The organism is Enterobacter sp. RHBSTW-01064 (genome assembly GCF_014103035.1).
GTDB lineage: Bacteria > Pseudomonadota > Gammaproteobacteria > Enterobacterales > Enterobacteriaceae > Enterobacter > Enterobacter mori.
On record NZ_JABXOU010000008.1, the window covers coordinates 1 to 115,343 of the forward strand.

The window sequence follows — 115,343 nt, forward strand, 5'->3', positions numbered from 1 at the left end:
TAAGGTGCGGGGTTTTTTGCTTTGTGCTTCATCTTCACCTTCTACCTGCGTCAGAAAGAATAGCGCCCCAGTAATATAATATCCCACCACTCTTCTCCTTAATTTTAAATAAATTCACATTTCCTTCTACGAAATATCTTAATTTCCCCTGTTTTATAAATTTATTTACGCGGTAAAAGCATCATGAATTTAAGACTATTCATGTCACTCTGCGAGATATAAAACCCTGCTTTCGTATCCTTGCGAGTTAACAATGCGTATATATTCCACATTAAATGTATTGCTTTGTGGTGAAGTTTTCATTTGGTAGCATTTGAATTAGTTCGAAGAAACGGTGATGTTTAATATTTGCGAGTTTCATTATTCGCATATCGTTTCCAGAACAAAACCAAGAGTTAATTTCACTCGCGTATATTATTTTTGTAGCGTGACGACTCTTTATTTCTCAGGATATTGGTAAAAACAGGATATTTTATGAAACTGAATAAAGTTGCTATGGCTGTCGCTTTGACCGCTGCTCTGGGTTCAATGTCTGCATTCGCTGATACGACGAATGGCCAAATTGAATTCCAGGGTGAACTGGTGAATACCGCATGTGGTCTGGCGCCAGGCTCCAGCCCGGTAAGCGTTGATTTTGGCCAGATTCCTGTTTCTGCGCTGGCTAATGGTGCGCGCGCCGGAAACGTACATCAGAACATCGAACTGCAGCACTGTGACACCACTGTTGCTCAAACTGCTGAAGTAACTTACTCCCCAACTAGCGTAAACCCAACGGATGCGTCTCTGGCAGCCTTCACCTCTGGTACTGCGTCTGGTGCGGGTATCGGTCTGCGTGACAGCGCCAGTCAGGACGTTGTCTGGGGTAACGCAACCACCCCTGTTCAACTGGTTGATGGCACCAACACCATTCCGTTCGTGGCATATGTGAAAGCAGAAAGCGCAAGCGCGACCGTGACGGCGGGTTCCTTCCAGTCAACGGTTAACTTTGAGATTGCTTATCAGTAATCCGCAGAGCGTAGTCAGTGCGGGAAAATTTCCCGCACTATTAAAGAACGAAAATAAAAACGTGTTCTTAATGCCGATTTATTTCGCTGTCGCGACGAACTATTAAAGCGGAAGGCGTTACGGCGTTCGTGCATGTTTTTAAATTGTCGACACCCACAAAATAATTATAACGCAGTGGAACGCAGGGCGCTTTTAATGGATTTGTTCGGGACGGGGATCATGTCAGTAAAATTAAATACTAATCTAACAATAATTGCTCTCCTGGTGATGAATTGCTGCTATGCGGCAACGGCGCGCGCGGAGGAGCGAGTTGAGTTTAATACTGATGTTCTGGATGCTTCGGATCGTACCCGTATCGATCTGTCACGCTTTGCGACAGATAACTATGTCACACCTGGTGATTATCTGCTGGATATCCGTATTAACGGCCAGTCGATAGGCCAGGAGAAAATCCGTTATGTGGAATCGCCTGACGGCAATCGTACGCTGCCGTGTATCAGCGGCGACCTGCTGGACAAACTGGCGCTGAAAGAAGACGCACGTACACAAGTCGCTCAAATCTATGAAAACTGCTATTCCCTGCAGCGTCTGTCGGGGGCGAAATTAAGTAACTATGCCGGTGTGCTTGATATCACCGTGCCCCAGGCATGGATGAAGTACAACGACCTTGACTGGACGCCGCCTGAACGTTGGGATGAAGGTATCGCCGGTCTGATTTTTGACTACAGCATTAACGGACAGCTGACGCGTCAGTTCAGCGACAATGAAAACTACAGCGCGATATCAGGCTACGGTCAGGCGGGAGCCAACCTCGGCGGCTGGCGTATGCGCGGTGAATATCAGACAAGCTACTACAGCCAGACCCATCAATCCAATTTCGACTGGAACCAGATCTACGCCTACCGGCCATTGCCAATGATGGCGGCAAAACTGACGCTGGGTGAGATTTACCTGAACTCGCAGGTTTTTGATACGCTGCGATTTACCGGGATTAACCTCGCCAGCGATGAGCGGATGCTTCCTCCGGCGCTACAGGGCTATGCGCCTGAAATCCACGGTATTGCCCGTTCGAATGCCAAAGTGACCGTCAGTCAGAGCGGGCGCGTCATCTATGAAACCACCGTCCCCGCCGGACCGTTCAATATTCAGGATTTGCGCAGTTCGGTGCGCGGTACGCTCGACGTGCGCGTTGAGGAGCAGGATGGCTCAATCTCGATGTTCCAGGTGAACACCGCCAACATTCCGTATCTCACGCGTCCGGGCTATGTCCGTTACAACCTGTCGGGCGGCACGCCGTCTCGCTATAACCACTCACTGAAGGGGCCAACGTTCCTGTCTGGCGATTTCTCCTGGGGGATCAGTAATGCATGGTCGTTGTACGGTGGCCTGCAGTCGTCGGGTGAAGCCTATACCGCTACCTCTCTGGGGATTGGTCGCGATCTTAACGCGTTAGGAGCCATCTCCATTGATGCCACGGAGTCGTGGAGCCGTCAGCCTGACGGGAAACGTCTGAAAGGCACCTCATACAAGCTGAGCTACGCGAAAACCTTCGACGAATACAACAGCTCAATTACGTTCGCGGGATACCGCTTCTCGCAGGAAGACTTCCGCACAATGGCGCAATACCTTGATGAGCGTTATCAGGGTTATGACCGTGTCGGGCGCGAAAAACAGCTCTATACCATCACCGGGAGTAAAACCTTTTGGGCCGGTGAAGCGGGTAAAGCGACAACCGTTTTTCTTACCTGGACCCACCAAAACTACTGGAATCAACGCAGCCAGGATCGATACGGCCTGTCCGTGGGGCGTGTATTCCGCATCGGTGATATCAACGGTATCACCGCCAATCTTTCCGCTTACCGTACTGACTATAAAGGGCAAAAGGACGACTCCATCTCCCTCTCATTGTCTGTGCCGATTGGGGATAACAAATGGGCAGGGCTGGACGTCCAGACCAACAACGGTAAAACCAGCCCGATGGCGTCATACACCGACAACAGCGATTTCAACAATCTGTGGCGCGTTCGCGCGGGTGCCAGTCAGAACAGCAACGCCAGCGTGGACGGCTATTACCTGCACCGTTCGCAATTGGCGGAAATTAATACCAACGCCAGCTACCAGCAAAATGAGTTTATGGCGTTAAGTACCACCCTGCGCGGCGGTTTCACGGCGACCCGGCACGGCGCGGCGATGCATAACAGCGGCGCAACGATGAACACGGCACGCGTCATGGTCGATACCAACGGCATTGGCGGCGTCCCTCTCAATGGCGAAAAGTCCCGGACTAACCGCTTCGGTATTGCCGTTGTACCGGATGTAGTGAGCTACAACAGCTTTGACACCCGCGTAGACGTCGATGCCATGGATGGTGATATCGAACCGGCAAAAGCCATCAGTACCAGTACCCTGACGGAAGGGGCCATCGGCTATCAGGCTTTTGGGATGGCGAAGGGGATGAAGATGATGGGCACGTTACGCCTCGCAGATAACAGCGTCCCACCTTTCGGGGCGGAAATTTACAACACCGATGGCGTAAGCGTCGCCATGGTGCTGGAGGACGGCAAGGCATGGCTTGCGGGCATAAACGCCAATGAAACTCTGAATGTCATGTGGGGGGGCAAACAGCAGTGCAAAGTGACCATCCCGCCCGGCGTGAACAACGGACGTTCGGACACGCTTCTGCCGTGCCGCTAATCCCTGTGTAAAGCGTTATCCCACTGTAATTAAAGGCTAAAAATGAGCAAGAACAGACATAGCAGATATCTTATGGCGGCGTGTGCGCTGAGCCTGTTGAACGGCTACGCGCAGGCGGGCGTCTCTCTGGATCGGACGCGCATCATCATTACGGAGAAAGAGTCTTCGTCCAGCGCCAATCTGTCTAATACCAGTCCGGATATTCCGTTCCTGGCCCAGTCGTGGGTAGAGGATGAAAAGGGCAATAAGATCGCCTCGCCGCTGATTGTGCTCCCGCCGTTGCAGCGAATTAATGGGGGTCAGAAAGGGATAGCGCGTGTCACTAAAACGGCGGGCATCGACAAACTGCCGACGGACAGAGAGAGTCTGTTCTACCTCAACGTCAGGGAAATTCCACCAAAGCCGGAAAAACCCAACACGCTGCAGCTGGCAATGCAGTCACGCATCAAGTTGTTCTATCGCCCTGAAGCGGTGATCCCGAAGACAAAGGGGGAAGTTTGGCAGGATCGCCTGGTATTCCACAAAAGCGGCAGCGAGATGACCGTGCAGAATCCCACGCCTTACTACGTGACCATCCTCAGCTTGACCAGGGCCGATGGGCAGAAAATTACCCGTTTCCCGGGGATCATGGTTGCGCCTAAATCGAGCCAGAAGTTTGAGGTGACGGATGCAGGCGTTAGCCAGTTTTCGATGAAGTTTGTGAATGATTATGGCGGGCATCCGGAGCTGAAATTCCGGTGTGAAGGCACTACCTGCAAGGCGTTACCCCCCGCCCAGCAGGGCTAATCAGGAAGGAGCCTGACAATGCAAAACCCTTTTCCTTATGCAGCCCTTCTGGCGTTGTGCACGCTCGGATTTTCCGGGGCGGCGTGGTCCGTGGTGGACGGTGAAATTAAGGCGGTAAATGGTACCTATGAATACCTGATTAACATTAGCAATCATGACATTACCAGCAACCAGGTCGGTGCCGTTGTTATCGACGAATTTGACCTGGCTGGGATGTTTCAGGGCCGTGCGTACTGCGCACAGCCGATGATAAGCCAGCCGGTATATTACATGTCGCAGGCGACGTTAACCCAATCAGGAATGACGGCGGGTTATCTCAAGCTCAATGACTACATGGACGTTAAAATCGAGATCTACATCGGCGGTAATTTACAGCAGTACAAAACCGTACCGTTCGATAACGTCTCCAACAACGTCAATCAGAACTACTGCAACCCCCCCAGCACCATACTGGACAATCAGTTTGCCTCCGGCGCGAAGGGAAAAGTGACCTTCATGATCACCAAACCCATTATCAACGGGGTGAACTTACAGGGTTCCGAAATCGCAACGCTTTATGGTCGACTGGGGCCGGGTGCCATGGGGCAAACGCCACTGTCGCGCGTTACCATCGCTTCCGGCGTCATCACCGTACCGGATAAATGCATCGTTAATCAGGGGACGCCTATCGTCGTCGACTTCGGCAACATTCCGGGAACGGGCAGCAGGCTGGATGGCATCAATTACAGTCAAAACGTACCGATTCACGTGAAATGCCAGGGCGGCAGTTTTTCTCAGGGAGAGCTGAATATCAAGCTGGGGGTCCAGCAGGCTAATCCGGCATTCACTGACGGTAAATACCTGAGTACCCAGGGAACCGCCGACCGGTCTGAGCTGGGCATCGCTTTGCGTGACAGCAAGGGTAATCCCGTGGTGCCAAACACGTTCTATAACGTGCCGGGATTTTCCCACAACGAGGGTGACTGGAACCTGATCGCCGCGCCGGTGGCCAAAAATGCCACCTCGGTTATCCCTGAAGGTGAATTCCATGCATCGGCGACGGTTGTGGCTGAATTCCAGTAAGGAGGGAATATGCATCTCATGATAATTATCCTCGCCTGTTTTTTGACGGCATTTTCTGCGACACCCGCCTGGGCGCGAGGGGAGTTGATTGGTGGCGATCTTAGCTTTAAAGGTGTCGTAATGGCTTACCCCTGCAGTATTGCGCCAGAATCGGCGCGGGTGCTGGTCGATTTCGGTGAGATATCAACAAAGTCATTGTATCTAAACGGAAAAACAACACCGGTTCCGTTCACTATTACCTTGCAGGACTGTAATCCGAATGTCTTTAACGCGGTGACGGTGACGTTCAGCGGCATCGCCAACGGCAACATGGCGGACCGGCTGGCCATTAACGCCACAGCCCCAGGCAATGCGGGCGGGGTGGGGATAGGATTGCTGGAGGAGGATGATACGCCCGTGCGTTTGAATGTCGCCACGCGTCCCACCCTCATCAACGACACCCTGTTACGGCTAAGCTTCCAGGCCTTTGTTGAAGCGGAACCCGATGCCATTGCAAACGGAACGTTAACGACAGGGCCTTTTACCGCCACCGCAAATTATACATTGAACTATCAGTAGCGGCGCTAACAGGGAACTGCAGCATGAGGTATCAGTTTTTTCTTTACGATAAAAATATTTTTTATTCGCAAGGAATTAAAATGGTTATTACCAGCTTACTTGCTGAACAGACGGACGTTTTATATTCCTTAACGGATGACTACGATCAGCTGATTGCTCAACTACAGCGTCAGGTTAACGACGAGGGTTGCATGTGGATCCTCTGTGATTTAGATAGCCTGCCGCAAGAGCGGCTCCATACGCTGCAATTAATGAAAGAATTTTATCATCATGAAAATAAAAGCCTGATTATGCTATTGAGTAAACACAATATGCCTCTTTTTTTTGCACTGTATTCGCTTTTGCCCACCGCGCATTGGCTGCTTAAAAATGAAAATATTGAGAGCATTATGCCGTTTTTTCAGCGACTGTTGGATAAAAAACGTCAGGGATGTTGCTTTAGCGCATCGCTGGTCAGCTATACGCAAAAAAAAATTTACGACCGGAGCAGAGATCCCACTATTTCAGGGAGTGAGTGGTGGCTGATGGAAGAGCTATTTAAGGGGAAATCATTATCGCAAATATCAGACGAAGTAAATGTCGATATTCGTCGCTTGAGCTATATCAAGCGCCACTTAATGAAGAGGCTGAATATCAGAAGCAATATCGCTTTATTCTCCGCATTTAGAGGCATTATGCCCTGAATCCGTGAGCCAACCTTTCGGTAGAACGTATTACCGATTTAACGGTGCAAATTATTGCACGTCATTAACTCGAAGTAAGGAAAACGGAAATGAAAAAACTGACAGTGCTTGAAGCCGCTGGCGTTGTAGGGGGAACCTGCAAGACCTGTGAAATCACGTATCAGAACGTCACCGTTGGTGGCGTCACCTCCTGTAAGCAGATCACAACCTGTACGGATAAGCATGGCTGCACGACCAGCATGAGAGATGCTGATTCAAGCAAATGTGGTGGTATCCCTAACCGCTATTAAAATCGGCACTGCCTGGGGTGTGCTGCCCCAGGCTTTTCTACTGTGAGAAAACGAGAGTGAACCCATTAACGCGCAAAACAGCGATCGGTTATTCGATCTTTCTGATTATTATTTCCGTTTCGATTACGGTGCTTTTCTATCATATTTTTGTTTTTAATTCCTTTGCCAAAGATGATTCCGCGACGCAGGCTTTTCGAGAGGTCAGCGCCGAAAAACTTGCGAACAGTCCGATAAAAAAAGAGCACAGTATTATCGAGGTCATGTCTTACGGTTGCCATTATTGTGCGGCAAACGAAGAGAACCTTGCAGAACTTACCCGTAAACTACCGCCGGACACCACATTTACCTCTATTCATATTGCAGGTGAGGATAATGGCCTTGCCGCCTATGCGCCGATCTTTGCCACGCTGGAAGCGATGGGAATAGAAAGGGATGTTCGCGACAGTGCGTATAACGCCATTATCACGCGAAACGTCGATCTGACGGATGAGAAAAAACTGAACGGTTGGTTAGCGAAAAATAATATTGATGTCGTCAAGTTTACGACTTTGAGGAAAAGTAAAAAGGTTAAAGAACGTCTCAGCGAAATGGCGGCTATTGCCGATTACTACGATATTAACGCCACGCCGATGTTTATTATTAATCAACGCTATGTTGTCGCGCAGGACCGCGAATTCCCCGCGTTTGCGCAGCGCATGCTGGAACTGCTCAAAGAGGATAAATAATTCTGTGATCAGATTATTCATTGTCTGGAGCGTGTTTAGCGTCAAAAATAGCGCGGGAAAAATTGAAGTCATTCAGCGAACGCTTTCTCAGTGCGGTATTTTTCTATTGCGAAAAATAATGCGATACGTGCCTCTCCCCGTGACGCTGGTGGTGGCGAAGGGACTCTGCGCATCGCGGCTTCTCGGACGCGCGTTTCGCTTACGAAACGCGGTGGCTAATGAAAACTATCGTTGCCTGACTGGGCAAACGTCCCGGCTGGACGTGGCCTGGATGGCAGTCCGGCGACGCCTGCTGGAAGAGGCCGCCACCTGGGGGCAAAACACGGTGCTGCTTCAGCAAATTCGTGCTTGTGCCGCGGATCTCGATGCGGTGGTCGCACCGCTACACCAGCAAAACGCGCCCTACATCCTGGCACCGCTCCATACGGTGTCTGACGTGCTGGCTGCCATCATTGGTGCCAGCGTCACGCCGGGTAAAGCAAGCGTGGTGGTTTCTTCTAGCGCTGAGCTTTACAGCGCCCCCGTCCGTGCGCTTGGGGGCGTTGCACTCGCCTACTGTTCAATTCATCAGGAGAACAAAACGCTGGCCAGCGGCCTGATGGATCTCATCACCGATGTCGCCGTCGGGCAGCAGAACATGATTATTTTTCCTGATATCTCGCCCGACTATACCTCGCAGGCAGAAGGGGCGCGGGTGGCGAAGCTGCCATGTCGTTTATTTGGTCGCAGCGCAAAGTTGCATAGCGGTCTGGTGCGTCTTTCCGGCGCAATTGCCGCACAGGTCGTGTTTTATCACCTCAGCTATGACAACGGCCTGCGCATCCACATTCATCCGCCGGTGAGCAGTCAGAATGTCGCCAGCGTGCTGCCCGTCATCATTGAATCTACCCTGCGAAAGCACCCGCAGGAGTGGCTCCTCTGGCACAGCCATTCTCTCTACTTTATTAATCACTCACTATAAAAATGAAAACCACGATCCCGAATCTGATCTTTCAGGAAGAGACCAACGAGTGCGGGCTGGCGTGCGTAGCGATGCTGGCGCAAACGCAGGGGCAGACGATCTCGCTCGAGACGCTGCGCGGCATTTTTCCAGCCTCCGATCACGGTACTTCGCTGGACACGCTGATGGCCATCCTTGCGCGGTTGGGCATTGCGACGACGCCCGTGCTGTTTGAGCACCATGAGCTAAGTGAACTGCCGCTGCCGGCCATTTTGCACTACGGTGCGAGCCACTATGTCCTGCTGGCCTGGCGTAAAGGTAACCACGTCTGTGTAATGAACCCGGCGATTGGCGAGCAGTGGCTGCCCTTTGCCGCGCTTAAGCAGGAGATCAGCGGTTATGCCCTGATTGTGGAACCCGACCAGGTGCTGGCCGCCGATCCCGAGCTGGCGCTGCCGACAACGGTACAGTCCATGCCAGGGGTGATGAGCATGCAGGAGACGGCGGGCGAGCCGGGTATTTATCGGCTGATGCTGTTGACCTTCCTGGTGTCGTTAACGCTGTTTCTGATGCCCACGATGGTCAGTAGCGCCATCAACCAGGCCTTCTCCAGCGTGGAGAACAGCGGCTTCCCGTACGGTTGGTTTATCCTGGCGTTTGTGGTCTCGTCGCTGATGGCTCTGGGCGTTCGGGCGATCAGCGAACGCTACATCAAACGGTTTGTGCTGATCCACAGCGGCGTCGGATTTTCTCGTCTGCTTCAAAACCCACTACGTTTTTTTGAAAAACGAGCCCCAGGGGAGATCTTCAGCCGCTTTACCGCCTGGCAGATGGGCCTGCTGCAGAAGATCGAGCTGGATAATGGTCTGCGTTCCGATTGGGTGATAGGCGCGATCGCGCTGGCGATCATGTTCTGGATCGCCCCGGTCCTGGCGGCGATCTCCGCCATCGGCGTGACGGTGATGGGGATCATCAGCGTCTGGGCCGTTATCCGCGACCGCTGGTTTACCCAGCAGCTGCAGCTGAAAAGCGCCGCGCTGAATGATTTTTTTATGGAGACCATTCAGGGCATCTTGACCGTCAAAACCGCCGGGCTGGAAGGGCAGCGTCAGGGGCAGTTTGCCGCCTTAAGCCGCGAACTGTTTGCATGCTTACAGCGCCAGAAGGTCTATCAACAGGTAAAAGAGGGTCTGTATCAGCTGAGCGGCAGCCTGGAGATGGTGGCGTTTATGCTGGTGGTGCTGCCGATGGTTCACGGCAAGCTGATCTCACTGGGCGATTTTTTTGCCTACAGCTTCCTGCGGCAAATCTTTACCTCCTACGTCACGCGGATCTTCTACGCCATCATTCAGAAAACGCAGTTGCACGTGATCGACACCCGCGCGCATGCCCTTTTTGCGCCACGGGAAGACGGTGTGCGCGCGCCGCTAACAACAATACCGCCAGCTGATGCGGCGCCTGATTTGGACTTTAACGCGCTGGGCTACGGGTACGATCCCGCCATGCCCGTCCTCGCATCCGTCTCATTATCGCTCCGGCCAGGGGAGCAGATTGCAATTGTGGGGGAGTCGGGGGCCGGTAAAAGCACCTTACTCCGGTTGATAGCCGGGCTGTTCTCCCCACAGGCGGGAGGATGTTATGCAGGCGGGAACGCGCTGCCTGCCGCACAGCTGGCGCAGTATGTCTGCCTGCAAAGCCAGGAGGACATTCTTTTTAACGCCTCGGTGCGTGAAAACATCACCTTATTCGACGCGTACTACCGGGAACGCGACCGCGGACGGGTTGAGGCTCTGCTTGATGCTCTCGCACTGGGTGACGTGGTGCGTGCATTGCCAGGGGGGCTGGATGCCCTGATCCGCGAGAGCCACGCGGCGCTGTCTCTCGGCCAGCGTCAACGGCTGTTGCTGGCCCGCGCGCTGTACAGCTCACGCCCTGTTTTGCTCCTTGATGAGCCGACGGCCAATCTTGACGACGAGACCTCGGCAATCGTCATGGCAACGGTCCACGCGCACTGCCGCAGCGCTGGAAAGTCATTGATTGTTGTCACGCACAGCGAGCAGGTTTTATCGGGCTTTCAGCAGGTTTACCGCCTGGCTGGCGGCAGGCTCAGCCTGCAGGAGGGTGGCAATGAAGCTTGATTCCCGCTGGGTCATGCTGGGCTGCGGTCTGGCGCTTGCCGCCGCGATGGCGGGGTTTTGGGTGGTGATGGACTCGCCCTCACCGCATGCGCGCCTGGCCGTGGAGACTATCGGCACCGGCGACATCGAAAAGGTGGTGCTGGTGACGGGGATCCTGAAGCCAGCGGTACAGGTTAACGTCGGTGCTCAGGTCAACGGGCAGTTGCGTAAATTGTATGTTCGCCAGGGAGAGCGGGTGAAAAAAGGACAACTGCTGGCGGAAATCGACCCGACGCTGCAGGAGTCGGAACTCAGGAATACAAAGGCACAGCTCGCCAGCGCCAGAGCGCAAAAGCTCTCTGCACAAGCAACGTTGCTGCGCTACCGCCAGGAGCTGGATCGTCAGCGCATGATGCAGCGCGACGGCTCAGGCGTGCGCAGCGAGTTTGAGCAGGCCAGATCGCAATACGCGGTGCAGGTACAGCAGATTGAGGTGAGCGAGGCGCAGATCGCACAGGCTGAAATGGCGGTGAAAACGGCGCAGGCCAACCTCAGCTATACGCGCATTGTCGCGCCGGTTGACGGCGAGGTATTGGGTGTTGTGACCCGTGAAGGACAGACTATCGTTTCGTCGCAAACGGCGCCGACCATCCTGGTGCTGGCGGATCTCGATACGATGCAGGTACAAACGCGTATCTCTGAGGCGGACGTCCAAAAAATTCATCCCGGCCAGCCGCTCAGTTTCTATGTCATTGCCAATCCGGATAAACGTTACGCCAGCAGCATGGGCTATGTGCAGCCTGCGCCGCAGGACGCGATCGAAGCATCCGGCGAGAGAGGGATGGGCGGGAACCCTCAGGCCGCGGCGGTCTACTACACCGGCACGTTCGAGGTGCCTAACGGCGGTCGTGAACTCAAAACGTCAATGACGGCACAGGTCTTTATTCAGATCGCCAGGGCCAGTAACGTTCTGCGCGTTCCGGTTGCCGCGCTGGGCCAGGCGCTGGATGGCGATCGATACACCATTACCACCGTTGAAGACGGGAATACGCAGTCCCGTACGATCCGCATCGGTATTAACGACCGTCAATACGCCGAAGTGCTTGAAGGGCTGCAGGCGGGCGACCAGGTGGTGCTGGCACAAGACGCGGAGCGAGGATAACGGATGGAGCCGATTATCGTTCTACGGCAGGTCTGCCGAACATTTAACGCGGGCACGCAAACGCTGGCAGTGCTGAGTGATATTTCACTGACCTTTCATCGCGGCGAAATGGTGGCGATTGTGGGGACGTCCGGCTCGGGTAAGTCCACGCTGATGAACATCATCGGCTGCCTGGACAGGCCCTCTTCCGGAGAGGTACTGATCAATGGCACGCCGGTGCATAGCGCGGATAACCTCTACCTTGCCGATCTGCGCAGTCGTTATTTGGGGTTCATTTTCCAGCGCTATCACCTGATGCCGTATCTGACCGCAGAAGAAAACATTGCCATTCCCGCGCTGTACACCGCGATGTCGGAACGGGAGCGCACGGCGCGCGTGCGGAGATTGGCCTTTCAGCTCGGACTTGAAAACCGGCTACGGCACCGTCCAGCGGAGCTTTCTGGCGGACAACAGCAGCGCGTGAGCATTTGTCGGGCACTGATAAACGGCGCGCACATTATCCTGGCAGACGAACCTACCGGAGCCCTGGACAGCACCAGCGGTAAGGCGCTGATGGGCGTGTTGCATCAGCTGCATGCGGACGGGCACACGGTCATTATCGTTACCCACGATCGCGACGTCGCCCGACAGGCGCAGCGCATTATTGAGATCGGCGACGGGCGAATCATCAGCGATGTTCAGCACGCCGAGGCGTGTCCCTCAAAACCGCTGCCGGAGCAGGATAACGGGCGAGCGTCACTGGCGCGGCGCCTTCGCGAATCTGTTCGCATGGCCTGGCGTGCACTGGCTGGGCACCGGCTGCGCGCGTTTCTCTCCATGCTGGGGATCATCATTGGCATCGCATCGGTGGTGTCATCAATGGCAGTAGGAGAAGGCGCGCGGCGGGCAATCATGGATGAGATTGGCAAGTTGGGAAATACGACGCTTGAGATCCGCCCGGGAACCGGATGGGGCAACGCGCATCCGGACATGGAGCATGCGCTGTCGATGGAAGACGTGCGCAGTTTGCAGACGCTGCCGTGGGTGATGGGCGTCTCGCCGATCGTCAGCAGCACGGCGCTTGCGGTGCGCAAAGGCTTCGATTCCTCAATGATGCTGTCCGGTGTTTCGCAAGACTTCTTCTCCCTGCAGGGGCTGCGCTTTGTTCAGGGCTCGGGCTTTACGGCGCGTGATGTTGCGGATGGCGAACCGGTCATCATTCTTGATGAAACCGGGCGGGATACCCTGTTCCCCGGTGGGGAAAATCCGCTTGGTGAGCTTGTGCAGATTACCGGTGCGCCGTGGCGGGTGATCGGTGTCGCCACCCGTCCGGGGCCGAAAGTGGTGGGGGGATTCATGGCAGCGTGGGTGCCTCATACCGCGTTGCAGCAGCGACTGACGGGGCAAATTCCGCTGGAGTCGCTGGTTCTCCGTTTCCAGCCGCCGCTGGAGCCACAGGAGGCCGCGGAGCGCGTGGAGCGTCACCTGCTGCGGGAGCATGGGCGGAAAGATTTCTTTATTCAAACCGATGACCGGCTGGCGAACGCCATGCAAAAAACCTCTGACTCTATGTCGCTTCTGATTACCGCGATCGCGGCCATCTCGCTGCTGGTGGGTGGCGTGGGGGTGATGAACATCATGCTGGTGTCAGTGACGGAGCGGACGCATGAAATCGGCATTCGATTATCGGTAGGGGCGCGTCCCGCGGACATCATGAATCAGTTTCTCATAGAAGCAGTGATGATCTGCGCGCTCGGCGGCCTGGTTGGGGTGCTCGGTGCCTGGCTGGTGGGGCAATTTTTTGCCTTCGTCACGGATGCATTTTCAATGGTGTTTACCGTCTTCCCGGTGCTGATGGCCAGCGGCTTTTCCGCTGCGATTGGCCTGGCGTTTGGTTATTTCCCGGCGCGCAGTGCCGCACGCCTTAACCCCACAGAGGCGCTGGCTCGCGAATGACAAGACACCTCTTTTTAGCCGCGCTGCTACTTCTGGCGGGGTGTAGCGCGATGACCCGCAGCGACTACCAGCGCCCAATGCTGTCATTACCGACAGGGTGGCCCACGATGATGGAGAAGGAAACGGAAAACGGCTGGCGTTTTAACGATCCCCGCCTGTCTCGGGTCATTGAACAGGTGCTGGAAAGCAATAACGATCTCGCGGCGGCAGCCATCACGCTGCAGCAGGCACGCGTTGCGGCAGGGCTAACCCGCACCAACGTGTCCCCCGACGTCAGGGCGAGCGGTTCCGTCAGCAACAGTAAAGCGGTGCGTCAGGGGACACCTGCACAGGAGAGCTACAGCGGTGGTATTGCCATCGCCTGGGAGTTGGATCTGTGGGGGAAACTGGCGCGTACTCGTGAGCAGAGTGAATGGCAGGCCAGGGCGAGCGAGCAGGATTACCATGCGACCGTTCTTTCTACTATCGGCACCACTGCCCAGCTTTACTGGCGCATCGCCCTGTATAACCAGCAGATCCGCAACCAGCGTGACGGCCTGACGATCTCGGAACAGACCGTACAGCAGGTGGCGTCGTGGTTTAACGCCGGAAAAGTAGGGCAGCTTGATGTTCTGCAAGCACAGCAGGCGCTGCTGGAGCGGAAAAATCAGCTCAGAACCTTAGTTCAGCAGCGCCAGAACACACGCAATGCGTTAGCGCTGTTGCTCAACAGACCAGCCGAGCAACATGCGGATGAATCGATCGCGCTGGATGTCCATCAGCAGGTGCCCATCTCGCGCGCAACGCCGCTGCGGACGATCGCTCAGCGGCCTGACATTCAGGCTGCCGAGTCGCGCCTGCGCGCAGCGCTTGCGGGTTATGACGCGGCTCGCCTGCAGTTTTACCCCGCGCTTTCTCTTGATGCGTCTCTGAATGCCGGAAGCCAGGTTTTCAGTCAGTGGTTCCGCGACCCAATCCTCACAACAGGCGCCGCGCTGGCCTTGCCGTTTATCCAGTGGAATACCCGCCAGCTCACCGTTGAGCAGGCGGATTTAGCAACAAAACTGGCTGCGGTCGCTTTCCGTTCTACCGCCTATACCGCACTCGCTGAAGTGGATGAGGCCTTGGAAAACCGGCTAAGCGCAGATGAGCAACGCGCCAGGCTACTTCAGTCGCAGGCCCTGAGCCAGCGGCGATTGTCCCTCACGGAAAACCGTTATCGCGCAGGCGCGGTGGATTTCCAGACGCTGCTCGACGCGCAGGACGAACTGTTGACCACAGAGAACGCCCTCGCGCAAATCCAATACGACTACCTCTACGCCACGCTGCAGCTCTGGCTGGCGCAAGGGGGCGACACGCAATACAGGATAATGAAAGATGAAGCTTAAACATGGAGATAAGCGGGTTGTTGTAACCGGTTACGGCGCCGTTACACCCCTTGGCGTGACGGCTGATGAGAGCTGGCAGGCGATCGTGAACTACCGGCTTGGGTATCGTTACGTCGATTACACGGCGCAGAATATCAAAACCCATTTTCTTGGGCTGGTGGATAACGAACCCAGCCTGGTCGGGGTGCCGGCCGCCGTCAGACGCCGCCTGCCGCGGTTTGCCCGGCTCACGTTTGGCGCGGCGCGTCAGGCCATGGCGATGGCCTTTGGTGACCAGCCACCGCAGGAGTTCTACAGCCCGCTAGACTGCGGAGCGATCATGGGCACCGGCTGGGGAGGGCTGGACGAAAGTTACGATGCGCAACGTGATTTTTCGGCAACGGGTTTCGCCTCGCCTTTTAACTGTTTTTATTCGATGCCGAGCGTCACCACTGCCGCCTGCAGCCAGTTCTGGGGGCTTAACGGTTTTCAGAATACCGTTGTGGCGGCCTGTGCGACGGGAACGATCGCGATTGGCGAAGCCTACGAGGTGATCCGCACCGGAAGGGCGCAGATGATGCTGGCAGGCGCCGGGGAGTCTCTGACGAGTCCCTGTGCGATCTGGAATATCGACGTATTAGGGGCGTTGAGCAAAGAGGCGCGGGATCCGCGGCGCGCCAGCTGTCCTTTCAGCGCGCACCGTAATGGATTCGTGCTGTCAGAAGGCGCGGCGGTGCTGTGTCTGGAGGAGCGCGAGGGGGCGATCGCGCGAGGAGCAACTATTCTCGGTGAAATCACGGGTTACGCCAATTTCTCTGACGCCTGGGATTTTACTTCGCCCGCCGAAGACTGCCTTGCGCGCGTGCAAACCATCATCTCCGTGCTGCGGCAGGCGGAGCTTGAACCCGGGCACCTGGACTATATCAACGCTCACGGTACCTCGACGCCGCTGAACGACATCAACGAAACGCAGTCGCTAAAAATGGCGCTGGGGGATGCGGCCTGGTCTATCCCCATTTCCAGTACGAAATCCTACTCGGGACACTTAATTTCAGCCGCAGGCTCGTTCGAGAGCATCGTCTGCCTGCAGGCCATCGCCCACGGAATGATTCCCGCAACGGCCAATTTCCAGCAGGCCGATGAGCGCTGCGACCTTGACTATGTTGTGGAAGGGCATCGTACCGCGAATATCCGCCGTACGCTCAACCTGAGCTTTGGGTTTGGTGGCGCAAACGCGGCGTTAATTCTGGAGAAACATTCATGATGACGCTGCATTACAGCCAGCAGGACGCACGGTTGTGGGCTGCATTTTCAGGGGATTACAATCCGGTGCATTTCGATAAGGCATGGGTGAAATCGCAGGGCGGAAGCAGGCTCAGCGTTCACGGCATGCGGGCATTGCTGGATGTTAAACGGTTCATTAGCCCAGAGGTTCGCCGCTCACCCTTTCTGAAGTGTACCGTGCGGTTGCGCAGACCGCTGTGGCGGGACACCGATTATCTTCTGATGCGCGACTCAAATAAGCCCGTTTCAGCCGCCGTGCACGATCTTACCGCGCAGAAAGTCTGCCTCTCATGCACTATCGTGCCGGTGAGTCTTTTCGCTGTGGAAGAAGCAGAAAGTCAGCGAGAACTCGGCGCGTCAACGATTGCCGCGCTGCATCAGACTTTTTTGCCTCTGCTTCCCGACGCCCGGCAGTGGCATTTTCTTGATGCGCTGCTGTTTCGCCATCTTCTTCAGGATACCGCGCTGTTAGATCAGAAAGTCATTGCATCGCTGGTGCCGGCTGGTCGCACGCTGGACGCCCTATTCACCCGCTATCCCGTTGTGCAAACCCATCAGGAGGTTGTTTTCGACAGCCATCTGCTCGCGCCCTGGCAGTCGGTGCTTTTACCAGAACCTCTTGAGATCGAGACATTACCCGCCATGGTGGTCGGCGATCTTTTACAGGGTGCAGTGGTGCGAATTGCTGCGCAAACCCGCTATCAACAACACTACATTAGCAGTGCCGTGACGCTGAAAGTCGGCCCGCTGACAAAAGGAAATGCAAATGAAACCGTATGAAAACATCTACAGCAAAATCAGCGAAATGATTGCCGATGCGAAAGATATGACGCTGGAGGCGCTGACGCCGGACACGACGCTGCCGCAGCTGGAGCTCGACAGCCTCGATTATGTTGAACTGATGGTGCTGGCGAAACGCGAGTTTGATGTGACCCTCACGGCTGAAATGTTTATGAAAAAGCAGCCGATGACCCTCCGCGATTTGAGTCTGTACATCGAACAGGAAATGGCCGGCTGAGATGGAAAAGAGATGGATGTTGATCACCGGTGGCAGCAGAGGAATTGGTCAGGCTTTGGTGAGCCACCTGTTGCCAGACTGGAACATTGTGTTTACCGGCCGCAGTGAGGCCGGTATTGGCCGAACGCTGGCGCAGGCGCGCGAACTGCACACGTCAACCTGGGTTAAAGGTTACCGCTGCGATGGTCGCGACGAGGGGAATGTTCAACGACTGGCGATGTCGCTGCTTGATGAGTTTGGCGCACCCGCGGCGATTATTCACAACGCCGGAATGACCCGTGACGCACTGCATATTCATCAAACGGCACGCGACTGGCAGGATGTGCTGACGAACAACCTGGTTGCGCTCGTGAACTGGAACCGAATTCTCTTGCCCGCCATGATGATGCAGGGGCGCGGAGCCATCGTGCTCATGTCGTCCGTCACGGCAATAAAGGGCAACAGCGGGCAAACGGCTTATGCGGCCAGTAAGGCGGCAATGATTGGCCTGACGCGTTCACTGGCTCAGGAGATGGGGCGGTTTGGTATTCGGGTAAACTGTCTGGCACCTGGACTCATTGAGGGAGAAATGGCGGAGGCTATCCCAGAAGCCCGCCTGAAAGCTATGCGGCAGAACATTCCCTTACGCCGTCTGGGGCAAACGCAGGACGTTGCGCACGCGGTTGCCTTTCTGGTCGGAGAAGGGAGCCGCTATCTCACGGGGCAAACGCTGGTGCTGGACGGAGGTTTGTCAGTCTGAGGTAAGGCAACCGCGAGAAGGGCTACTTCTCGCGGCTCATGACGAACTCAGCTGATTAATTCGCTGTACCAGCGCGCGTCGTTCTTTAACAGATTCCTGGAATATCTGTAATAAAATAGCACTGTGTTGCCGCACGATCCCCGCCAGCTCGGGCGTGATTTCCGCCGTTTCAGCCACGCGAGCCTTAAATTCCGACGATAGCGTGACTCCCTGCAGTAAGGAGGCCAGCCAGATACTGGCTTTGATGATCGTCACTTCCGGGGGATAGGCTGATTTTGCATCTACCGATTTCTGAATCTGACACCACCCGGCAATGTCTCGGATTGCTTCGATAGGATAGAGTTCATCCCACACGGTATTACCCCCATCGGCATGTGCCGGTGCGGCGCACACGGCCAGCGTTGGGAGATTATGCAACAGCCCCCCGATTTCAATTTTCAGACACTGCACAGGAGGAATACCCATCTCTTTGGCAAGGTATCCCGATATTCTCCCAACCACCAAAGAATGCTGAACGCCATGTTGACTGAAGCCATCAATAATAAACGCCAGCATACCGGCGATATCACGGAAGTTATGTAAAGAGATGAAGTCGTTATGAATGCGGGGGACTTCTTTAATATAATCGTCAAATGCGGTCGATTTTATTCTTAGCCAAAAGTGTTCGCTTTTTGCGACCCTTCGAAATGCGTTGATATATTCTGGTTGAAATAATTCACTTTCACCGCTGACAATGATTTTTATAATTTCTTCTTTTGCCGTGATGATATCGCCAGCACGATAGTGTGCGATTAAAACATCCAGGCGATCCGCCAGATAGATGATATGGCTTTCTTTAGGCGTTTTTACGCCATTAACACACGCGCCTCGACCATTTTTCCAATGGGTATGATGATAGCGTACAATTGCATGTAATGGATTCAGTAAAGGAACACTGGCCAGTAATTCAGCCCCCACAGCGGCGTGATTATTGAGTTCATTATCGTAATAGCTCATGGGCTGGAGACGAGACTCTTCGTTCAGTCCTCCGATATCATGAAGCAGGGCTGCCAGCAGTGTTTTCCGACATTGCGCAGGCGTAAACTGCGACTCACGTGCCAGAAGCCAGGCAATATAAGCCGTTCTGACATGATGCAAGTTAAGTCGGGGGTTGATCATGTCTATTATTTTTGAAATGCAAGCCAGTGATTCTATTAAGTTTATATTCATGATATTGAAAATTTAACTTACGCTGTGCTTCGTTAAAGAAAACCACACAAATTAATTTCGCTTGCAACCATACTGCGGGAATGTGTGGTTACCAAAGAGTATTGTATTATTATTGAATTTATCGATGTAAATTATCTTGTCATCAGACCCTTTGCCAAACAATAAGTTCAGAGCGACACTGTCGTCAATATTGTCTGTACTATCGCGCAGGGTAAGGACGCTTGTGACTTGATATAAATGTGCGCTGGCGTTAAACGGTTTATATTTTATCTTTAGCGTGCGTGATATAAGTTGGTTTTTATTGTTATGAGAAAGTAAACCATCGATATTGATAAATATATTATCGTTCGACATGTTGAAAAAAATCAGACCTTCAGCATGGATAGTATCGTCATTGATGTTTTGTACAACAGAAAACTGCGACTCACATGAGAAAGTAGAGGGTCTGGTAAACGAAAAAATCCCCCCCGCCAGGGAGAGACCGAGGCAGAGGAACAGGAAAAAGACGCGCTTAGACATTGGTTTTTTCTCTGTAATAAAAACTTTCGCAGTTGCCGTTATTACACTCAATCAGAAGCAAATGTATAATATTCCCCAGCGCTCCTTTTATCTGCTTTTTGTAAAGATACAATTCTTTAGGCTGTGAGCAGTCGAACGGTTGAGTTGTAAAATTAAAACTATTTTTGACATCCCATAGCGTCAGGGCGGGGGAGGTAAAGATAATGCATTGGTCGTCAACGATTTTATGTATATCCTCCCCGGAATCGACGTTATGAGGCCTAATTAACAAAAGGATTAATACAAAACCCAGCGTCATTATTCGGGCAATCCTTTCAAAAAAAGAAGGAGAAGGTGGGTTGCGGGTGGGATCGGGGGCTTTTTCTTCCAGAAAAGGGGTTCGATACTCGCGATCGTTATGGATGACGACGTCATCCGCAATCTTGAAACCAATGCGCGGAACGGTAGTAATGATCTCTTTTTCTACACCCAGGTCGCTCAGGTTTCTGCGTAACGTAGAGATATATTGATTTAGATTACTGTTTGATGCTCTGGCACCGTATTGATCAAATACCGAATGGAAAATTTCACTCCTGGAAAGGATATCGCCGCGGTGGTTGAGTAATTCAGCTAACAGACGCGTAGAAGTCTGGGATAATTCAACGCAATCTCCGGTCAGCAGATTCAGGAGAGATGCATCCTCTGTATCAAAAGTGATAAATCCCTCAATATCGTACCTCATTTCCCTCTCCTCCCTAAGCCTTACTTTTCTCTCACATACCGACTGTTTTTGATAAAACAGCATGAAAGTCAGATAAAAATCCTGTTTTTACTTTCATCTAAAGCTAATGTTGCTGGTTGACTCAAGGGATTTCATACTGCTAACGCCTTCAAAAATCAGGAGTCGACAATGAAACTCTCACAGTGTTCATACAACCCGGGTGCTGTACATCCAGGCTACAACGCCCCTCACGACAATCTGCAGATGTTAGCGGCGGAAATGGGAATAAGTGGTCTGGCGACGATCAGAGGGCCGGAACAAATGTTGATTCTCAATTTATTGAAAGATCATAGCACGCGCGGTCTTTCCACCAGGGAGCTTGCCGATCTGTGCGGTATTTCAATTTATAAAGTTAGACACTTACTTCTTCCGCTGGAAAAATATGGCCAGGTTATACGGGATAAAATGCAAAAACATCATCAGTGGTTTTTATCAAAGAAAGCGACATAAATTATGTTCGCATTCTAACAAGGGGTATTTTTATTTGCAACAATGGGGCAGAAGTCAAATAGATATGTCTAAAACTTTTGGAAAATACTAATTATAATCTCGCAGGGTGGTAAGAAAATTCCCAATAAAATTTTTAATGTTTCGGTATTAAGGATAATGTCTTTATGTTTTTTGACTCAGAATAATATTGCTGCTTTTACGACTGAATGCCCCGCATTTCGTAAATGCGGCACGTGCATCTCTGCATCAGGGTTGCCGTGATGAGGAAGCACCGTCTGTTTGACCAAAGAAGGCATCTTAAGGGAGGTAAGCGAATGTTTTTTTCAGGTACAGAAAAGCAAAAACCCAGCCATAGGCTGGGTTCTTTAAATAGTGGTGCCCGGACTCGGAATCGAACCAAGGACACGGGGATTTTCAATCCCCTGCTCTACCGACTGAGCTATCCGGGCAACGGAGCGCATTAAACCGCAAACCCGCCCGATCGTCAACACTATTTCGGGAAAAGCGATTCAACTGCTTAACTTTGCGGCAGTCTGTCGGTTTGTGCGTCGACGCAGAATGCTGGCTTAAGTCAGTGCCCCGCCCATACGGCACTGGGCAAAGCGCAGAATGTCCTCCGCCAGACGGTGAGCAGTATCCACATCCGCCTGACTACGGTTCACCAGCATGCGGCTCAGGCAACCTTCCAGCACCAACTCCATCTGCTTCGCCACCATCGCCGGGTCATCCACTTCAAGCGTGGTCAGCAGTTCGTGGGTAAAATCATGCGCCGCACGTTTTTGCTGATCCGCCAGCTGATGGATGGGGTGGCCAGGATCGGGGAAGTACGTACAGGCGGCGATGAACAGACAGCCCGGATAGCGGTTGTTGCTGACGCATTCCGTCAGGGCGGTATAACGCGCCAGCAGCTTTTGCTCTGCCGTGAGCTCTTCATTCAGCATCAGCTGCCTGCGCCAGATATCCACCTGCTGGCTGAGGTAGCGCAGGGCGTCATAGAGCAGCGCCTCTTTATCGGGCCAGAAGCGGGTAAGCTCGTCCAGAGGGTAATCGATACGGTCGGCGACCATCTCAAGCGTGGTGCTGGCGATCCCTTGAATCTCAAGTAATTGCAGGGCTTGTCCCAGTACGTCTTCACGTTGCACGGTTTTCTCCTCCGTTATTCCCAACGGTTTGTCCCGTCTAAAGTGTTGTTTACGGTTGGCGATTGCGCAAATGCGCACTGAACGCCGTCGCATCCATAAACCCGGTTACACGCTGCATCGGCTGCTCTTCGCCCTGCTCATTGAAGAACAGAATCGTTGGCAGCCCAAGAACGTTAAGTTGTTTTAGCAGCGCTTTATCCTGCGCATTATTGGCTGTCACATTCGCCTGGAGCAGAACCGTTTCTTTCAGGGCACGTTGTACCTGCGGATCGCTAAAGGTGTATTTTTCAAACTCTTTACAGGCGACACACCAGTCGGCATAGAGATCGAGCATCACCTGTTTGCCTTTGGCTTGCGTCAGGGCGGCGTTGAGTTCATCCACGTTATTAATTTGCGTGAAATTCAGGTGCGCCTGCGTCTCGCTAACGGGTGAGCCGAACGCCCAATCCTGTAGCGGACGCACGCTCACCAGTGCAGCGGCGAGCAGAAGAATTTGCACCAGGCGCATCCACGTTTTTTTTGCGCCCAGGCTGACGATAAATGCCCAGGCGAAGAAGGCCACGCCGAGCATTGCCCACAGGCGAATGCCCCACACATCACCGATGATGCGCTCCAGCAGGAACACAGGCAGCGCCAGAATCACAAAGCCAAACGCGGTTTTTACCGTCTCCATCCACGGGCCACTCTTCGGCAGCAGACGGTTGCCGAATACCGTCACCAGAATCAGCGGCAGGCCCATGCCGAGTGCATAGAGGTACAACGTCCCGCCGCCGAGCCACATGTTGCCGCTCTGGGCGATGTACAGCAGGATGGCGCTCAGCGGCGCGGTGGTGCAAGGGGAGCAGATCAGTCCTGCTATCGCGCCCATCGCAAACACCCCGCCTGCCGATCCGCCCTGCTGACGTTTACTCATCAGCGTTAAGCGGGTTTGCAGCGAGGAGGGCAGCTGCAGCGTGAACAGGCCAAACATCGACAGCGCCAGCAGGATAAACACCGCTGACAGGCCGATAAGCACGTAAGGGTGCTGAAGCGCCGCCTGGAACTGCAATCCGGCAGCGGCGACGACGAGGCCGAGCGCGGTGTAGGTCAGCGCCATACCCTGCACGTAGATGAAGGCCAGCAGCAGCGCACGTGCGGTGGAGAGGCGTTGTTTGCCGCCCAGTACGATGCCCGAAATAAGCGGGTACATTGGCAGGACGCACGGCGTAAAGGCAATGCCGATACCAATCAGTAAGGCCCACAGCGCAGAGAACGGAAGGTCTGACGCGGCTTCGCCTTCGCCTTCACCCCTCACACTGGCCCTCTCTCCTGAGGGGAGAGGTGGAATAGCGGCGGCAGTATTAACTTCGCTAAGGGGCACGACCTTCGTTTCCGGCGGATAGCAGAATCCCGCATCGGCGCAGCCCTGATACGTCACCGTCAGCGTTGCACCTTTATCGGCCTGATTCACCGTAACGGGCACGCTTAAGCGCTGGCGGTAGATTTCACTCTTACCGTAAAACTCGTCCTCGTGCCACTCACCCGCGGGCATTTGCAAAGCGCCCACCTTAGCCTGGGCAGGCGTAATGCTCACCTGCTTGCGGTAAAGGTAATAGCCCTCTTTCACCTGCCAGGTAAGATTGAGATCGTGCTGGTTTTGCTGAAAGTCGAAAACGAACGCCTGGTCGGCAGGAATAAAGTTCGAACGGCCGGGTGCGTCAAACAACCCGGCAAAAGCTGACGTGCTGCACAGCAGCAGGATCAGCGTAAGGAAGCGTTGAGCCATGAGAGATAGTCGTTATCGCCGTGGACCACTGGCAGCACCAGCAGTTCCGGAGTTTGGTAAGGATGATGAGATTTGAGGCAGTCGAGAAGCGCCTGCTGATTCGCCGGATTGGTTTTGAGCAACATCTGGACTTCGTACTCCTGCTCCAGCTTGCCTTCCCAGTAATAAAGGGAGGTGGCACCGGGGAGGAGCGTCACGCAGGCAGCCAGTTTTTCGGCCAGCACTTTGGCGGCGAGATCCTGGGCAGTGGCTTCATCAGGGGCGGTGCACAGTACGACAACAGCATCAGGCGTGTTCACAAGTCGACCTCCTCATCACGAAAGTCTTCACTATATCACGCAAGGCAGTTGGTCATTAATGAAACGGGCCGCAGAGCGGCCCGATTTTAACTATTTTTACAACGGCAATCCGTTTACAGCACAATGCCGCCGATGATAAAGCCGAGGATCACGCAAAGCGTAATGGCGACGACGCCCGGGATCAGGAACGCGTGGTTAAACACGTACTTACCGATACGCGTTGAACCGGTGTCATCCATTTCAACCGCCGCCAGCAGGGTTGGGTAGGTTGGCAGCACGAACAGCGCAGAAACCGCCGCGAAAGAAGCAATTGCCGTCAGCGGCGTCACACCCAGCATCAGTGCCGCAGGCATCAGCGCTTTGGTGGTGGCGGCCTGAGAGTAGAGCAGGGTCGCAGCAAAGAACAGCACGACCGCCAGCAGCCACGGGTAATTGTGCAGCAGGTCACCGGCTACGGTCTGGATGTCGCTGATGTGCGCTTTCACGAAGGTATCACCGAGCCAGGCTACGCCCAGTACGCACACGCAGGCGCTCATACCGGACTTGAAGGTGCTGGCGTTCAGCACTTCGCTGGTGTCAATTTTACAGGTGATGCTAATCAGCGTTGCGATGGTCAGCATGAACACTACAATCGCTTCGTTACGCGGCAGGACCGGGTTCTGGATCAGGCCCACGGTGTCGCTGATGGCGGTCGCATAGAACATCACGGCGACAATACCGATCAGGAACAGCAGCACGGAGCGTTTTGCGTGTGGCTTCAGTTCGAAGACCTGGCTGCCGCGCAGCTTCACTTCACCTTTCGCCAGGCGTTCCTGGTAAACCGGATCGTCTTTCAGCTCGGCACCAAGGAAGTTACACAGCACGGCGGTGATCATGACCGCAATCAGCGTCACCGGAATACAGATCGCCAGCAGCGTCAGGTAGCTCACGCCCATCGGCTCAAGGATACCGGCGAAGAAGACCACCGCAGCGGAAATCGGCGAGGCGGTAATCGCAATCTGGGACGCGACGACGGCAATAGAGAGCGGACGCGACGGGCGAATACCTTGTTCCTTCGCCACTTCAGTAATCACTGGCAGCGTAGAAAAAGCGGTGTGGCCCGTACCGGCGAGAATGGTCATAAACCAGGTCACCAGCGGGGCAAGGAAGGTAATATATTTTGGATGGCGGCGCAGCATACGCTCCGCCAGGCTCACCAGGTAGTCCATACCGCCTGCGACCTGCATGGCCGCGATAGCCGCAATAACTGCCATGATGATTTCGATAACGTCAAAAGGGATTGCGCCGGGTTTAATCTGAAAGATAAGGGTAAGAACGAGCACCCCGAGACCGCCGGCAAAACCGATGCCGATCCCCCCGAGTCGTGCGCCCAAATAAATCGCCAACAAGACGATGACGAGTTCTGCTCCAAACATAAGTGCCTTCCTTGTTTATTAACAAGTTGATATTGAAATGTTGTGTAATTGGTAATGCTTAAAAAGAAAAAAGGCACGTCACAAGTGACGTGCCTTTCGGAAGCTTAGCCTGAACTGTTACTGTTCGCTTTCATCGGTATATCGTTTCGCTTTATACGCCGGGTGCATCAGGTTCTGGGCCGAGAAGATATCGTCCAGCTCCGCTTCGGTCAACAGTCCGCGCTCAAGCACGACTTCACGCACGCTCTTACCGGTCTCGGCACAAATCTTACCGACGATATCGCCGTTGTGGTGGCCGATGAACGGGTTGAGGTAGGTGACGATCCCGATGGAGTTATAGACGTAACCTTCACACACTTCTTTATTCGCGGTGATGCCGTTAATGCATTTTTCCAGCAGGTTGTAGCAGGCGTTGGTCAGGATGTGAATAGATTCAAACATCGCCTGGCCAATCACTGGCTCCATCACGTTCAGCTGCAGCTGACCGGCTTCAGAGGCCATGGTCACGGTGGTGTCGTTACCGATGACTTTAAAGCAAACCTGGTTCACCACTTCTGGCACAACCGGGTTAACTTTGGCTGGCATGATGGACGAACCCGCCTGCAGTTCTGGCAGGTTAATCTCGTTCAGACCCGCGCGCGGGCCCGAGGAGAGCAGGCGCAGGTCGTTACAGATTTTGGACAGTTTCACCGCCAGACGTTTCAGGGCGCTGTGAACCATGACGTATGCGCCGCAGTCGGACGTCGCTTCAATCAGATCTTCTGCTGGCACTACCGGCAGATTAGACACTTCCGCCAGCTTCTGTACCGCCAGCTGCTGATAGCCGTCTGGCGTGTTCAGGCGTGTACCGATGGCGGTTGCGCCCAGGTTCACTTCCAGCAGCAGCTCAGAGGTGCGCAGCAGGTTTTTGGTCTCTTCATTCAGCAGCACGTTAAACGCGTGGAATTCCTGACCGAGGGTCATTGGCACGGCGTCCTGCAGCTGGGTACGACCCATTTTCAGGATATCCTGGAACTCAACCGCTTTACGCTGGAAGCCGTCGCCCAGCTGGTTAATCGCGTCCACCAGTTTCACTACAGAGGCATAGACCGCGATGCGGAAGCCGGTTGGGTAAGCATCGTTGGTAGACTGACACTTGTTAACGTGGTCGTTCGGGTTGAGGTACTGGTATTCACCTTTCTGGTGACCCATCAGCTCCAGGCCAATGTTTGCCAGCACTTCGTTAGTATTCATGTTGACGGAGGTGCCCGCGCCGCCCTGGTAGACGTCAACCGGGAACTGATCCATGCATTTGCCGTTGTTCAGCACTTCATCGCACGCGGCGATAATCGCATTTGCAGCGCTCTTAGGAATGGTTTGCAGCTCTTTGTTTGCCAGTGCTGCGGCTTTCTTCACCATCACCATGCCACGGACAAATTCAGGGATGTCGCTGATTTTGCTGTTGCTGATGTAGAAGTTTTCAATCGCTCTCAGAGTGTGAACACCGTAGTAGGCATCCGCTGGAACTTCCCTGGTACCCAACAAGTCTTCTTCGATACGAATGTTGTTTAACATGTGAACCTTCTTTTCAAGCTGCCGATGGATTGTACTAAACACACAGTATATATGTGGTTTTGAATATTTTCTGACCGACGATTATTCCCTCAATCGGCCTGATGTTCGAGATCATATGCTGATGATAGCGAATTGCCGTAAGCTGGATCACTTATTATCGACCCGATTCCATGATAATTATTAATCTGTGAAATGTGTCACCGCTTTAATATTTCCAAAAAAAATATCCGTGCAAACCGATTGAATTTTGGCTAACCGTCGCCATCTCTAAAAAACGCGTTTTGCGAACACATTCAGACAGGGGCCAGATGGCGCCTGCCCTACAGGAGATGCCAGTGCGCTGGATACCGTTTATTGCTTTCTTTCTCTATGTTTACATTGAGATTTCGATTTTCATTCAGGTTGCCCACGTGCTGGGCGTGCTGCTGACATTGATTCTGGTGATCTTCACCTCCGTCATCGGCATGTCGCTGGTGCGTAATCAGGGTTTCAAAAATTTCCTGTTAATGCAGCAGAAGATGGCCGCGGGCGAAAGCCCGGCAGCCGAGATGATCAAAAGCGTGTCGCTGATTATTGCGGGCCTGCTGCTGATCCTGCCGGGGTTCTTCACCGATTTCCTCGGCCTGTTGCTGCTGTTACCGCCGGTGCAGAAGCACCTGACCATGAAGCTGCTGCCGCATCTGCGTTTCAGCCGCATGCCGGGTGGCGGGTTCAGCACCGGGCCGGGTGATACGTTTGAAGGGGAGTACCAGCGTAAGGACGACCAGCGCGACCGGTTAGATCATAAAGACGATCGGTGATTTTTTTGCCCGGTGGCGCTTCGCTTACCGGGCCTACGGATTCTGCTGTTTCGGTAAGAACAGCCACAGCCCTGCCAGCATGACAATAGCGTACAGACTCTTCCATCCCACCATCGCCAGCAGCAGCAGGCAAAGCACACCCCCAACGACCGCCAGCGCTTTGTAGCGACCTTTCAGCAGACGGCAACCCGCGAGCATACACAGCAGGTAGATCATGATGAAAATGCCGTTGGCGTAAACGATCAGCGCGTCCAGATTGATATCCAGCGCGTAAATACACAGCGAACTCAGGACGCAGCAGCCCAGCACGGCATTCAGGGCATTCAGCGGAAGCTGGCGTTTAGACAGGCGCGCGAGGCGATTCTCAGGTTTGTCGAGCGCCTGCGACCACACCAGCCGGGCAAAGCTCTGGATATAAATATTCAGGCTGGCAAAACAGGCCAGATAGCCGATGACGCAGGCGACCCACAGCGCTTTCACACCGAACAGTTCCACCACAATACCCGGCAGAGAGGCAGCGGCAGCGAGATCCGCACCGAACGCGTCGAAGTGTAATACCAGCACGGTACACGCCCAATAGACCGTACCCGCCAGCAGCAGGCCAATCATCAGCGCGCGGGGGAAATCACGTTCAGGCTGCTTAAATTCCGACGCCAGATGGGCAAAGGCTTCCAGGCCCACAAAACACCAGAACATGACGGAGAGGGCGGCGAAAAGCTGTGAATGGTCGACGTCTGTTACCGCGGGAAAGGGAATTTCCTTTATTGTGATATCGCCCGCCCACCAGATAGCGGCAACGAGCGCAACAATCAGCACCGCAACCAGCGTCTGCAGATTGGCGCTGGAGCTGGCGCCGCGCGAGCCCACCCACCAGACGATAGCCAGCGTGCCCAGTTCGGCCAGCAACAACTGCGCGTTATGCCAGCCAAACAGCGCCTGACCAAAGCCGGTCGCAATATGCAACGCCGCAGGAAGACCAACCGGAATGACGGAGAGAAACAGCCAGCCGGTGACGCGCTGAAGGCGCGGACCAAAGGCTATGCCGACAAAATGCGCCACGCCGCCCGCGCTGGGAAAATGCCGCCCGAGGATGGCGAAGACAATTGCCACCGGGAAAACCAGCACAATCAACACAGGCCACGCCCACAGGCTGTTATTCCCCGCGACCAGCGCGGCCAGGGCGGGTACGGCAAACACGCCCGTGCCTAACAAGGAGGTGGAGAGTAAGCCAACGCCCTGTGCCAGCCCCAACTCCTGCTTGAGTCCACTCATTTCCATCGTCCTGCCACCATCAAAAGAGAGGCGATGGTAACACTTTCGCAAATTTTTTTTCGATTCCCCCTTGAAGGGGGAAAAAGCTATCCCCATCTCTCAGGGCACTAGCCGGAAAACCGCGTGCGGCCCGGCGTCATCCATAACTGATAATGACTTTCTCAAAGGAGAGCTATCAATGAGTATTCGTCCGTTACATGATCGTGTGATCGTCAAACGTAAAGAAGTTGAAACCAAGTCTGCTGGCGGCATCGTTCTGACCGGTTCTGCGGCAGCCAAATCAACGCGTGGCGAAATCATCGCTGTCGGTAAGGGCCGCATCCTGGAAAACGGAACTGTGCAGCCGCTGGACGTTAAAGTTGGTGACATCGTCATTTTCAACGATGGCTACGGCGTGAAATCCGAGAAGATCGACAATGAAGAAGTGTTGATCATGTCCGAGAGCGACATTCTGGCAATTGTTGAAGCGTAATTTACGCACGAAACTGTACGAATTTGAGGAAATAAGAACATGGCAGCTAAAGACGTAAAATTCGGTAACGACGCTCGTGTAAAAATGCTCCGCGGCGTAAACGTACTGGCAGACGCAGTGAAAGTGACCCTGGGTCCGAAAGGTCGTAACGTAGTGCTGGACAAATCCTTCGGCGCGCCAACCATCACCAAAGATGGTGTTTCTGTTGCACGTGAAATCGAGCTGGAAGACAAGTTCGAAAACATGGGCGCGCAGATGGTGAAAGAAGTGGCCTCTAAAGCGAACGACGCTGCAGGCGACGGTACCACCACCGCGACTGTACTGGCGCAGGCTATCATCACTGAAGGTCTGAAAGCCGTTGCTGCGGGCATGAACCCAATGGATCTGAAACGTGGTATCGACAAAGCTGTCGCATCCGCTGTTGAAGAACTGAAAGCGCTGTCCGTACCGTGCTCTGACTCTAAAGCTATTGCTCAGGTTGGTACCATCTCCGCTAACTCCGACGAAACCGTAGGTAAACTGATCGCAGAAGCGATGGATAAAGTCGGTAAAGAAGGCGTGATCACCGTTGAAGACGGTACCGGTCTGGAAGACGAACTGGACGTGGTTGAAGGTATGCAGTTCGACCGCGGTTACCTGTCCCCATACTTCATCAACAAGCCAGAGACTGGCGCTGTTGAGCTGGAAAGCCCGTTCATCCTGCTGGCTGACAAGAAAATCTCCAACATCCGCGAAATGCTGCCAGTGCTGGAAGCCGTTGCGAAAGCAGGCAAGCCGCTGGTTATCATCGCTGAAGACGTTGAAGGCGAAGCGCTGGCGACCCTGGTGGTTAACACCATGCGCGGCATCGTGAAAGTGGCTGCGGTTAAAGCACCTGGCTTCGGCGATCGCCGTAAAGCAATGCTGCAGGATATCGCTACCCTGACTGGCGGTACCGTAATCTCTGAAGAGATCGGTATGGAGCTGGAAAAAGCGACCCTGGAAGACCTCGGCCAGGCGAAACGCGTTGTGATCAACAAAGACACCACCACCATCATCGATGGCGTGGGTGAAGAAGCCGCTATTCAGGGCCGCGTTGGTCAGATCCGTAAGCAGATCGAAGAAGCGACTTCTGACTACGACCGTGAAAAACTGCAGGAGCGCGTAGCGAAACTGGCAGGCGGCGTTGCGGTAATCAAAGTCGGTGCGGCTACCGAAGTTGAAATGAAAGAGAAAAAAGCACGCGTTGACGATGCCCTGCACGCGACCCGTGCTGCGGTAGAAGAAGGCGTGGTTGCTGGTGGTGGTGTTGCGCTGGTGCGTGTTGCCGCTAAGCTGGCTGGCCTGACCGCGCAGAACGAAGATCAGAACGTGGGTATCAAAGTTGCGCTGCGCGCGATGGAAGCGCCACTGCGTCAGATCGTGTCCAATGCCGGTGAAGAGCCATCTGTTGTAACCAACAACGTGAAAGCGGGCGAAGGTAACTACGGTTACAACGCGGCAACGGAAGAATACGGCAACATGATCGACTTCGGTATCCTGGACCCAACAAAAGTAACCCGTTCTGCTCTGCAGTACGCGGCTTCTGTTGCTGGCCTGATGATCACCACCGAGTGCATGGTGACCGACCTGCCAAAAGGCGACGCGCCTGACTTAGGTGCTGCTGGCATGGGCGGCATGGGCGGTATGGGCGGCATGATGTAATCGTGCGCTTTACCTCTTAGAATGTGAAAAACCCCCGGGCAGAAATGCTCGGGGGTTTTTCTTTTGGTCATCTTTTAGGTATAAGGTTTACACACGGACAACTACTGTCCAGCTTATTGAAAACGAGGAATAACATGCGCGTAAAAGTCTGTGCAGGGATTGTAGGGGCAGCATTGCTGCTGGCGGGTTGTAGCTCCAGCAATGAGCTGTCGGCAGCGGGCCAGGGCGTTCGCTTTGTGGAAGATAAGCCGGGTAGTGAATGCCAGCTGTTAGGCACGGCAACCGGTGAGCAAAGTAACTGGATGTCAGGTCAGCATGGCGAAGAAGGTGGCTCTATGCGCGGTGCGGCGAATGCCCTGCGTAACCAGGCTGCGGCAATGGGTGGTAACGTGATTTACGGCGTGAGCAGCCCAACGCAGGGGATGCTGTCCAGCTTCGTGCCGACCGCCAGCCAGATGAATGGCCAGGTCTACAAGTGCCCGAACTGAGTTAACTTGCTGATGGCGCTGCGCCCGGAACCCGTAGGGCAGGTAAGCGTAGCGCCACCTGCCTTTTTACTTCTGCCGCAGCTGCAAATCCAGCGGCGTCTTGCTCGGCTCACCGCCAATCTCACGCGCCAGCTTCGGCACCATATAGCCTGAAACCAGCGTTAACAGTTCGCGCATAATCTGTCGGGCTTCTTCATCCGTCACCATGAAATGTGCCGCGCCCTGCACGCGATCCAGCACGTGCAGGTAATAGGGCATCACGCCCGCATCAAACAACGCATTGCTCAAATCTGCCAGCACGCGGGCGCTATCGTTTACGCCGCGCAGCAGCACGCTCTGGTTCAGCAGCGTCACGCCCGCTTTACGCAGACGCGCCATCCCCGCCCGAAATTCATCGTCAATTTCGTTCGCGTGGTTGATATGGTTTACCAGCAGCACCTGTAAACGGGACTGCTCAACGCGTGAGACCAGCCCATCGGTGATCCGCGCCGGAATAACAATCGGCAAACGGCTATGAATGCGCAGACGCTTGATGTGCGGAATGGCTTCCAGCTGCGTCAGCAGCCAGTCCAGCTCGTGATCTTTCGCCATCAGCGGGTCGCCGCCGGAAAAAATAATTTCATCAAGCTCGGGATGGGCGGCGATATAGTCCAGCGCGACCTGCCAGTTGCGTTTATTGCCCTGATTGTCGGCATAGGGGAAGTGCCGACGGAAGCAATAACGACAATTTACCGCACAGCCGCCTTTTACCAGCAGCAGGGCGCGGTTGAGGTACTTGTGCAGTAAACCCGGCACCACGCTGTTCTGCTCTTCCAGCGGATCGGTGCTGTAACCCGGCGCGGTGACAAACTCATCCTGCGAAGTAAGTGTTTGTTTTAATAGCGGATCGTCGGGATTGCCTTTCTCCATCCGCGCCACAAAAGCACGGGGAACGCGCAGGGCAAAAAGGCGCTTTGCCTCGCGGCCTGCAAGCAACTCTTCGTGTTGATCGAGGTCTAAAAGACGCAGCAATTCATCAGGACTGGTGATTACATCGGCAAGTTGCGATAACCAATCTTCTCTGGACGGGGTGTTTAGGGTTACAATATGCGCCATTTTGTGGCTTAGCTACCAGTTAACAAATTTAGAGGGCCTTATGGCAACGTACTATAGCAACGATTTTCGTGCTGGTCTTAAAATCATGATGGACGGCGAACCGTACGCGGTTGAAGCCAGCGAATTCGTTAAACCAGGTAAAGGCCAGGCATTCGCACGCGTTAAGCTGCGCCGCCTGCTGACCGGTACCCGTGTTGAGAAAACCTTCAAGTCTACTGACTCCGCTGAAGGCGCTGATGTTGTTGATATGAACCTGACCTATCTGTACAACGACGGTGAGTTCTATCATTTCATGAACAACTCTACTTTCGAACAGCTGTCTGCTGATGAGAAAGCAGTAGGCGACAGCGCGAAATGGCTGCTGGATCAGGCTGAGTGCATCGTTACCCTGTGGAACGGCCAGCCTATCGCTGTGACCCCACCAAACTTCGTAGAACTGGAAATCGTTGAAACCGATCCAGGTCTGAAAGGTGACACCGCAGGTACCGGCGGTAAGCCAGCTAAACTGTCTACCGGCGCAGTGGTTAAAGTGCCACTGTTCGTCCAGACTGGCGAAGTGATCAAAGTGGATACCCGCTCCGGCGAATACGTGTCCCGCGTGAAGTAATTTACGTCATGATTGAAGGCGCAGCGCCCGCTGCGCCTGATTTTTGCAGGCAGGGATGATGAAACGTACCGTTAAAATTCTGCTTCTGTTAGCGCTGACCAGCGCAATCCTTTCTGGATGCAACACCGCGCGCGGCGTGGGTGAAGACATCAAAGATCTTGGCCACGTCATTTCTAATGCAGCCAGCTAATTTCGTCTAATTTTCTTAAAAATGCTTCCTGTGCCGTCAAATGACGGGATCTTGTCTATCCTTAAGTTGCTATACACAAAACAACTTTGGCTATAAAAGGAAGATATTATGGTTAAGAAAACAATTGCAGCGATCTTTTCTGTTCTGGTGCTCTCTTCTGTACTGACTGCATGTAATACCACCCGCGGTGTAGGGGAAGATATCTCCGATGGTGGCAATGCTATTTCTGGTGCAGCCACTAAAGCTCAGAACTAATGACGCACTGACGGTACGGTGCACCACTCTTACCGTACCGTCAATTCTCTGCTTCCTGCAGGGATAAAAACGGGGAATAGCGCGTGTCCATATGCAGCTTCATCCTGATATTCCGCTTGTAGGTATAAACCGTTTTTCCGTTAATACTTAAATGGCTGGCAATCTTCTGGTTGCTCGCGCCGTCCATCCACAGCGTTAGCACTTTCTCCTCCTGACGAGTCAGCAGCGGGGCGGCAATCTGCGGCCTTTCAACGCTTGCGCATGACGTCAGCGCGTCATTAATCACCATCGCCACTTCTTCTAAATCGGCATTTTTCAACAGCGAAGCCCATACCGGGAATTGTGTCAGGTAGTTTGTCATGTCTTGTTCTTCGCCCGACTGGAGTAAAATAAAGGGCTGCGTTTCGCTGGCAATCATCAGGGAAGAGAGTTGCTGAAAATGATGAAAATCGTGTCGAAAACCGTGTAAGTCAGCGATAACCAGCGTCGGTTTCCACTGCAGGATATGCTCTCTGGCGAGGAAGAGGTTATTCAACCCGGTCACGACGAAGTGACCCGGAAAAAGACCAGAATGATTGAGCCATGCTTCAAAACCCGTACGGGTGAAGTGGCAACGGTCAATCAAAAGAATTTTGAACATAGTGGATTCGCAGTCGGCTAGTGGTTTGGCTTCCTGCCATCAGAAAGCACATCATCATAGAGAAGTCGGATGAGTGATAAATGCCTGAACTGCGCGCCATACTGCGGCTATTTCTTGCCTTAACATATTCAGCACAAAGGGATTGAAAAAAAAGCGCACTCTATCCACAATATTGAGCGTAATCTCTGCCTTTCGGGACGACCCGTAAGCGCTTCTTTCACCGGGGACGGCCCCAACTTGTACTTAAGTTAAGGAGCCTGAAATGTCCTGGATTATTCTTTTTATTGCCGGTTTGCTCGAAGTGGTTTGGGCAATTGGTCTGAAATATACCCACGGTTTTACCCGCCTGACGCCCAGCGTCATTACCGTTACCGCAATGATTGTCAGTATTGTCATGCTGTCATGGGCAATGCGTACCCTGCCTGTTGGGACGGCTTATGCGGTCTGGACTGGAATTGGAGCGGTAGGGGCGGCCATCACCGGCATTCTGTTGCTGGGAGAGTCAGCGAGTCTGGCGCGTATTGCCAGCCTCGCCCTGATTGTTGCCGGGATCGTTGGCCTGAAGCTCAGCACGCATTAATGCGGCTGTTCAACCCAAACTAATTTCGCTACATCAAACCCTTGCCGGGTCGCCACGTCCAGCATCTGCTGTTTCATTTCAGGTGAAATGGTCGGGGTGCGGGAGAGTATCCACAGGTAGTCGCGATCCGGCCCGCACACTAACGCGTGACGATATTCTCTGTCGAGTGCAATCACGTTATATCCACCGTAGAACGGGCCGATGAAAGAGACTTTCAACGCAGCACGGCTCGCGTCGCCGGTGAAGTACGCCTTGCCAACCGATTGTTGCCACATCGCCCGGTCCGGGTTGTAACCACGGTTAACGACCTGAATACCGCCGTCATCCATTGAACTGTAATGGGCTGTGACTTTTTCTAAACCGCGCTCGAACCGATGATCCATTCGGGCGATTTCATACCAGGTTCCAAGGAAGCGTTGTGAATCGAAAGGCGTGACGACGGTGACGCCGGGTGGTGGGGTAGGGGAACTGCAGGCAACCACTAAAAACGCGGCTGTCACCGCGGCGATAACAGGCAGAATGCGCATAGGTGTTTCCTTACTGTTTTCTGTTAAGTGTAGATGACAGCAAGGAAAATGTGGCTTTTGTGCGGCGTCATACCGTGGATTTTGTTGGCCGGGTAAGCGTTAGCGCCACCCGGCAATGTTTTACTGCAGCGCGTCGAGGATACGGTATGCCGCCTCAACGCGTGCCGGGTTCGGATAGCTCTTGTTCGCCAGCATCACGATGCCAAGCTGCTTCTCCGGGATAAAGGCCACATAGCTGCCGAATCCGCCGGTGGAGCCGGTTTTGTGCACCCATGAGGCTTTTACCGGAGGTGCCGGAGGATTCACTTCTCTCGCAGGCAGGGGGGCCAGCGCGACCTTGTTGTCGCTACCTTCAACCACGGTTTTGGCATCGACCGGCCAGTTAAGCATTTCCCAGCCTAATCCCTGATACATGGCCCCCACGCGCCAGTAGCGCGACTGCGCCAGCGTAATGCCTTGCTTCAGCGATGCGTCCTGAACGTTATCCGGAGCCATATTGGCCACCACCCAGCTCGCCATATCCTGCACGTTGGTTTTCACGCCGTAGGCTTCGGCATCCAGCATCCCCGGTGACACTTGGACCGCTTTACCGTCACGGTATCCCCAGGCGTAATGTGCCTCTTCTGCTTTCGGAACGTTGATCCACGTATGGTCGAGCCCGAGCGGTTTAAAGACCCGCGTCGTCATGGCCTGTTCAAAGCCCATGCCGGAAGGTTTAACCGCCAGTGCGCCAAACAGACCGATGCTGGCGTTCGCATACAATCGCGTGGTGCCAGGTTTCCACTGCGGCTGCCATGTCTGGTAAAAGCGCTGCAGCGACGCGCTGTCTGTCACCTCATCCGGCACCTGGAGCGGTAACCCTCCCGCGGTATAGGTCGCCAGATCCAGCATGCGAATCCCCTGCCACTGCTTGCCCGTCAGTTCAGGCCAGTATTTGGTCACCGGATCGCCCAGCGATATTTCACCGCGGGCAATGGCATCGCCGCCCAATACGCCGGTGAAAGTTTTACTGATAGAACCTAGTTCGAACAGGGTTTGTGGGGTAACAGGTTTGTTCGCTGCAACATCGGCTTTACCAAAAGTAAAATAGTGCGGCTGGCCCTGGTAGATCACGGCAACCGCCATGCCCGGAATGGACTGCGCTTTCATCAGGAGGGTAATGCTTTTTTCCACCACGTCAGCCAGCTGTTTTTCTGTCATCGACGCAGCAATGCTGGAACATGACACGCCGAGCAGCAGGGCGCAGCAAAGGGATTTTTTGATCATCAGTTATCTTCCATAATCACGGTTCAGGGAAGTGTCCGGGCCCATCAGACGAGCGTAGTCTGTGGGATTTGACTGTGGCTGACAAACGGTTAAATTTAGCATTAGCTGTTAATTTTTCTAACGGAACGACAGATGACGCGAAGCTATCTTCCTCTTAACTCGCTTCGTGCTTTCGAAGCGGCCGCCAGGCATCTTAGTTTTACGCATGCCGCCATTGAACTCAATGTGACCCATTCCGCCATTAGCCAACACGTGAAGGCGCTGGAGCAGCACCTGCACTGCCAGCTGTTCGTTCGCGTTTCCCGTGGGCTGACGTTGACCACGGAAGGCGAGAATTTACTGCCGGTGCTGAACGATTCGTTCGATCGTATCGCCGGTCTGCTCGATCGCTTTACTCACCATCTTGCCATGGAGAAGCTGAAGATCGGCGTGGTGGGTACCTTTGCGACGGGGTTGCTCTTTCCGCAGCTGGAGGATTTTCGTCGCTGCTATCCGCACATTGATCTGCAGCTTTCCACGCATAACAACCGTGTCGATCCTGCCGCCGAAGGACTGGATTACACCATCCGCTATGGTGGAGGCGCGTGGCATGGTACCGAGGCGCAGTTTCTTTGCCCTGCGCCGCTGGCTCCGCTTTGCACGCCGGATATCGCCTCTGTGCTAAAAAACCCGGCAGATATCCTGAAATTTACCCTGCTGCGCTCTTACCGACGCGACGAATGGGCTGCCTGGATGCAGGCGGCGGGTGAGCATCCTCCTTCACCGACGCACCGGGTGATGGTGTTTGATTCGTCTGTGACCATGCTTGAGGCGGCTCAGGCGGGCGTGGGAATTGCCATCGCGCCTGTTGATATGTTTAGCCATTTGCTGAACAGCGAGCGTATCGTGCAGCCGTTTGCGACGCAGATTGACCTGGGCAGTTACTGGCTGACGCGACTCCAGTCGCGGGCAGAAACCCCCGCAATGCGTGAGTTTGCGCAGTGGCTGGTGGGAAAAATGCAGAAATAACAGGCCCGCCGGATGGCGGGCCAGAAGCGTCAGATGGTGACTACCGCAATCAGCGTCACCACGGTCAGGATGGTCGCCAGACCGTAGAATACCCATTTACCGCTCGGGACATGGATTTTCAGGTCATGCATCGCATGGTGAATACGGTGCAGACCACACCACAGCGGCAGGACGATCATCAGGAAGAGGAACACGCGGCCGATAAAGCTGCTCGCGAACGCCAGTACGCGTTCGTAGCTCAGCGCATCGCCCGGGAACAGCCCCAGCGGCAGCATAATGCCGACCAGCAGGATAATGACCGGCGCGATGATGGCGCTCCACATGCCGCCTGCACCGAACAGGCCCCAGAAGACCGGCTCGTCAGAGCGTTTTGGATTTGGATTGATCACAGGAGTCTCCTTACCAGAACAGTGCGACAAACAGAATGACCACAGTGACCAGAATTGTCACTGCCCAGAGCCCTTTAATCACCGGCTCTGGCCCCGTTTTTTCGCCTTTAACGATGATGTTCGCCGCTTTTGGCGCCAGTTCAAACCAGGTTTTGGTATGAAGCAGCGCGGCCGCGAGCACGATCAGGTTCAGCACAACGATGATCGGGTTTTGCAGGAAACCGACAAAGCTGGACCAGGTTTCCGGACCGTGTTTGAGGGCGAAAACCCCGTACATCAGCTCAAGGCTGAACCAGACCGCAGGTACCGCCGTGCCTTCACGCAGCATATAGAAGCGATAAAACGGCAGGTTTTTCCACCAGGTGGACGGCATTGGCCGCACATAGGCTTTGCGTTTAGTCGTCATCATGCACTCCTTAGCGTGGTTTCAGGGTAGCGATAAGAAAGTCTTTCGAGCTTTCCACTTTACCCTGCTGAATAGCGGCTGCCGGGTCGACGTGCTTCGGACAGACTTCGGAGCAGTAGCCCACAAAGGTACAGCTCCAGACGCCGTTCTGGCTGTTTAGCTGCGCCATGCGTTCTTTTTTGCCGTGGTCGCGGCTGTCCTCGTTATAGCGGTGCGCCAGGGTAATGGCGGCCGGGCCAATGAACTCCTTGTTCAGGCCAAACTGTGGACAGGCGGCGTAGCACAGACCGCAGTTGATGCAGCCGGAGAACTGATGGTACTTCGCCATCTGGGCTGGCGTCTGGGTGTTTGGCCCCTGGTCGGGCGTGCGCGGATTGCCAATGATATACGGCTTAATGGCTTCCAGGCTTTCGATAAAGTGGGTCATATCGACCACCAGATCGCGCTCAATCGGGAAGTTGCCCAGGGCTTCAACCTTGATGCCTTTGGTGTACTCGCGCAGGAAGGTTTTACAGGCCAGCTTCGGTACCTTGTTAACCATCATGCCGCAGGAGCCGCAGATCGCCATGCGGCAGGACCAGCGATAGCTCAGGTCTGGTGCCAGGTTGTCTTTGATATAGCCGAGCGCATCCAGCAGGGAGGTTTGCTCGTCATAAGGGACTTCATAGAAAGCGCTGTGCGGTGCGGCGTCCACTTCCGGGTTGTAGCGCACCACTTCAACTTTCAGTTTTTGCATCTCAGCCATTCGCCTTCTCCTTCTTCTCGGCGTCTTCTGCTTCTGCACCGTAAACGCGCTTCGCCGGTGGCAGCGTGGTGATTTTCACGTCGCTGTAGTCCAGACGGGTAGTGCCATCCGCATCGCGCCAGGCGAGGGTATGTTTCAGGAAGTTGACGTCATCACGTTCGGTACAGCCTTCATCAAGGCGCTGGTGCGCGCCGCGCGATTCTTTACGCGCCAGCGCGGAGTGCGCCATACATTCCGCGACGTTCAGACCGTGGCCCAGTTCGATGGTATAGAGCAGGTCGGTATTGAACACGCTGGAGGTATCGGTGATGCGCACGCGCTTGAAGCGTTCCTGCAGCTCTGCCAGCTTGTCGACGGTTTTCTGCATCAGCTCTGGCGTACGGTAGATACCGCAGCCTTCTTCCATCGACAGGCCCATTTCATCGCGGATCGTAGACCAGTTCTCGTTACCTTCCTGATTCACCAGATCTTTCAGACGTTTTTCAACGTCTGCGACCTGAGCGTCCAGAGCGGCACCGTTGGCTTCACCTGCAGTAGCCGCCCGCTCCATTGCGCGTTCGCCTGCCATGCGGCCAAAGACGACCAGCTCTGCCAGCGAGTTCGATCCCAGACGGTTCGCACCGTGCAGGCCCACGGAGGAACACTCGCCCACGGCGAAGAGCCCTTTGACGCGGGTTTCGCACTGCTGATCGGTTTCGATACCGCCCATGGTGTAGTGCGCGGTTGGACGCACCGGAATCGGTTCTTTCACCGGGTCAACGCCTACGTAGGCTTTTGCCAGCTCGCAGATGAACGGCAGACGCTCCAGCAGTTTCTTCTCGCCGAGGTGGCGCAGGTCGAGATAGACCACATCGCCGCGCGGCGTGGAGATGGTGTTGCCTTTGCGCCACTCGTGCCAGAAGGCCTGAGACACTTTGTCGCGCGGGCCGAGTTCCATGTATTTGTTCTTCGGCTCGCCGAGCGGGGTTTCCGGGCCCATGCCGTAATCCTGCAGATAGCGGTAGCCGTTTTTGTTGACCAGAATACCGCCTTCACCGCGGCAGCCTTCCGTCATCAGAATGCCGGAGCCCGGCAGACCGGTTGGGTGATACTGCACGAACTCCATATCGCGCAGCGGCACGCCGTGGCTGAGCGCCATGCCCATCCCGTCGCCGGTGACGATGCCGCCGTTGGTATTGTAGCGATAAACGCGACCCGCACCGCCTGTTGCCATTACCACGGCTTTCGCGCGGATCTGGACAAGCGTGCCTTCCATCATGTTCATCGCCACCAGGCCGCGCGCCTCGCCGTCATCGACCAGAATGTCGAGAACGAAATGTTCATCAAAGCGTTGAATTTGCGGGAACTGAAGGGAGGTCTGGAACAGGGTGTGTAACATATGGAAGCCGGTCTTATCGGCGGCGAACCAGGTGCGTTCAATCTTCATTCCGCCGAAGCGGCGAACGTTGACGCTGCCGTCCGGACGGCGACTCCACGGACATCCCCACTGCTCAAGCTGGGTCATTTCCGTAGGACAGTGGTGCACGAAGTAGTCAACGACATCCTGCTCGCAAAGCCAGTCGCCCCCTGCAACCGTGTCGTGGAAATGGTATTCGAAGCTGTCATGATCCTGCGCAACAGCGGCGGATCCTCCTTCTGCAGCAACCGTGTGGCTACGCATAGGATAGACTTTTGAAATCAGTGCGATTTTAGCGTTGGGATTAGCTTGTGCTGCAGCAATTGCAGCGCGTAATCCCGCTCCGCCAGCGCCTATTACGGCAAGATCGGCTTGAAAAGTTTGCACGACATTCCTCCAGATTTTTGTTTTTCCGCAACGCGTTGAACTAAAGGTAGCTCACCTGTCCGAACGGGAAATTGCGAAAGCGATTCCACTGCTCCTTTATGGGTAAAACAGTATAACCGTATGGATGTGAGGGAAATTTGACGTGTTCGATTTTTTTGCTGTTCAGTGCGGTGATTTATCATCGTTATTGATGAATTCCGTTACGTTATTTTTCTTCGTTATGAAAAAGGCGCTTTTACCGCGCAAAATTTGTCTCCGCCCCGGCTTACGAGTAGACTTCGTGCCCTTGTCTGAAATCGGAGAATGACTCATGAGCGAAACGGCCACCTGGCAGCCGAGCGCATCCATCCCAAACCTGTTAAAACGCGCAGCAGTAATGGCGGAGATCCGCCGCTTCTTTGCTGACCGCGGCGTCCTGGAGGTGGAAACGCCGTGCATGAGTCAGGCAACGGTAACGGATATTCATCTGGTGCCGTTTGAAACCCGTTTTGTTGGCCCAGGCCATTCTCAGGGTATGAATCTGTATCTGATGACCAGCCCGGAATACCACATGAAGCGCCTGCTGGCGGCGGGATGTGGTCCGGTGTATCAGCTGTGCCGCAGCTTCCGTAATGAAGAGATGGGTCGTCACCACAACCCGGAATTCACCATGCTGGAGTGGTACCGCCCGCATTATGATATGTATCGCCTGATGAATGAGGTGGACGATCTGCTGCAGCAGGTTCTGGACTGTTCAGAAGCGGAGACGCTCTCCTATCAGCAGGCGTTCCAGCGTTGTCTGGAAATCGATCCTCTTTCAGCGGATAAAGCCCAGTTGCGTGAAGTGGCTGCAAAACTGGATCTGAGCAATGTGGCGGATACCGAGGAAGATCGCGATACGCTGCTGCAACTGCTTTTCACCTTTGGCGTGGAACCGCAGATTGGCAAGGATCGTCCGACGTTTGTTTATCATTTCCCCGCAAGTCAGGCTTCGCTGGCGCAGATCAGCACCGAAGACCACCGCGTGGCGGAGCGTTTTGAGGTTTATTATAAAGGTATTGAGCTGGCGAACGGTTTCCACGAGCTGACTGACGCGCGCGAACAGCAGCAGCGTTTTGAGCAGGATAACCGCAAGCGTGCAGCGCGCGGTCTGCCGCAGCAGCCGATTGATACCAACCTGCTGGAGGCGTTAAAAGCTGGCCTGCCGGATTGTTCTGGTGTGGCACTGGGCGTTGACCGTCTGGTGATGCTGGCGCTGGGCGCAGAGCAGCTTGGCGATGTGATTGCCTTTACGGTCGATCGCGCCTGATAAAGTGCCGGGTGGTGCTGCGCTCACCCGGCTACCATTCCTGTCAATTAACCTTTCCATTTCCGCACAACAACATTAAAAACTGCCAATTTCTCTATACACGGGTCTTTTTCTTAGTTTGCCTCGCATAGCCACAATTTCTGTCTGGTCATCTGCTACCATCCGCGCAGCTTAATTCTCCTTCGGATGGTTATATGTCTCACTCACTCAAAAAGATGACCCTCACCGGGCTCATCCTGATGATATTTACCTCGGTCTTTGGTTTTGCCAACAGTCCGTCGGCCTTCTACCTGATGGGTTACAGCGCGACGCCGTTTTATATCGTCTCTGCGCTATTCTTCTTCATTCCCTTTGCGCTGATGATGGCGGAAATGGGATCGGCCTATCGCAAAGAAGAGGGCGGGATCTATTCGTGGATGAACAACAGCGTTGGTCCGCGCTATGCGTTTATCGGCACGTTTATGTGGTTCTCCTCTTACGTCGTCTGGATGGTCAGTACGGCCGCGAAAGTGTGGGTTCCGTTCTCGACGTTTGTGTTCGGAGCCGATAAAACCCAGGTCTGGTCGCTGGCGGGCCTCAGCTCTACGCAGGTGGTGGGTATTCTGGCGGTCTGCTGGATGGTTGTTGTAACGCTGGTGGCGTCTAAAGGCATCAACAAAATAGCCCGGATTACCGCTGTGGGCGGTATTTCGGTCATGGGGTTGAACCTGGTGCTGCTGGTGGTCAGTATCGCCATTCTGTGTCTGAACGGCGGCCATTTCGCGCAGGAGGTGAATTTTGTTTCATCCCCTAACCCGAGCTATCAGTCCGGCCTCGCCATGCTCTCCTTCGTGGTCTTTGCCATCTTTGCTTACGGCGGTATTGAAGCCGTAGGCGGCCTGGTCGATAAGACCGAGAACCCGGAAAAGAACTTTGCCAAAGGCATTATTTTTGCCGCCATCGTCATCTCGATTGGCTATTCGCTGGCGATTTTCCTCTGGGGCGTCAGCACTAACTGGCAGCAGGTGCTGAGCAACAACACCACGAACCTCGGGAACATCACCTATGTTCTGATGAAAAGTCTGGGCATGACGCTGGGGCAGGCGATGAACCTGACGCCGGACGCGGCGGCTACGATGGGCGTTTGGTTTGCGCGCATCACCGGGCTGTCGATGTTCCTTGCGTATACGGGCGCGTTCTTCACGCTGATTTACTCTCCGCTGAAAGCCATTATTCAGGGCACGCCAAAAGCGCTGTGGCCAGCGCGCATGACGCAGTTGAATACAACCGGCATGCCCGCTAACGCCATGTGGATGCAGTGTCTGCTGGTATGCGTGTTCATTCTGCTGGTGTCGTTTGGTGGTGACACTGCGTCAGCGTTTTACAACAAGCTGACTCTGATGGCGAACGTTTCAATGACGCTACCGTATCTGTTCCTGACGCTCGCGTTCCCGTTCTTTAAGGCGAAGCAGGGGCTGGAACGTCCGTTCGTAATTTTCAAAACCCGCGCAACAACGCTGCTGGCAACCACGGTGGTCGTTTTGGTGGTGGCGTTTGCCAACATATTCACCGTGATCCAGCCCATCATTGAGGCAAATGACTGGAACAGCGCGCTGTGGATGGTTGGCGGTCCGATCTTCTTCTCGCTGCTGGCGATGGGGATTTATGAGAACTATCGTCGTCGCTCGGTGGCGTACGTCGCGGAAGTCGCGTAGGGGTGAAACACCCCTCCCCACAGGGAGGGGCGAGTATTACAAACTTCCCGCCGGGCGTTTGCGCCCTGCTGATGACAGCGTTCTTGACGTTTTATTCCCGCCGAGGCTTTCCAGACGCATCTGGAACGGTGGGAACGGCATATCAATTCCATGCTCGCGGAAGCCAGCCAGAATCAGCTGGTGGATCTCATGGCGCAACGGCATACGGTGCCCCATCTCGGCGGCGTAGATGCGCAGCTCGAAAATCTGAATACCCTGCTGTAAATCCACAAGGAATACCTCCGGTGCCGGGTTATCAATCACCAGCGAGCAGCGCTCTGCTGCGGTGTAGAGGATCTGCGTCACCTCTTCGCTGTTGGCGTCAGACGGTGCCGGTACGGTCAGCACCACTCGGGTGACGGAGTCTGACAGCGACCAGTTGATAAACTGCTCGGTGATAAACGCCTTGTTCGGGACGATGATCTCTTTTCGATCCCAGTCGCTGATCGTGGTGGCGCGCGTATTGATCTTCGTGACGCTACCGGTCAAATCGCGGATGGTCACCGTATCGCCAATACGGATCGGCTTCTCAAACAGAATGATCAGACCGGAAACGAAGTTGGCAAAAATCTCCTGCAGGCCAAAGCCCAGACCCACGGTCAGGGCGGCGACCAGCCACTGCAGTTTTGACCACTCAATACCAATCATTGAGAAACCCACCAGCCCACCAAACAGCATGATCAGATACTTGGTGATGGTGGTAATGGCGTAGCCCGTGCCGGGGGTTAAATCCAGATGCTGCAGCAGCGCCAGCTCCAGCAGTGCCGGGAAGTTACGCACCAGTTGGGTGGTGATGATCAGCACCAGAATGGCAATCAGCACCGCGCCTAAGGTGATCGGCTCCAGACTTTCAACACCCTGTACCGTGGACGTCACGTCCCACAGAGAGATGTTCTCCAGGAAGCCAAACGCGGAATGAATTTCCGACCACAGGAAGATCACCGACAGAAGGGCAACCAGCATCAGGAGGGAGCGCACCAGCCGCAATGACTGGGTACTGATGGTATCCAGATCGATTTCGACATCGTCGGCATCCGTTGTCCCTTCTGTACTGTTGACGTGGTTTGGCTCTTCTTCACCGCGTGCGCGCTGGGCCAGAATTTCGGCGCGGCGATGCTTGGCACGGTCAAACGCCAGACGACGACGCTGGATCAGCATTCCGCGGCGGATGACATGGTAGACCACCAGCAGCAGGAACCAGATGGCGACGGAGGTTTCAAGACGTGCCAGCAGCGCCTGCGCGGTCGCCAGATACCCCACGGCTGCGGCCAGAATGGCCACTAAAGGCGCGGAGAGCATCAGGTTCCACAGCATGCGGTTGAGCATGTTATCGCCGCTGCCCGTCTTATCGAGATACAGCGGAATGCCGGCGCGTTTAAGGCTGAGTTTCACCATTGCCAGCGCGCCGCAGATGAGGATAAAGCAGAGACGGCCCAGCGAACCGGAGAATTCACGGTCATTGAGGTTATCGAACATGATCAGCGCCATGATTAGTGGCACGATCAGGCCGATGCTCATCAGGTAGTAACGCATGCCGCGCGCGACGCGGCTGCGCGGCCAGCCAAAGTGGGCGACAAACAGACCGTTTGGACGCGCGAAGGTGGCGCAAATCATCACTACCCACAGCAGCGGCACGGTGGCGGTGACGCCATCGCCAATCGCCACCGCAAGCGGATAGGGCCAGGCCTCGCGCAGGCCGTATCCCAGCGTCATCCACAGCACCGGTAGCGGTGAAGCAACAAGAATCGACCAGAATACGGTACGCAGCGTCAGCCAGAAGTGATCCTGCGTCACTTTTCCGACGCGCGCACTGGAACGTTCGAGGAAGCGCGTAAAGTGCCTGCGGGAGTAGATACTGAAGCCCACCAGAATCAGCGCGCCCAGCAGCGGGAAGATGGTCTCCTTACTGGTAATCATCATCACGCTGGCCTGGCCCAGCTGGCTGAAGGTATCCAGCGAAATCAAGCGGCGCAGATCCTGCACAATCTCGATTGGCCACGAGAAGGTCATTGGCCGCACGTCCGACGTCCAGAAGAGATAACGGTGCGTCGCCTCGTTGACCTCTTTCAGCGCATCTTCCAGCTGGCTGTTCGACACTTTCAGCTTGGTTAGCTCAAGGATCAGCGTATCGCCGCCCTGCAGCAGAGAGTTCAGCAGCTCACGCTGGGTGCGCAGCTGGGCTTCAAGGATGCGGTTCTGCTCACCGGTAAGCGGTTGTCCATCGGCCTGACGGATCTGGCGGATTTGCGGCTGCTTATTGAGGAGGTCTTCAAAATGCAGGCGCTGGACGCGCAGCTGCGCCATCTCGGTATCAAGCTGCTGCGGCTTTGGCATTTCCGGCAGGCGGGCAACCTGGGCGCGTAAGGCTTCACCCAACAGGTTGGAGGACCCCAGCCACTGGGACTGCTCACGCAGGGTGTTAAGCGCCTGACGTACCTGCAGCGTTTGATTGGTCGCCTGTCGCTGCTGCGACGCAACCAAATCCATACGCTGCGCCTGCTGGTTCAGCGCGGCTGAAAGCTCGCGGTTAACCTTGAACTGATCGACGATGCCGACAGGCAGATTTGCGCTGTTTTCCGCGAGGAGTTCTGTACTTTCCAGCGCGCGTTCGGCTTCGCGCTGGCGCTGGCTATTTAACTGGTTGCGCAGGCTCTGCAGATACGCGTCCAGCTGCTGGCTCTGCTTCTGCGCCAGTTCAGCGCGCATGCGCGACAGTTCCTGGCGGTTGTTGGCAGAAAGCTGCGCCAGCTCCAGCTCATCAACCAGCGCTTTGAGCCTGGCGGATTCCGCCTGTAGCCCAAGATTTTGCGCCTGGCTCTGTGGCGTATTACCGGCTTGCGTGCCGACGCGACGCTCGACCTCGTTCAACTGACGGCGGGCATCGGTCTGCTGCTGTGGCAGCTGGCTGAGCGAGTCGGCGATTTCACGTGCGCGCTCTTGTTCCTGCTGCGCCTGGCGGCTCTTTTCCAGAAGCTGACTGCTTACCTGGAGGATCTCCTGGTTTAGCGCATCCGACGTTAAGCCCACAGGAACCTCGCGCGGTTCATCACGCAGGTTATTAAGCTGCGAGCGCAGCGTTTGAGAGAGTTTGGGGAAGTTGTCGATAACCTGCTGATATTGCTGAGCGCGCTCAAGGGAGCCTTTTCGTTCCTCAAGCGCGTTCAGGGCAGACTGGAGCGACTCGACGGTCTCTGGCTGAGCGGGTTTCGCCGCTTTTGCCTGCTCCAGTTCCTGGGTTATCTGTTTGGCGTCGGGGGCTGTCGCTGCGTACGCCCCCATGCTGAGGCACCAGGCCATCAGTAGAACGATAATCGGGCGCACGTCAGCGATCCTTCTGTTGTTAGCCTTCGTCTTTTTTGTCGTCAACCAGCGGGCTGGCGTCATGCTCGGCATTGACCTCTTCTTCAGGCAGCGGCGCAGGCTCTGCGTCCGGCGTGATGAAGGTTTCGGTAGACACCGCCAGCGGTTGGCCCAGTTTGGTCACCGACAGGCTTTCCAGCTGTTCAACCAGGTTCACTTTACCCGGTGCAAACAGGTTGATCACTGTAGAGCCCAGCTTAAAGCGACCCATCTCCTGACCTTTCAGCAGGGCCACAGAGCCTTCCGCTTCACCGGCAGGCCAGGTCCAGCGCTTGATCACGCCTTCGCGTGGCGGGGTGATGGTGCCCGCCCAGACGGTTTCGATACTGCCTACAATGGTAGCACCCACCAGAATCTGTGCCATTGGGCCAAATTCAGTATCAAACAGGCAGATGACGCGCTCGTTACGGGCGAACAGGTTCGGAACGTTCTGTGCGGTCAGGTGGTTCACAGAGAACAGATCCCCCGGCACGTAAATCATTTCACGCAGGATACCGTTACACGGCATGTGTACGCGGTGATAGTCGCGCGGCGACAGGTAGGTGGTCGCGAAGGAACCGTTACGGAACAGATCTGCCATCAGGTAGTTACCTGCGAGCAGCGCCTCAAGGGTGTAGTTATGGCCTTTGGCCTGCAGAATTTTGTCGTCTTCAATCTTACCGAGCTGGCTGATCACACCGTCCGCAGGCATCACCAGCACGTTAGGGTCGGTATTTAACGGGCGCACTTCATCGCGCAACGGGCGCACGAAGAATTCGTTAAACGTGCGATAGCTGGCGGTGTCCGGTTTCTGCGCCTCTTTCATGTCGACCTTGTAGTATTTCACGAACAGGTCGATGACCAGTTTGGTCAGCCAGCCCGCTCGTTTGCTCGCGCCCCAGCCCGCCAGGCGAGTGAGCCACAGTTTTGGCAGAATGTATTGAAGCGAAAGTTTGAATGAGTTTAACAAGGTAGCCTCCAGGCCATTGTTTTGTCGTTCCTGATCCGGCGGAAAAGCGCCGGAACCTGAAAAAAAGGGGACGATTTTAGCGATGCTTAGCTTAGTTGTCAGTTATCAGAATCAGAAAAGTTTTTACGCGTTTTTACGTCTTCCATGCTCTCAAGAATGCGGTGATAGTTTTCGAAGCGAGTTTCCGCAATCTCGCCGTTCTCTACCGCCTCGCGGATAGCGCAGCCAGGGTCGTTGTCGTGCTTACAGTCGCGATATTTGCAAGCGCCTAAATAGTCATGGAATTCGACAAACCCGTTGAAGATTTGTTCCGGCTCAAGGTGCCACAGGCCAAACTCACGTACGCCCGGCGAGTCAATCACGTCGCCACCGTGCGGGAAGTGATACAGACGCGAGGCGGTGGTGGTGTGCTGGCCCAGACCCGAAACGTTTGAGACATCGTTGGTCAGAATCTCTTGCTGGAGGCCGAGAAGGTTGTTCAGCAGGCTCGATTTACCTACGCCAGATTGACCCGCAAAGATACTGATTCGGTCAGTCAGCGCTTCTTCTAACGGCTTCAGGCCATCTTTGGTGTGGCTGGAGACCATCAGCACGCGATAACCGATCTTGCGATAGATATCCATCTGCTCATTCACGAAGGCCATGCCGTCGTCATCCAGCAGATCGATCTTGTTCAGCACGATGATCGGTTCAACCTGCAGCGTTTCGCAGGCGACAAGATAACGGTCGATAATATTGAGCGAAAGCTCAGGCAAAATCGCCGAAACGATGACGATCTGGTTAATATTGGCGGCAATGGGTTTAACACCGTCGTAGAAATCAGGACGGGTCAGCACCGACGTGCGTTCATGCACGGCTTCAACGATGCCCTTAACCGTCACCCCTTCAGCGGCTTCTTTACCCGGACGCCAGACAACGCGATCGCCGGTTACCAGTGAACGGATAGTGCGACGGATATTGCAACGGTGGATATCCCCGTCGGCGGATTCCACATCAGCATGCATACCAAAACGGCTAATCACGACGCCCTCTGTCGCTTCACCAAACAGGTTGTCGTCGTAATCCGGCTTCTCCGAAGTGGTTTTAAGACGGCGCTGGTGGTTGGCGTTTACGCGGCGCTGCTGCCCTTTGGAGAGTTTATTTTTACTCAATCGCGCTGGCTCCTGGTCGCCCGTAAGGGGCAAAACCTCTATGATACACTCTAATTAATACTAGTTAACCTGCTACTGCCGGTTATGCGAGAAGGGTGGAAAATAACATGAGCGCGGATGAAAACAACCTGATTTGGATCGATCTTGAAATGACCGGGCTGGATCCCGAGCGCGATCGCATTATTGAAATTGCAACGCTGGTCACCGATGCCAACCTGAATATTCTGGCGGAAGGGCCAACCATCGCGGTACATCAGTCTGACGATCAACTCGCGCTGATGGATGAATGGAACGTGCGTACCCATACCGGCAGCGGGCTGGTCGAGCGCGTGAAGGCCAGTACCCAGGGCGACCGCGAAGCAGAGCTGGCAACCATTGAATTCCTGAAACAGTGGGTTCCGGCGGGCAAATCGCCTATCTGCGGTAACAGCATTGGTCAGGATCGTCGCTTCCTGTTTAAGTACATGCCGGAGCTGGAATCGTATTTCCACTACCGCTATCTGGATGTCAGCACCCTGAAAGAGCTGGCGCGTCGCTGGAAACCGGAAATTCTCGACGGCTTTAAAAAGCAGGGAACACACCAGGCGATGGACGACATTCGCGAGTCGGTTGCGGAGCTGGCGTACTACCGCGAAAACTTTATAAAGCTGTGATTTTGCGACCCGGCGCCTTGCGTGGCCGGGTTTTTGTCGTTAAATTGTTCAGCTTGCCGATTAATTAAGCATTTGAACGGATTTTCAAAAAAATCGCTTTAAGGGGGGTTGCAGCTAAAAGGATTTCTCGTATAATGCGCCTCCCGTAACGACAGAGAATTACACGTTACGACAGCAACAAAAGCAGTATAGATTTGCGGGAATAGCTCAGTTGGTAGAGCACGACCTTGCCAAGGTCGGGGTCGCGAGTTCGAGTCTCGTTTCCCGCTCCAAAATTTGAAAGTATCGCAAGATACGCCAGCACCAGAACACCCAAGCGGGAATAGCTCAGTTGGTAGAGCACGACCTTGCCAAGGTCGGGGTCGCGAGTTCGAGTCTCGTTTCCCGCTCCAAAATTTGAAAGTATCGCAAGATACGCACAGCACCAGAACACCCAAGCGGGAATAGCTCAGTTGGTAGAGCACGACCTTGCCAAGGTCGGGGTCGCGAGTTCGAGTCTCGTTTCCCGCTCCAAATTCTTCTTGATATTCAAATTATCCACAGCGGAATGCTCCCTTGGGGACGTTTTCTATTTCATCTGAAATACTCTTGTAAACAGAGTTATCCACAGAACCTGCCGCTGATCTGTTAGTGCCAAACGCTTCGCAGGGTGAATAGTATCTTTATAATATTCTGATTTATAAAAAGAAAATATCATTTAAAAATGTTAGTGAGATCACTTGACCTCTTAGCCAGCCCTGATGGCGCCTGAGTTTGTAATTTTATACACAGGCTGTGAATAGTTCAGGCATCCCGCTTTAGCCCTTTTTCAATCACCCTTACCAGCCGCTGTTTCTTAGGTAACTGCACTTCGACCACGCAGGCATTTCGCTTCTCAATTTGCTGTGCAACCGCCCACTCTATGTGTTCATCGAGAAGTGGGTGCTCACCTCTACGGCTTTCGAGTGCCTGAATATTCGCTTCATCCCACGGGGCATTGCCCAGCGCAACGGCAACATTTCGCAGCCAACGCAAATGACCGATACGGCGAATGGCCGAACCTTCCGTCACTTTCAGGAACCAGGCTTCTGTCCAGGCGAACAGCTCAATAAGCGGTGGTGCATGCAGCGCCTTACGCGGGCTGAAATCCTCTTCGTCCGTGAGCTGCGAATAGCGGTTCCACGGGCAGATCAACTGGCAGTCGTCACAACCGTAGATCCGGTTGCCGATAAGCGGTCGAAATTCCTCAGGAATGGCCCCTTCCAGTTCGATAGTGAGATAGGAGATGCAGCGGCGTGCGTCAACCGTATAAGGCTCGACAATAGCGCCTGTCGGGCAGATGGTCATGCAGGCTACACACCGGCCGCAGCCTTCCTCTACCGGGCCGTCTACCGGCAGCGGTAAATCTATCAGCAGTTCACCCAGGAAAAAGAACGAACCGGCGTCGCGGCTAAGGATAAGTGAGTGCTTACCTGTCCAGCCAAGCCCCGCTTTTTCAGCAATCGGACGCTCAAGAATAGGCGCGGAATCCACAAAGGGTCTAAAATTCAGCGAAACACAGTGCTGCTGAATCATTTCCCCCAGTTTTTTTAAACGGTTGCGCAGAAGCTTATGGTAGTCACGCCCCAGAGCATACCGGCTGACGTAACCCAAAGAGGGATTTTTGAGCGTGCGCGCAAAGGCCGCATTGGCGGGCAGGTAGTTCATGCGCACGCTGATGACGCGTAATGTGCCCGGCAACAGCTCGTGTGGACGAGCGCGCATCATGCCATGACGCGCCATCCACTCCATTTCGCCGTGGTACTGTTTGTCCAGCCACGCCTGCAGTTTGGGCTCGCTGGCGGAGAGGTCGGTGTCGGTGATGCCCACCTTCTGAAAGCCAAGCTCAGCACCCCACTGTTTTATATTTTGCGCTAACTGATTGAGATCGAGGGGCTGTGACATGACGGACCATACGGTGAAGAAAAACCCCGCAAGTATACCACATTCCATCTGGCATGCGGATGACCTCCGACGCGCCGAAAAAGAGGCTGCAGATAGTCTCGGCATTACCCTTTACGAACTGATGCTACGCGCGGGTGAGGCGGCGTTTAACGTTGCCCGCCGCACGTACCCGCATGCTTCTCACTGGCTCGTTTTATGTGGGCACGGTAATAACGGCGGCGATGGCTATGTCGTCGCCCGTCTGGCCGTGGCGGCAGGTCTTCGCGTCACGTTACTGGCCCTTGAGAGCGAACATCCGCTGCCGGAAGAAGCCAGTGCGGCGCGAGAGGCCTGGCTGAACGCAGGCGGTGTGATTCATGCGTCAGATATCCTCTGGCCGGAAGATGTGGATCTGGTCGTTGATGGTCTGCTGGGCACCGGTCTGATGCGCGCGCCCCGCGACAACATTGCCGCGCTGATTGAGCGTGCTAACGCGCATCCCGCACCGGTGGTGGCGCTGGACATCCCCTCTGGATTGCTCGCGCAAACCGGTGCGACGCCGGGGTCGGTGATTCAGGCGTCACATACTGTCACCTTTATTGCCCTGAAACCGGGTCTGCTAACCGGAAAAGCGCGGGATGTGGTGGGGAAACTGCATCACAACGCGCTGGGGCTTGAACGCTGGCTGGCGGGACAGGATACGCAAGTTTCACGATATGACGCCTCACAGTTGACCGGATGGCTGCCGCCGCGCCGTCCAACGTCCCATAAGGGCGATCACGGCAGGCTGGTGATAGTCGGGGGTGACCACGGCACGGCGGGCGCTATCCGCATGACCGGCGAGGCGGCTCTGCGCTGCGGTGCCGGTTTAGTGCGGGTGTTAACGCGTAGTGACAATATCATCCCGATCGTTACCGCCCGACCGGAGCTAATGGTGCATGAACTCACGCCGCAGACGCTGGAAGAGAGCCTCGAATGGGCCGATGTTGTGGTGATTGGCCCCGGGCTTGGGCAGCAGGCATGGGGTAAACAAGCCCTGCAAAAGGTCGAGAATTTTCGTAAACCGATGCTGTGGGATGCCGACGCGCTTAACCTTCTGGCAATAAACCCGGATAAGCGTCACAATCGCATCCTGACGCCACACCCCGGCGAGGCCGCGCGGCTGCTTAACTGCAGCGTGGCAGAAATTGAAAGCGATCGCTTACTTTCTGCCCAGCGTCTGGTAAAACGTTACGGAGGTGTTGCTGTTTTAAAAGGGGCGGGAACCGTTATCGCCAGCGAGGATGCGCTGGGTATTATTGATGCCGGAAATGCAGGCATGGCGAGCGGGGGCATGGGTGATGTGTTGTCTGGCATCATTGGCGCATTGCTCGGACAGAAACTTCCCCTTTATGATGCAGCCTGTGCGGGCTGTGTGGCCCACGGCGCAGCGGCTGACCAGCTTGCTGCACGCTATGGTACGCGCGGTATGCTGGCCACCGATCTTTTTTGCACGCTACGGCGTGTTGTTAACCCGGATGTGATTGACGTAGAAAATGACTAATCGAGCGATTCCTTTACCTGATGAACAAGCCACTTTAGATCTCGGCAAGCGCGTGGCGCAGGCCTGTCAGGGGGCAACCGTCATTTATCTTTATGGTGATTTAGGTGCGGGGAAAACCACCTTCAGCCGGGGTTTTTTGCAGGCGTTAGGCCATAACGGGAATGTGAAAAGCCCAACCTACACGCTGGTAGAACCGTACACCCTTGAAAATCTCATGGTGTACCACTTCGATTTATACCGCCTTGCGGATCCTGAGGAGCTGGAATTTATGGGGATCCGTGATTATTTTGCCAACGACGCCATTTGCCTGGTGGAGTGGCCGCAACAAGGTGCGGGTGTGCTGCCTGACCCGGATGTCGAAATTCACTTAGATTACCAGGCACAAGGGCGTGAGGCACGCATCAGTGCTGTTTCCTCATCAGGCAGTTCCTTACTGGCGCGACTGGCCGGTTAAGCGTAGGGATGACGGGATGAAAAATCGCGTTAAAGGTTGGTTGTTGGCTGCCACGGTGCTGCTGTGCGCGCAGGCCGGGGCGGCGAGCCTCTCAGATATTCAGGTGTCGAACGGCGAAAGCCAGGCTCGGATTACGTTCAGCTTTATGGGCGACCCTGAATATGCGTTTTCTCAGCCAGACAGCCACAGCGTGGCGCTGGATATCAAACAAACGGGCGTAATCCAGGGATTACCGCTGCGGTTCAGCGGTAACAACCTGGTGAAAAGTATCCGTTCGGGAACGCCGCAGGATAGCCAGTCGTTACGCCTGGTTGTGGATCTGACCGAAAAGGGCAAAACGAAGGCGGTGAAGCAGCAAAACGGGGCGAACTATACGGTGGTCTTTACCATCAATGCCGACGCACCGCCGCCACCGCCACCGCCTGCACCGGTGGTGGCGAAGCGCGTGGAAGAACCTGTGTATACCCCGCGTCCGTCTGAACCTGCCCGTAATCCGTTTAAGTCGCAAAACGATCGCATCACAGCGGCAACCAGCAGTAATACGGTGACGCGTCCGGCGACCAGCGCACGACGTGCGGCGGTCAGCGGTGACAAAGTGATCATCGCCATCGATGCAGGTCACGGCGGGCAGGATCCGGGCGCAATTGGTCCAGGGGGTACGCGGGAGAAAAACGTGACAATCGCGGTAGCCCGCAAGCTCAGGACGCTGTTAAACGACGATCCGATGTTTAAAGGCGTGCTCACTCGCGACGGCGACTATTTTATCTCCGTCATGGGACGCTCGGACGTGGCGCGTAAGCAAAACGCAAACTTCCTGGTCTCCATTCATGCGGATGCCGCGCCGAATCGTAGCGCGACCGGCGCCTCTGTTTGGGTGCTGTCGAACCGTCGCGCCAACAGTGAAATGGCAAACTGGCTTGAAGAGCATGAGAAACAGTCTGAACTGTTAGGCGGTGCGGGTGATGTGCTGGCTAATAGCCAGTCTGACCCGTATCTCAGCCAGGCGGTGCTGGATTTACAGTTCGGTCATTCCCAGCGCGTCGGGTATGATGTCGCGACTAACGTACTGAACCAGCTACAGGGCATCGGGGCATTGCACAAGCGCCGTCCGGAGCATGCGAGCCTGGGTGTTCTGCGTTCGCCGGATATTCCATCGATCCTCGTGGAAACGGGCTTTATCAGCAACAACGGTGAAGAGCGCCTGCTGGGAAGCGACAGTTACCAGCAGCAGATTGCCGAAGCGATTTATAACGGTCTGCGTAAATATTTTGAAGCCCATCCGCTTCAGTCAGCGCCGCAAAGCGGTGCAGGCCAGACGGCCAGTGCCGCGCTGCCGGGTGAGATGACCGCCACAAATTAAGGAGAATTCATGCCGATTCAGGTTCTACCGCCGCAGCTCGCGAACCAAATCGCCGCCGGTGAGGTGGTGGAGCGCCCTGCGTCGGTGGTGAAGGAACTGGTGGAAAACAGCCTCGATGCGGGGGCAACCCGCATTGATATTGATATCGAACGCGGCGGCGCAAAGCTTATTCGTATTCGTGACAACGGCTGTGGCATCAAAAAAGACGAGCTGGCGCTGGCGCTGGCGCGTCACGCCACCAGTAAAATTGCCTCTCTGGACGATCTGGAAGCCATTATCAGCCTTGGTTTTCGCGGCGAAGCGCTGGCGAGCATCAGTTCCGTATCCCGCTTAACCCTGACCTCCCGTACCGCGGAACAGCAGGAGGCCTGGCAGGCCTACGCTGAAGGGCGCGATATGGACGTCACGGTCAAACCTGCGGCGCACCCTGTCGGCACCACGCTTGAAGTGCTGGACCTGTTCTATAACACCCCAGCCCGACGCAAGTTCATGCGTACCGAGAAGACCGAATTTGGACACATCGATGAGATCATTCGCCGCATCGCGCTGGCGCGATTCGATGTCACCATCAACCTCAGCCATAACGGCAAGGTGATGCGTCAGTATCGTGCGGTGGCGGAAGGTGGGCAGAAGGAACGCCGGTTAGGGGCTATCTGCGGCACGCCGTTCCTTGAAAAAGCGCTGGCGATAGAGTGGCAGCATGGCGATCTGGCGCTGCGCGGCTGGGTGGCCGATCCGAACGCGAGCAGCGCCGCCTTTGCTGAGATCCAATACTGCTACGTGAATGGCCGCATGATGCGCGACCGCCTGATCAACCACGCCATTCGTCAGGCCTGTGAAGACAAACTCGGCGCGGATCAACAGCCCGCGTTTGTGCTTTATCTGGAGATCGACCCCCATCAGGTGGATGTGAACGTCCATCCTGCGAAGCATGAGGTGCGCTTCCACCAGTCACGTCTGGTTCATGATTTTATTTATCAGGGTGTTGTCACGGTATTGCAGCAGCAGGCGGAGCCAACGCTGCCGCTGGAAAACGACGCCCCGGCACCGCGTCCGCTGCCGGAAAACCGGGTGGCGGCTGGCCGCAACCACTTTGCTGAACCCGCTGCTGCCCGCGAACCCTCGGCTCCGCGTTTCTCCGCGGCGGGCAGCGCGCCTCGCCCTACGGGGGCGAACTACCCCAACGCTCAGCCGGGTTATCAGAAGCAGCAGGGGGCGTTGTACCGCAAACTGCTTGATACGCCCGCCGTGGAACGTAAAGAGCATATCGAGGTGTCGCAACCTTCACTGGACGGGCATAGCCAGAGCTTTGGTCGTGTACTGACGATTGTTGCTCCGGATATGGCATTGCTCGAACGCGAGGGGAAACTGATGCTACTGGCGTTGCCGGTGGCGGAACGCTGGCTTAAACAGGCGCAGCTGACGCCGGGGGAAAACGCCGCCTGCGCACAGCCGTTGCTGATCCCGGTCCGGTTAAAGATAACCCCTAAAGAAACAGGGGTTTTGCAGCGTGCACAGGCGCTTCTTGCCGAAATGGGCATAGAAATCGTGCTGGAAGCGCAGCATGTGACAATTCGCGCAGTGCCTTTACCCTTACGCCAACAAAATTTACAAAACTTGATTCCTGAACTGATAGGCTACCTGGCGCAGCAAACGTCGTTTGATGCCGCCAACACCGCGCAGTGGATCGCTCGTCATCTGGCCAGCGAACACTCTCCGTGGAGTATGGCGCAGGCGATTACCGTGTTGGCAGAGGTTGAACGCCTTTGCCCACATCTGGTGAAAACGCCGCCGGGTGGATTATTACAACCTGTTGATTTAAAAACGGCGATGACCGCCCTGAGACATGATTGACGTAAGTAAGGCGAGCCTGCCTAAGGCGATTTTTTTAATGGGCCCTACGGCCTCCGGTAAAACAGCGTTAGCCATTGAGTTACGTAAAGTTTTGCCTGTAGAGTTGATTAGCGTCGATTCCGCCCTCATTTATCGAGGAATGGACATCGGCACGGCGAAGCCAGACGCAGACGAACTGCGCGCGGCACCGCACCGTTTGCTGGATATTCTCGACCCGGCTCAGGCGTACTCCGCAGCAGACTTTCGCCGCGATGCCTTAGCCGAGATGGCCGACATTACCGCTGCGGGACGAATACCGCTACTGGTTGGCGGAACCATGCTCTACTTCAAGGCGCTGCTGGAGGGGTTATCGCCTCTGCCATCGGCAGATCCGGACGTACGAGCCAGGATTGAACAGCAGGCGGCAGAGCAGGGATGGGACGTTTTGCACCAGCAACTGGCGGAGATTGACCCGGTTGCTGCAGCGCGAATCCATCCGAATGATCCGCAAAGGCTTTCCCGGGCACTGGAAGTTTTTTTCATTTCGGGTAAAACTTTAACGGAACTGACGCAAACGTCAGGAGACGCTCTGCCGTATCAGGTGCATCAGTTCGCCATCGCCCCGGCGAGCCGTGAACTGCTCCATCAACGAATTGAGCAGCGTTTTCATCAGATGTTGGCTTCAGATTTTGAAGCAGAAGTGCGGGCGCTATTTGCCCGTGGAGATTTGCATACGGATATGCCTTCCGTTCGTTGTGTGGGATACCGCCAGATGTGGTCGTATCTTGAAGGTGAGATTTCATACGATGAAATGGTTTATCGAGGTGTTTGCGCCACGAGGCAGTTAGCGAAGCGCCAGATCACCTGGTTGCGCGGTTGGGAGGGCGTTCACTGGTTAGACAGTGAAAAGCCGCAACAGGCGTTAAACGAAGTGATTGAGGTTGTTGGTGATATCGCTGACTGAATGTGTACAATTGAGACGTATCGTGCGCAATTTTTCAGAATCGCAAGGTTCTAAGTACAAAACAAGCATATAAGGAAAAGATAGAATGGCTAAGGGGCAATCTTTACAAGATCCGTTCCTGAACGCATTGCGTCGGGAACGTGTTCCAGTTTCTATTTATTTGGTGAATGGTATTAAGCTGCAAGGTCAGATTGAGTCTTTCGATCAGTTCGTGATTCTGTTGAAAAACACGGTCAGTCAGATGGTCTACAAGCACGCTATTTCTACTGTTGTTCCGTCCCGTCCGGTATCTCATCACAGCAATAACGCTGGCGGCGGCACAGGTAGTAACTACCATCATGGCAGCAACGCGCAGGGTTCTTCAACGCCTGCGCAGGACAGCGACGAGACCGAATAAGGTTTCGCACTGTTATCCACACGGGGAGCCAGGGATCCTGCGTTCCCCGCTGATCTTTTTAGAGAGGTTTACGCTTGTTTGACCGTTATGATGCCGGTGAGCAGGCGGTGCTGGTACACATCTATTTTTCGCAAGACAAAGATATGGAAGACCTCCAGGAGTTTGAATCTCTGGTCTCTTCTGCCGGTGTCGAAGCAATGCAGGTGATTACCGGTAGCCGTAAAGCGCCGCACCCAAAGTATTTTGTTGGTGAAGGTAAAGCAGTCGAAATTGCGGATGCCGTAAAAGCAACCGGCGCGTCAGTCGTGTTGTTTGATCATGCGCTGTCTCCAGCCCAGGAGCGCAACCTGGAAGCCCTTTGCGAATGCCGTGTTATCGATCGCACGGGATTGATTTTAGATATTTTTGCTCAGCGTGCGCGTACCCACGAAGGTAAGCTGCAGGTTGAACTGGCGCAGTTGCGCCATCTGGCAACGCGTCTTGTGCGTGGCTGGACACACCTTGAAAGACAAAAAGGCGGGATTGGTTTGCGCGGCCCGGGTGAAACCCAGCTCGAAACCGACCGTCGTTTGCTGCGTGGCCGTATTACCCAGATCCTCTCACGTCTGGAAAGAGTTGAGAAACAGCGTGAGCAGGGACGTCGGGCGCGAACGAAAGCCGATATCCCGACGGTGTCGCTGGTGGGGTATACCAACGCCGGTAAATCCACCCTGTTTAACCAGATCACCGAGGCCCAGGTTTATGCCGCTGACCAGCTGTTTGCGACCCTGGACCCGACGCTGCGCCGTATTGACGTTGCTGACGTCGGTGAGACGGTGCTGGCGGATACCGTAGGGTTTATCCGTCATTTGCCGCATGACCTGGTGGCGGCGTTTAAAGCAACGTTGCAGGAGACGCGTCAGGCGACCCTGCTGCTGCACGTGATTGATGCGGCAGACGTGCGCGTTCAGGAGAACATCGACGCGGTGAACGTGGTGCTCGAAGAGATCGACGCCCACGAAATCCCAACGCTGTTGGTGATGAACAAGATCGATATGCTGGACGATTTCGAACCGCGTATCGACAGAGATGAAGAGAACAAACCGATTCGGGTCTGGCTTTCTGCCCAGACCGGTATCGGTGTGCCACTGCTTTTCCAGGCTTTGACAGAACGTCTTTCCGGTGAGGTCGCCCAGCACACGCTGCGATTGCCGCCACAGGAAGGCAGGCTGCGCAGCCGGTTTTATCAGCTTCAGGCGATAGAAAAAGAGTGGATGGAGGATGACGGCAGCGTGGGGATGCAGGTGCGTATGCCGATCGTTGACTGGCGTCGCCTCTGTAAACAAGAACCTGCGCTGGCGGACTATATCGTCTGATCAGAAAGGGGAAGCCTGAATAATTCGCCCTTGCATAACAAATATGGAGCATATACATGGCGTGGAATCAGCCCGGTAATAACGGACAAGACCGCGACCCGTGGGGAAGCAGCAATAATCAAGGCGGCAACTCTGGGGGAAATGGCAACAAAGGTGGTCGCGAGCAGGGGCCGCCGGATCTGGATGATATCTTCCGCAAGCTGAGCAAAAAGCTCGGTGGCCTTGGCGGAGGAAAAGGTTCTGGCTCGGGTGGTAATTCCACTCAGAGTCCGCGCCCGCCAATGGGTGGCCGCGTAGTGGGCATTGTGGCCGCTGCGGTGGTAATCATCTGGGCAGCTAGCGGGTTCTACACCATTAAAGAAGCAGAACGCGGCGTGGTCACTCGTTTCGGTAAGTTCAGCCATCTGGTTGAACCGGGCCTGAACTGGAAACCGACCTTCGTTGACAACGTCACCGCGGTTAACGTGGAGTCCGTCCGTGAACTGGCGGCATCTGGCGTGATGCTGACCTCTGACGAGAACGTCGTTCGCGTTGAGATGAACGTGCAGTACCGCGTAACCGATCCTGAGCGTTATCTGTTTAGCGTGACCAGCGCTGATGACAGCCTGCGTCAGGCGACCGACAGCGCCCTGCGTGGCGTGATCGGCAAGTACACCATGGACCGTATTCTGACCGAAGGTCGTACCGTTATTCGTAGCGATACCCAGCGCGAGCTGGAAGAGACCATTCGTCCATACAACATGGGTATCACCCTGCTGGACGTCAACTTCCAGGCGGCGCGTCCGCCGGAAGAGGTGAAAGCCGCATTTGACGATGCGATTGCTGCACGTGAAAACGAACAGCAGTACATCCGTGAAGCTGAAGCGTACACCAACGAGGTTCAGCCGCGTGCTAACGGTCAGGCGCAGCGTATTCTGGAAGAAGCACGCGCGTATAAGACGCAGACCATCCTGGAAGCACAGGGTGAAGTGGCTCGCTTCGCGAAGATCCTGCCGGAGTATAAAGCGGCACCGGAAATTACCCGCGAGCGTCTGTATATCGAGACCATGGAAAAAGTGCTGAGCCACACCCGCAAAGTGTTGGTTAACGACAGCAAAGGCGGAAACCTGATGGTCCTGCCGCTGGATCAGATGCTGAAAGGCGGTTCTGCACCGGCTGCGAAAGACACCAGCGGTGCGAATAACCTGCTGCGTCTGCCACCAGCCTCTTCAGGCAGCGCCAGCGCGAACACAACGCCTTCTTCGAACGATGGTGACATTATGGACCAACGCCGTGCTAACGCGCAGCGTAACGACTACCAGCGTCAGGGGGAATAAGGATGCGTAAGTCAGTTATTGCGATCATCGTCATCGTACTGGTCGTGCTGTATACCTCGATCTTTGTGGTGAAAGAAGGCGAGCGTGGGATCAAATTCCAGTTCAGCAGCGTCGTGCGTGATGGTGACAAACGCCCGGTGATTTACGAACCGGGTCTGCACTTCAAGGTGCCTTTCATTCAGTCAGTGAAAACGCTTGATGCGCGTATCCAGACCATGGATAACCAGGCCGACCGTTTCGTGACCAAAGAGAAGAAAGACCTGATCGTTGATTCCTACATCAAATGGCGTATCAGCGACTTCAGCCGTTACTTCCTGGCAACGGGCGGTGGCGATGTTTCTCAGGCAGAAGTGCTGCTGAAACGTAAGTTCTCTGACCGTCTGCGTTCTGAGATCGGTCGTCTGGATGTGAAAGACATCGTGACCGACTCCCGTGGCCGTCTGACGCTGGAAGTACGTGATGCGCTGAACTCCGGTACAGCGGGCACGGAAGACGAAGTGGAAACGCCAGCAGCGGATGACGCGATTGCTAAAGCCGCTGAACGCGTTCAGGCTGAAACCAACGGTAAAGTGCCGGTGATCAACCCGAACAGTATGGCCGCGCTGGGTATCGAAGTCGTTGACGTGCGTATCAAGCAAATCAACCTGCCAGCGGAAGTGTCCGAGGCGATCTACAACCGTATGCGCGCCGAGCGTGAAGCGGTAGCCCGTCGTCACCGTTCACAGGGTCAGGAAGAGGCTGAGAAGCTGCGTGCCGCTGCGGACTACGAAGTGACCAAGACGCTCGCAGAGTCTGAACGTCAGGGTCGTATCCTGCGCGGTGAAGGCGATGCCGAAGCGGCGAAGCTGTTTGCTGATGCCTTCAGTCAGGATCCAGACTTCTATGCCTTTATCCGTAGCCTGCGTGCTTACGAGAATAGCTTCCAGAGCAACCAGGATGTGATGGTGCTCAGCCCGGACAGCGATTTCTTCCGTTATATGAAGACGCCGACTAACGCAACGCGATAAACTCAGGTCCGTTTGAGTATTCAAACCACCGCTCTCAACGGAGCGGTGGTTTTCTTTTATAAGGACTAAAAATGAATTCAACGATCTGGCTCGCGCTGGCCCTGGTTTTGGTGCTTGAAGGTCTTGGACCGATGCTTTATCCGCGCGCCTGGCGTCGAATGATCGCGACGATGAGCCAACTGCCGGATAATATTTTGCGTCGTTTTGGCGGCGGTCTTGTGGTTGCGGGTATCGTTATCTACTACATGTTGAAGAAAACGATTGGCTGATCAAAAAGTAGGCGCAATCGGCGTATTTTGAGGTCAAAAAGTGCTGTATATCTGAAAAAGCGATGGTAGAATCCATTTTTAAGCAAACGGTGATTTTGAAAAAAATGGGTAACAACGTCGTCGTACTGGGCACTCAATGGGGTGACGAAGGTAAAGGGAAGATTGTTGATCTTCTGACTGAACGGGCTAAATATGTTGTACGCTACCAGGGCGGTCACAACGCAGGCCATACTCTCGTAATCAACGGTGAAAAAACCGTCCTCCATCTTATTCCATCAGGCATTCTTCGCGAAAACGTCACCAGCATCATCGGTAACGGCGTTGTGCTGTCTCCTGCTGCGCTGATGAAAGAGATGAAAGGTCTGGAAGACCGTGGTATCCCTGTTCGTGAGCGTCTGCTGCTCTCTGAAGCCTGCCCGCTGATCCTGGATTATCATGTGGCGCTGGACGTTGCGCGTGAAAAAGCGCGTGGCGCGAAAGCGATCGGTACCACCGGTCGTGGTATCGGCCCGGCTTACGAAGATAAAGTTGCACGTCGCGGTCTGCGCGTGGGCGATCTCTTCGACAAAGCGACCTTCGCTGAAAAACTGAAAGAAGTGATGGAATATCACAACTTCCAGCTGGTGAATTTCTACAAAGCTGACGCTGTTGACTACCAGAAAGTGCTGGATGACGTCATGGCGGTGGCTGATATTCTGACCGGTATGGTTGTGGATGTGTCCGATCTGCTGGACCAGGCGCGCAAGCGTGGCGATTTCGTCATGTTCGAAGGTGCGCAGGGTACGCTGCTGGACATCGACCACGGTACCTATCCGTACGTAACTTCCTCTAACACCACCGCGGGTGGCGTGGCAACCGGCTCTGGCCTGGGTCCACGCTATGTGGATTACGTTCTGGGTATCATCAAAGCGTACTCCACTCGCGTGGGTGCCGGTCCATTCCCGACCGAGCTGTTTGATGAAACCGGCGAGTTCCTGTGCAAGCAGGGTAACGAGTTTGGCGCGACCACCGGTCGTCGTCGTCGTACCGGCTGGCTGGATGCGGTCGCAGTGCGTCGTGCAGTGCAGATCAACTCCCTGTCTGGCTTCTGCCTGACCAAGCTCGACGTACTGGACGGCCTGAAAGAAGTGAAAATCTGCGTTGGCTACCGTATGCCAGATGGCCGCGAAGTGACCACCACTCCGCTGGCTGCTGACGACTGGGAAGGCATCGAGCCAATCTACGAAACCATGCCGGGCTGGTCTGAGACCACTTTCGGTGTGAAAGAGCGTAGCGGCCTGCCGCAGGCGGCGCTGGATTACATCAAGCGCATTGAAGAACTGACCGAAGTGCCGATCGATATTATTTCTACCGGCCCGGATCGTACTGAAACGATGATCCTGCGCGACCCGTTCGACGCATAATCTTCGTGACTGCTGGCCTGCGGGGAGACCCGTAGGCCGGATAAGCGTAGCGCCATCCGGCGACCGCTCCTGGATCTCCGCTTTTTCGCCCCGTCTGTCAAATAAATTAGCCCCTAACTATCTGGCTGGTTTATCATCATTAATGAATATCTCTGCGGTTTCACCGCGTTTTCCCTTTTTCCCTGAGGTTGATGTGCAGTTAACGAGTTTCACCGATTACGGCTTACGCGCCCTGATTTACATGGCGTCGTTACCCGATGGAAAGATGACCAGCATCTCTGAGGTAACAGAGGTCTATGGTGTATCCCGTAATCATATGGTCAAAATAATCAATCAACTTAGCCGTGCCGGATACGTTGCTGCCGTCCGCGGGAAGAATGGTGGGATCCGTCTCGGTAAACCGGCACAGAGTATTCGCGTTGGGGATGTGGTACGTGAACTGGAGCCGTTGTCTCTGGTGAACTGCAGCAGCGAGTTCTGCCACATTACCCCCGCTTGCCGCCTGAAACAGGCGCTTTCTAAGGCCGTGCAAAGTTTTCTCATGGAGCTGGATAACTACACGCTGGCCGATTTGGTTGAAGAGAATCAACCGCTTTATAAATTATTGCTGGTGGAATGAAGAAAATTTCCACCGGAGCTGACAACGGAGGAACCGACATGTCACATGATCCTTTCCAGGAACGCGAAGCCGAAAAATACGCGAATCCTATCCCTAGCCGCGAGTTCATCATTGAACACTTAACAAAACGCGAAAAACCCGCCAATCGTGAAGAACTTGCCGTTGAATTAAACATTGAAGGTGAAGAGCAAATTGAAGCCCTTCGCCGCCGCCTGCGCGCGATGGAGCGTGACGGGCAACTGGTCTTTACCCGCCGTCAGTGCTACGCGCTGCCAGAACGCCTCGATCTGCTGAAAGGGACCGTCATTGGTCACCGCGATGGCTTCGGCTTCCTGCGCGTGGAAGGCCGCAAAGACGATCTATACCTCTCATCTGAGCAGATGAAGATGTGTATCCACGGCGATCAGATCCTGGCGCAACCGCTGGGCGCGGACCGTAAAGGCCGCCGCGAAGCGCGCGTGGTGCGTGTGCTGGTGCCAAAAACCAGCCAGATTGTTGGCCGCTACTTTACCGACGCTGGCGTGGGCTTTGTGGTACCGGACGATAGCCGCCTGAGCTTCGACATTCTGATCCCACCTGAAGAGGTAATGGGCGCACGCATGGGCTTTGTGGTGGTGGTAGAACTCACCCAGCGCCCAACCCGTCGCACCAAAGCCGTAGGTAAAATCGTCGAAGTGTTGGGCGATAACATGGGCACCACGATGGCCGTTGATATGGCGCTGCGTACTCATGAGATCCCTTACGTCTGGCCGAAAGCGGTTGAAGATCAGATCGAAAGCCTGCGCGAAGAAGTGCCGGAAGAGTCTAAGGTGGGCCGCGTAGATCTGCGCTCCCTGCCGCTGGTCACTATTGATGGCGAAGACGCCCGCGACTTTGATGATGCCGTTTACTGTGAGAAAAAACGCGGTGGCGGCTGGCGTCTGTGGGTTGCTATCGCTGACGTAAGCTATTATGTCCGTCCGCATACGCCGCTGGATAACGAAGCGCGCAGCCGCGGTACGTCGGTCTACTTCCCGTCTCAGGTTGTGCCGATGCTGCCGGAAGTGCTCTCTAACGGTCTGTGCTCCCTGAACCCGCAGGTTGACCGTCTTTGCATGGTCTGCGAGATGACCATCTCTACCAAAGGGCGCTTAACCGGCTTCAAATTCTACGAAGCGGTGATGAGCTCGCATGCGCGTCTGACCTATACCAAGGTCTGGCATATGCTGCAGGGCGACCAGGAGCTGCGCGAGCAGTACGCGCCGCTGGTCAAACACATCGAAGAGCTGCATAACCTCTACAAAACGCTGGAACAGGCGCGCGAAGAGCGCGGCGGGATCTCGTTTGAGAGCGAAGAAGCGAAATTCATCTTCAACGCCGAACGCCGCATTGAGCGTATTGAGCAGACTCAGCGTAACGACGCCCACAAGCTGATCGAAGAGTGTATGATCCTGGCGAACATCTCGGCGGCACGTTTCGTTGAGAAAGCCAAAGAGCCAGCGCTGTTCCGTATTCACGATAAGCCGACCACGGAAGCCATTACCTCATTCCGTTCTGTGCTGGCTGAACTGGGCCTGGAGCTGCCGGGTGGCAACAAGCCAGAGCCGCGCGATTACGCCGAGCTGCTGGAATCCATCGGCGATCGTCCTGATGCAGAAATGCTGCAGACCATGCTGCTGCGCTCCATGAAGCAGGCGATCTACGATCCGGAAAACCGCGGCCACTTCGGTCTGGCGCTGCAGTCTTACGCCCACTTCACGTCGCCGATCCGTCGTTATCCTGACCTTTCCCTGCACCGTGCGATCAAGTATCTGCTGGCGCAGGAGCAGGGCCACAAAGGGAACACCACCGAAACCGGCGGCTACCACTATTCGATGGAAGAGATGCTGCAGCTGGGCCAGCACTGCTCCATGGCCGAACGTCGTGCCGATGAAGCAACACGTGACGTGGCGGACTGGCTGAAGTGTGACTTTATGCTCGATCAGGTGGGTAACGTCTTTAAAGGCGTGATTGCCAGCGTGACCGGCTTTGGTTTCTTCGTTCGTCTGGACGAGCTGTTCATCGACGGTCTGGTGCACGTCTCCAGCCTGGATAACGACTACTACCGCTTTGATCAGGTCGGACAACGCCTGATTGGCGAGTCTGGCGGCCAGACATACCGTCTGGGCGACCGTGTGGAAGTGAAGGTCGAAGCCGTGAATATGGACGACCGTAAAATCGACTTCAGCCTGATCTCCAGCGAGCGCGCGCCGCGTAACGTCGGCAAAACCGAGCGTGAGAAAGCGAAAAAAGGCGGTAACGGTAAACCGGGCGGCGGTAAACGTCGTCAGGCGGGCAAGAAGGTAAACTTCGAGCCAGACAGCGCGTTCCGCGGCGAGAAGAAACAGAAGCCGAAGGCGGCGAAGAAAGAAGCTCGCTCAGCGAAAAAACCGTCCGCTAAAACGCAGAAAATAGCTGCCGCGACCAAAGCGAAGCGTGCGGCCAAGAAAAAGCAGGCGGAGTAAATTCTCCCCTCACCCTGACCCTCTCCCCTACGGGGGGGAGGGGAAATACTTATTACGAGAACCATCAATGAGTGAAATGATTTACGGCATCCACGCGGTGCAGGCCCTTCTCGAGCGCGCACCGGAGCGTTTTCAGGAAGTCTTTATTCTGAAAGGGCGTGAAGATAAGCGTCTGATGCCGCTGATCCACGCGCTGGAAGCGCAGGGCGTGGTGATCCAGCTGGCAAACCGTCAGTTCCTGGATGAGAAAAGTGAAGGTGCGGTACACCAGGGCATTATTGCCCGCGTGAAGCCGGGCCGTCAGTATCAGGAAAACGATCTGCCGGATCTGATTGCCGAGCTGGAAAACCCGTTTTTCCTGATCCTCGATGGCGTTACCGATCCGCACAACCTCGGCGCCTGCCTGCGTAGCGCCGATGCGGCGGGCGTACACGCGGTGATTGTGCCGAAAGATCGCTCCGCGCAGCTGAACGCGACGGCGAAGAAAGTGGCCTGCGGCGCGGCGGAAAACGTTCCGCTGATCCGCGTGACCAACCTGGCGCGTACCATGCGTCTGCTGCAGGAAGAGAACATCTGGATCGTCGGTACCGCCGGTGAAGCGGATCATACGCTGTACCAGAGCAAAATGACCGGCCGTCTGGCGCTGGTGATGGGGGCGGAAGGCGAAGGTATGCGTCGTCTGACGCGCGAGCACTGTGACGAGCTTATCAGCATCCCGATGGCGGGCAGCGTGTCGTCCCTGAATGTGTCCGTTGCGACGGGTATCTGCCTGTTTGAAGCGGTGCGTCAGCGTAGCTGATTTTCCGGAAAAAGCCATCCAGATTTGGATGGCTTTTTTTTCATCTTAAACAAGTATGATAAATAGTGGAAAATGATATTCATTTTATTTATTTTTAACTAACTAATATATGGGAAATATATGGCATGGACTCGCAGTTGCTTTGCTAAAGCACTACAAACTCTTCCTGAATTAAATATAAATACTGAATATAACGAACAATCATTAATGGTCAAAATGAATGATTTTGGTGATTTGTCGCTCAGTGTTCTATTCACTTCCCGCCAAATTATTATAGAAACCGTTATTTGTTCTGTTGGTAGTATTCTGGATCCAGGATGAATTTAATATTTTCTTATTACGTAATCAAAAAATCCTTCCTTTGTCTTCTGTGGGAATTTCTCGCGTTCAGTATGAAGAATATTACGTCGCATTTGGCGCCCTCTCGCTTAATTCATCGTTGGATGATGTGGTTCCTGGAGATGACTTACGCTTGCGGATAACGCGCTGGATCTCGCTGAAATAACTGAGAATACACTTACGAATAACAAGGAACGCTATTTTATGGGAATTTTGAAAAGCCTGTTTACTCTCGGCAAGTCTGTGCTTTCGCAAGCGGAAGAGTCAATCGAAGAAGCGCAGGGGTGCGGATGCTGGAGCAACATATTCGCGATGCGAAAGGTGAACTGGATAAAGCCGGGAAAATCACGGGTTGACTTGCTGGCGCGCGTGAAGTTGAGCAACGATAAATTAAACGATCTGCGCGAGCGCAAAGGCCAGTCTGGAAAACCGGGCACTTGAGGCGCTGGTAAAAAATGCTAATCCGTCTCTGATTAACGAAGTTGCGGAAGAGATTGCTCGTCTGGAGAATGTCATAACCGCCGAGGGAGCAAGTGCTTACTAACCTTGAAATCTCTCGTGATGGCGTTGAAAAAAAGCGGTTAATGCCACCGCGCGGCGCGGTGCGCAGTTTGAACAGCAGCTCGAGATGGTAAAGGCAACGGAAGCGATGCAGCGTGCCCAACAGGCCGTAACCACATCGACTGTCGGCGCGTCTTCCAGTGTCTCTACGGCGGCGGAGTCGCTCAAGCGTTTGCAAACACGCCAGACAGAGCGTCAGGCCCACGGATGCGGCCGCACAGCTTGAAAAGTTGCAGATGGGCGTGACCTTGACGAAAAACTGGCAGAGGGCAGGCATTGGCGCAACTAATAAAGCTCTGCTCAGGATGTTCTGGCGCGACTGCAACGGCAGCAAGGCAAGTAATGCTGTTCACTTGGATGCCAACGGAATCTCTCAAGACTGACCTGGCCTGCTTGATTGGGCTATTTGTAGGGCAGTACCTGTTTTGTTACTGGTGCTGAGTACTGGGCGAAGAAAGATGCTGGTTGGTCGCCTGAGCGATTTTATCTATTACTGCTCGGTCGTGGGTTCTACGCTGGGGTTTGGCGACCTTAGTCCGCAAACAGCAGAAGGGCGGTTTTTTTACAGCTCTATAGCGAATCCCAGTCAACGTTGGATTATTCCGGCGCATTAATGGGTAAAGGTTATTGGCATGGTACAAGGACTGTTAGCAAAAGGAATGATGGGGATGGGGGATTATCGTCATTTGCGCAATCCATACTGGTGGTTGGCTGGCGCGGCCACCAGACGGAAAAAATGATATCGCTGCTGTTGTATGACACCCGGCGTGCTTTCGAGCGGGTGCTCCTGTGTGGAATCCGGATGATATTCAACATCCTTTGCGGGGAATCACTGGGTTGATTTCATTCGTATTCGTAATTTTAATGACGCACATGAAGCATGCTCGTATGGGGTTATGCACGTGCCAGGCGCTATCATCTTTGCCCGTACGGATGAAGCTTACGTTTACCATCGCACTTTCGCTGGCTGATTCGATCCTGATCAGTGCCATGTTGTTGCTTATATGGAAGATGAGCGTTACGCAAGGATTGCTTGAGGTGCATTGTCCGCGCATTGAAATTGTACGCAATCTCTCTGCTGAACAAATTTCTCGATCCATTCAGGATCTTGGGTTCTTCCCAGTCGGTTTGCATCCATTATGAATCCTATGCTGGGCGACACGGGTTTTGCCGTACCGATTCCGGAAGAGGTGACTTCAATTCGTTATGGTTTTGTAGGCCGGGTAAGGCGAAGCCGCCACCCGGCAAAACAACCTCACTCCTCCAGCGACCGTAAATGGTCATCCTTTCTCAGCGTCATCAGCGCAAAGATACTCACTACCGCCGTCGCCATCACGTAATACGCCGGAATATCCAGGTTGCCCGTCTGCTTAATCAGCCCGGTAATGATTAACCCTGCACATCCCGAGAAAATCGCGTTCGACAAAGAGTAGGCCAGCCCCAGCCCCGTATAGCGCACGCGCGTCGGGAACATCTCAGATAGCATTGCCGGGCCTGGTCCTGCCAGCATCCCGACCAGACCGCCCGCAATCAACACCACAACAGCCTTCACCGCCAGCGTACTCGAATCTGCCTGCAGGATTTTCAGCAGCGGCAGGGCGAGGATCAGCAAAAGCGCGGTGGCGATAATCATCACCGTGCGGCGCCCGATCCGGTCGCTCAGGATCCCCGAAGGAATAATCGTCAGCGCAAACCCAATATTCGAAATCACCGCTATCAGCAGCGCCTGGTTAAACCCGGTGTGCAGCGCCGACTGCAGATAGGTCGGCATAATCACCAGGTAGGTATACCCCGCAGCAGACCAGACCATCACGCGGCCAATCCCCATCACGATGGCCCGGAGCGTGGCGGCAGTATCCGCCTGAGCGACAGCCGGTTTATCCTGCTGCTGCACAAAACTGGGTGTCTCCTCCATGCTGACTCGAAGCCACAGCGCAACGACGCCCATAGGCAGCGCCAGGAAGAACGGAATGCGCCAGCCCCAGTCGTGGAGGGCTTCCGGCGTGAGGAGGGCGGAGAGCAGCGCCACGATGCCTGCCCCCGCCAGCAGCCCCAGCGCCACGGTAAAGGACTGCCACGCGCCATAGAGTCCACGCTTGCCGCGCGGGGCGAACTCCGTCATCAGCGAGACCGCACCGCCGTACTCGCCCCCCGCGAACAGCCCCTGCAGGATGCGAAGCAGTGTAATAATGAGCGGGGCGGCAATCCCGATGCTGGCGTAGACCGGCACAATGCCGATGGCGGCGGTAGCGAGCGTCATCAGCACCAGCACAATGATTAGCGTCGGTTTACGGCCAATCCGGTCGCCGATGCGGCCAAACACCACCGCACCCAGCGGGCGGAAGAAGAAGGCGATGGCAAACGAGGCGTAGGTGAGGATCAGGCTGGTAAGCCCCGCTTCTCCTTCAAGCTGGAAGAAGTTTTTCGCAATAACGGTCGCCAGAAAACCGTAGACCGCAAACTCATACCACTCGATAAAGTTACCAATGGAGCCTGCAATTAATGCACGCTTGTGCGCGTCCCGTTGCATAACGATCCTCACTGAAAGGGGTAAGAATAAATTATTCAACAAAAGCGAAGTGATGAAATAGTTTATTCTTATGTTATGTGAGCTATTTCACGAATGATATCAGCGGGATCGTGAACGTGTGATTCCCCTCCCATGCAGCGTGCGCGCGGTCTGTCCATACTTATCGTCATTGCCACTGAAGGAGGGAGACAGCATGCACTGGCAGACCCACACCGTTTTCAATCAACCGGCACCGCTTTCCAACAGCAACCTTTTTCTCTCGGACTGCGCCCTGCGCGATGCGGTTACGCGTGAAGGCGCCGAGTGGGATATTGATTTGCTAGCCAGTATCGGGCAGCAATTAGGTACCGCGGAGTCGCTGGAGCTTGGCAGGCTGGCAAACGTCAACCCGCCCGAGCTGTTACGCTATGACGCCACGGGGGAGCGGCTGGACGACGTGCGTTTTCATCCGGCCTGGCATCTGCTGATGCAGGGGCTTTGCGCCAACCGCGTGCATAACCTGGCGTGGGAAGAGGAGGCGCGTAAAGGATCGTTTGTCGCTCGGGCCGCGCGCTTTGTGCTTCATGCTCAGGTTGAGGCGGGCACGCTTTGCCCGGTCACCATGACGTTCGCCGCCACGTCGCTGCTGCAGCAGGCGCTCCCCAAAATATTTCATGACTGGCTCACGCCGCTGCTCAGCGATCGCTACGATCCGCATCTGGCCCCCGGCGCGCAAAAGCGCGGCCTGCTGATCGGTATGGGGATGACGGAAAAGCAGGGCGGCTCAGACGTGCTCAGCAATACCACCAAAGCGGAAAAATGCAGCGACGGCAGCTACCGGCTGGTGGGGCATAAATGGTTTTTCTCCGTGCCGCAAAGCGATGCACATCTGGTGCTGGCCCAGGCTAAGGGCGGGCTATCCTGCTTTTTTGTGCCGCGCTTTTTGCCCGACGGACAACGCAACGCCGTCCGCCTGGAACGCCTCAAGGACAAGCTCGGGAACCGCTCCAACGCCAGCAGCGAGGCGGAATTCCTCGATGCCTCCGGCTGGTTGTTGGGGGAAGAAGGTGAAGGGGTACGGCAGATACTCAAAATGGGCGGTCTGACGCGCTTCGACTGCGCGCTGGGCAGCCACGGACTCATGCGTCGGGCGCTGTCGGTGGCGCTTTATCATGCCCATCAGCGGCAAACCTTCGGTAAAAATCTTATCGACCAGCCGATAATGCGTGAGGTGTTAAGCCGGATGGCGCTGGTGCTGGAGGGGCACACGGCGCTGCTGTTCCGCCTGGCCCGGGCGTGGGACAATCGTGCCGATCCGCGAGAAGCTGCCTGGGCGCGGCTCTTCACTCCGGCGGCGAAATTTAGCGTGTGTAAAGCGGGCATCCCATTTGTCGCTGAGGCGATGGAGGTGCTGGGTGGGATCGGATATTGCGAAGAGAGCGAACTTCCCCGCCTGTATCGCGAGATGCCCGTAAACAGCATCTGGGAAGGATCGGGCAATATCATGTCCCTGGACGTGCTGCGCGTGCTGGCGAAGCAGCCGGGGATCCACGATCTGCTTGCTGACGAGTTTGCGCAGGTAAAAGGGCAGGACAGACACTTCGACCGCAGCTGGCGCCAGCTGCAGCAAAAACTGCGTAAGCCGCAGGAGGCACAGGGCCGGGAGATTGCTCAACAGCTCTTTTTACTGGGTGCCGGAAGCCAGATGCTGCGACACGCTTCACCGCCCGTGGCGCAGGCGTGGTGCCGCATGATGCTGGACACCCGTGGCGGAACGCTAATGAGCGAGCAGGTGAAAAATGACCTGCTGCTGCGCGCCACGGGCAGAGTCGGTTAGCCTTTTAGCTGGAACAGGCTGACCAGTTGGGTGAGGTGTAAGCCTTTCTCGCGCAGCGTGTGTGCGGTCTGCTCGCTGCGCGAGACGCGGTCGGCGTTGATGTGCGACGCTTCGCCAATGTGCGTCATGGCAAGATTCACCTGCCCAATCCCCGCGGATTGTTCGCGGGAAGCGTGGTTGATCTCGGTAACCAGCTGGCTGATGTTATCGATATGAACAATGATGGCGTCCATAGCCAGACGCGTCTTTTCTGACAGCGCGTGGCCTTCGCTTACCTTGTTCAGCGTATCGCCAATCAGGTGTTCAATCTCCTTCACCGCGTTGGCACTGCGTGCAGCCAGGGCGCGAACCTCCTGCGCCACCACGGCGAAGCCTTTGCCATGTTCGCCCGCGCGAGCCGCTTCGACCGCCGCATTCAGCGCCAGAATGTTAGTCTGGAACGCGATGGACTCAATCACGCGGGTAATGTCCTCAATGCGTTTAGAGGCATCGCGGATATCGTCCATGGTCGACACCGCGTGGGTGACCGTTTCGCCGCCCTGATGAACTGCGAGCGAGGTTTCACCCACCAGCTGCTGCGTTTGCTCCATGTTGGCGGCATTTTGCTGCACGGTGGCGGCCAGCTGCTCCATGCTGGCGGAAGTCTCTTCCACGCTGCTGGCCTGCTTGTTGATCTGCTCCGAGATTTCTCCGGTGTCGGAAGCCAGCGCATTGGTGCCCAAATGGATCTCGCCCGCGGCCTCACGCACCTGCAGGACAATTTTTTGCAGCCCATCGCCAATACCGTTGATGGCATCAACCAGCTGGCCGACCTCATCCTGACGCGTTACGGGCAGGCTGGCGCGCAGATCGCCTGCGGCATACTGGCGGGCCAGCTCGATCACGTTACGCAGCGGGCGGGTCAGCATCCGGCGAATGAGCATCACAAACAGGCCCGCGAAGAGCACGGAAATCACCACGCCCGCCAGCAGGAACCGGTCACGCATGGCGTTAACGCTTGCGAGAAGGACCGATTTATCCACTTCACCCACGATGGTCCAGTTCCAGCCCGGCAGCGGCGTATAGGCCATTTTCAGCGTGCGGCCGTCGTCACTTACGCGCTCCAGCGTGCCGGAGGAATCGCTCAGCAGCTGCTGTTGGGTGGCGCTGTCCCACTTCGGCAGTTGCCCCTCTTCACTGCCGTGAAACAGGAACTGCCCGCGCGTTTTACCGTTGCTGCGATCCAGCACATAGAAGTGCCCGCTCTCGCCCAGCCGACGGTTGAGGATTTTCTCTCGCATAACGTTCCATGAGTGTGTGATATCTACCCCAACAAAGATGATCCCAATCACCTGGCCTTCACTATTCTTAACCGGCTGGTACTGGGTGATGTAGCGTTTACCAAACAGCAGTGCCAGGCCACGGTAAACCTCGCCCCTGGTGACGGCCGCAAACGCCGGGCTGGTGGTATCCAGAAGGGTTCCCATCGCCCGGTCGCCATTCTCCTTGCGCAGAGAGGTGGCAACGCGAATAAAGTCGTTACCGCTGCGAACGAACAGCGTGGAGATTGCGCCCGTACGATTGAGAAAGTCGTCAGAAAAAGCATTGTTTTCATGCAGTTCAGATTCACCGCCTTTCAGCAAAGGCACATTGAACCCGCTAATGGTACGGGTCTGACTCGTATCGACCGTAAATGGCTGAGGCAGGAAAGTGGTAAACAGTCGGGTATAGCTTTCGACCTCTTCGCTCAGACTGGTATTAAACATCTGCACCATATCGACCATGCCGGTGGACTGGTTATGCAAATCTTCAACGGCAAGATCTTCAAGCTGCTGGCTGGCTTTATGGCTGAGCAGAAAAGTGAAAAGCAGAAACAGAATGGCGACACTCATACCGGTCAGCAGCGATAGCTTAGTGCCCAGACCCGCACGGCGGAAAGAATTGATCATAAATTGCTCATCATTGAAAAGGTATGCCTGTTCAACGGCAGAGCAGCGATAACATTTATGCTATTAATGTAACAAAATGTTATTTGTTTGTTTTTGGATGGTTTTGAAAAAGATAAAAGATTTGCAAAAACGAAAAGCCACTAAAATTAAGTGGCTTTTATCAGGAGGGCTAAACATAGAGGATGGCTTGTACCCGCCAATGATCGACATGGTTATCTTCCTGCATCTGGATGATGCGGTACCAGGAAGCGCCTTGTTCATCGGCTTTTAATGCAACGACACGTTCAACGTCTTGCGGGCTCCCCGAAATGTTATTCACGGAGATTTGGCCTATTTCATTCAGGCCAGTCACGCAATCAGCACTGGCGAATTCAGCTGATTGTGCGGTTGTGCTCACAAGGCCTGCTGAGAGCAACAGTGTGGTCAAGGCAAGAGTTCGTTTCATCGTCAGCTCCATTTCACATGTCTCCGGTATCCGCCGGGCAATCCTTCGCAAATAAACTCACTTCCATTGGTGCAGGCATGGAGTTTATTGTGGACAGGAAAATGTCTATGGACGCAAAGCAGTGTAAATGTCGTTCAAACGATCGCCATTACTTACGGTACAAAATCGCCTGCGAGTACCACTGTCCCGTAATGATGGTTTCGTCGATCATAATGATGACGTAATAATCTGCTTTGGCGGCTGCGGCTTGTGCTTCAATAGAGGCTTCCGCGTCATCCGGGGAACCGCGAACCAACGCGGAGACAGTGCCCATTCGCTGTAATCCTTCAGTCTGATTACGACGAATTTCCTGTGGGTGATCGGCGACCGGCGGAGCGGGTTGCGGTGTCCCCTGCAGCGCGCTACAGCCACTGAGCAGAAACACAAACAATAAAGCAGCCAACCTGCGCATAACCATATCTCGTTTCCTGATAGCCATAGTGTAGTTGCCTGTAAATTTAGTTTTGGGGGAATGTTCCCGAAGTGTTATCTGAGGCGAAGATTTCGAATGAAAATATCCAGAAACCGTAATCCAGCTCTCAAACATTATGAATCATTCATCAGTACAGGACCGACAATGATTGAACTCGAAACGCGACGCCTTGGTGACCGCGAAATATTACATGCTTTCCCCACCGGAAAAAGTGAGCAGCCGCTGCCAGTTGTGGTTTTTTATCATGGGTTTACCTCGTCAAAACTGGTTTATAGCTATTTTGCCGTGGCGCTGGCGCAGGCTGGATTCCGCGTTGTTATGCCGGATGCTCCGGATCATGGCGCGCGATTTTCGGGCAACGAGCAGGCGCGGCTCGGCCAGTTCTGGCAAATCTTGCACGGTAGCCTGACGGAATTCGCAGGGCTGCGCGATGCGCTTTTTGAGGCCGGGCTGGTGGAGAACGATCGCCTGGCGGTTGCTGGGGCGTCAATGGGGGGGATGACGGCGCTGGGGATCATGACGCATCATCCGGAGGTGAAATCCGTCGCTTGTCTGATGGGGTCGGGCTACTTCACTTCGCTCTCGAAGACGCTGTTTCCCTCGCAGAACCCAGAATATATCGACGCGGCGCTGGCGGAGTGGGACGTCACCCATGCGTTACCGCACCTGGCCAATCGCCCGCTGCTGCTGTGGCATGGCGATGCGGATGATGTGGTTCCGCCTGACGGAACTTTCCGTTTACAGCAGGCGTTAAAGAATGAAGGGCTGGACGGCAATTTAACCTGCCTTTGGGAGGCGGGCGTTCGTCACCGTATTACGCCGACGGCGCTGGATGCCACGGTGAGCTTTTTCCGCCAGCACCTTTAAACCCGAAGAATTTTGACCCCTTGATCTTCCAGCTTCTGGAGGATCTCCGGGTTGGCATTTTTACCGGTGATCACCATGTCGATTTGCTCGGCACGGCTGAACAGCATGCCTGCGCGCTCGCCCACTTTGCTGCTGTCGACCAGCACAACAAGCTTGCCTACCACGTTAAGCATGTTTTGCTCCGCCATGGCGGTCAGCATATCGGTTTTATACAGGCCATCCGTGGTCAGGCCTTTACCGCTGGTGAACATCCAGTGTCCGGCGTAGAGGCTATTTTCACTGTCCTGTGGGCTGAGCGTAATGGACTGACTCTTATTGTACTGACCGCCCATGATCACTACGCTTTCATGCTCCTGGTCAATGAGATAGTTGGCCAGCGGCAAATAGTTAGTGATGATTTGCACCGGTTTGCCACACATCTCCCGCCCAAGTAAAAACGCCGTGGAGCCGCAGTTGATCACGACGCTTTCGCCAGGGTTGACCAGCTGTGATGCTGCTCTTGCAATCCGCACTTTTTCATCGTGGTTCTGCGCCTGATGAATGTTCATCGGCGTCCAGCGCGGACGCTGCTGGCTAATGGCTTCCGCACCGTTACGGACTTTTTTCAGTTTGCCACTTTCATCCAGCTTGTTGATGTCCCGTCGGGCGGTTGCCGGAGAAATGCCTAATCGTTCGATCACTTTCTCAACGGTGATAAACCCTGTTTGCGCCAGGAGTTCCAGTAAAATTTGATGTCGTTGCGCTTCCGTCATGAGCTATTCCGATAAGAATTGATTTGAAAAGATGATATTTGAAATAGCGTGAAATTACTAAAAGAAATATGACATCGCCAGACACAAGGTCTGGCGATTTGACTTCACAATCAGAGGAAGGACTTGAACGGCAGGTCAGGCTCAATGGTGAAGCAATCATCGAAACCACGTGGGTAGTGATATTCCAGATTATCTTTGTCCAGTGGCCAGGTGAACTTGCCACCGACCTGCCAGATGAATGGCTTGAAGCCATACTTCAGGCGGTCTTTTTTCATTTCCCACAGCACGCGGATTTCCTGCGGGTCTGCCTGGAAGTTTGACCAGATATCATGGTGGAACGGAATAACCACTTTGGTGTTCAGCGCTTCCGCCATGCGCAGCATATCGGCGCTGGTCATTTTGTCGGTGATGCCGCGCGGGTTCTCACCGTAGGAGCCCAGCGCCACGTCGATCTGATGCTCGTTACCGTGCTTCGCATAGTAGTTGGAGTAGTGGGAGTCACCGCTGTGGTACAGAGAACCGCCAGGGGTTTTAAACAGGTAGTTCACCGCACGTTCGTCCATACCATCTGGCAGCACGCCTGCTGCTTTCTGATCGGCAGGCAGGGTGATCAGTGCTGTACGGTCAAAGGCATCCAGCGCGTGGATTTCAATGTCTTTAATTTTTACTACATCGCCCGGTTTCATCACGATGCAGCGCTCTTTCGGCACGCCCCAACCGATCCACAGATCCACGCAGGTCTGCGGCCCAATGAACGGCACATCGTCCGCGCAGTTTTGCATCACCGCTGCAGCCACGTTCACGTCGATATGATCGTTATGATCGTGGGTCGAGAGGACGGCGTCGATCTGACGAATCGCAAACGGATCCAGCACAAACGGTGTGGTACGCAGGTTTGGCTGTAGTTTTTCCACGCCCGCCATGCGCTGCATCTGATGACCTTTTTTCATCAGCGGGTTGCCGTGGCTTTGTTTACCGGTGCCGCACCAGAAATCGACGCAGATATTGGCGCCACCCTCTGATTTCAGCCAGATACCGGTACAGCCCAGCCACCACATTGCAAACGTGCCAGGAGCAACCTGTTCCTGCTCGATCTCTTCATTCAGCCAGCTACCCCATTCCGGGAAGGTGCTCAGAATCCATGATTCACGGGTGATGGTGTTCACTTTACTCATCGTTTTGACTCCTGGTTTAATCAAAAGTAATCACAATGTGATTTGTTGTGATTGATGCTGGCATCATTTGACGCGTTTTGCAATGGTAAAAATGGTGAATTTTATCTGTTCGACTTCACGGATTATCCGCTTTTTACTTGTTAGACTATCCTGTATTAATCATTAATTGCATGAATTATAAAGATTAATTTATTTTTCATGTACGGTAGTGAAAATCATTACTAACACCATGGAAATAATTTGCGTGATACGTCACAAACAATCAAATCCAATCTTGTGGTGATTGTTTGTGATTACTAGAGTGATGGCACCAACCACACAGGGATTGCCCCTCGTGTTCTCATTTCTGGAGAGAGTTATGGAGATCCTCTACAACGTCTTTACCGTGTTCTTTAATCAGGTAATGACCAACGCCCCGCTGCTGCTGGGTATCGTGACGTGCCTGGGCTATATCCTGCTGCGAAAAAGCGTCAGCGTGATTATCAAAGGCACCATCAAAACCATTATTGGTTTTATGTTGCTGCAGGCGGGTTCAGGCATTCTGACCAGCACCTTCAAGCCGGTCGTCGCCAAAATGTCGGAAGTGTATGGCATTAACGGCGCTATCTCTGACACCTACGCCTCAATGATGGCAACCATCGACCGCATGGGTGATGCCTATAGCTGGGTGGGTTATGCGGTTCTGCTCGCCCTGGCGCTGAACATCATTTACGTTCTGCTGCGCCGCATTACCGGCATTCGCACCATCATGCTGACCGGCCACATCATGTTCCAGCAGGCGGGGCTGATTGCGGTTTCTTTCTATATCTTCGGCTACCCAATGTGGACCACGATTATCTGCACCGCGGTGCTGGTTTCGCTCTACTGGGGTATCACCTCCAACATGATGTACAAGCCAACCCAGGAAGTGACTGACGGCTGCGGCTTTTCCATCGGTCACCAGCAGCAGTTCGCCTCATGGATTGCCTATAAAGTTGCGCCGTACCTGGGCAAAAAAGAAGAGAGCGTTGAAGACCTTAAGCTGCCGGGCTGGCTGAATATCTTCCACGACAACATCGTTTCAACGGCGATTGTGATGACCATCTTCTTCGGTGCCATTTTGCTCTCCTTCGGCATTGACGTTGTTCAGGCGATGGCGGGTAAAACCCACTGGACGGTCTATATCCTGCAGACCGGCTTCTCCTTCGCGGTGGCCATTTTCATCATCACTCAGGGCGTGCGTATGTTCGTCGCCGAGCTGTCGGAAGCCTTCAACGGTATTTCCCAACGCCTGATCCCCGGTGCGGTGCTGGCGATTGACTGTGCTGCTATCTATAGCTTTGCGCCAAATGCGGTGGTCTGGGGCTTTATGTGGGGCACCATCGGCCAGCTGATTGCAGTAGGCATTCTGGTCGGCTGTGGCTCGTCAATCCTGATTATTCCTGGCTTTATCCCGATGTTCTTCTCCAACGCCACCATCGGCGTCTTCGCTAACCACTTCGGCGGCTGGCGCGCAGCGCTCAAGATCTGCCTGGTCATGGGCATGGTTGAAATCTTCGGTTGCGTGTGGGCGGTCAAGCTCACCGGTATGAGCGCCTGGATGGGCATGGCGGACTGGTCAATTCTGGCCCCGCCGATGATGCAGGGCTTTGCTTCCATCGGACTGGTCTTTATGGCCGTCATCATTCTGATTGCCCTGGCTTATATGTTCTTCGCTGGCCGTTCGCTGCGAGCTGAAGAAGATGCGGAAAAACAAACAGCAGAAGTGTCTGCTCATTAAGGAGTTTCGATTATGACCGTACGTATCCTGGCTGTATGTGGCAATGGGCAAGGCAGCTCCATGATCATGAAGATGAAAGTGGACCAGTTTTTAACCCAGTCAAACATCGACCACACGGTGAACAGCTGCGCAGTGGGCGAATACAAAAGTGAGCTGAACGGCGCAGACATCATCATCGCCTCTACCCATATCGCCGGTGAGATCACCGTGACGGGCAACAAATATGTGGTGGGCGTGCGCAACATGCTGTCGCCTGCGGATTTCGGCCCAAAACTGCTGGAAGTGATTAAAGAGCACTTCCCTCAAGACGTGAAGTAAGGACGAAACATGAAACTACGTGATTCGCTGGCAGAGAATAACTCCATCCTTTTACAGGCGGAGGCCAGCACCTGGCAGGAAGCGGTGAAGCTGAGCGTGGATCTGCTGGTTAAGGCTGACGTTGTCGAGCCGCGTTACTACCAGGCCATTCTTGATGGCGTCGCGCAGCACGGTCCTTACTTTGTGATAGCGCCTGGCCTGGCAATGCCGCACGGCCGCCCTGAAGAGGGCGTGAAAAAAACCGGCTTTGCCCTTGTGACGCTGAAAACGCCGCTGGTGTTTAACCATGAAGATAACGACCCGGTCGACATCCTGATCACCATGGCCGCCGTGGATGCCAACACCCACCAGGAGGTGGGCATCATGCAGATCGTCAATCTGTTTGATGATGAGGCCAATTTCGACCGTTTACGCGCCTGCCGTACCGAGCAGGAAGTGCTGGATTTAATTGATAACGCCACTGCGGCGGCAGTCTAAGAGGAACTGAATATGTCTTTACCAATGTTGCAGGTTGCGCTGGATAACCAAACGTTGTCCCACGCTTACGAAACTACCCGTCTGATCGCGGAAGAAGTGGACATCATCGAAGTGGGTACCATTCTGTGCGTGGGTGAGGGCGTTCGCGCTGTTCGCGACCTGAAGGCGCTCTATCCGCATAAAATCGTGCTGGCGGATGCCAAGATCGCCGATGCAGGCAAAATCCTTTCCCGCATGTGCTTCGAAGCGAATGCTGACTGGGTCACCGTGATCTGCTGTGCCGATATCAACACTGCGAAAGGCGCGCTGGACGTGGCAAAAGAGTTTAACGGCGACGTGCAGATTGAGCTGACCGGCTTCTGGACCTGGGAGCAGGCGCAGGAGTGGCGTGACGCGGGCATTCAGCAGGTGGTTTACCACCGTAGCCGTGATGCACAGGCTGCAGGCGTGGCGTGGGGTGAAGCGGATATCAGCGCCATCAAACGTCTGGCGGATATGGGCTTCAAAGTCACCGTTACCGGCGGCCTGGCGCTGGAAGATCTGCCGCTGTTCCAGGGCATTCCAATTCACGTCTTTATTGCCGGTCGTAGCATTCGTGATGCGGCGTCTCCGGTGGAAGCGGCGCGTCAGTTTAAACGCTCAATCGCTCAGCTTTGGGGCTAAGGAGCGGGTATGTTGTCAAAACAGGTCCCGCTTGGCATCTATGAAAAGGCACTCCCCGCGGGGGAGTGCTGGCTGGAGCGGTTGCAACTGGCAAAACAGCTGGGCTTCGATTTTGTCGAAATGTCCGTGGATGAGACAGACGAGCGCCTCTCTCGCCTCGACTGGAGCCGTGAACAGCGGCTCGCACTGGTGAGCGCCATTGCTGAAACGGGCGTGCGCGTGCCGTCCATGTGTCTGAGTGCCCACCGCCGTTTTCCGCTCGGTAGCGAAGATGATGCCGTGCGTGCGCAGGGGCTGGAGATCATGCGTAAAGCCATTCGCTTTGCGCAGGATGTCGGTATCCGCGTGATCCAGCTGGCGGGTTATGACGTTTACTATCAGGAAGCCAACGATGAAACGCGCCGTCGTTTCCGTGACGGCCTGAAAGAGAGCGTCGAGATGGCAAGCCGCGCGCAGGTCACGCTGGCGATGGAGATCATGGACTACCCGTTAATGAACTCCATCAGCAAGGCGCTGGGCTACGCGCACTATCTCAATAATCCATGGTTCCAGCTTTATCCCGATATCGGCAACCTGTCGGCATGGGATAACGACGTACAGATGGAACTGCAGGCGGGCGTCGGTCATATCGTGGCGGTGCACGTCAAAGATACCCGTCCAGGCGTATTCAAAAATGTTCCGTTCGGCACCGGGGTGGTGGATTTCGAACGGTGCTTTGAAACGCTCAAACAGACGGGTTATTGCGGGCCTTACCTGATTGAAATGTGGAGCGAAACGTCAGCCGACCCGGCTGCCGAAGTCGTGAAAGCGCGGGACTGGGTGCGCGAACGTATGGCGCGGGCGGGATTGCTGGAGGCTGAACATGCTTAAGCTTAAACAGCAGGTCTTTGAAGCCAACATGGATCTGCCTCGCTATGGCCTGGTCACGTTCACCTGGGGCAACGTGAGCACTATCGACCGCGAGCAGGGTCTGGTAGTGATCAAGCCGAGCGGTGTGGCGTATGACACCATGAAAGCTGAAGATATGGTTGTGGTGGATCTCGAAGGGCGTGTCGTTGACGGCAAATGGCGGCCTTCATCAGATACCGCAACCCATCTGGCGCTGTATCGGCGTTATCGGTCCCTTGGCGGCGTGGTGCATACCCACTCCACGCACGCGACTGCCTGGGCACAGGCGGGACTGCCCATACCGGCTCTTGGGACGACGCATGCGGACTACTTCTTTGGCGACATTCCCTGCACGCGCGCATTAACGCAGGCTGAAGTGGAAGGCGAGTACGAGCTTAACACCGGGAAGGTCATCATCGAAACGTTGGGCGAAAGTGAACCGCTGCATACGCCGGGGATTGTGGTGTACCAGCACGGCCCGTTCGCCTGGGGTAAAGATGCTCACGACGCGGTACATAATGCTGTGGTGATGGAAGAGGTGGCCAAAATGGCGTGGATTGCCCGCGACATCAATCCACAGCTTCAGGGCATTGATGATTACCTGATGAACAAGCATTTTATGCGTAAGCATGGCCCGAATGCCTATTACGGGCAGAAGTGAATAAGTGCTCTGGAATACCAAAAACAGTTGTAACCGGTGGTATTCCGGAGCCATTCACAAAAAAAGCCCCCGGGCAGGGGGCAAGTCAAACTATGGCTATGTTCTCTTTGTTGGCTTTCCTGGTGCTAGCGTTAAAGCGTTATCGGTAAATATCTGCACTGGCGTGCATGTTGCCGTTGCTGCCGGGCTCACGGGTTAACATTACGTGGTAATAGGTTGCGCCCTGGGCATCGGTTTCTTCGTTTAATGCCTGATCTGCTTCACTTTCCGTGGCGAAATTATGATTGATGTAAATTACGCCCAAGCTTTGCACATCATCCATGTTTCTGGCCTGTCGGCTGTCTATCTTGATGGCTGCCATCGCGTTTGCACTGAGCAAAAGCGCCGCCATTATAGCTAATGCGATTTTTTTCATGATATGCGCTCCACGACTGCGTGCTGTGTGACGGTTTGTCCTGCTCCTTCTCGGTTTAGATGGGCTCTGATAAAAGTGTAATCCCTTATCGCTGCGCGATGAGTGACCATTTCTGATGGTGTTGTTCAAAAAAACAACGCTTCTCGGTGTGATTAATTTTAAATCACCGACTTAGACCCGCTTCGCGCTTTGTGCGAATTATTTGTGCAATCAGCTTGAGTTTCCAGGGGCGCGCAAGTATTATGACGCGTCAATTTTTCAGCCGACCTTTAACACGTTCCTTGCCTCCCCGGGCCTCGGCTGACCCAGACAGGAGGCTGAATAATCCGTAAGGAGCAATTCGATGCGTCATTACGAAATCGTTTTTATGGTCCATCCTGACCAGAGCGAACAGGTTCCGGGTATGATCGAGCGTTACTCTGCTGCCATCACTGGTGCAGAAGGTACGATCCACCGTCTGGAAGACTGGGGCCGCCGTCAGCTGGCTTACCCGATCAACAAACTGCACAAAGCACACTACGTTCTGATGAACGTTGAAGCGCCGCAGGAAGTGATCGATGAGCTGGAAACTACCTTCCGCTTCAACGATGCCGTTATCCGCAGCATGGTTATGCGTACCAAAAACGCAGTTACCGAAGCATCTCCGATGGTTAAAGCGAAAGACGAGCGCCGTGAGCGTCGCGATGATTTCGCAAACGAAACCGCAGATGATTCTGATGCTGGGGATTCTGAAGAGTAATTTCTGATGACCAACCGTCTGGCGTTGTCCGGCATCGTATGCAGGGCTCCCCTTCGAAAGGTCAGTCCATCAGGAATTCCGCATTGCCAGTTCGTGCTTGAGCATCGTTCTGTGCAAGAGGAAGCCGGGTTTCACCGGCAGGCGTGGTGCCAAATGCCCGTTATTATTAGCGGACACGAAAACCAGGCCATTACTCACAGTTTAACGGTCGGTAGCGCAGTAATCGTTCAGGGGTTCATCTCTTGCCACAAGGCAAAGAACGGCCTGAGCAAAATGGTTCTGCATGCCGAGCAGATTGATTTGATAGATTCTGGAGACTAGCCATATGGCACGTTATTTCCGTCGTCGCAAGTTCTGCCGTTTCACCGCGGAAGGCGTTCAAGAGATCGACTATAAAGATATCGCAACGCTGAAAAACTACATCACCGAAAGCGGTAAGATTGTCCCAAGCCGTATCACCGGTACTCGTGCAAAATACCAGCGTCAGCTGGCTCGCGCTATCAAACGCGCTCGCTACCTGTCCCTGCTGCCGTACACTGATCGTCATCAGTAATCGGGCACGGTCCATTAATACGACTTTAAGAGGATAAGGTAATGCAAGTTATTCTGCTTGATAAAGTAGCAAACCTGGGCAGCCTGGGTGATCAGGTTAACGTTAAAGCGGGTTACGCACGTAACTTCCTGGTTCCACAGGGTAAAGCTGTTCCAGCTACTAAGAAAAACGTTGAGTTTTTCGAAGCACGTCGCGCTGAACTGGAAGCCAAACTGGCTGACGTTCTGGCGGCTGCTAACGCTCGCGCTGAAGCAATCAACGCACTGGGCACTGTTACCATCGCGTCTAAAGCTGGCGACGAAGGTAAACTGTTCGGTTCCATCGGTACCCGCGATATCGCTGATGCAGTTTCTGCAGCAGGCGTTAAAGTGGCTAAGAGCGAAGTTCGTCTGCCGAACGGCGTTCTGCGTACCACTGGTGAGCACGAAGTTGACTTCCAGGTTCACAGCGAAGTGTTCGCTAAACTGGTTGTTAACGTAGTAGCTGAGTAATTTTTTACTCTGCTCACGTCGAAGCGCCGGCCTTGTGCCGGCGTTTTGCTTTTCTGGGGGACCAGAATTCATCATTTCTTCTTGTATGGTAGCTATTCCTGTCGCTTTCTCTGATAATAAATTGAAACGCAATTTTATTTATGAGATTTGTCATGGATACCGCTCTGCCCACGCCTGTCTTTGCTCGCCGAAATGTGGCCTATGCCTGCGCCACGCTCTGCTGTCTGCTCTGGGGTAGCTCCTACCCGGCCATTAAAAGTGGTTATGAGCTTTTCCAGATCGCAACCGATGATATTCCATCGAAAGTGGTGTTTGCCGGATACCGTTTCCTGTTTGCCGGTGTGTTGCTGCTGCTGTTTGCATTGGCCCAGCGAAAACCGATTGGCAGGCTTACGCCCACGCAGTTTGGCCAGCTCACCATCCTCGGCCTGACCCAGACGACTATTCAGTACACTTTCTTCTATATAGGCCTGGCCTACACGACGGGGGTGAATGGTTCAATCATGAACGCCACTGGAACCTTCTTCAGCGTGCTGTTGGCGCACTTTATCTACCACAACGACAAGCTGAGCTATAACAAAACGCTGGGCTGTATTCTCGGGTTTGCCGGAGTGATGTTGGTGAACTTCCACAGCGGGTTAAGCGATTTCCAGTTTGTCTGGAATGGTGACGGGTTTGTGGTGCTGGCTGCTTTTATTCTCTCCGCTGCCACGCTTTACGGAAAACGTATCTCCCAGACCGTCGACCCCACGGTGATGACCGGCTGGCAGCTGGCTATCGGTGGACTGGTGTTGGTGGGTGGAGGATATGCAACAGGCGGAACGCTGGAAGTGCACAGTATGAAGGCCATCGCCGTGCTGGGGTATCTGACGCTGCTCTCATCCGTCGCCTTTGCGCTGTGGAGCGTGCTGCTGAAAGTCAACCGCGTCAGTATGATTGCGCCGTTTAACTTCGTTGTGCCGGTGGCAGGCACAGTCTTATCCGCTATTTTCCTTGGGGAAAATATTCTGGATATCAAATATGCGATTGCGCTGGTATTGGTCTGTTCGGGGATCTGGTGGGTGAATAAGCGGAGTGCCTGAGAACAGTGTGCCGGGTGGCGGCTACGCCTTACCCGGCCTGCAGAACTAGCGTACGCGAATAAAACTGCCGTCGGTCTGACGGGTAAACAGCACCTGCTGGCCATTACCGGTATCGATCGTCAGGCCGGTCACCACGCCGCTGGCGTTCTGGCGGATCTGCACCATCTGTCCATTTTGCAGGTTGCTCAGCGGCTTGCCTGCGCCTTCCACCTGCGCCATAGCATAGACATCCGTAGCAGGCAGGTTGTGGTCGCGGAACAGCTGCGCGAGCGTTTTACCCGGCTCAACGCGATAGGAACGCCACTGCTGTTCAATGCCTGTCGGTTGCTGAACCTGTGGCGCAGCGGCCTGCTCCTGCGGTTGTTCTTCCTGAACGGGTTCAGGCTCTACAGGGGCGACCTGGCCTGGCTCGTTGGATGGCGTCACCAGCTGCGTCTGCATGGGCTGCGCGTCCGGCTGCGGTCGCGTTTGCGACTGGATATCCAGCTGCGCATTGCGGGTCACCGGCGCGGTATCAACGTCGTCCCCGCCAGAAGGAAGCAGGAAGCCCACGATCACCAGCAGCGCGCCAATGATAATGCCTCTGCGGTGCATAGGGGGCAGCGGGTCCATAATGCGAAAATTGTCTGGCGCCTGCCAGATTTTCGCCAGGGTAGGTTTCAGTTCAAATCGCCCGGGCATGGCTCTCCTCCTGCTCCGCGTCTTTTTTATCCTGTCCTGAGAAGTGTAGTTTGCTAACTGCCTGATGGGCGTAACAAAGCCAGCTTTCGTGACACATATTTGGGAAAATCCTGACTGGCTCTATTGTTTCTGTTTCGCCGCAGTTTGTCACCTTTACTTAAGACAAAGTTTTACCCATAAGGGCATGGCTGATATGCTGCCCGCTACTTTAAATGTGATGGAAGGAAAACCCATGACCACCCCGACTTTTGACACTATCGAAGCGCAGGCAAGCTACGGCATCGGCTTGCAGGTAGGACAGCAGCTGAGCGAATCCGGCCTGGAAGGTCTGTTACCGGAAGCGCTGGTGGCGGGTATCGCTGACGCGCTGGAAGGCAATCATCCGGCTGTTCCGGTTGACGTGGTGCACCGCGCGCTGCGTGAAATTCACGAACGTGCTGACGCTGTGCGTCGCGCGCGCTTCGAAGAGATGGCAGCAGAAGGCGTGAAATACCTGGAAGAGAACCGCGAGCGCGAAGGCGTGAACAGCACCGAATCGGGCCTGCAGTTCCGCGTGATCAACCAGGGTGACGGCGCGATCCCGGCACGCACCGACCACGTTCGCGTTCACTACACCGGCAAACTGATTGACGGTACCGTGTTCGACAGCTCTGTTGCACGCGGCGAACCGGCTGAATTCCCGGTTAACGGCGTTATCGCGGGCTGGATCGAAGCGCTGACCCTGATGCCTGTTGGCTCCAAATGGGAACTGACCATTCCTCAGAACCTGGCCTATGGCGAGCGTGGCGCTGGCGCGTCCATTCCGCCATTCAGCACTCTGGTCTTTGAAGTCGAGCTGCTGGAAATCCTGTAATCGGCTTTTCTTATTTCCTCTCTCCGTCCGGGGAGAGGAAAATAGTGATAAAACCTATAGTTACGACGTAATCAACATTTTATCTTGCAAACGAAACTGTTGCGTGTATTTTTGTGAGCTGTTTCGCGCTGTATGAGTGATATGACACTCACTTTCAACATATTATTAACATAATATTCAAATCATAGTATTCATCCCGCCGATTCTTACCTAATATCGATTAGCCCTTACAAGGGACCGTCATTCTTTGACGTATTTAAAGGCCAGAAGAGCCTTAACAACACAGACAGGCATAAACAGGAAAATATCACATGGTAGATCAGGTCAAAGTCGTCGCCGACGAAGAGGCGTCGTCTGAACAGTCGCTACGGCGCAATCTCACAAACCGTCATATACAGCTTATCGCCATCGGCGGTGCCATCGGTACCGGGCTGTTTATGGGGTCAGGCAAAACCATCAGTCTTGCCGGACCGTCGATCATCTTCGTTTATATGATCATCGGTTTTATGCTCTTCTTCGTGATGCGCGCAATGGGTGAATTGCTGCTCTCGAATCTCGAATACAAATCCTTCAGCGACTTTGCTTCCGACCTTCTGGGGCCATGGGCGGGTTATTTTACCGGCTGGACCTACTGGTTCTGCTGGGTTGTCACCGGTATGGCTGACGTTGTGGCCATCACGGCGTACGCGCAATTCTGGTTCCCCGGCCTCTCGGACTGGGTGGCTTCGCTGGCGGTGATTGTCCTGCTGCTGAGCCTGAACCTCGCCACCGTGAAAATGTTCGGCGAGATGGAGTTCTGGTTCGCGATGATCAAAATCGTCGCTATCGTGGGGCTGATTGTTGTGGGCCTGGTGATGGTACTGACGCACTTCCAGTCGCCAACCGGCGTTCAGGCATCATTTACCCATCTGTGGAATGACGGTGGTTGGTTCCCGAAAGGCCTTAGCGGCTTCTTTGCGGGCTTCCAGATAGCGGTGTTTGCGTTTGTCGGGATTGAGCTGGTGGGCACCACGGCTGCGGAAACCAAAGATCCGGAGAAATCCCTGCCGCGCGCCATTAACTCCATTCCGGTGCGTATCATCATGTTCTACGTCTTCGCGCTGATCGTGATTATGTCCGTGACGCCGTGGAGTTCGGTGGTGCCAACCAAGAGCCCGTTCGTTGAGCTGTTCGTGCTGGTGGGTCTGCCTGCTGCTGCGAGCCTGATTAACTTCGTGGTGCTGACCTCAGCGGCTTCATCTGCAAACAGCGGCGTGTTCTCCACCAGCCGCATGCTGTTTGGTCTGGCGCAGGAGGGCGTTGCCCCGAGCGCCTTTGCCAAGCTGTCTAAACGTGCAGTGCCGGCGAAAGGGCTGACCTTCTCGTGCATCTGCCTGCTGGGCGGTGTGGTGATGCTCTACGTCAACCCGAGCGTGATTGGCGCATTCACCATGATTACCACGGTCTCTGCGATCCTGTTTATGTTCGTCTGGACCATCATCCTGTGCTCGTACCTGGCGTACCGCAAACAGCGTCCACACCTGCATGAGAAATCGATCTACAAGATGCCGCTGGGCAAGGTGATGTGCTGGGTATGCATGGCGTTCTTCGTCTTCGTGCTGGTGCTGCTGACGCTGGAAGATGATACCCGTCAGGCGCTGATCGTCACGCCGCTGTGGTTTATCGCGCTGGGGCTGGGCTGGATGTTTATCGGTAAGAAACGGATGGCTGGCGTAAGGTAAAAGCAAAACGGCAACTTCGGTTGCCGTTTTTAGTTTTTGCACCCTCTCCCCGTGGGAGAGGGCCGGGGTGAGGGCGTCAGGCCGCAGCGGCCTTTTTTATTCCCCGGCCAATGCCCGCGGGAACAGCACGTTATTCTCAAGACTGATGTGTTCCATCAGGTCGTCGATCATCTCGTTAATGCCGTTGTACATCGCTTTCCAGGTCGTGCATGCTTCTGGCGGCGGCGTGACGTTGTGGGTGGTGTGTTTGATCACCTCCAGCAATTCACCTGCGTCATCGTGCTCGCTTTCCATCACGCTGATTGGCCCCATTGCCTGGCTTCCCATTCCCTGTTTGATCATCGGGAAGAGGATCTGCTCTTCTTTCATCATGTGGCTGGACAGCTCTTCGTGCAGCATGGTCAGGTATTTTGCCAGACCGCGCGGTACGGAGGGTTTGTCGGCGTGAACGCGCTCAACTTTCGTTGCCTGGAGGATGAGCTCCGGCAGCTGTTCACGATGACGGTCATGGTAACGCACAATGATGTGGTCGATGATTTCCGCGAGCGGTGCGGTGCGCCAGTCTTTATCGATGGGCTGCTCGGCCAGCTGTGCCAGCTCGGCTTCAATCACTTCGACATCCAGCTCTTTACGCGACGCGGCGCGCGCCAGCGTTTGCTTACCGCCGCAGCAGTAATCCATATCGTATTTACGAAACAGCGCAGAAGCGCGAGGGATGGAGAGCGCCAGCTCGCCCAGGGGTTGGTCGCGGAAGGCCATAGCAGTTACCTCGTCATGAATAATATAAGATGCATATTAAATGCATCTTTAAGTCGAGGCTATAACCCTTTAGAGGGAAGGGAGAGAATGAGATGTGGATCACAAAAAAATGTCTCATTTAACTCCCTGAATGAACATAAGAAAGTGCTTTAGAAAGTTTTTAAAGGTGTAGAAACAGTAAACAACGCGCCGAGCCTGCCGATAGATACACGTCAGACAATACCTGCATATAAAAAAGGCAACGCATGTTTAAACGTATAAAAGTCATTACCCTTCTGATTTCGGTGCTGCTTGTGCTCGGCATCATGCAGCTGATCTCTGCCGGCATTTTCATCAATGCGCTGAATAACGATAAAGAGAACTTCACCGTTTCTCAGCTTTCCAGCCAAAACGTCGCGGAATTTACCGACGCCTGGATCAGCCTGAACCAGGCGCGCGTGACGCTGAACCGCGGCATGCTGCGCCTGCAAAGCAGCATGGCGTCGCAGATTAACGGCGGTCAGCTGAACGAACTGGTGAACACCGCGAAAAACCTGCTGGCCGATGCCCAGACGCATTACGATAAATACTACGCACTGCCGGAAACCCCGGGTCTGGATGAAAAACTGGCCGATCGGCTGGAGGAGCAGTACCGCATATATTCCGCCACGCTGACGCAAATGAACGTTCTGCTGGGCCAGGGCAATCTGGAAGATATGTTTAAACAGAACGCCGAGCAGAAGCAGACGGCGATGCAAAAGGTCTACCGCGAGTGGCGTGAGGCGCAGGCCGCGCTCACTGATAAAGGCATTCAGGATAACGAAAGCGACTATAAGCGCATCCTGTGGATCCTTTCTGCCGTCATGATTCTCGTCATTGCGGTGATTATCTCCAGCTGGATTGCGATGCGTCGCGTGCTGCTGCTGCCTCTGGAGGACGTCATCAACCATATCCGCGCCATTGCTGCAGGGGATTTGACCCAGCCGATTCAGGCACAGGGTAAAAACGAAATGGCGATCCTGGCCCGCAACGTACAGGAGATGCAAACGTCGCTGGCGAACACCGTGGGCGTGGTGCGTGAAGGCGCAGACACCATTTACACCGGCGCGGGCGAAATCTCTGCGGGCAGCAACGATCTCTCTTCCCGTACCGAGCAGCAGGCCGCGTCTCTGGAAGAGACCGCTGCCAGCATGGAACAGCTGACCGCCACCGTGAAGCAGAACGCCGATAACGCGCGTCAGGCTTCCCGGCTGGCGCTGGATGCCTCCTCAACCGCGAAGAAGGGCGGCAACGTGGTGGAAGGCGTGGTGCGTACGATGGACGAGATCGCCACCAGCTCAAGCAAAATTGCGCAAATTACTAACGTGATCGACGGTATTGCCTTCCAGACCAACATTCTGGCGCTGAACGCGGCGGTGGAAGCGGCGCGCGCGGGCGAGCAGGGCCGTGGCTTTGCGGTCGTCGCGGGCGAAGTGCGTACCCTTGCCCAGCGCAGCGCCCAGGCGGCGAAAGAGATTAAGGCGCTGATTGATGATTCCGGCGAGCGCGTGAATGCGGGTTCTCAGTTGGTGAACGAAGCGGGCGCGACGATGGCAGAGATCGTCAATGCGGTCACCCGCGTCACCGACATCATGGGTGAAATTGCCTCGGCCTCTGACGAGCAGAGCCGCGGTATTGATCAGGTCGGTCAGGCGGTGGCGGAGATGGACCGCGTCACCCAGCAGAACGCCTCGCTGGTGGAGGAGTCTGCGGCGGCCGCGGCGGCGCTGGAAGATCAGGCTGCACGCCTGAACGAAGCGGTGGCGGTGTTTAAAATCACCCGCAACCAGGCGGTCAAAGCGGCACCGGTGAAAACCTACGTGCCAAAAGCGCAGCCCGTAGCGGCGGCGTCTGAAGGGAACTGGGAAACGTTTTAAGGGCTTGCCCGGTGGCGGCTACGCCTTACCGGGCCTACGGTTTTGTAGGCCCTGCAAGCGCAGCGCCGCTGGGCAATGCTCACATATCCGACGCCGGAACGACCCTCGGTTTTTCCGGCTTCGCTCTTACCGCCATCACCACCCCCACCACCAGAAGCGCGATCCCGCAGGCCGTGAATAACGGCGGCACACTCTGTCGCATCAGGAAGGTATAAAGCAGTCCGGCCAGAGTTTCGAAAACAATCAGCGGCCCTAAAATCACCGTCGGCAGCTTCTGGCTGGCAATGTTCCAGCACAGCGCGCCCACCCATGAGCACAGCACCGCAATCGCCACCATCAGGCCAATAAACACCCACGGCCTTGGCCCGAAGGGCTGGGCGAAGTCAGGCTGTTGATGGCCTAACCAGATGCACGCCCCGGCATAGCCCACCAGTGAGACGGGCAGCGTGACCAGCGCCTGCGCCGTCGCCCACATCATCGGGTGCTTGTCCGGGTTCTCCCGCAGCCAGCGCGCATTGCGCAGGGCATACCAGGCCCAGCACGCCACGGAAATGAACGCCAGCACAATGCCAGAACCGTAACGCCACAGGTCAACTTCCGCCTGCCCATGACGCAGCTCGGCAATATTGACGCATACCAGACCCACGGCGGTGCAGATCAGTGCTGGCGCCATTTTTGACCACGCCAGCTTGCCATCCCGATGGCTGTAGAGCAGGTTCGCAAAGACGGGGATAACGACCGGCAGCGTGCCGATGATCATGGTCGACACCGGTGCACCGGTGCGCTGTATCGCGCTTGCCAGGCAAACGTAATAGATGAGATTACCCATCATGGTCAGCGCCAGCGCGGTCAGCCAGTCCTGGCGGCTAAGCTGACGCAAGCGCGCCCGCCCCAGCCAGGCCAGAGGAAGGGCAATCAGCCCCAGCGCCAGATAACGCCCCGTGGACTGCAGTATCGCCGGGTATTCCGGCACTATCAGCGGGCCGACAAAAATCAGCCCCCACATCAAACCTGCAAGCAGGGCATACAACACGCCGCTAATCATTTTTCCATCCACATTGATTTACTTTGCACTCAGTGTAGGAGGGCGAAATTCGTGCGTATTGTATGAGATTGCGCATTAGCGCTGCGCAACCTGCTTTTGATAACGCACTGGCGTAATGCCGTAGCGGCGGGTAAAGGCGCGGGTCAGATGCGACTGGTCGGTCAGCCCGGTTGCGGCAGCCACTTCGGCGGCGGGCATGCCGTGGGTGAGAAACGCTTTGGCGCGCCACAGGCGGATCGCCATCAGCATTTGATGCGGCGTGATGTGAAAATGGGCCTTGAACTGGCGCTGGAAATGGTACGGGCTGAGCGAGACAACGTTTGCCAGCTCGTCCAGCGTCAGAGGGTGCATATAGTTATCGTGCAGATACTCGCGAACACGTTCGAACCGGTGTGCGCCTTCCTGAATCACCGGCGCGTGATGGGCTAACGGTCGGAACGTCTCAATCAGATCCAGCAGCATTCCTTTTTGTGTCAGCGGGTCGTTCGTATGCCACAGGCCGTAAATCAGCTGGCCGATTTGCAGCGAGCGCTGCGGGTCGTAGCGGGTGACGTCGCTAAACCACCAGTGACGCAGGCCGGTGACCTCTTCGAGCAGGTCGGGTTCGATATAGACCATCCGGTAGCGCCAGCCATCTTCAGTGGCGGATTCCCCGGTGTGGATCTCGTCCGGGTTCATGGTGACAACGGATTTCTCGGGGGCGAGGTGCTGGGTACCGCGATAGCGGAAGCGTTCTGCGCCGGTTTCAATGGTGCCAATGCCGAAGGCTTCGTGCGTGTGAGGCTCAAAGGCGTAGTCAGAGATATGTGCGTGATAGAGTTCCAGGCCCGGCAGCTGCGCCAGATGGCGAAAGCGCGCGCTGTCTCTCTCATCAATGAACTGTTCCGGTACGCCTTGCACGGTGAGCCTCCTCGTGGGTCATCGCTTCATTATCAGAGATGACCCGAGGGGATGCCACAAAAAATAACCAATCCGTAACATTTACAGTATGGATTTGACGCTCTCCGCCAGCGTCGTCGTTGGGCGACCGATAAGCTTGCTCAGGGTACGGCTGTCGTCGAACAGGCCGCCTTTGGATGCGCCGGTGTCTGAATCCGCCAGCATATCCGCCAGCCCGGCAGGCAGGCCAACGCCCTTCAGCGCGGCGGCAAAATCGGCTTCACTCAGGTTCTGATACGCCACTGGCTTACCGCTCTGCTTGCTCAGTTCAGCCGCCAGTTCGCTCAGCGTCCACGCGCTGTCGCCCGCCAGTTCATACACGTTACCTGCGTGACCGTCCTCAGAAACGACTTTGGCTGCAGCCGCCGCGTAATCTGCACGGGTCGCAGAGGCGATTTTGCCTTCGCCTGCAGCACCAATAAACACGCCATGCTCCAGCGCCGGCGGTGCGCTCGCCAGATAGTTTTCGGTGTACCAGCCGTTGCGCAGCAGGGCATATGGCATGCCAGACTCTGCCAGCGCTTTTTCGGTTTCGACGTGTTCAACGTGAAGGCCGAGCGACGATGTGTCCGCATGCAGCAGGCTGGTGTAGGCGATAAACTTCACGCCTGCCGCTTTGGCGGCGTTAATGACGTTCTGGTGCTGCGTGGCGCGCTGGCCCACTTCGCTGGAGGAGATCAGCAGCAGTTTATCCACGCCGTTCAGCGCAGTCGTGAACGCCGCCTGGTCGGTGTAATCCCCCTGACGAACCACAATACCCTGGTTGCTCAACGCTTCAGCTTTCGCGGGGTTACGCACAATAGCCACGATCTGGCTGGCTGGAACGGTTTTCAGCAGTTCTTCAATAACGAGCTGGCCAAGCTGGCCGGTAGCGCCGGTAATCGCGATCATGATGAATCTCCTTCGTGTTTGTCTGGTGTTGTGGCACACTAACATTGAAGCTAACTTTTAGTAAGTACGTACAAAAAGGTAAGTATGAAAAAGACCATTCCGACACTCAGCGAGCAAATGCGCGATGGCAATCTCTTCGCGGAACAGTGCCCTTCCAGAGACGTGCTCAAGCACGTCACCAGCCGCTGGGGCGTGCTGATCCTGGTGGCGTTACGCGAGGGTACGCATCGCTTTAGCGACCTGCGCCGTAAGATGGGCGGCGTGAGCGAGAAGATGCTGGCCCAGTCGCTTCAGGCGCTGGAGCAGGACGGATTTGTCGATCGCGTGTCATATCCGGTTGTGCCGCCGCACGTAGAGTATAGTCTGACGCCGCTGGGCGTTGAGGTGAGCGAGAAAGTGGCCGCGCTGGCGGACTGGATTGAGGTAAATACGCCGAAGGTGATGGCTAATCGCGACGATCGTGCGGCGTAAAAAGCCGGGTGGCGGCTTCGCCTTACCCGGCCTACCTGCAGTTCGTAGGCCGGGTAAGCGAAGCGCCACCCGGCACAATCACCGCTACCTGCTCAAATCCACCTGATAAATCGCGAACCCGATATCATCCGTTGCGACCTTCTTCATCGGGTACTGCGCCTTGTCCTTAATGAACGCGGCAGCTTTATCGGACGGCGAGGTTTCAAAGCGGATATCCAGTTTCGTATCGCTGTGGATCGGCGCCAGACGCCAGTTGTTATCAACTGCCGGATGAATTTCGCCCGCCTTCTTCGATTCCGCACTGATCCACGCCGCCAGCACCGAGCGGTTCTCGTCCGGTGAAGCAAAAGCAATGTGGCTGTCACCCGTTCCGGCAAACTTACCGCCGTAGGCGCGGTAGTTATTGGTCACCACCAGGAAGGTGGCATTCGGGTCGATTGCCTTGCCGTTGAAGGTCAGGTTTTTGATACGTTCAGCCTGCGGATTAATCGTCTGGCACTCGCCGTCGTATCTGGCTGGCTGAGTAACATCAATCTGATACTCCACGCCGTCGATCACGTCGAAGTTGTAGGTGCGGAACCCGTCCCAGTTAATCAGCGACTGCGGCTTGCTGCTGTTCGGGTCGATCTGGTTGAACTGCCCGGCGGAGCATTCCAGCCACTCTTTCACCTCTTTCCCCGTCGCTTTGACGACGACCAGCGTATTCGGATAAAGATAGAGATCGGCGGCGTTACGGAACGTCAGTTGGCCTTTTTCGACTTCCACGTAGCTTGCCGGATCGTTCTTGCGTCCGCCCACCTTGAACGGTGCAGCGGCTGAAAGCACCGGCAGTTTTGCCAGATCCGGATCGCCCTGAACAAAGTGTTCGGCATAGGCTTTTTGCGCCATATTGACCACCTGAACGGTTGGGTCATCCTGCACCAGCGCCAGGAAGCTGTACATGTTGTCGGCGGATTTCCCAATCGGCTTGCCAACGAATTCACGGGTCGCATCGTGGTCATGCTTCAGCACGTCGACCAGCTTTTTATCTTCACCTGCCAGCGATTTTTTGGCCGCAGCGTCGTAAATAGGACGCGCTTCGGCTTTTGACTGCGTCACCTTCCAGCTGCCGCCGTCGTTATTTAGCACCAGATCCACCACGCCGAGATGATCGCCCCACATCCCCGGCATCACCGACGGCACGCCGTTGAGCGTCCCTTTCTCGATATCCGCGCCTTTGATGCTGGCGAAATCTTTGCCCGGGAAGACCGCGTGAGCGTGGCCGAACAGGATCGCGTCAACGCCCGGTACTTCACTCAGGTAGTAAACGGAGTTCTCCGCCATTGCCTGATACGGGTCAGCGGAGAGACCCGAGTGGGCGACAACCACCACCAGGTCAGCGCCTTTCTCGCGCATTTCCGGCACATACTTGCGCGCGGTTTCGGTAATGTCGTTAACGGTCACTTTCCCGTCGAGGTTGGCTTTATCCCACGTCATGATCTGCGGTGGCACAAAGCCGATGTAGCCAATCTTCAGCGTCTGCTTATGACCTTCGCTGTCGACAACCTCGGTCTCTTTAATCAGGTAAGGAGTGAACAGCGGCTTTTGGGTCTTAACGTCGATGATATTGGCGTTAACGTACGGGAATTTCGCACCGGCCAGCGCATCGTGCAGGTATGTCAGACCGTAGTTAAATTCGTGGTTACCGAGGTTGCCGACGGTATAGTCCAGGGTATTCATCGCTTTATAAACCGGATGAATTTCGCCCTTTTTCAGCCCTTTCGCGGCCATGTAATCGCCCAATGGGCTACCCTGAATTAAATCCCCGTTATCGACCAGCACGCTGTTTTGCACTTCACCGCGGGCGGCGTTAATCAAACTTGCTGTGCGTACCAGTCCGAATTTTTCGGTAGGCGTATCTTTGTAGTAATCGAAGTCCATCATGTTACTGTGAAGATCGGTCGTTTCCAGAATACGAAGATCCACCGTTGCCGCCTGAACGCTGGCGGCCACCAACGTCGCCAGGAGCGTTGCGCTAAACTTAATCATCAGAAGAGTCCTTTTTTCGATCCAAGCCACAAAAGATTATGTATGTATATCGCGTTGCTTACAGAAGTGTGAATCCTGCCAGAAATAAGGGTAGTGAAACCGGAATTGCTTCACAGATAGCAGAATTGTTCACATTACGATATAAATAAAACAACGAGTTATGACCACTGCGTTAACGAAGAGGTGGAGAATGTTAGATAAAATTTGTCAGCTCGCACGGGATGCGGGTGATGCCATTATGCAAGTGTACGACGGCGAGAAGCCGATGGACGTTGTCAGCAAAGCGGATGACTCCCCGGTCACGGCGGCGGATATCGCGGCGCATGGCGTGATCCTGAAAGGGCTGCAGGCCTTAACGCCGGATATTCCCGTCCTGTCAGAAGAAGCGCCGCAGGGCTGGGACGAGCGCCAGCACTGGCAGCGTTACTGGCTGGTGGATCCGCTGGACGGAACGAAAGAGTTCATCAAGCGCAACGGTGAGTTTACCGTCAACATCGCCCTGATTGAGAAGGGAAAAGCGGTGCTCGGCGTGGTCTACGCGCCGGTGATGAAAGTCATGTACAGCGCTGCGGAAGGTAAAGCCTGGAAGGAAGAGTGCGGCGTGCGTAAGCAGATTCAGGTGCGTGATGCGCGTCCACCGCTGGTGGTGATCAGCCGTTCCCACAGCGACAGCGAACTGCAGGAGTATTTGCAGCAGCTGGGTGAACACCAGACGACGTCGATTGGTTCATCGCTCAAGTTCTGCCTGGTGGCGGAAGGACACGCGCAGCTTTACCCGAGATTTGGGCCAACCAACGTCTGGGACACGGCGGCAGGGCACGCGGTAGCGGCGGCGGCCGGTGCGCATGTTCATGACTGGCAGGGTAAGCCGCTGGACTATACCCCGCGCGAATCATTCCTCAACCCTGGCTTCCGGGTTTCAATTTACTGAGCCAGCAGCTTGTGCAGCAGAGCAACCACCTGCTGCACTTCCTCTTGTGTTAATCCGCCGTCCTTCACCCACTGCACGCGTCCCTCTTTATCGAGCACCACAATCGCAGAGCTCTCTTCGTCAAGCTGCCACGCCTTACGCGTCACGCCATTGCTGTCGACGATAAATTGCGACCACGGGTAGAGCTTTTTGTTGCTCTCCAGGCTCGAGCGCACAAACATGCCGGAGCCGGGGATGGCATCGTCGGTGTTCACAATGGTGGTGGTTTGGTAGCGATCGTGCGGGAATTTTGCGGCCTTGATCGCTTCCACCAGGGTAGCGTTTTTCTCTTTCGCGGATGTACGACCGGCAATATGTTGTACAACTCTCACTTTGCCCGCAAGCTGCGCGCTATTCCAGGCTTTGTAGCTAAACTTATCATTGTCGAGAATCAATTCTCCCCGGTCAGCAATGCCGACTGGCGGTACGCGTTGTCCTTTTTCAATCGTGTGAGCGCAAGCCCACAGGGGCAGCAGCAGGCAGGCTGCTGCAAGGATATTACGTAGGGTCATGGTGTTTCCTTTTTTGTTAGCAGGTGATCCGACCACTTGGTCTTACGCTTTTAATCATAAGTGCGATCAATGGGGTTTTCCCGCAATCCTGATGCCAGTTTGCGGGTGAACGCACATATCCATGAAAAAACGACGGCTTATACTGCCCTGAGTCACGGTTTGCAAAGATTATTCTGAATAATTGTAATCAAACGGTAAATAAACTTATGCACACTGGGTAACAACGTAGTTCTGGTCTATAGTCATTGGGCAATAAAATTTGCGCTCAGGACAGTCGGGCCGATTGTGGCACCGCAAGAGCGTATGATTCGCAGGAGATACAAGAATGAAAATTTTCCAACGCTACAACCCGCTTCAGGTGGCGAAGTACGTGAAGATCCTGTTCCGTGGACGGTTGTATATCAAGGATGTTGGCGCTTTTGAATTTGATAAGGGCAAAATCCTTATCCCAAAAGTGAAGGACAAACAGCACCTGTCTGTGATGTCCGAGGTCAACCGTCAGGTTATGCGTCTGCAGACTGAGATGGCTTAACCAACGTGCTATGCAGTAGTTAAAAAGACGGCTCCCAATGGGAGCCGTTGATGTATGTGGGGCAGGGACTTTACGCCGACACCTTCTCTTCCGCGTCCGGCAGCTTCGGCACCAGCACGGTCGGTTTGTTATCGATGCGCGTCACCAGCAGCTGGTCGATGCGGTAGTTATCAATATCCACCACTTCAAACTTGTAGCCGGAGAACTTCACCGAGTCGGTACGTTTCGGGATTTTACGCAGCATAAACATCATAAAGCCGCCGATGGTTTCGTAGTTGCCCGACTGCGGGAACTCGTCGATGTCCAGCACGCGCATCACGTCTTCAATCGGCGTACCGCCGTCGATCAGCCATGAGTTTTCGTCACGCTGAACAATCTGCTCTTCCAGCCCCTGGCCCACCAGATCGCCCATCAGCGTGGTCATCACGTCGTTCAGGGTGATGATACCCACCACCAGCGCGTATTCGTTCATGATCACCGCGAAGTCTTCCCCGGCGGTTTTGAAACTTTCAAGCGCTTCTGAGAGCGTCAGAGTGTCAGGCACAATCAGGGTATTGCGGATCTGCACACCGCTGTTGAGCGCCAGACTCTGGTTGGCCAGCACGCGGTTCAGCAGGTCTTTGGAGTCGACATAGCCGATGATGTGGTCGATATCTTCATTACAGACCAGGAACTTAGAGTGCGGATGCTGTGCCACTTTGTTCTTCAGGCTCTGCTCATCTTCGTGTAAATCGAACCAGATAATGTTCTCACGGCCCGTCATGGAAGACGGCACGGTACGGGATTCCAGTTCGAATACGTTCTCAATCAGCTCGTGCTCCTGCTTGCGCAGCACCCCGGCCAGCGCCCCGGCTTCTACAACCGCATAAATGTCGTCGGAGGTGATGTCATCTTTACGCACCATCGGCAGCTTAAAGATGCGGAAAATCACGTTTGCCAGGCCGTTGAAGAACCACACCAGCGGGCGGAACACGTACAGGCAGAAGCGCATCGGGTTGATGATACGCAAAGCCACGGCTTCTGGCGCAATCATACCGATGCGTTTCGGGGTCAGGTCTGCGAAGAGGATGAACAGGCCAGTCACCAGCGAGAAGGAGAGGATAAAGCTCAGCTGTTCGGCCAGTTCAACGGACATGTACTGCACAAACAAGCTATAAAACGCCGGGGAAAACGCCGCATCACCCACGATACCGCCGAGAATGGCGACCGCGTTTAGGCCAATCTGCACCACGGTGAAGAACATGCCGGGGTTTTCCTGCATTTTCAGGATGCGCGTGGCGTTGATGTTGCCTTCATCGGCAAGCAGCTTAAGTTTGATTTTACGGGACGCGGCCAGCGAGATCTCGGATATCGAGAAAAATGCACTGACGGCAATAAGGCAAAGTATTACTAAAATACTGTTTAACATAGTTTATCCGGCTTCTCGCCAGATCCTCAGAAGGGGAGTTGATACCATTTGTGTGAAGACACATTGAACGTCAGCTCGTAGCGTTGAGCCGATTATTTCAGCGGGTAGTATAGCGTAAAGAGATGTAAATCTGCCAGAGGTCACATTTTGGGCAAAAAAAGGCCGGGCAGGTGGGGAGCCTGCCCGGCATATGTCGCTATTTGACGGTCGACAGCGGGACGTTACCCACTGCACGGCGCGTTGCATCGCCTCCCCACACCTGGTCATACTCGTAGCCCGTCAGCTGCTTGATCACCACGCGGGTTTTCTCGTCGCAGTCGCGATAATCGCCGCCCAGCTTGCGGCGGGCAATTTCTTTGAGCAGTACCTTGTGTGTCTCACGGGTCAGCTTGAATTTGTATGTCGTGAAGAAGCTGACGGTCAGCAGGGCTGCCGTGGCGAAAATCATCAGCCCGATAATGGCACCCAGCGCGCTTTCAGGCTGCGCACCGCTGCCCTTCACGAAACCGGACTCCTGCAGCACCAGGCCGATAATCATGATGGCAATCGCCACGGTGCTTTTGCGGGTCAGAACCATCACCCCGGCAAAAATCCCTTCGCGGCGCTGCTGCGTGACCATCTCGTCAATGTCCGGAATAAAGCTGTAAATATTCCAGGGGATGTAATACAGGCCGGAACGTGCCGCACCGAGCAGGATAAAGACCGCTGAGAAGAGCAGCGTCGGCACCTGCGTTTTGGTGAGGTAGACCGTAAATAGAAACGCCAGCACCAGGAAGATACAGCCGTACGAGAGCCGCAGGGCGGCAGAAGGCGTCATGTTCAGCCGGTTCAACAGCAGCATAAACCCATACGTGCCCGGTACCGAGGCAAAGGCCGCAATGCTTAGCCAGCCGGAAACCGCAGAGGCATCCTGGCTCAGGCAATAAACCACGTAATAGGTAAAGACTGAACCGAATACATCCATCGCGGTAAAAGAAAAAATATAGATGAGTATATGCAGGCGGAACGCACGGATACGGAATGACGAAAAGAGATCGAGCACCAGATATTTCAAGTGATTCCCCAGGCCGCCTTTACGCTGATTATCTACCTTGAAGTTCGATTCCTGATGGACATCTTTTGCTTCCCAGGTGGTGTACCAGGTAATAAATACCGCCAGACAGAACACGCAGGAAAATATCAGTCCGGTGAGGGTATAGGTAAACGGATTATCTTTGCCGGTGAATTGCATAATCACACCGGGGACCGATACCGCAAGAAAACCGCCCAGCTGTGAGCAGATCATCCGCACGCCCGAAAGGCGGCTGCGCTCTTCGTAGCGGTTGGTCATTTCTGCCGCCAGCGTTTCCCAGGGGACTAACACCATCGCCGACAGCAGTTCGATAGACAGATAGGTGCCCAGGTAGTACCAGTATCCCATGTCCGTCATCCACAGCAGGGCGTACAGAAACATTAACGGGGAGCTGAGTAATAAAAAGAAGCGGCGACGACCAAATTTTCGTCCAAGCCAGGTATCCCCGAAATTATCGGTGATATAACCCATAATCGGACTTAATAACGCATCAATGACGCGGGCAATGGCAAATATTGAGCCCGCTTCAATCACAGAGAGTCCGCAATAGGTGGTGTAAAAAAATAACAGCCAGGTGCCGATAATGGCGAAAGCGCCTCCGCCAAACAGATCGGTTATGCCGTAGCCAAGCGCTACGCCATAACCAACTCTACGTTCAGTTGGTTTGACCATAATAATATCCAGTGTAGGGTAATGTTTAACCTGTATGTCAGGTCGTGTTTTTATTAACGTCTGGATTGCACATTACGTTCTAGTTATTGATCTCTATCCATTGTCGTAATTGAGATGAGCGATAAATGGCCTCCACAAGGGTGAGTGATTTGCCGGCTTCATGGATATCGGTGTAATCCCTGTTTTCCGGATGAATAAGGGCGTGATAAAAGCGACGGATCGCCTGTTGATGACCCAGACCCCAGTAGCTTTTGACCGAGCCGTCGGGTGAATCGTCGGTTGTCAGTTTGAGGCGTTCACCGGGCGTGATGCGCCAGAGAACGTTGTGTTCCAGCAGCAGTGAACCGTGTTCACAGTGGATCTCCATCAGAAGAGGGGAATCGGTGGTGTGGCAGTTAGTGGCATAAAACAGGCCGCGCGCGCCGTTGGCGAAATGCAGCGTCGCCATCGCGCTGTCTTCCCCTTCGGTCACGTCTGCCAGTTCTCCGCTATCGACTACGCCTTTCAGCCGCGTCACGCCGCCGCCAAACCACTGCATCAGGTCGAGGGTGTGGATTGCCTGGTTGATCAGCAGGCTGCCGCCTTCGGTCGCCAGTCGTCCACGCCACGGGCTGTCGGTGTAGTAGGTGCCGAAGCGTGACCAGGTTAGCACCGCCTTGATGCTGAGCATCTTACCCAGCCCGCCATGGGCTAACTCCTGACGCACGCGCAGGCTGGTGGGGTTGAGTCGGTTCTGGTAACAGACGCCAAACTGCCCCTTCGCCTGCTCAACGGCGTGGGCGATATCGACAAGCTCGCTGCCGTTCATGCCCACCGGCTTTTCACAGAAAACGTGCTTCCCGGCGGCCAGCGCCGCCAGGATCATGCTTTTATGTTCAAAGTGAGGCGTGCAGATATGCACCACGTCGATGCTGTCATCCAGCAGCATTTCCCGGTAATCCTGATAAAAGCGGCACTGATAGCCCATCGCCAGCTTCAACCCTTTGACGCTGTCGATATCCACCAGCGCGCGTAGCGCCACGTTAGGAATTTGGCGGAGAGCATTCACATGGCAACGGTGGATCGCGCCGCCGCCAATAATTGCCGTGTTCAGGATCGTCATCGTCGTTCCCCTTATCCGGCTGCGTTGGCCAGCATTTGAGCCTTCACGCACAGTTCGGCAGCCTTGAAAGCGTGTGCCTGCGTCATGGCGTTTTCGGTGCGGTGCAGGCAGTCGAGGATTAGCTCGCCAAAGAACGGGAACCCGACCTGCCCGGCCACTGGATAGCGGAACTCCCCCTCTTTATTGACGAGGTAGACCACGTCCTGCTCGCCGCGGGTGAGGTCGACATACTTGCGGATTTCGATATACCCGTCGGTCCCAAGTAGCGTCAGGCGGCCATCGCCCCAGGTGGAGAGTCCGTCCGGCGTGAACCAGTCACAGCGGAAATAGCCGCTGGCCCCGTTTTCGCCTTTGATCATCGCATCGCCGAAATCTTCAAATGCCGGATACTGAGGGTGGTTGACATTGCGGGCCTGGCTGGCGACGACGGTGGCATCGCTGTTGCCCGTATAAAACAGGAACTGCTCAATCTGGTGGCTGCCGATATCACACAGGATCCCACCGAAGTAGCGACGATCGTAGAACCAGTCCGGACGGCCCGTGCCTTCCCGGTGCGGCCCGGTTCCCAGGGTTTGCACCACGCAGCCAATGGCGCCTTGCTGCACCAGCTGCCCGGCAAAAACCGCGCTCTCTACGTGCAGGCGTTCGCTGTAGTACACCGCATATTTCTTGCCGGTCTTTTCGACCATCGCTTTGGCGTCCGCCAGTTGCTCAAGGGTGGTGAGCGGTGCTTTGTCGGTGAAGTAGTCCTTCCCCGCCGCCATTGCTTTCAGCCCCAGCGCGCAGCGCTCGGAAGGAATTGCTGCTCCCGCAACCAGACGCACCTCGTCGTCGTTGAGGATCACCTCCAGCGACTCTGCCACTTTTGCCTGCGGGTACTGCTGGATAAATTTATCCACTTTGGCCGGATCGGGGTCGTACACCCATTTCAGCGTGGCTCCGGCTTCTATCAGGCCGTTGCTCATCCCGTAGATATGGCCGTGGTCGAGCGCGGCGGCGGCGAAGACGAATTCACCCTCGCGGACAACCGGCTGCGGTTTGCCCACCGGGGCGTAGTTCATACCGTCATTCTTGTTCATGGTGTCACTCCTTAATCCAGATCTTTGCCGAGGGGAATCGCACCCACTTCGCTGAAGTTGGCGACGCTTGCGGATTTTTCATAAAAACGGGGGGCGAGGGCGTTGGTCCCGCCGGTACGGTAAAACGGATCGTCGCGGCCAATGGGTAATGAGACGACAGCGCGAGTGATGGCTGATTTATAAATGGCGGTAATCAGCTCCAGCGAGCGTTTGCCCTGCACGCCGTCTACCAGCGGCGCGGCGCCGTGCTCAATGGCATAAAGCAGGTCATTGATCTGCCCGGTGTGCAGCGTCCACTCGAGCTTTGGCGTCTCCTGAAAAACGGCGTTGAGCTGTGCTTCTCGCTGCTGGTCGTGGGTTTCCTGCGGGAAGCCGTTATCGGCGCTGACGCTGGCAAAGGCCTGCCACGGTGCGGAGATGCGCGCCTTATCACCCTGAATGATCATTTTCTGATCTTCGCCGTGGTGTACCACCGAGGCGGTCAACTGCGTGAGCGCGCCGCTGGGGTATTTGAAGATCGCGGCGCTGAGGTCTTCGACTTCAGCGTTGTCGTGCGCCACGTTGGTCATCATCGCCACCACCTCGGACGGGAAGCCGAGCATCCACTGAATGGCGTCGATGTGGTGCACCGCGTGGTTAAGGGTGCAGCCGCCACCCTCTTTTTCCCAGGTGCCGCGCCACCACAGGTCGTAGTAGCAGTGTCCGCGCCACCAGAAGGAGTCCACCTGCGCATGGCAGACTTTCCCGGCAAGGCCGGAGTCCAGCGCCGCTTTTAAGCGCCAGAAGGCATCGGTAAAGCGGTTCTGGGCAATGATGGAGAGCGTTTTACCGCTGGCCTGCTGCGCGGCGATCATCGCGTCGCACTCCTCCAGCGAGGCGGCCATCGGTTTTTCACACAGCACGTGGCAACCGGCGTTGAGCGCGTCGATACCGATCTCTGCGTGGACGTAGGGCGGCGTGCAGACGTCGACGATGTCGACATTCGGCTCAGATTCCAGCATCTGCCGGTGGCTTTCATACACGCGGGCATCTGTCAGGCCGTAGCGCGCTTTTTTCTCTTCCGCTTTTTCCGGGTAGATATCCACCAGCGCAACGATCCGGCAGCGCTGACCAAACTGCAAATAGCCCTGAATATGGTTATGCGAGATATTCCCCGTTCCCACAATGGCGACATTTAACATCGTTTCTTCTCCGGAGTTACCAGGTGCCAGAGGCGTCCAGCGTGACGCTGGCTGTCTCTTTAGCCACTGAGGTGCTGATGCGTTGCTGAAGCAGGCGCAGATACTGTTTTTCGTTGAGCGGCAGCTCGACCCAGTCGTCCGTCCAGGTGGAAAGGTGCATGGCGTTAGAGAGCGTGAGCCCATGGATCCCTTCCAGACCCGGCGCAATCAGCGGTTCGCCGCGCAGGATGGCCGCACAGAAGTTGGCGGTAATGACGTGATGTTCGCTGTATTCAGGGGCGACGGGGATCGAGACTTCCCAGCACTCAGGCTCCCCAAAGCCGTTCTCCCAGCGGGCGTTAAAGGCGGTTTCGGATTCGCGCAGTCGCCAGTAGCGCAGTTTCCCCTCCTCGACGACAACTTTGCCGCGATCGCCCGCTATTTCCAGACGGTTGGTGCCCGGCGTTTCGGCGACGGTGGTGATAAACACGCCGGTGGCACCGTTGGCATACTCGGCGTAGGCGGTGACCTCGTCTTCCACTTCGATATCGCGATGCTTACCGAACTGGCAGAACGCGCGCAGGCGGACCGGCATGCCGACCAGCCACTGCCAGAGATCGAGCTGATGCGGGTCCTGGTTGAGCAGCACGCCGCCGCCTTCACCTTTCCAGGTAGCGCGCCAGCCGCCGGAGTTGTAGTAGCTCTGCGAGCGATACCAGTTGGTGATGATCCAGTTTGAACGGCGGATTTCACCCAGCTCGCCGCTGTCGATCAGATCTTTCACTTTCTGGTAGAGCGGATTCGGGCGCTGGTTGTACATGATGCCGAACACCACGTCGCACGCTTGGGCACAGGCGTTCATCTCCTGAACCTGCGCCGTGTACACGCCCGCCGGTTTTTCACACAGGGTATGGATGCCGTTGCGCATCGCCAGCATCGACAGGCGCGGGTGCTCATAGTGCGGCGTGGCGACAATGACCGCATCGATAAGCCCGCTCTGGAGCATCTCCTGCGCATCGCTAAACAGTGGGAGGGTGCCGACCATCTGACGAATGGCAGGATGCTTTTCCAGCGCGTTATCACAAACTGCCGCCAGGCAGGCGTCGCTGACGGTACCCGCCAGTAAATAGCGCGCGTGGACCGTGCCAATATTACCTATACCAATAATGCCAAAACGTACCTTCTCCATGTCTCACCTTAATTTCAGTCGAAAAGAGTGATGACCGGAAAATAGGAAAGCTCAGGCGCAGCGACAATGTGTTTTTGTGAGAATACTCGCAAGGTCAATAAGTAAACTCTAACCATTTTGAAATTTAGTTTTAAAATCAATGCGCTGTTTCTGCAAATATTTGCAAAAACTGATTGGGAGCGAGGTCACACTATGGCGGGTAAGTTAAAAATGGAGGAAATTTCCTCCCTGACGGGCTATTCCGTTAGCACTGTCTCAAGGGTGCTAAGCGGGAAGTCGTATACCAGCGATAAGGCCCGGGAAGCGATTGTTCGCACCGCGCGGGAATTAGGTGTCCTTGAATCCATGGCAAGCGGGCGGCTATTAATTAACGGTATCGCTGTTTTTGCGCCGGAAAGAACCTTTCAGGGCCGTGGCGATATTTTTTATCTCGAAGTGACCAAAGGAATCGCCGAAGCCAGCGCGCCGCATAATGTCTGGGTCAGCTATTGCGGATTAGAAGAGCAGCACGCCGATGTAAAACTGTTTCTGGAAAAGGCCAGTCATAAAAATATCAACGCGATAATTATCATTGGCACGGATGATTCCACCATATTTAAACTGGCCAGCACGCTCAATAAACCCTGCGTTTTAATTAATTCCGTCGACAGGGATCGGGTGCTGGACTCCGTTTCGCCCGACCATCGGGCCATTGGTTTTACCGCCATGCAGCACCTTTTTGAGCAGGGACACCGCCGGGTGCTGACCTTAACATGTCTGCGGCGGGATACGCTCTATGCTCGCCTGGATGGTATCAAAGAGGCGTACCGCCATTTTCACATTGCCTTTGAGCCACGACGTGATTTGTTAGTGACGGAGTGGTTTACCGCGGAGGAGGCCGAACAGGCGCTGGATGAGTGGCTGTCGAGTCATGATAAAGCGCAGTGGCCGGAGGTGATTTTCCCCAACAGTACCAGCATGGTGGAGGGGGTGATCAGCGCGTTGACGCGTCACGGGCTTCGTATCCCGGAAGACATTTCACTCATCACCACCGATTTTGCCTGGAATTTAGCGCACCGCCTGGAAAAACCGGTCACCGGCGTCACGGTGCCCTGTCGTGAACTGGGGATAGAAGCGGTGCATTTGCTGCAAACGCGGCTCAACCGACCCCAGGCGCCGGTTTATAATTTGCTGTTGCAGGGGAAGGTGATGGATTTTGGTTCGGTGAGTAATGCGACGCGCCACGCGGCTCGCGTGGCGCTAGACCAGTGATCAGGCCAGCTGTGGCGGCAGGCAGACGCCGATGCCTCCGATTCCGCAGTAGCCATACGGGTTTTTATGCAGATATTGCTGGTGGTCGTCCTCGGCATAATAGAACGGCTTCGCGGTGGTGATTTCCGTGGTCACCTCGCGCGTATCGCCCGCGTCATGCATGGCTTTCTGAAAACGCTCAAGGCTGGCGCGCGCGGCAGCATCCTGCTCGGGTGTGAGCGGATAAATGGCCGAACGGTACTGGGTGCCGTGATCGTTACCCTGACGCATGCCCTGCGCCGGGTCGTGATTTTCCCAGAACACCTGCAGCAGCTGTTCGTAGCTGATGATGGCCGGGTCATACACCACGCGAACCGCTTCCGCGTGACCGGTATCGCCAGAGCACACTTCGCGGTAGGTTGGGTTTGGCGTGTAACCGCCGGTATAGCCTGCTGCGGTACTGTAAACGCCGGGCAGTTGCCAGAACAAACGTTCAACTCCCCAGAAGCAGCCCATGGCGAACAGGGCGATCTCCATTCCATCAGGAACGTTTGTCATTGAATGGTTGTTTACGGCGTGTAAGGTCGCCACAGGCATAGGGGTGTTGCGTCCCGGTAATGCATCTGCTTGTGAAACCAGATGCTTTTTGTCGAATAAACTCACGATGGTGCCTCCCGGGTAGCGATGTTTCGGTTAAGGTTGTCACGAAGCGTTTAATTGAACACAATAAATGCGCTGAATGAGTCTAGATTTAATCATAAGAAATATTTGGGTGTTACACCCATTTTCAACCCACGATTTGGGTTTTTGGCTAACAGGCCGTTTTTTTGCCGCAGAGCGGCATTTCATTTGCTTCCAGGGTGGAAACAGGGATATTCAGGAGAAAACGTGACAAAAATCCGCCAGTTATGTTTGGTCAGTGTATTGCTGACAAGCGGGGTTGCCAGCGCGGCGAATGTCCGTTTGCAGGTTGAGGGGTTATCCGGGGCGCTGGAAAAAAACGTGCGCGCGCAGTTATCGACGATCCAGAGTGACGAAGTGACGCCGGACCGGCGTTTTCGCGCGCGCGTGGATGACGCGATCCGCGAAGGACTGAAAGCGCTGGGGTATTACGAACCCACTATTGATTTCGACCTCCGCCCGCCACCAAAGAAGGGGCGTCAGGTGCTGATTGCCCGCGTCTCAGCGGGTGAGCCGGTATTGATTGGCGGTACCAACGTGGTGCTGCGCGGCGGCGCGCGTACGGATCGGGATTACCTGGATCTGCTGAGTACCCGTCCTAAAGTTGGCACCGTTCTGAATCACGGCGACTACGATCATTTTAAAAAATCCTTAACCAACGTCGCGCTACGTAAAGGCTATTTCGACAGCCAGTTTAATAAAAGCCAGCTTGGCGTAGCGCTGGAGAGGCGTCAGGCCTTCTGGGACATCGACTACGACAGCGGTGAACGCTATCGTTTTGGCGATGTGACGTTCGAAGGATCGCAGATCCGCGAGGAGTACCTGCAAAACCTGGTACCGTTTAAAAAAGGCGACTATTACCAGTCGAGCGATCTGGGCGAACTCAACCGCCGTTTGTCGGCAACCGGCTGGTTTAACTCGGTGATTGTCGCGCCGGAATTTGAAAAGTCCCGTAAAACGAAAGTCTTGCCGCTGCACGGCGTGGTCTCTCCGCGCACCGAGAACACCATTGAAACCGGTGTGGGCTATTCGACGGATGTTGGCCCACGCGTGAAAACCTCGTGGAAAAAACCGTGGATGAACTCCTACGGCCACAGCCTGACCACCAGTCTGAGCCTCTCTGCGCCTGAGCAGCAGCTGGATTTCAGCTACAAAATGCCGCTGCTGAAAAATCCGCTTGAGCAGTATTACCTTCTGCAGGGCGGCTTTAAGCGCACCGACCTGAACGACACCGAGCAGGACTCAACGACGCTTGCCGTATCGCGTTTCTGGGATCTTTCAAGCGGCTGGCAGCGCGCCATTAACCTGCGCTGGAGCCTCGACCACTTTACCCAGGCCAACGTCACCAACACCACCATGCTGCTTTATCCGGGCGTGATGATCAGCCGCACCCGCTCGCGCGGGGGCCTGATGCCGACCTGGGGCGACTCACAGCGCTACTCCATCGATTATTCCAACACCGCCTGGGGCTCCGACGTGGACTTCTCCGTCTTTCAGGCGCAAAACGTCTGGATCCGCACGCTGTACGACAAACACCGCTTTGTGATGCGCGGTAATCTTGGCTGGATTGAGACGGGAGACTTCGAGCGCGTTCCGCCGGATCTGCGCTTCTTCGCCGGGGGCGACCGCAGCATTCGCGGGTATAAGTACAAATCGATCTCACCGGAAAACGAAAAAGGCCAGCTGACCGGGGCATCAAAACTGGCGACCGGCTCGCTGGAGTATCAGTACAACGTCAGCGGCAAGTGGTGGGGAGCCATGTTCGTGGACGGCGGTGAAGCGGTGAACGATATCCGCCGCAGCGATTTCAAAACCGGCGCGGGCGTAGGCGTGCGCTGGCAGTCTCCCGTCGGGCCTATCAAGCTCGATTTCGCCGTGCCGGTGGGCGACAAAGACGAACACGGTTTACAGTTTTACATCGGTCTGGGGCCTGAATTATGAGTTTATGGAAGAAGATAAGCCTCGGCGTACTGATTTTTATCGTGCTGCTGCTCGGTACGGTGGCGTTTCTTGTGGGCACCACCACCGGCCTGCATCTGCTGTTTAACGCGGCTAACCGTTGGGTGCCGGGGCTGGAAATTGGCCAGGTGACGGGCGGCTGGCGCGACCTGCGTTTGAAGAACATTCGTTATGAGCAGCCGGGCGTGGCCGTTAATGCAGGCGAATTCCATCTGGCCGTGAAGCTGGGCTGTCTGCGGGACAGTAAGCTGTGCGTGAACGATCTGTCGCTAAAAGACGTCAACGTGGCGATAGATTCGAAAAAAATGCCGAAGTCTGCGCCGGTCGAGGAAGAGGACAGCGGCCCGCTGAATCTTTCCACACCGTACCCGATTGCGCTCTATCGGGTGTCGCTGGATAACGTCAATATCAACATCGACGACACCACCGTGTCCGTGATGGATTTCACCTCCGGCCTGCGCTGGCAGGAGAAAAACCTTACCCTGACGCCAACGTCTCTGCAGGGGCTGCTGATTGCGCTACCTAAAGTGGCCGACGTGGCGCAGGAAGAGATTGTCGAGCCGAAGATCCAGAACCCGCAGCCGGAAGAAAAGCCGCTGGGTGAAACGCTGAAAGATCTCTTCTCGAAACCGGTTCTGCCGGAGATGACCGACGTGCATCTGCCGCTGAACCTCAACATTGAGGAATTCAAAGGCGAACAGCTGCGTCTGACGGGCGATACCGACCTGACGGTCTATAACATGCTGCTGAAAGTCAGCAGCATTGACGGCAACATGAAGCTCGACGCGCTGGATATCGACACCAATCAGGGCTCTGTCAATGCGTCAGGGAATGCCCTGCTGCGCGACAACTGGCCGGTGGATATCACCCTCAACAGCGCCCTGAACATCGACCCGCTGAAGGGCGAAAAGGTGAAGGTCAAAGTAGGCGGGGCGCTGCGCGAGAAGCTGGAATTTGGCGTTAACCTCTCCGGCCCGGTGGATATGGTGCTGCGTGGGCAAACCCAACTGGCAGAAGCCGGTTTACCGCTTAACCTGGAGATTGTCAGCAAGCAGCTTTACTGGCCGTTTACTGGCGAAAAACAGTTCCAGGCCGATGACCTGAAGCTGAAGCTGAGCGGCAAGATGACCGATTACACGTTGTCGTTCCGCACCGCGGTGAAGGGGCAGGGCGTGCCGCCCGCGAACATTACGCTGGATGCAAAAGGCAACGAACAGCAGGTTAACCTCGACAAGCTGACCGTCGCGGCGCTGGAAGGCAAAACCGAGCTGACCGCGCTGCTTGACTGGCAGCAGGCAATCAGCTGGCGCGGCGAGCTGAAGCTGACGGGCATTAATACTGCCAAAGAGGTGCCGGACTGGCCGTCGAAACTGGACGGTCTGATTAAAACCCGCGGTAGCCTGTACGGCGGCACCTGGCAGATGGACGTACCGGAAATCAAGCTCACCGGGAACGTGAAGCAGAACAAGGTTAACGTTGAAGGCTCGTTGAAAGGCAACAGCTATCTGCAGTGGATCATCCCGGGGCTGCACGTGGCGCTGGGCCGCAACACGGCGGATATCAAAGGCGAGCTGGGCGTGAAGGATCTCAACCTGGATGCCACCATCGACGCGCCGAATCTGGATAACGCCCTGCCGGGTCTTGGCGGCACGGCGAAAGGGTTGGTGAAGGTGCGCGGTACGGTGGAGGCGCCGCAGCTGCTGGCGGATATCACCGCTAATAACCTGCGCTGGCAGGAACTGTCCGTCGCCCGCGTTCGCGTTGAAGGGGATGTAAAATCCACCGATCAGATCGGCGGCAATCTGAACCTGCGCGTGGAGCGAATCTCTCAGCCGGATGTGAACATCAATCTTGTGACGCTGGAAGCTAAAGGCAACGAGAAGCAGCACGACCTCCAGCTGCGCGTGCAGGGCGAACCGGTATCCGGCCAGCTCCATCTGACGGGAAGCTTCGACCGCAAAGCGGAACGCTGGAAGGGGCAACTGGATAACACCCGCTTCAGCACGCCGGTTGGGCCGCTGGCGCTGTCTCGCTCGATTGCGCTGGACTACCGCAACGCCGAGCAGAAGATCAGCATCGGACCGCACTGCTGGACCAACCCTAACGCAGAACTTTGCGTACCGCAGACTATTGATGCGGGTGCAGAAGGGCGCGCGCAGATTAACCTCAACCGCTTCGATCTGGCGATGCTAAAGCCGTTTATGCCGGACACGACCCAGGCCAGCGGCGTCTTCAGCGGTAAAGCGGATGTCGCATGGGACACCACCAAAGAGGGGCTGCCGCAGGGCAGCGTGACGCTCTCCGGGCGTAACGTGAAGGTGACGCAAGAAGTCAACGACGCGCCGCTGCCGGTGGCGTTCGACACCCTGAACCTGAGTGCCGATCTGCATAACAACCGTGCTGAGCTGGGATGGACGATCCGCCTGACCAACAACGGTCAGCTGGACGGGCAGGTGCAGATTACCGATCCGCAAGGGCGGCGTAATCTCGGCGGTAACGTGAATATCCGCAATTTCAACCTGGCGATGGTGAACCCCATTTTCGCGCGCGGGGAAAAAGCCGAGGGGCTGCTCAATGCCAATCTGCGTCTGGCTGGCAACGCGGAAAGCCCGCAGCTGTTTGGTCAGATGCGGCTCAGCGGGCTCGATATTGACGGTAACTTTATGCCGTTCGACATGCAGCCGAGCCAGATAGCACTGAACTTCAACGGCATGAGTTCGACGCTGAATGGCTCGGTGCTGACCCAGCAGGGGCAAATTAATCTGAGCGGTGATGCTGACTGGAGCCAGCTTGATAACTGGCGCGCACGCATCGCGGCGAAGGGGAGCCGGGTACGCATCACCGTACCGCCGATGGTGCGTCTGGATGTCTCACCTGACGTCGTCTTTGAGGCGACACCGAGCCTGTTCACTCTGGACGGTCGTGTCGACGTGCCGTGGGCGCGTATCGTGGTTCACGAGGTACCGGAAAGTGCAGTCGGCGTCTCCAGCGATGAAGTTATGCTCAGTGAAAATCTGAAACCTGTTGAACAACAGAGCGCAGGCATACCAATCAATAGTAAT

Annotated in this window: 108 protein-coding genes, 4 tRNA genes and 3 pseudogenes (1 of these 115 running past the window's edge); 72 read left to right on the top strand and 43 right to left on the bottom strand. The window is 55.1% G+C overall.

The features are described 5' to 3' along the window. Window positions 1-474 precede the first annotated feature (474 nt). The 17 genes from HV355_RS20195 (at window position 475) to HV355_RS20275 (ending at window position 18,344) form a co-directional block, all read left to right on the top strand. Window positions 475-1,005: a fimbrial protein gene (locus tag HV355_RS20195; protein WP_182403178.1), complete on the top strand. Its 531-nt coding sequence runs from the start codon at window positions 475-477 to the stop codon at window positions 1,003-1,005. A gap of 219 nt (window positions 1,006-1,224) precedes the next feature. Continuing rightward, window positions 1,225-3,699, top strand: coding sequence for a fimbria/pilus outer membrane usher protein (locus HV355_RS20200; RefSeq protein WP_182403180.1), 2,475 nt, complete (start codon window positions 1,225-1,227; stop codon window positions 3,697-3,699). 42 nt (window positions 3,700-3,741) lie between these two features. After that, entirely contained in the window at window positions 3,742-4,485 is a 744-nt protein-coding gene (locus tag HV355_RS20205) for a molecular chaperone (RefSeq protein WP_249420882.1), read from the top strand. Between the two features lie 18 nt (window positions 4,486-4,503). Next, complete coding sequence (locus HV355_RS20210) at window positions 4,504-5,547, top strand: fimbrial protein (protein ID WP_108417922.1); 1,044 nt, start codon at window positions 4,504-4,506, stop codon at window positions 5,545-5,547. Between the two features lie 9 nt (window positions 5,548-5,556). Next, complete coding sequence (locus tag HV355_RS20215) at window positions 5,557-6,105, top strand: fimbrial protein (RefSeq protein ID WP_182403182.1); 549 nt, start codon at window positions 5,557-5,559, stop codon at window positions 6,103-6,105. Window positions 6,106-6,185: 80 nt separating this feature from the next. Next, window positions 6,186-6,788: a DNA-binding response regulator gene (locus HV355_RS20220; RefSeq protein ID WP_249420883.1), complete on the top strand. Its 603-nt coding sequence runs from the start codon at window positions 6,186-6,188 to the stop codon at window positions 6,786-6,788. Between the two features lie 89 nt (window positions 6,789-6,877). Next, window positions 6,878-7,078 (top strand): DUF4762 family protein, encoded by a 201-nt coding sequence (locus tag HV355_RS20225; RefSeq protein WP_126816416.1) that lies wholly within the window; start codon window positions 6,878-6,880, stop codon window positions 7,076-7,078. A gap of 56 nt (window positions 7,079-7,134) precedes the next feature. Next, a complete protein-coding gene (locus tag HV355_RS20230; RefSeq protein ID WP_182403186.1) occupies window positions 7,135-7,803 on the top strand; it encodes a DsbA family protein in 669 nt (222 codons plus the stop codon). Between the two features lie 4 nt (window positions 7,804-7,807). Further along, the gene (locus HV355_RS20235; RefSeq protein WP_182403188.1) at window positions 7,808-8,764 is read left to right on the top strand and encodes an ABC transporter; all 957 of its coding nucleotides are present in this window, start codon (window positions 7,808-7,810) and stop codon (window positions 8,762-8,764) included. Window positions 8,765-8,766: 2 nt separating this feature from the next. After that, window positions 8,767-10,881, top strand: a complete 2,115-nt coding sequence (locus HV355_RS20240) for an ATP-binding cassette domain-containing protein (RefSeq protein WP_182403190.1) — start codon at window positions 8,767-8,769, stop codon at window positions 10,879-10,881. After that, on the top strand, window positions 10,871-12,022 hold the full coding sequence (locus HV355_RS20245; RefSeq protein ID WP_182403192.1) for an efflux RND transporter periplasmic adaptor subunit: 1,152 nt from the start codon (window positions 10,871-10,873) through the stop codon (window positions 12,020-12,022). The genes HV355_RS20240 and HV355_RS20245 overlap by 11 nt, the downstream gene beginning before the upstream one ends. A gap of 3 nt (window positions 12,023-12,025) precedes the next feature. Next, window positions 12,026-13,957 (top strand): ABC transporter permease, encoded by a 1,932-nt coding sequence (locus HV355_RS20250; protein ID WP_182403194.1) that lies wholly within the window; start codon window positions 12,026-12,028, stop codon window positions 13,955-13,957. After that, the gene (locus HV355_RS20255; RefSeq protein WP_182403195.1) at window positions 13,954-15,324 is read left to right on the top strand and encodes a TolC family protein; all 1,371 of its coding nucleotides are present in this window, start codon (window positions 13,954-13,956) and stop codon (window positions 15,322-15,324) included. Before HV355_RS20250 ends, HV355_RS20255 begins: the two co-directional genes overlap by 4 nt. Then, complete coding sequence (locus HV355_RS20260; RefSeq protein ID WP_148401379.1) at window positions 15,314-16,567, top strand: beta-ketoacyl-[acyl-carrier-protein] synthase family protein; 1,254 nt, start codon at window positions 15,314-15,316, stop codon at window positions 16,565-16,567. The genes HV355_RS20255 and HV355_RS20260 overlap by 11 nt, the downstream gene beginning before the upstream one ends. Continuing rightward, on the top strand, window positions 16,564-17,367 hold the full coding sequence (locus HV355_RS20265) for a MaoC/PaaZ C-terminal domain-containing protein (RefSeq protein ID WP_126816409.1): 804 nt from the start codon (window positions 16,564-16,566) through the stop codon (window positions 17,365-17,367). The genes HV355_RS20260 and HV355_RS20265 overlap by 4 nt, the downstream gene beginning before the upstream one ends. After that, window positions 17,354-17,605 carry an acyl carrier protein gene (locus HV355_RS20270; protein WP_108417911.1) on the top strand — a complete coding sequence of 84 codons (252 nt, stop codon included), beginning with the start codon at window positions 17,354-17,356 and terminating at the stop codon, window positions 17,603-17,605. Before HV355_RS20265 ends, HV355_RS20270 begins: the two co-directional genes overlap by 14 nt. Window position 17,606: 1 nt before the next feature. Beyond that, complete coding sequence (locus tag HV355_RS20275) at window positions 17,607-18,344, top strand: SDR family oxidoreductase (RefSeq protein ID WP_182403197.1); 738 nt, start codon at window positions 17,607-17,609, stop codon at window positions 18,342-18,344. 36 nt (window positions 18,345-18,380) lie between these two features. Here HV355_RS20275 and HV355_RS20280 read toward each other — a convergent pair whose 3' ends face one another. The 3 genes from HV355_RS20280 to HV355_RS20290 are packed head-to-tail and all read right to left on the bottom strand — an operon-like array spanning window position 18,381 to window position 20,793. After that, the gene (locus HV355_RS20280; protein WP_174339250.1) at window positions 18,381-19,553 is read right to left on the bottom strand and encodes an HD domain-containing protein; all 1,173 of its coding nucleotides are present in this window, start codon (window positions 19,551-19,553) and stop codon (window positions 18,381-18,383) included. A gap of 51 nt (window positions 19,554-19,604) precedes the next feature. Next, window positions 19,605-20,072 carry a FidL-like protein gene (locus HV355_RS20285; RefSeq protein ID WP_182403199.1) on the bottom strand — a complete coding sequence of 156 codons (468 nt, stop codon included), beginning with the start codon at window positions 20,070-20,072 and terminating at the stop codon, window positions 19,605-19,607. Next, window positions 20,065-20,793: a helix-turn-helix domain-containing protein gene (locus HV355_RS20290; protein ID WP_108417908.1), complete on the bottom strand. Its 729-nt coding sequence runs from the start codon at window positions 20,791-20,793 to the stop codon at window positions 20,065-20,067. Before HV355_RS20290 ends, HV355_RS20285 begins: the two co-directional genes overlap by 8 nt. Window positions 20,794-20,961: 168 nt before the next feature. On the opposite strand from HV355_RS20290, the gene HV355_RS20295 reads away from it, so the two are divergent. Continuing rightward, window positions 20,962-21,282 carry a FaeA/PapI family transcriptional regulator gene (locus HV355_RS20295; protein WP_010427781.1) on the top strand — a complete coding sequence of 107 codons (321 nt, stop codon included), beginning with the start codon at window positions 20,962-20,964 and terminating at the stop codon, window positions 21,280-21,282. Between the two features lie 373 nt (window positions 21,283-21,655). On the opposite strand, the gene HV355_RS20300 is transcribed toward HV355_RS20295, so the two are convergent. The 6 genes from HV355_RS20300 to aspA form a co-directional block, all read right to left on the bottom strand. After that, a tRNA-Phe gene (locus HV355_RS20300) sits at window positions 21,656-21,731 on the bottom strand. A gap of 117 nt (window positions 21,732-21,848) precedes the next feature. Continuing rightward, window positions 21,849-22,424, bottom strand: a complete 576-nt coding sequence (locus tag HV355_RS20305) for a transcriptional regulator (protein ID WP_089601520.1) — start codon at window positions 22,422-22,424, stop codon at window positions 21,849-21,851. A 49-nt stretch (window positions 22,425-22,473) separates the two neighbouring features. Beyond that, the gene (locus HV355_RS20310) at window positions 22,474-24,189 is read right to left on the bottom strand and encodes a protein-disulfide reductase DsbD (protein ID WP_182403201.1); all 1,716 of its coding nucleotides are present in this window, start codon (window positions 24,187-24,189) and stop codon (window positions 22,474-22,476) included. Further along, complete coding sequence (gene cutA / locus HV355_RS20315; protein ID WP_010427778.1) at window positions 24,165-24,488, bottom strand: divalent cation tolerance protein CutA; 324 nt, start codon at window positions 24,486-24,488, stop codon at window positions 24,165-24,167. Before cutA ends, HV355_RS20310 begins: the two co-directional genes overlap by 25 nt. Window positions 24,489-24,601: 113 nt before the next feature. After that, a complete protein-coding gene (locus HV355_RS20320) occupies window positions 24,602-25,903 on the bottom strand; it encodes an anaerobic C4-dicarboxylate transporter (protein WP_028016415.1) in 1,302 nt (433 codons plus the stop codon). 117 nt (window positions 25,904-26,020) lie between these two features. Continuing rightward, the gene (gene aspA, locus HV355_RS20325) at window positions 26,021-27,457 is read right to left on the bottom strand and encodes an aspartate ammonia-lyase (protein ID WP_003855923.1); all 1,437 of its coding nucleotides are present in this window, start codon (window positions 27,455-27,457) and stop codon (window positions 26,021-26,023) included. 335 nt (window positions 27,458-27,792) lie between these two features. Between aspA and HV355_RS20330 the strand changes: the two genes are divergently transcribed. Continuing rightward, window positions 27,793-28,257: an FxsA family protein gene (locus HV355_RS20330; protein WP_010427775.1), complete on the top strand. Its 465-nt coding sequence runs from the start codon at window positions 27,793-27,795 to the stop codon at window positions 28,255-28,257. 33 nt (window positions 28,258-28,290) lie between these two features. Here the strand turns inward: HV355_RS20330 and yjeH are convergent, their stop codons facing one another. After that, window positions 28,291-29,529 carry an L-methionine/branched-chain amino acid transporter gene (gene yjeH / locus HV355_RS20335; protein WP_182403203.1) on the bottom strand — a complete coding sequence of 413 codons (1,239 nt, stop codon included), beginning with the start codon at window positions 29,527-29,529 and terminating at the stop codon, window positions 28,291-28,293. Between the two features lie 178 nt (window positions 29,530-29,707). Between yjeH and HV355_RS20340 the strand changes: the two genes are divergently transcribed. From HV355_RS20340 to HV355_RS20350, 3 genes are all read left to right on the top strand, one after another. Next, on the top strand, window positions 29,708-30,001 hold the full coding sequence (locus HV355_RS20340; protein WP_003855929.1) for a co-chaperone GroES: 294 nt from the start codon (window positions 29,708-29,710) through the stop codon (window positions 29,999-30,001). A gap of 39 nt (window positions 30,002-30,040) precedes the next feature. After that, window positions 30,041-31,684: a chaperonin GroEL gene (groL, locus tag HV355_RS20345; protein WP_010427772.1), complete on the top strand. Its 1,644-nt coding sequence runs from the start codon at window positions 30,041-30,043 to the stop codon at window positions 31,682-31,684. 134 nt (window positions 31,685-31,818) lie between these two features. After that, window positions 31,819-32,172: a DUF4156 domain-containing protein gene (locus HV355_RS20350; protein ID WP_010427771.1), complete on the top strand. Its 354-nt coding sequence runs from the start codon at window positions 31,819-31,821 to the stop codon at window positions 32,170-32,172. Window positions 32,173-32,238: 66 nt separating this feature from the next. Here the strand turns inward: HV355_RS20350 and epmB are convergent, their stop codons facing one another. Further along, the gene (gene epmB / locus HV355_RS20355) at window positions 32,239-33,267 is read right to left on the bottom strand and encodes an EF-P beta-lysylation protein EpmB (RefSeq protein ID WP_120159881.1); all 1,029 of its coding nucleotides are present in this window, start codon (window positions 33,265-33,267) and stop codon (window positions 32,239-32,241) included. A gap of 40 nt (window positions 33,268-33,307) precedes the next feature. Here epmB and efp point away from each other — a divergent pair, with 40 nt between their 5' ends. The 3 genes from efp (at window position 33,308) to ecnB (ending at window position 34,319) form a co-directional block, all read left to right on the top strand. Next, window positions 33,308-33,874 carry an elongation factor P gene (efp, locus tag HV355_RS20360; RefSeq protein ID WP_010427766.1) on the top strand — a complete coding sequence of 189 codons (567 nt, stop codon included), beginning with the start codon at window positions 33,308-33,310 and terminating at the stop codon, window positions 33,872-33,874. 58 nt (window positions 33,875-33,932) lie between these two features. Next, a complete protein-coding gene (locus HV355_RS20365) occupies window positions 33,933-34,064 on the top strand; it encodes an entericidin A/B family lipoprotein (protein ID WP_010427765.1) in 132 nt (43 codons plus the stop codon). 108 nt (window positions 34,065-34,172) lie between these two features. Further along, window positions 34,173-34,319 carry a lipoprotein toxin entericidin B gene (gene ecnB / locus HV355_RS20370; RefSeq protein WP_003855942.1) on the top strand — a complete coding sequence of 49 codons (147 nt, stop codon included), beginning with the start codon at window positions 34,173-34,175 and terminating at the stop codon, window positions 34,317-34,319. Between the two features lie 40 nt (window positions 34,320-34,359). Here the strand turns inward: ecnB and HV355_RS20375 are convergent, their stop codons facing one another. Further along, on the bottom strand, window positions 34,360-34,959 hold the full coding sequence (locus HV355_RS20375; protein WP_108417905.1) for a LuxR C-terminal-related transcriptional regulator: 600 nt from the start codon (window positions 34,957-34,959) through the stop codon (window positions 34,360-34,362). Window positions 34,960-35,221: 262 nt separating this feature from the next. Here HV355_RS20375 and sugE point away from each other — a divergent pair, with 262 nt between their 5' ends. After that, entirely contained in the window at window positions 35,222-35,539 is a 318-nt protein-coding gene (gene sugE, locus HV355_RS20380; protein WP_100165646.1) for a quaternary ammonium compound efflux SMR transporter SugE, read from the top strand. Here the strand turns inward: sugE and HV355_RS20385 are convergent. Continuing rightward, complete coding sequence (locus HV355_RS20385; protein ID WP_100165645.1) at window positions 35,536-36,066, bottom strand: lipocalin family protein; 531 nt, start codon at window positions 36,064-36,066, stop codon at window positions 35,536-35,538. The two genes, sugE and HV355_RS20385, sit on opposite strands and share 4 nt — an antisense overlap. Before the next feature lie 120 nt (window positions 36,067-36,186). Beyond that, window positions 36,187-37,332 (bottom strand): ACT family cephalosporin-hydrolyzing class C beta-lactamase, encoded by a 1,146-nt coding sequence (blaACT, locus tag HV355_RS20390; RefSeq protein ID WP_182403205.1) that lies wholly within the window; start codon window positions 37,330-37,332, stop codon window positions 36,187-36,189. Window positions 37,333-37,464: 132 nt separating this feature from the next. On the opposite strand from blaACT, the gene ampR reads away from it, so the two are divergent. Then, window positions 37,465-38,340 carry a LysR family transcriptional regulator AmpR gene (ampR, locus tag HV355_RS20395; RefSeq protein ID WP_010427754.1) on the top strand — a complete coding sequence of 292 codons (876 nt, stop codon included), beginning with the start codon at window positions 37,465-37,467 and terminating at the stop codon, window positions 38,338-38,340. Between the two features lie 29 nt (window positions 38,341-38,369). On the opposite strand, the gene frdD is transcribed toward ampR, so the two are convergent. Genes frdD through frdA form a run of 4 tightly spaced genes read right to left on the bottom strand, consistent with a single transcriptional unit; the run spans window position 38,370 to window position 41,663 of the window. Further along, window positions 38,370-38,729, bottom strand: a complete 360-nt coding sequence (gene frdD, locus HV355_RS20400; RefSeq protein WP_042715376.1) for a fumarate reductase subunit FrdD — start codon at window positions 38,727-38,729, stop codon at window positions 38,370-38,372. Window positions 38,730-38,739: 10 nt separating this feature from the next. Further along, window positions 38,740-39,135 (bottom strand): fumarate reductase subunit FrdC, encoded by a 396-nt coding sequence (gene frdC / locus HV355_RS20405; protein ID WP_182403339.1) that lies wholly within the window; start codon window positions 39,133-39,135, stop codon window positions 38,740-38,742. 10 nt (window positions 39,136-39,145) lie between these two features. Then, the gene (locus HV355_RS20410) at window positions 39,146-39,880 is read right to left on the bottom strand and encodes a succinate dehydrogenase/fumarate reductase iron-sulfur subunit (RefSeq protein ID WP_014068601.1); all 735 of its coding nucleotides are present in this window, start codon (window positions 39,878-39,880) and stop codon (window positions 39,146-39,148) included. Further along, a complete protein-coding gene (frdA, locus tag HV355_RS20415; RefSeq protein WP_182403207.1) occupies window positions 39,873-41,663 on the bottom strand; it encodes a fumarate reductase (quinol) flavoprotein subunit in 1,791 nt (596 codons plus the stop codon). The genes HV355_RS20410 and frdA overlap by 8 nt, the downstream gene beginning before the upstream one ends. Before the next feature lie 310 nt (window positions 41,664-41,973). On the opposite strand from frdA, the gene epmA reads away from it, so the two are divergent. Continuing rightward, complete coding sequence (gene epmA / locus HV355_RS20420) at window positions 41,974-42,951, top strand: elongation factor P--(R)-beta-lysine ligase (protein ID WP_010427746.1); 978 nt, start codon at window positions 41,974-41,976, stop codon at window positions 42,949-42,951. A 194-nt stretch (window positions 42,952-43,145) separates the two neighbouring features. Beyond that, entirely contained in the window at window positions 43,146-44,645 is a 1,500-nt protein-coding gene (gene yjeM / locus HV355_RS20425) for a glutamate/gamma-aminobutyrate family transporter YjeM (protein ID WP_108417901.1), read from the top strand. 36 nt (window positions 44,646-44,681) lie between these two features. Here the strand turns inward: yjeM and mscM are convergent, their stop codons facing one another. The 3 genes from mscM to rsgA all read right to left on the bottom strand — a co-directional run bounded on the left by mscM (window position 44,682) and on the right by rsgA (window position 50,144). Further along, window positions 44,682-48,005: a miniconductance mechanosensitive channel MscM gene (gene mscM, locus HV355_RS20430; protein ID WP_148400396.1), complete on the bottom strand. Its 3,324-nt coding sequence runs from the start codon at window positions 48,003-48,005 to the stop codon at window positions 44,682-44,684. Between the two features lie 19 nt (window positions 48,006-48,024). Beyond that, complete coding sequence (asd, locus tag HV355_RS20435; protein WP_182403209.1) at window positions 48,025-48,993, bottom strand: archaetidylserine decarboxylase; 969 nt, start codon at window positions 48,991-48,993, stop codon at window positions 48,025-48,027. A 98-nt stretch (window positions 48,994-49,091) separates the two neighbouring features. Next, window positions 49,092-50,144 (bottom strand): small ribosomal subunit biogenesis GTPase RsgA, encoded by a 1,053-nt coding sequence (rsgA, locus tag HV355_RS20440; protein WP_010427739.1) that lies wholly within the window; start codon window positions 50,142-50,144, stop codon window positions 49,092-49,094. 107 nt (window positions 50,145-50,251) lie between these two features. Between rsgA and orn the strand changes: the two genes are divergently transcribed. The 4 genes from orn to HV355_RS20460 all read left to right on the top strand — a co-directional run bounded on the left by orn (window position 50,252) and on the right by HV355_RS20460 (window position 51,310). Next, window positions 50,252-50,797, top strand: coding sequence for an oligoribonuclease (gene orn / locus HV355_RS20445; protein WP_089600925.1), 546 nt, complete (start codon window positions 50,252-50,254; stop codon window positions 50,795-50,797). A gap of 196 nt (window positions 50,798-50,993) precedes the next feature. Beyond that, a tRNA-Gly gene (locus HV355_RS20450) sits at window positions 50,994-51,069 on the top strand. Window positions 51,070-51,113: 44 nt separating this feature from the next. Continuing rightward, window positions 51,114-51,189, top strand: a tRNA-Gly gene (locus HV355_RS20455). Between the two features lie 45 nt (window positions 51,190-51,234). Further along, window positions 51,235-51,310, top strand: a tRNA-Gly gene (locus HV355_RS20460). Between the two features lie 270 nt (window positions 51,311-51,580). Here HV355_RS20460 and queG read toward each other — a convergent pair. After that, entirely contained in the window at window positions 51,581-52,720 is a 1,140-nt protein-coding gene (gene queG, locus HV355_RS20465; RefSeq protein WP_182403211.1) for a tRNA epoxyqueuosine(34) reductase QueG, read from the bottom strand. Between queG and nnr the strand changes: the two genes are divergently transcribed. The 17 genes and pseudogenes from nnr to HV355_RS24475 all read left to right on the top strand — a co-directional run. Continuing rightward, window positions 52,719-54,242, top strand: a complete 1,524-nt coding sequence (nnr, locus tag HV355_RS20470; protein WP_182403213.1) for a bifunctional ADP-dependent NAD(P)H-hydrate dehydratase/NAD(P)H-hydrate epimerase — start codon at window positions 52,719-52,721, stop codon at window positions 54,240-54,242. The genes queG and nnr overlap by 2 nt on opposite strands. Beyond that, window positions 54,235-54,696, top strand: a complete 462-nt coding sequence (gene tsaE, locus HV355_RS20475) for a tRNA (adenosine(37)-N6)-threonylcarbamoyltransferase complex ATPase subunit type 1 TsaE (protein ID WP_008502923.1) — start codon at window positions 54,235-54,237, stop codon at window positions 54,694-54,696. The genes nnr and tsaE overlap by 8 nt, the downstream gene beginning before the upstream one ends. A gap of 16 nt (window positions 54,697-54,712) precedes the next feature. Then, complete coding sequence (gene amiB, locus HV355_RS20480) at window positions 54,713-56,056, top strand: N-acetylmuramoyl-L-alanine amidase AmiB (protein ID WP_182403215.1); 1,344 nt, start codon at window positions 54,713-54,715, stop codon at window positions 56,054-56,056. Window positions 56,057-56,065: 9 nt separating this feature from the next. Continuing rightward, window positions 56,066-57,910, top strand: a complete 1,845-nt coding sequence (gene mutL, locus HV355_RS20485) for a DNA mismatch repair endonuclease MutL (RefSeq protein ID WP_148400939.1) — start codon at window positions 56,066-56,068, stop codon at window positions 57,908-57,910. After that, entirely contained in the window at window positions 57,903-58,853 is a 951-nt protein-coding gene (miaA, locus tag HV355_RS20490) for a tRNA (adenosine(37)-N6)-dimethylallyltransferase MiaA (RefSeq protein ID WP_010427503.1), read from the top strand. Before mutL ends, miaA begins: the two co-directional genes overlap by 8 nt. A gap of 85 nt (window positions 58,854-58,938) precedes the next feature. Further along, window positions 58,939-59,250, top strand: coding sequence for an RNA chaperone Hfq (hfq, locus tag HV355_RS20495; RefSeq protein WP_008502919.1), 312 nt, complete (start codon window positions 58,939-58,941; stop codon window positions 59,248-59,250). A 74-nt stretch (window positions 59,251-59,324) separates the two neighbouring features. Continuing rightward, the gene (gene hflX, locus HV355_RS20500; RefSeq protein WP_010427502.1) at window positions 59,325-60,605 is read left to right on the top strand and encodes a ribosome rescue GTPase HflX; all 1,281 of its coding nucleotides are present in this window, start codon (window positions 59,325-59,327) and stop codon (window positions 60,603-60,605) included. Between the two features lie 56 nt (window positions 60,606-60,661). Then, on the top strand, window positions 60,662-61,921 hold the full coding sequence (gene hflK / locus HV355_RS20505) for an FtsH protease activity modulator HflK (RefSeq protein WP_042713437.1): 1,260 nt from the start codon (window positions 60,662-60,664) through the stop codon (window positions 61,919-61,921). 2 nt (window positions 61,922-61,923) lie between these two features. Continuing rightward, entirely contained in the window at window positions 61,924-62,928 is a 1,005-nt protein-coding gene (gene hflC, locus HV355_RS20510) for a protease modulator HflC (RefSeq protein ID WP_010427498.1), read from the top strand. A gap of 71 nt (window positions 62,929-62,999) precedes the next feature. Further along, entirely contained in the window at window positions 63,000-63,197 is a 198-nt protein-coding gene (locus tag HV355_RS20515) for a DUF2065 domain-containing protein (protein ID WP_010427497.1), read from the top strand. A gap of 104 nt (window positions 63,198-63,301) precedes the next feature. After that, a complete protein-coding gene (locus HV355_RS20520; RefSeq protein WP_042713442.1) occupies window positions 63,302-64,600 on the top strand; it encodes an adenylosuccinate synthase in 1,299 nt (432 codons plus the stop codon). 193 nt (window positions 64,601-64,793) lie between these two features. Continuing rightward, a complete protein-coding gene (gene nsrR / locus HV355_RS20525) occupies window positions 64,794-65,219 on the top strand; it encodes a nitric oxide-sensing transcriptional repressor NsrR (protein ID WP_010427492.1) in 426 nt (141 codons plus the stop codon). Between the two features lie 38 nt (window positions 65,220-65,257). Next, window positions 65,258-67,702, top strand: coding sequence for a ribonuclease R (gene rnr / locus HV355_RS20530; protein ID WP_182403216.1), 2,445 nt, complete (start codon window positions 65,258-65,260; stop codon window positions 67,700-67,702). Between the two features lie 67 nt (window positions 67,703-67,769). Continuing rightward, a complete protein-coding gene (rlmB, locus tag HV355_RS20535) occupies window positions 67,770-68,501 on the top strand; it encodes a 23S rRNA (guanosine(2251)-2'-O)-methyltransferase RlmB (protein ID WP_047364106.1) in 732 nt (243 codons plus the stop codon). Between the two features lie 120 nt (window positions 68,502-68,621). Beyond that, window positions 68,622-68,966: pseudogene (locus HV355_RS20540) on the top strand (DUF2170 family protein). Between the two features lie 78 nt (window positions 68,967-69,044). Then, window positions 69,045-69,690, top strand: a pseudogene (locus HV355_RS20545) (PspA/IM30 family protein). Window positions 69,691-69,743: 53 nt separating this feature from the next. Then, window positions 69,744-70,624, top strand: a pseudogene (locus HV355_RS24475) (potassium channel family protein); the annotation flags it as partial. A 32-nt stretch (window positions 70,625-70,656) separates the two neighbouring features. On the opposite strand, the gene HV355_RS20555 reads toward HV355_RS24475, so the two are convergent. Further along, window positions 70,657-71,931: an MFS transporter gene (locus HV355_RS20555; RefSeq protein ID WP_182403218.1), complete on the bottom strand. Its 1,275-nt coding sequence runs from the start codon at window positions 71,929-71,931 to the stop codon at window positions 70,657-70,659. A 193-nt stretch (window positions 71,932-72,124) separates the two neighbouring features. On the opposite strand from HV355_RS20555, the gene HV355_RS20560 reads away from it, so the two are divergent. Continuing rightward, a complete protein-coding gene (locus HV355_RS20560) occupies window positions 72,125-73,747 on the top strand; it encodes an isovaleryl-CoA dehydrogenase (protein ID WP_182403220.1) in 1,623 nt (540 codons plus the stop codon). Here HV355_RS20560 and HV355_RS20565 read toward each other — a convergent pair. The 3 genes from HV355_RS20565 to bsmA form a co-directional block, all read right to left on the bottom strand. Next, window positions 73,744-75,675, bottom strand: a complete 1,932-nt coding sequence (locus tag HV355_RS20565) for a methyl-accepting chemotaxis protein (RefSeq protein WP_182403222.1) — start codon at window positions 75,673-75,675, stop codon at window positions 73,744-73,746. The genes HV355_RS20560 and HV355_RS20565 overlap by 4 nt on opposite strands. Window positions 75,676-75,844: 169 nt before the next feature. After that, complete coding sequence (gene yjfN, locus HV355_RS20570; RefSeq protein ID WP_139157912.1) at window positions 75,845-76,120, bottom strand: DUF1471 family protease activator YjfN; 276 nt, start codon at window positions 76,118-76,120, stop codon at window positions 75,845-75,847. A 148-nt stretch (window positions 76,121-76,268) separates the two neighbouring features. Further along, window positions 76,269-76,598 (bottom strand): biofilm peroxide resistance protein BsmA, encoded by a 330-nt coding sequence (bsmA, locus tag HV355_RS20575; RefSeq protein WP_108417891.1) that lies wholly within the window; start codon window positions 76,596-76,598, stop codon window positions 76,269-76,271. 138 nt (window positions 76,599-76,736) lie between these two features. Here bsmA and yjfP point away from each other — a divergent pair, with 138 nt between their 5' ends. Next, window positions 76,737-77,459: an esterase gene (gene yjfP, locus HV355_RS20580; protein WP_182403224.1), complete on the top strand. Its 723-nt coding sequence runs from the start codon at window positions 76,737-76,739 to the stop codon at window positions 77,457-77,459. Here yjfP and ulaR read toward each other — a convergent pair. Continuing rightward, a complete protein-coding gene (gene ulaR / locus HV355_RS20585) occupies window positions 77,456-78,211 on the bottom strand; it encodes an HTH-type transcriptional regulator UlaR (RefSeq protein WP_042713424.1) in 756 nt (251 codons plus the stop codon). The genes yjfP and ulaR overlap by 4 nt on opposite strands. A 110-nt stretch (window positions 78,212-78,321) precedes the next feature. Next, window positions 78,322-79,386 (bottom strand): L-ascorbate 6-phosphate lactonase, encoded by a 1,065-nt coding sequence (gene ulaG, locus HV355_RS20590; protein WP_010427455.1) that lies wholly within the window; start codon window positions 79,384-79,386, stop codon window positions 78,322-78,324. A 358-nt stretch (window positions 79,387-79,744) separates the two neighbouring features. On the opposite strand from ulaG, the gene ulaA reads away from it, so the two are divergent. From ulaA to HV355_RS20620, 6 genes are read left to right on the top strand one after another with little or no spacing between them, the layout of a single operon-like run. Further along, on the top strand, window positions 79,745-81,145 hold the full coding sequence (ulaA, locus tag HV355_RS20595; protein WP_182403226.1) for a PTS ascorbate transporter subunit IIC: 1,401 nt from the start codon (window positions 79,745-79,747) through the stop codon (window positions 81,143-81,145). Between the two features lie 12 nt (window positions 81,146-81,157). Next, window positions 81,158-81,463 carry a PTS ascorbate transporter subunit IIB gene (gene ulaB, locus HV355_RS20600; protein WP_000218355.1) on the top strand — a complete coding sequence of 102 codons (306 nt, stop codon included), beginning with the start codon at window positions 81,158-81,160 and terminating at the stop codon, window positions 81,461-81,463. A 9-nt stretch (window positions 81,464-81,472) separates the two neighbouring features. Continuing rightward, the gene (ulaC, locus tag HV355_RS20605) at window positions 81,473-81,940 is read left to right on the top strand and encodes a PTS ascorbate transporter subunit IIA (RefSeq protein WP_013095304.1); all 468 of its coding nucleotides are present in this window, start codon (window positions 81,473-81,475) and stop codon (window positions 81,938-81,940) included. Between the two features lie 12 nt (window positions 81,941-81,952). After that, window positions 81,953-82,603, top strand: coding sequence for a 3-keto-L-gulonate-6-phosphate decarboxylase UlaD (ulaD, locus tag HV355_RS20610; RefSeq protein WP_023334265.1), 651 nt, complete (start codon window positions 81,953-81,955; stop codon window positions 82,601-82,603). A 9-nt stretch (window positions 82,604-82,612) separates the two neighbouring features. Further along, the gene (locus HV355_RS20615; protein ID WP_126545635.1) at window positions 82,613-83,473 is read left to right on the top strand and encodes an L-ribulose-5-phosphate 3-epimerase; all 861 of its coding nucleotides are present in this window, start codon (window positions 82,613-82,615) and stop codon (window positions 83,471-83,473) included. Then, window positions 83,466-84,152 (top strand): L-ribulose-5-phosphate 4-epimerase, encoded by a 687-nt coding sequence (locus tag HV355_RS20620; protein ID WP_126816391.1) that lies wholly within the window; start codon window positions 83,466-83,468, stop codon window positions 84,150-84,152. Before HV355_RS20615 ends, HV355_RS20620 begins: the two co-directional genes overlap by 8 nt. Before the next feature lie 139 nt (window positions 84,153-84,291). Here the strand turns inward: HV355_RS20620 and yjfY are convergent, their stop codons facing one another. Next, window positions 84,292-84,567 carry a DUF1471 family protein YjfY gene (gene yjfY / locus HV355_RS20625; protein ID WP_010427445.1) on the bottom strand — a complete coding sequence of 92 codons (276 nt, stop codon included), beginning with the start codon at window positions 84,565-84,567 and terminating at the stop codon, window positions 84,292-84,294. A gap of 343 nt (window positions 84,568-84,910) precedes the next feature. Here yjfY and rpsF point away from each other — a divergent pair, with 343 nt between their 5' ends. From rpsF to HV355_RS20650, 5 genes are all read left to right on the top strand, one after another. Further along, complete coding sequence (gene rpsF / locus HV355_RS20630; protein WP_014068637.1) at window positions 84,911-85,306, top strand: 30S ribosomal protein S6; 396 nt, start codon at window positions 84,911-84,913, stop codon at window positions 85,304-85,306. A 6-nt stretch (window positions 85,307-85,312) separates the two neighbouring features. Then, on the top strand, window positions 85,313-85,627 hold the full coding sequence (priB, locus tag HV355_RS20635) for a primosomal replication protein N (protein ID WP_008502895.1): 315 nt from the start codon (window positions 85,313-85,315) through the stop codon (window positions 85,625-85,627). A gap of 4 nt (window positions 85,628-85,631) precedes the next feature. Further along, window positions 85,632-85,859, top strand: a complete 228-nt coding sequence (gene rpsR, locus HV355_RS20640; protein ID WP_000135199.1) for a 30S ribosomal protein S18 — start codon at window positions 85,632-85,634, stop codon at window positions 85,857-85,859. Between the two features lie 41 nt (window positions 85,860-85,900). Further along, the gene (gene rplI, locus HV355_RS20645) at window positions 85,901-86,350 is read left to right on the top strand and encodes a 50S ribosomal protein L9 (RefSeq protein WP_008502894.1); all 450 of its coding nucleotides are present in this window, start codon (window positions 85,901-85,903) and stop codon (window positions 86,348-86,350) included. A gap of 152 nt (window positions 86,351-86,502) precedes the next feature. Beyond that, window positions 86,503-87,432 (top strand): DMT family transporter, encoded by a 930-nt coding sequence (locus HV355_RS20650; RefSeq protein ID WP_089599118.1) that lies wholly within the window; start codon window positions 86,503-86,505, stop codon window positions 87,430-87,432. A gap of 45 nt (window positions 87,433-87,477) precedes the next feature. Here the strand turns inward: HV355_RS20650 and HV355_RS20655 are convergent, their stop codons facing one another. Beyond that, window positions 87,478-88,113 (bottom strand): OapA family protein, encoded by a 636-nt coding sequence (locus HV355_RS20655; protein ID WP_148400932.1) that lies wholly within the window; start codon window positions 88,111-88,113, stop codon window positions 87,478-87,480. Between the two features lie 232 nt (window positions 88,114-88,345). Here HV355_RS20655 and fklB point away from each other — a divergent pair, with 232 nt between their 5' ends. Both fklB and cycA read left to right on the top strand, forming a co-directional pair. Next, window positions 88,346-88,966 (top strand): FKBP-type peptidyl-prolyl cis-trans isomerase, encoded by a 621-nt coding sequence (gene fklB, locus HV355_RS20660; protein WP_172411118.1) that lies wholly within the window; start codon window positions 88,346-88,348, stop codon window positions 88,964-88,966. A 311-nt stretch (window positions 88,967-89,277) separates the two neighbouring features. Continuing rightward, window positions 89,278-90,687 (top strand): D-serine/D-alanine/glycine transporter, encoded by a 1,410-nt coding sequence (gene cycA, locus HV355_RS20665; RefSeq protein WP_182403228.1) that lies wholly within the window; start codon window positions 89,278-89,280, stop codon window positions 90,685-90,687. 96 nt (window positions 90,688-90,783) lie between these two features. Here cycA and ytfE read toward each other — a convergent pair whose 3' ends face one another. Then, a complete protein-coding gene (gene ytfE / locus HV355_RS20670) occupies window positions 90,784-91,446 on the bottom strand; it encodes an iron-sulfur cluster repair protein YtfE (protein ID WP_108417883.1) in 663 nt (220 codons plus the stop codon). 245 nt (window positions 91,447-91,691) lie between these two features. Between ytfE and HV355_RS20675 the strand changes: the two genes are divergently transcribed. Further along, complete coding sequence (locus HV355_RS20675; RefSeq protein WP_148400931.1) at window positions 91,692-93,341, top strand: methyl-accepting chemotaxis protein; 1,650 nt, start codon at window positions 91,692-91,694, stop codon at window positions 93,339-93,341. A 79-nt stretch (window positions 93,342-93,420) separates the two neighbouring features. Here HV355_RS20675 and HV355_RS20680 read toward each other — a convergent pair whose 3' ends face one another. The 3 genes from HV355_RS20680 to HV355_RS20690 all read right to left on the bottom strand — a co-directional run bounded on the left by HV355_RS20680 (window position 93,421) and on the right by HV355_RS20690 (window position 96,216). Continuing rightward, window positions 93,421-94,386, bottom strand: coding sequence for a DMT family transporter (locus HV355_RS20680; protein ID WP_108417881.1), 966 nt, complete (start codon window positions 94,384-94,386; stop codon window positions 93,421-93,423). 75 nt (window positions 94,387-94,461) lie between these two features. Further along, window positions 94,462-95,286: an AraC family transcriptional regulator gene (locus HV355_RS20685; protein WP_182403230.1), complete on the bottom strand. Its 825-nt coding sequence runs from the start codon at window positions 95,284-95,286 to the stop codon at window positions 94,462-94,464. A gap of 81 nt (window positions 95,287-95,367) precedes the next feature. Further along, a complete protein-coding gene (locus HV355_RS20690) occupies window positions 95,368-96,216 on the bottom strand; it encodes an SDR family oxidoreductase (protein ID WP_182403232.1) in 849 nt (282 codons plus the stop codon). Window positions 96,217-96,300: 84 nt separating this feature from the next. Here HV355_RS20690 and HV355_RS20695 point away from each other — a divergent pair, with 84 nt between their 5' ends. Further along, a complete protein-coding gene (locus HV355_RS20695) occupies window positions 96,301-96,687 on the top strand; it encodes a helix-turn-helix domain-containing protein (RefSeq protein WP_010427428.1) in 387 nt (128 codons plus the stop codon). An 84-nt stretch (window positions 96,688-96,771) separates the two neighbouring features. Here the strand turns inward: HV355_RS20695 and HV355_RS20700 are convergent, their stop codons facing one another. Then, window positions 96,772-98,715, bottom strand: coding sequence for a bifunctional 2',3'-cyclic-nucleotide 2'-phosphodiesterase/3'-nucleotidase (locus HV355_RS20700; RefSeq protein WP_174341208.1), 1,944 nt, complete (start codon window positions 98,713-98,715; stop codon window positions 96,772-96,774). A 190-nt stretch (window positions 98,716-98,905) separates the two neighbouring features. On the opposite strand from HV355_RS20700, the gene cysQ reads away from it, so the two are divergent. Further along, the gene (gene cysQ, locus HV355_RS20705) at window positions 98,906-99,646 is read left to right on the top strand and encodes a 3'(2'),5'-bisphosphate nucleotidase CysQ (protein ID WP_010427426.1); all 741 of its coding nucleotides are present in this window, start codon (window positions 98,906-98,908) and stop codon (window positions 99,644-99,646) included. Here the strand turns inward: cysQ and HV355_RS20710 are convergent. Continuing rightward, window positions 99,640-100,197, bottom strand: coding sequence for a YtfJ family protein (locus tag HV355_RS20710; protein ID WP_042714214.1), 558 nt, complete (start codon window positions 100,195-100,197; stop codon window positions 99,640-99,642). The genes cysQ and HV355_RS20710 overlap by 7 nt on opposite strands. Before the next feature lie 325 nt (window positions 100,198-100,522). On the opposite strand from HV355_RS20710, the gene HV355_RS20715 reads away from it, so the two are divergent. Further along, a complete protein-coding gene (locus HV355_RS20715) occupies window positions 100,523-100,729 on the top strand; it encodes a DUF1107 domain-containing protein (protein ID WP_003856054.1) in 207 nt (68 codons plus the stop codon). Between the two features lie 70 nt (window positions 100,730-100,799). Here HV355_RS20715 and HV355_RS20720 read toward each other — a convergent pair whose 3' ends face one another. The 6 genes from HV355_RS20720 to HV355_RS20745 all read right to left on the bottom strand — a co-directional run bounded on the left by HV355_RS20720 (window position 100,800) and on the right by HV355_RS20745 (window position 108,411). Continuing rightward, entirely contained in the window at window positions 100,800-102,137 is a 1,338-nt protein-coding gene (locus HV355_RS20720) for a hemolysin family protein (RefSeq protein WP_042715770.1), read from the bottom strand. Window positions 102,138-102,333: 196 nt separating this feature from the next. Next, window positions 102,334-103,881, bottom strand: coding sequence for an MFS transporter (locus HV355_RS20725; RefSeq protein WP_089599724.1), 1,548 nt, complete (start codon window positions 103,879-103,881; stop codon window positions 102,334-102,336). A 79-nt stretch (window positions 103,882-103,960) separates the two neighbouring features. After that, window positions 103,961-104,983 (bottom strand): Gfo/Idh/MocA family oxidoreductase, encoded by a 1,023-nt coding sequence (locus tag HV355_RS20730; RefSeq protein WP_182403234.1) that lies wholly within the window; start codon window positions 104,981-104,983, stop codon window positions 103,961-103,963. 11 nt (window positions 104,984-104,994) lie between these two features. Beyond that, entirely contained in the window at window positions 104,995-106,062 is a 1,068-nt protein-coding gene (locus HV355_RS20735; RefSeq protein ID WP_182403236.1) for a Gfo/Idh/MocA family oxidoreductase, read from the bottom strand. A gap of 11 nt (window positions 106,063-106,073) precedes the next feature. Continuing rightward, a complete protein-coding gene (locus tag HV355_RS20740) occupies window positions 106,074-107,243 on the bottom strand; it encodes a Gfo/Idh/MocA family oxidoreductase (protein WP_182403238.1) in 1,170 nt (389 codons plus the stop codon). A 16-nt stretch (window positions 107,244-107,259) separates the two neighbouring features. Next, window positions 107,260-108,411, bottom strand: coding sequence for a Gfo/Idh/MocA family oxidoreductase (locus HV355_RS20745; protein WP_010427410.1), 1,152 nt, complete (start codon window positions 108,409-108,411; stop codon window positions 107,260-107,262). 192 nt (window positions 108,412-108,603) lie between these two features. Between HV355_RS20745 and HV355_RS20750 the strand changes: the two genes are divergently transcribed. Beyond that, on the top strand, window positions 108,604-109,662 hold the full coding sequence (locus tag HV355_RS20750; RefSeq protein WP_108417873.1) for a LacI family DNA-binding transcriptional regulator: 1,059 nt from the start codon (window positions 108,604-108,606) through the stop codon (window positions 109,660-109,662). Here the strand turns inward: HV355_RS20750 and msrA are convergent, their stop codons facing one another. Then, window positions 109,663-110,304, bottom strand: a complete 642-nt coding sequence (gene msrA, locus HV355_RS20755; protein WP_010427407.1) for a peptide-methionine (S)-S-oxide reductase MsrA — start codon at window positions 110,302-110,304, stop codon at window positions 109,663-109,665. Between the two features lie 225 nt (window positions 110,305-110,529). Between msrA and tamA the strand changes: the two genes are divergently transcribed. Together tamA and tamB are read left to right on the top strand one after the other, a co-directional pair. Next, a complete protein-coding gene (gene tamA, locus HV355_RS20760; RefSeq protein WP_120159586.1) occupies window positions 110,530-112,263 on the top strand; it encodes an autotransporter assembly complex protein TamA in 1,734 nt (577 codons plus the stop codon). Then, on the top strand, window positions 112,260-115,343 hold the 5' portion of the coding sequence (gene tamB / locus HV355_RS20765) for an autotransporter assembly complex protein TamB (protein WP_182403240.1). The gene runs 693 nt beyond the window's last position; only the first 3,084 of its 3,777 coding nucleotides appear in the window; the start codon lies at window positions 112,260-112,262; the stop codon falls past the right edge of the window. Before tamA ends, tamB begins: the two co-directional genes overlap by 4 nt.

Bases quoted from the DNA above. Each gene is read 5' to 3' on its own strand.
- hflK (WP_042713437.1), top strand. From the start codon at position 60,662: ATGGCGTGGAATCAGCCCGGTAATAACGGACAAGACCGCGACCCGTGG.
- ytfE (WP_108417883.1), bottom strand. From the start codon at position 91,446: ATGGCCTTCCGCGACCAACCCCTGGGCGAGCTGGCGCTCTCCATCCCT.
- yjeM (WP_108417901.1), top strand. From the start codon at position 43,146: ATGTCTCACTCACTCAAAAAGATGACCCTCACCGGGCTCATCCTGATG.
- yjfP (WP_182403224.1), top strand. From the start codon at position 76,737: ATGATTGAACTCGAAACGCGACGCCTTGGTGACCGCGAAATATTACAT.
- cycA (WP_182403228.1), top strand. From the start codon at position 89,278: ATGGTAGATCAGGTCAAAGTCGTCGCCGACGAAGAGGCGTCGTCTGAA.
- HV355_RS20195 (WP_182403178.1), top strand. From the start codon at position 475: ATGAAACTGAATAAAGTTGCTATGGCTGTCGCTTTGACCGCTGCTCTG.
- HV355_RS20385 (WP_100165645.1), bottom strand. From the start codon at position 36,066: ATGCGCATTCTGCCTGTTATCGCCGCGGTGACAGCCGCGTTTTTAGTG.
- amiB (WP_182403215.1), top strand. From the start codon at position 54,713: ATGAAAAATCGCGTTAAAGGTTGGTTGTTGGCTGCCACGGTGCTGCTG.
- HV355_RS20295 (WP_010427781.1), top strand. From the start codon at position 20,962: ATGAAACTCTCACAGTGTTCATACAACCCGGGTGCTGTACATCCAGGC.
- HV355_RS20205 (WP_249420882.1), top strand. From the start codon at position 3,742: ATGAGCAAGAACAGACATAGCAGATATCTTATGGCGGCGTGTGCGCTG.
- HV355_RS20270 (WP_108417911.1), top strand. From the start codon at position 17,354: ATGAAACCGTATGAAAACATCTACAGCAAAATCAGCGAAATGATTGCC.
- HV355_RS20520 (WP_042713442.1), top strand. From the start codon at position 63,302: ATGGGTAACAACGTCGTCGTACTGGGCACTCAATGGGGTGACGAAGGT.
- HV355_RS20410 (WP_014068601.1), bottom strand. From the start codon at position 39,880: ATGGCTGAGATGCAAAAACTGAAAGTTGAAGTGGTGCGCTACAACCCG.
- orn (WP_089600925.1), top strand. From the start codon at position 50,252: ATGAGCGCGGATGAAAACAACCTGATTTGGATCGATCTTGAAATGACC.
- ampR (WP_010427754.1), top strand. From the start codon at position 37,465: ATGACGCGAAGCTATCTTCCTCTTAACTCGCTTCGTGCTTTCGAAGCG.
- HV355_RS20290 (WP_108417908.1), bottom strand. From the start codon at position 20,793: ATGAGGTACGATATTGAGGGATTTATCACTTTTGATACAGAGGATGCA.
- rnr (WP_182403216.1), top strand. From the start codon at position 65,258: ATGTCACATGATCCTTTCCAGGAACGCGAAGCCGAAAAATACGCGAAT.
- HV355_RS20350 (WP_010427771.1), top strand. From the start codon at position 31,819: ATGCGCGTAAAAGTCTGTGCAGGGATTGTAGGGGCAGCATTGCTGCTG.
- rpsR (WP_000135199.1), top strand. From the start codon at position 85,632: ATGGCACGTTATTTCCGTCGTCGCAAGTTCTGCCGTTTCACCGCGGAA.
- ulaB (WP_000218355.1), top strand. From the start codon at position 81,158: ATGACCGTACGTATCCTGGCTGTATGTGGCAATGGGCAAGGCAGCTCC.
- HV355_RS20745 (WP_010427410.1), bottom strand. From the start codon at position 108,411: ATGGAGAAGGTACGTTTTGGCATTATTGGTATAGGTAATATTGGCACG.
- HV355_RS20735 (WP_182403236.1), bottom strand. From the start codon at position 106,062: ATGAACAAGAATGACGGTATGAACTACGCCCCGGTGGGCAAACCGCAG.
- yjfN (WP_139157912.1), bottom strand. From the start codon at position 76,120: ATGAAACGAACTCTTGCCTTGACCACACTGTTGCTCTCAGCAGGCCTT.
- HV355_RS20710 (WP_042714214.1), bottom strand. From the start codon at position 100,197: ATGACCCTACGTAATATCCTTGCAGCAGCCTGCCTGCTGCTGCCCCTG.
- HV355_RS20720 (WP_042715770.1), bottom strand. From the start codon at position 102,137: ATGTTAAACAGTATTTTAGTAATACTTTGCCTTATTGCCGTCAGTGCA.
- tsaE (WP_008502923.1), top strand. From the start codon at position 54,235: ATGACTAATCGAGCGATTCCTTTACCTGATGAACAAGCCACTTTAGAT.
- HV355_RS20200 (WP_182403180.1), top strand. From the start codon at position 1,225: ATGTCAGTAAAATTAAATACTAATCTAACAATAATTGCTCTCCTGGTG.
- HV355_RS20675 (WP_148400931.1), top strand. From the start codon at position 91,692: ATGTTTAAACGTATAAAAGTCATTACCCTTCTGATTTCGGTGCTGCTT.
- groL (WP_010427772.1), top strand. From the start codon at position 30,041: ATGGCAGCTAAAGACGTAAAATTCGGTAACGACGCTCGTGTAAAAATG.
- HV355_RS20340 (WP_003855929.1), top strand. From the start codon at position 29,708: ATGAGTATTCGTCCGTTACATGATCGTGTGATCGTCAAACGTAAAGAA.
- ulaA (WP_182403226.1), top strand. From the start codon at position 79,745: ATGGAGATCCTCTACAACGTCTTTACCGTGTTCTTTAATCAGGTAATG.
- priB (WP_008502895.1), top strand. From the start codon at position 85,313: ATGACCAACCGTCTGGCGTTGTCCGGCATCGTATGCAGGGCTCCCCTT.
- HV355_RS20515 (WP_010427497.1), top strand. From the start codon at position 63,000: ATGAATTCAACGATCTGGCTCGCGCTGGCCCTGGTTTTGGTGCTTGAA.
- epmA (WP_010427746.1), top strand. From the start codon at position 41,974: ATGAGCGAAACGGCCACCTGGCAGCCGAGCGCATCCATCCCAAACCTG.
- HV355_RS20255 (WP_182403195.1), top strand. From the start codon at position 13,954: ATGACAAGACACCTCTTTTTAGCCGCGCTGCTACTTCTGGCGGGGTGT.
- frdC (WP_182403339.1), bottom strand. From the start codon at position 39,135: ATGACGACTAAACGCAAAGCCTATGTGCGGCCAATGCCGTCCACCTGG.
- HV355_RS20680 (WP_108417881.1), bottom strand. From the start codon at position 94,386: ATGATTAGCGGCGTGTTGTATGCCCTGCTTGCAGGTTTGATGTGGGGG.
- HV355_RS20250 (WP_182403194.1), top strand. From the start codon at position 12,026: ATGGAGCCGATTATCGTTCTACGGCAGGTCTGCCGAACATTTAACGCG.
- nnr (WP_182403213.1), top strand. From the start codon at position 52,719: ATGACGGACCATACGGTGAAGAAAAACCCCGCAAGTATACCACATTCC.
- HV355_RS20715 (WP_003856054.1), top strand. From the start codon at position 100,523: ATGAAAATTTTCCAACGCTACAACCCGCTTCAGGTGGCGAAGTACGTG.
- HV355_RS20750 (WP_108417873.1), top strand. From the start codon at position 108,604: ATGGCGGGTAAGTTAAAAATGGAGGAAATTTCCTCCCTGACGGGCTAT.
- blaACT (WP_182403205.1), bottom strand. From the start codon at position 37,332: ATGATCAAAAAATCCCTTTGCTGCGCCCTGCTGCTCGGCGTGTCATGT.
- HV355_RS20265 (WP_126816409.1), top strand. From the start codon at position 16,564: ATGATGACGCTGCATTACAGCCAGCAGGACGCACGGTTGTGGGCTGCA.
- HV355_RS20260 (WP_148401379.1), top strand. From the start codon at position 15,314: ATGAAGCTTAAACATGGAGATAAGCGGGTTGTTGTAACCGGTTACGGC.
- efp (WP_010427766.1), top strand. From the start codon at position 33,308: ATGGCAACGTACTATAGCAACGATTTTCGTGCTGGTCTTAAAATCATG.
- yjfY (WP_010427445.1), bottom strand. From the start codon at position 84,567: ATGAAAAAAATCGCATTAGCTATAATGGCGGCGCTTTTGCTCAGTGCA.
- HV355_RS20285 (WP_182403199.1), bottom strand. From the start codon at position 20,072: ATGTCTAAGCGCGTCTTTTTCCTGTTCCTCTGCCTCGGTCTCTCCCTG.
- ulaD (WP_023334265.1), top strand. From the start codon at position 81,953: ATGTCTTTACCAATGTTGCAGGTTGCGCTGGATAACCAAACGTTGTCC.
- HV355_RS20560 (WP_182403220.1), top strand. From the start codon at position 72,125: ATGCACTGGCAGACCCACACCGTTTTCAATCAACCGGCACCGCTTTCC.
- epmB (WP_120159881.1), bottom strand. From the start codon at position 33,267: ATGGCGCATATTGTAACCCTAAACACCCCGTCCAGAGAAGATTGGTTA.
- HV355_RS20615 (WP_126545635.1), top strand. From the start codon at position 82,613: ATGTTGTCAAAACAGGTCCCGCTTGGCATCTATGAAAAGGCACTCCCC.
- HV355_RS20225 (WP_126816416.1), top strand. From the start codon at position 6,878: ATGAAAAAACTGACAGTGCTTGAAGCCGCTGGCGTTGTAGGGGGAACC.
- HV355_RS20730 (WP_182403234.1), bottom strand. From the start codon at position 104,983: ATGACGATCCTGAACACGGCAATTATTGGCGGCGGCGCGATCCACCGT.
- HV355_RS20275 (WP_182403197.1), top strand. From the start codon at position 17,607: ATGGAAAAGAGATGGATGTTGATCACCGGTGGCAGCAGAGGAATTGGT.
- cysQ (WP_010427426.1), top strand. From the start codon at position 98,906: ATGTTAGATAAAATTTGTCAGCTCGCACGGGATGCGGGTGATGCCATT.
- rpsF (WP_014068637.1), top strand. From the start codon at position 84,911: ATGCGTCATTACGAAATCGTTTTTATGGTCCATCCTGACCAGAGCGAA.
- HV355_RS20695 (WP_010427428.1), top strand. From the start codon at position 96,301: ATGAAAAAGACCATTCCGACACTCAGCGAGCAAATGCGCGATGGCAAT.
- rplI (WP_008502894.1), top strand. From the start codon at position 85,901: ATGCAAGTTATTCTGCTTGATAAAGTAGCAAACCTGGGCAGCCTGGGT.
- mutL (WP_148400939.1), top strand. From the start codon at position 56,066: ATGCCGATTCAGGTTCTACCGCCGCAGCTCGCGAACCAAATCGCCGCC.
- HV355_RS20740 (WP_182403238.1), bottom strand. From the start codon at position 107,243: ATGTTAAATGTCGCCATTGTGGGAACGGGGAATATCTCGCATAACCAT.
- HV355_RS20310 (WP_182403201.1), bottom strand. From the start codon at position 24,189: ATGGCTCAACGCTTCCTTACGCTGATCCTGCTGCTGTGCAGCACGTCA.
- ulaG (WP_010427455.1), bottom strand. From the start codon at position 79,386: ATGAGTAAAGTGAACACCATCACCCGTGAATCATGGATTCTGAGCACC.
- miaA (WP_010427503.1), top strand. From the start codon at position 57,903: ATGATTGACGTAAGTAAGGCGAGCCTGCCTAAGGCGATTTTTTTAATG.
- HV355_RS20725 (WP_089599724.1), bottom strand. From the start codon at position 103,881: ATGGTCAAACCAACTGAACGTAGAGTTGGTTATGGCGTAGCGCTTGGC.
- HV355_RS20620 (WP_126816391.1), top strand. From the start codon at position 83,466: ATGCTTAAGCTTAAACAGCAGGTCTTTGAAGCCAACATGGATCTGCCT.
- bsmA (WP_108417891.1), bottom strand. From the start codon at position 76,598: ATGGCTATCAGGAAACGAGATATGGTTATGCGCAGGTTGGCTGCTTTA.
- ulaR (WP_042713424.1), bottom strand. From the start codon at position 78,211: ATGACGGAAGCGCAACGACATCAAATTTTACTGGAACTCCTGGCGCAA.
- yjeH (WP_182403203.1), bottom strand. From the start codon at position 29,529: ATGAGTGGACTCAAGCAGGAGTTGGGGCTGGCACAGGGCGTTGGCTTA.
- rlmB (WP_047364106.1), top strand. From the start codon at position 67,770: ATGAGTGAAATGATTTACGGCATCCACGCGGTGCAGGCCCTTCTCGAG.
- HV355_RS20245 (WP_182403192.1), top strand. From the start codon at position 10,871: ATGAAGCTTGATTCCCGCTGGGTCATGCTGGGCTGCGGTCTGGCGCTT.
- ulaC (WP_013095304.1), top strand. From the start codon at position 81,473: ATGAAACTACGTGATTCGCTGGCAGAGAATAACTCCATCCTTTTACAG.
- HV355_RS20555 (WP_182403218.1), bottom strand. From the start codon at position 71,931: ATGCAACGGGACGCGCACAAGCGTGCATTAATTGCAGGCTCCATTGGT.
- HV355_RS20320 (WP_028016415.1), bottom strand. From the start codon at position 25,903: ATGTTTGGAGCAGAACTCGTCATCGTCTTGTTGGCGATTTATTTGGGC.
- hfq (WP_008502919.1), top strand. From the start codon at position 58,939: ATGGCTAAGGGGCAATCTTTACAAGATCCGTTCCTGAACGCATTGCGT.
- sugE (WP_100165646.1), top strand. From the start codon at position 35,222: ATGTCCTGGATTATTCTTTTTATTGCCGGTTTGCTCGAAGTGGTTTGG.
- aspA (WP_003855923.1), bottom strand. From the start codon at position 27,457: ATGTTAAACAACATTCGTATCGAAGAAGACTTGTTGGGTACCAGGGAA.
- HV355_RS20655 (WP_148400932.1), bottom strand. From the start codon at position 88,113: ATGCCCGGGCGATTTGAACTGAAACCTACCCTGGCGAAAATCTGGCAG.
- hflC (WP_010427498.1), top strand. From the start codon at position 61,924: ATGCGTAAGTCAGTTATTGCGATCATCGTCATCGTACTGGTCGTGCTG.
- HV355_RS20650 (WP_089599118.1), top strand. From the start codon at position 86,503: ATGGATACCGCTCTGCCCACGCCTGTCTTTGCTCGCCGAAATGTGGCC.
- HV355_RS20365 (WP_010427765.1), top strand. From the start codon at position 33,933: ATGAAACGTACCGTTAAAATTCTGCTTCTGTTAGCGCTGACCAGCGCA.
- HV355_RS20700 (WP_174341208.1), bottom strand. From the start codon at position 98,715: ATGATTAAGTTTAGCGCAACGCTCCTGGCGACGTTGGTGGCCGCCAGC.
- HV355_RS20215 (WP_182403182.1), top strand. From the start codon at position 5,557: ATGCATCTCATGATAATTATCCTCGCCTGTTTTTTGACGGCATTTTCT.
- HV355_RS20240 (WP_182403190.1), top strand. From the start codon at position 8,767: ATGAAAACCACGATCCCGAATCTGATCTTTCAGGAAGAGACCAACGAG.
- HV355_RS20280 (WP_174339250.1), bottom strand. From the start codon at position 19,553: ATGAATATAAACTTAATAGAATCACTGGCTTGCATTTCAAAAATAATA.
- HV355_RS20565 (WP_182403222.1), bottom strand. From the start codon at position 75,675: ATGATCAATTCTTTCCGCCGTGCGGGTCTGGGCACTAAGCTATCGCTG.
- queG (WP_182403211.1), bottom strand. From the start codon at position 52,720: ATGTCACAGCCCCTCGATCTCAATCAGTTAGCGCAAAATATAAAACAG.
- ecnB (WP_003855942.1), top strand. From the start codon at position 34,173: ATGGTTAAGAAAACAATTGCAGCGATCTTTTCTGTTCTGGTGCTCTCT.
- HV355_RS20375 (WP_108417905.1), bottom strand. From the start codon at position 34,959: ATGTTCAAAATTCTTTTGATTGACCGTTGCCACTTCACCCGTACGGGT.
- HV355_RS20220 (WP_249420883.1), top strand. From the start codon at position 6,186: ATGGTTATTACCAGCTTACTTGCTGAACAGACGGACGTTTTATATTCC.
- fklB (WP_172411118.1), top strand. From the start codon at position 88,346: ATGACCACCCCGACTTTTGACACTATCGAAGCGCAGGCAAGCTACGGC.
- HV355_RS20690 (WP_182403232.1), bottom strand. From the start codon at position 96,216: ATGATCGCGATTACCGGCGCTACCGGCCAGCTTGGCCAGCTCGTTATT.
- HV355_RS20210 (WP_108417922.1), top strand. From the start codon at position 4,504: ATGCAAAACCCTTTTCCTTATGCAGCCCTTCTGGCGTTGTGCACGCTC.